Origin of the sequence: Pseudoalteromonas sp. NJ631, assembly GCF_000276645.1 — a bacterium.
In the GTDB taxonomy this organism is placed as follows: Bacteria; Pseudomonadota; Gammaproteobacteria; order Enterobacterales; family Alteromonadaceae; genus Pseudoalteromonas; species Pseudoalteromonas piscicida.
On the sequence record NZ_AKXJ01000001.1, the window covers coordinates 692,060 to 807,402 of the forward strand.

91 protein-coding genes, 5 tRNA genes and 1 other RNA gene (2 of these 97 running past the window's edge) are annotated in these 115,343 nt (G+C 43.2%); 49 read left to right on the plus strand and 48 right to left on the minus strand.

All coding sequences use genetic code 11. The features are described from left to right. From A587_RS0103300 to serA, 4 genes are all read left to right on the plus strand, one after another. Window positions 1-86, plus strand: the end of a protein-coding gene (locus A587_RS0103300; RefSeq protein WP_017216410.1) for a hypothetical protein. 448 nt of this gene lie to the left of the window's left edge; 86 of the gene's 534 nt are visible here — the last part of the coding sequence; its start codon lies off the left edge, out of view; its stop codon occupies window positions 84-86. Further along, the gene (locus A587_RS0103305; protein WP_017216411.1) at window positions 83-724 is read left to right on the plus strand and encodes a 5-formyltetrahydrofolate cyclo-ligase; all 642 of its coding nucleotides are present in this window, start codon (window positions 83-85) and stop codon (window positions 722-724) included. Before A587_RS0103300 ends, A587_RS0103305 begins: the two co-directional genes overlap by 4 nt. Window positions 725-816: 92 nt before the next feature. Continuing rightward, complete coding sequence (rpiA, locus tag A587_RS0103310; protein ID WP_017216412.1) at window positions 817-1,470, plus strand: ribose-5-phosphate isomerase RpiA; 654 nt, start codon at window positions 817-819, stop codon at window positions 1,468-1,470. An 11-nt stretch (window positions 1,471-1,481) separates the two neighbouring features. Continuing rightward, the gene (serA, locus tag A587_RS0103315) at window positions 1,482-2,711 is read left to right on the plus strand and encodes a phosphoglycerate dehydrogenase (RefSeq protein ID WP_017216413.1); all 1,230 of its coding nucleotides are present in this window, start codon (window positions 1,482-1,484) and stop codon (window positions 2,709-2,711) included. 225 nt (window positions 2,712-2,936) lie between these two features. On the opposite strand, the gene mdh is transcribed toward serA, so the two are convergent. Continuing rightward, window positions 2,937-3,869, minus strand: a complete 933-nt coding sequence (mdh, locus tag A587_RS0103320) for a malate dehydrogenase (protein WP_017216414.1) — start codon at window positions 3,867-3,869, stop codon at window positions 2,937-2,939. A 241-nt stretch (window positions 3,870-4,110) separates the two neighbouring features. Here mdh and argR point away from each other — a divergent pair, with 241 nt between their 5' ends. The 4 genes from argR (at window position 4,111) to A587_RS0103340 (ending at window position 13,425) form a co-directional block, all read left to right on the plus strand. Further along, window positions 4,111-4,578, plus strand: a complete 468-nt coding sequence (argR, locus tag A587_RS0103325; protein WP_010372285.1) for a transcriptional regulator ArgR — start codon at window positions 4,111-4,113, stop codon at window positions 4,576-4,578. 404 nt (window positions 4,579-4,982) lie between these two features. Further along, a complete protein-coding gene (locus tag A587_RS0103330) occupies window positions 4,983-5,594 on the plus strand; it encodes an OB-fold-containig protein (protein WP_017216415.1) in 612 nt (203 codons plus the stop codon). A gap of 83 nt (window positions 5,595-5,677) precedes the next feature. Then, entirely contained in the window at window positions 5,678-7,855 is a 2,178-nt protein-coding gene (locus tag A587_RS0103335) for an SPFH domain-containing protein (protein WP_017216416.1), read from the plus strand. Between the two features lie 71 nt (window positions 7,856-7,926). Beyond that, a complete protein-coding gene (locus tag A587_RS0103340; RefSeq protein WP_017216417.1) occupies window positions 7,927-13,425 on the plus strand; it encodes a DNA repair ATPase in 5,499 nt (1,832 codons plus the stop codon). A 71-nt stretch (window positions 13,426-13,496) separates the two neighbouring features. Here A587_RS0103340 and A587_RS0103345 read toward each other — a convergent pair whose 3' ends face one another. The 5 genes from A587_RS0103345 to A587_RS0103375 form a co-directional block, all read right to left on the minus strand. After that, entirely contained in the window at window positions 13,497-14,411 is a 915-nt protein-coding gene (locus tag A587_RS0103345) for a Dyp-type peroxidase (RefSeq protein ID WP_017216418.1), read from the minus strand. A gap of 30 nt (window positions 14,412-14,441) precedes the next feature. Next, window positions 14,442-15,473 (minus strand): ABC transporter ATP-binding protein, encoded by a 1,032-nt coding sequence (locus tag A587_RS0103350; protein WP_017216419.1) that lies wholly within the window; start codon window positions 15,471-15,473, stop codon window positions 14,442-14,444. Continuing rightward, entirely contained in the window at window positions 15,473-17,104 is a 1,632-nt protein-coding gene (locus tag A587_RS0103355) for an ABC transporter permease (RefSeq protein ID WP_017216420.1), read from the minus strand. Before A587_RS0103355 ends, A587_RS0103350 begins: the two co-directional genes overlap by 1 nt. Beyond that, entirely contained in the window at window positions 17,104-18,108 is a 1,005-nt protein-coding gene (locus tag A587_RS0103360; protein ID WP_010372304.1) for a Fe(3+) ABC transporter substrate-binding protein, read from the minus strand. The genes A587_RS0103355 and A587_RS0103360 overlap by 1 nt, the downstream gene beginning before the upstream one ends. A gap of 1,325 nt (window positions 18,109-19,433) precedes the next feature. After that, complete coding sequence (locus tag A587_RS0103375; protein WP_017216423.1) at window positions 19,434-20,099, minus strand: tRNA-uridine aminocarboxypropyltransferase; 666 nt, start codon at window positions 20,097-20,099, stop codon at window positions 19,434-19,436. Window positions 20,100-20,236: 137 nt separating this feature from the next. Here A587_RS0103375 and A587_RS0103380 point away from each other — a divergent pair, with 137 nt between their 5' ends. Beyond that, window positions 20,237-20,779, plus strand: a complete 543-nt coding sequence (locus A587_RS0103380) for a GNAT family N-acetyltransferase (RefSeq protein WP_017216424.1) — start codon at window positions 20,237-20,239, stop codon at window positions 20,777-20,779. 51 nt (window positions 20,780-20,830) lie between these two features. Here the strand turns inward: A587_RS0103380 and A587_RS0103385 are convergent, their stop codons facing one another. The 3 genes from A587_RS0103385 to zntR all read right to left on the minus strand — a co-directional run bounded on the left by A587_RS0103385 (window position 20,831) and on the right by zntR (window position 23,767). Beyond that, window positions 20,831-21,925 (minus strand): 1-acyl-sn-glycerol-3-phosphate acyltransferase, encoded by a 1,095-nt coding sequence (locus A587_RS0103385; protein ID WP_017216425.1) that lies wholly within the window; start codon window positions 21,923-21,925, stop codon window positions 20,831-20,833. A 167-nt stretch (window positions 21,926-22,092) separates the two neighbouring features. Then, window positions 22,093-23,367 (minus strand): SO_0444 family Cu/Zn efflux transporter, encoded by a 1,275-nt coding sequence (locus tag A587_RS0103390; protein ID WP_017216426.1) that lies wholly within the window; start codon window positions 23,365-23,367, stop codon window positions 22,093-22,095. After that, entirely contained in the window at window positions 23,360-23,767 is a 408-nt protein-coding gene (gene zntR, locus A587_RS0103395; RefSeq protein WP_010606066.1) for a Zn(2+)-responsive transcriptional regulator, read from the minus strand. The genes A587_RS0103390 and zntR overlap by 8 nt, the downstream gene beginning before the upstream one ends. Before the next feature lie 91 nt (window positions 23,768-23,858). On the opposite strand from zntR, the gene A587_RS0103400 reads away from it, so the two are divergent. Both A587_RS0103400 and A587_RS0103405 read left to right on the plus strand, forming a co-directional pair. Continuing rightward, complete coding sequence (locus tag A587_RS0103400; protein WP_017216427.1) at window positions 23,859-24,806, plus strand: D-2-hydroxyacid dehydrogenase; 948 nt, start codon at window positions 23,859-23,861, stop codon at window positions 24,804-24,806. A gap of 198 nt (window positions 24,807-25,004) precedes the next feature. Next, window positions 25,005-25,385 carry a DUF3192 domain-containing protein gene (locus tag A587_RS0103405; RefSeq protein WP_010606064.1) on the plus strand — a complete coding sequence of 127 codons (381 nt, stop codon included), beginning with the start codon at window positions 25,005-25,007 and terminating at the stop codon, window positions 25,383-25,385. 132 nt (window positions 25,386-25,517) lie between these two features. Here A587_RS0103405 and A587_RS0103410 read toward each other — a convergent pair whose 3' ends face one another. The 5 genes from A587_RS0103410 to A587_RS0103430 form a co-directional block, all read right to left on the minus strand. After that, complete coding sequence (locus A587_RS0103410) at window positions 25,518-25,856, minus strand: hypothetical protein (RefSeq protein ID WP_138556349.1); 339 nt, start codon at window positions 25,854-25,856, stop codon at window positions 25,518-25,520. A 191-nt stretch (window positions 25,857-26,047) separates the two neighbouring features. Then, window positions 26,048-26,950, minus strand: a complete 903-nt coding sequence (locus A587_RS0103415; RefSeq protein ID WP_017216429.1) for a GGDEF domain-containing response regulator — start codon at window positions 26,948-26,950, stop codon at window positions 26,048-26,050. Between the two features lie 9 nt (window positions 26,951-26,959). Further along, window positions 26,960-30,601: a hybrid sensor histidine kinase/response regulator gene (locus A587_RS0103420; protein WP_232288009.1), complete on the minus strand. Its 3,642-nt coding sequence runs from the start codon at window positions 30,599-30,601 to the stop codon at window positions 26,960-26,962. A gap of 122 nt (window positions 30,602-30,723) precedes the next feature. Continuing rightward, a complete protein-coding gene (locus tag A587_RS0103425) occupies window positions 30,724-32,124 on the minus strand; it encodes a PhoH family protein (protein WP_010606061.1) in 1,401 nt (466 codons plus the stop codon). Between the two features lie 96 nt (window positions 32,125-32,220). Beyond that, on the minus strand, window positions 32,221-32,427 hold the full coding sequence (locus A587_RS0103430; protein WP_017216431.1) for a hypothetical protein: 207 nt from the start codon (window positions 32,425-32,427) through the stop codon (window positions 32,221-32,223). On the opposite strand from A587_RS0103430, the gene rapA reads away from it, so the two are divergent. The 4 genes from rapA to A587_RS0103445 all read left to right on the plus strand — a co-directional run bounded on the left by rapA (window position 32,426) and on the right by A587_RS0103445 (window position 38,263). Further along, window positions 32,426-35,323 (plus strand): RNA polymerase-associated protein RapA, encoded by a 2,898-nt coding sequence (rapA, locus tag A587_RS0103435; protein WP_017216432.1) that lies wholly within the window; start codon window positions 32,426-32,428, stop codon window positions 35,321-35,323. The two genes, A587_RS0103430 and rapA, sit on opposite strands and share 2 nt — an antisense overlap. Window positions 35,324-35,427: 104 nt before the next feature. Next, a complete protein-coding gene (gene rluA / locus A587_RS0103440; protein WP_026000868.1) occupies window positions 35,428-36,081 on the plus strand; it encodes a bifunctional tRNA pseudouridine(32) synthase/23S rRNA pseudouridine(746) synthase RluA in 654 nt (217 codons plus the stop codon). 196 nt (window positions 36,082-36,277) lie between these two features. Beyond that, window positions 36,278-36,460: non-coding RNA, 6S RNA (gene ssrS, locus A587_RS24620), on the plus strand. 444 nt (window positions 36,461-36,904) lie between these two features. After that, window positions 36,905-38,263, plus strand: a complete 1,359-nt coding sequence (locus A587_RS0103445; RefSeq protein WP_017216434.1) for an L-cystine transporter — start codon at window positions 36,905-36,907, stop codon at window positions 38,261-38,263. 43 nt (window positions 38,264-38,306) lie between these two features. On the opposite strand, the gene A587_RS0103450 is transcribed toward A587_RS0103445, so the two are convergent. Both A587_RS0103450 and A587_RS0103455 read right to left on the minus strand, forming a co-directional pair. Beyond that, window positions 38,307-38,756, minus strand: coding sequence for a response regulator (locus tag A587_RS0103450; RefSeq protein WP_017216435.1), 450 nt, complete (start codon window positions 38,754-38,756; stop codon window positions 38,307-38,309). A gap of 79 nt (window positions 38,757-38,835) precedes the next feature. After that, window positions 38,836-41,166 (minus strand): ATP-binding protein, encoded by a 2,331-nt coding sequence (locus A587_RS0103455; protein ID WP_017216436.1) that lies wholly within the window; start codon window positions 41,164-41,166, stop codon window positions 38,836-38,838. 156 nt (window positions 41,167-41,322) lie between these two features. On the opposite strand from A587_RS0103455, the gene yacG reads away from it, so the two are divergent. Next, window positions 41,323-41,565 carry a DNA gyrase inhibitor YacG gene (gene yacG / locus A587_RS0103460; protein WP_026000869.1) on the plus strand — a complete coding sequence of 81 codons (243 nt, stop codon included), beginning with the start codon at window positions 41,323-41,325 and terminating at the stop codon, window positions 41,563-41,565. Between the two features lie 83 nt (window positions 41,566-41,648). Here the strand turns inward: yacG and A587_RS0103465 are convergent, their stop codons facing one another. Further along, complete coding sequence (locus A587_RS0103465) at window positions 41,649-41,957, minus strand: helix-turn-helix domain-containing protein (RefSeq protein WP_017216438.1); 309 nt, start codon at window positions 41,955-41,957, stop codon at window positions 41,649-41,651. Between the two features lie 371 nt (window positions 41,958-42,328). After that, window positions 42,329-42,790, minus strand: coding sequence for a Spy/CpxP family protein refolding chaperone (locus A587_RS0103470; RefSeq protein WP_017216439.1), 462 nt, complete (start codon window positions 42,788-42,790; stop codon window positions 42,329-42,331). 207 nt (window positions 42,791-42,997) lie between these two features. On the opposite strand from A587_RS0103470, the gene A587_RS0103475 reads away from it, so the two are divergent. Genes A587_RS0103475 through A587_RS0103485 form a run of 3 tightly spaced genes read left to right on the plus strand, consistent with a single transcriptional unit; the run spans window position 42,998 to window position 46,014 of the window. Then, window positions 42,998-43,684, plus strand: a complete 687-nt coding sequence (locus A587_RS0103475; RefSeq protein WP_010372367.1) for a response regulator — start codon at window positions 42,998-43,000, stop codon at window positions 43,682-43,684. A 3-nt stretch (window positions 43,685-43,687) separates the two neighbouring features. Beyond that, window positions 43,688-45,049, plus strand: a complete 1,362-nt coding sequence (locus A587_RS0103480) for an ATP-binding protein (protein ID WP_017216440.1) — start codon at window positions 43,688-43,690, stop codon at window positions 45,047-45,049. A gap of 2 nt (window positions 45,050-45,051) precedes the next feature. After that, a complete protein-coding gene (locus A587_RS0103485) occupies window positions 45,052-46,014 on the plus strand; it encodes an alpha/beta fold hydrolase (RefSeq protein WP_017216441.1) in 963 nt (320 codons plus the stop codon). On the opposite strand, the gene A587_RS0103490 is transcribed toward A587_RS0103485, so the two are convergent. Further along, window positions 45,966-46,811, minus strand: a complete 846-nt coding sequence (locus tag A587_RS0103490) for a cation diffusion facilitator family transporter (RefSeq protein ID WP_082086207.1) — start codon at window positions 46,809-46,811, stop codon at window positions 45,966-45,968. The genes A587_RS0103485 and A587_RS0103490 overlap by 49 nt on opposite strands. A 326-nt stretch (window positions 46,812-47,137) precedes the next feature. On the opposite strand from A587_RS0103490, the gene trmL reads away from it, so the two are divergent. After that, window positions 47,138-47,602, plus strand: coding sequence for a tRNA (uridine(34)/cytosine(34)/5-carboxymethylaminomethyluridine(34)-2'-O)-methyltransferase TrmL (trmL, locus tag A587_RS0103495; RefSeq protein WP_017216443.1), 465 nt, complete (start codon window positions 47,138-47,140; stop codon window positions 47,600-47,602). A 103-nt stretch (window positions 47,603-47,705) separates the two neighbouring features. On the opposite strand, the gene A587_RS0103500 is transcribed toward trmL, so the two are convergent. Both A587_RS0103500 and A587_RS0103505 read right to left on the minus strand, forming a co-directional pair. Beyond that, a complete protein-coding gene (locus A587_RS0103500) occupies window positions 47,706-48,299 on the minus strand; it encodes a CBS domain-containing protein (RefSeq protein WP_010606047.1) in 594 nt (197 codons plus the stop codon). A gap of 47 nt (window positions 48,300-48,346) precedes the next feature. Beyond that, entirely contained in the window at window positions 48,347-48,622 is a 276-nt protein-coding gene (locus A587_RS0103505) for a hypothetical protein (protein ID WP_017216444.1), read from the minus strand. Window positions 48,623-49,039: 417 nt separating this feature from the next. On the opposite strand from A587_RS0103505, the gene cysZ reads away from it, so the two are divergent. Both cysZ and A587_RS0103515 read left to right on the plus strand, forming a co-directional pair. Continuing rightward, window positions 49,040-49,765, plus strand: coding sequence for a sulfate transporter CysZ (gene cysZ / locus A587_RS0103510; protein ID WP_010372387.1), 726 nt, complete (start codon window positions 49,040-49,042; stop codon window positions 49,763-49,765). Window positions 49,766-49,843: 78 nt separating this feature from the next. Then, window positions 49,844-51,061: a glycerophosphodiester phosphodiesterase family protein gene (locus tag A587_RS0103515; protein ID WP_017216445.1), complete on the plus strand. Its 1,218-nt coding sequence runs from the start codon at window positions 49,844-49,846 to the stop codon at window positions 51,059-51,061. 106 nt (window positions 51,062-51,167) lie between these two features. On the opposite strand, the gene A587_RS0103520 is transcribed toward A587_RS0103515, so the two are convergent. The 6 genes from A587_RS0103520 to A587_RS0103545 form a co-directional block, all read right to left on the minus strand. Continuing rightward, window positions 51,168-51,243, minus strand: a tRNA-Phe gene (locus A587_RS0103520). A gap of 71 nt (window positions 51,244-51,314) precedes the next feature. Beyond that, window positions 51,315-51,390, minus strand: a tRNA-Thr gene (locus tag A587_RS0103525). Between the two features lie 12 nt (window positions 51,391-51,402). Next, window positions 51,403-51,478: transfer RNA gene (locus A587_RS0103530), tRNA-Phe, on the minus strand. Between the two features lie 71 nt (window positions 51,479-51,549). Beyond that, a tRNA-Thr gene (locus tag A587_RS0103535) sits at window positions 51,550-51,625 on the minus strand. A 63-nt stretch (window positions 51,626-51,688) separates the two neighbouring features. Beyond that, window positions 51,689-51,764 (minus strand) — tRNA-Phe (locus A587_RS0103540). 306 nt (window positions 51,765-52,070) lie between these two features. Further along, complete coding sequence (locus A587_RS0103545; RefSeq protein WP_017216446.1) at window positions 52,071-53,279, minus strand: serine hydrolase domain-containing protein; 1,209 nt, start codon at window positions 53,277-53,279, stop codon at window positions 52,071-52,073. Between the two features lie 266 nt (window positions 53,280-53,545). Here A587_RS0103545 and A587_RS0103550 point away from each other — a divergent pair, with 266 nt between their 5' ends. From A587_RS0103550 to A587_RS0103580, 6 genes are all read left to right on the plus strand, one after another. Beyond that, entirely contained in the window at window positions 53,546-56,428 is a 2,883-nt protein-coding gene (locus A587_RS0103550; protein ID WP_017216447.1) for a hybrid sensor histidine kinase/response regulator, read from the plus strand. A 565-nt stretch (window positions 56,429-56,993) separates the two neighbouring features. Continuing rightward, window positions 56,994-58,430, plus strand: a complete 1,437-nt coding sequence (locus A587_RS0103560) for a peptide MFS transporter (protein WP_017216449.1) — start codon at window positions 56,994-56,996, stop codon at window positions 58,428-58,430. Between the two features lie 419 nt (window positions 58,431-58,849). Beyond that, on the plus strand, window positions 58,850-59,896 hold the full coding sequence (hppD, locus tag A587_RS0103565; protein WP_017216450.1) for a 4-hydroxyphenylpyruvate dioxygenase: 1,047 nt from the start codon (window positions 58,850-58,852) through the stop codon (window positions 59,894-59,896). 132 nt (window positions 59,897-60,028) lie between these two features. Continuing rightward, window positions 60,029-61,342, plus strand: coding sequence for a fumarylacetoacetase (gene fahA, locus A587_RS0103570; protein ID WP_010372399.1), 1,314 nt, complete (start codon window positions 60,029-60,031; stop codon window positions 61,340-61,342). Between the two features lie 142 nt (window positions 61,343-61,484). Further along, complete coding sequence (locus A587_RS0103575; RefSeq protein WP_017216451.1) at window positions 61,485-62,567, plus strand: M23 family metallopeptidase; 1,083 nt, start codon at window positions 61,485-61,487, stop codon at window positions 62,565-62,567. 37 nt (window positions 62,568-62,604) lie between these two features. Then, window positions 62,605-63,000: a bactofilin family protein gene (locus A587_RS0103580; RefSeq protein ID WP_017216452.1), complete on the plus strand. Its 396-nt coding sequence runs from the start codon at window positions 62,605-62,607 to the stop codon at window positions 62,998-63,000. On the opposite strand, the gene A587_RS0103585 is transcribed toward A587_RS0103580, so the two are convergent. Further along, the gene (locus A587_RS0103585) at window positions 62,997-63,467 is read right to left on the minus strand and encodes a hotdog fold domain-containing protein (RefSeq protein ID WP_017216453.1); all 471 of its coding nucleotides are present in this window, start codon (window positions 63,465-63,467) and stop codon (window positions 62,997-62,999) included. The two genes, A587_RS0103580 and A587_RS0103585, sit on opposite strands and share 4 nt — an antisense overlap. Before the next feature lie 163 nt (window positions 63,468-63,630). On the opposite strand from A587_RS0103585, the gene A587_RS0103590 reads away from it, so the two are divergent. The 3 genes from A587_RS0103590 (at window position 63,631) to yghU (ending at window position 67,974) form a co-directional block, all read left to right on the plus strand. Beyond that, window positions 63,631-64,809: a multidrug effflux MFS transporter gene (locus A587_RS0103590; RefSeq protein WP_017216454.1), complete on the plus strand. Its 1,179-nt coding sequence runs from the start codon at window positions 63,631-63,633 to the stop codon at window positions 64,807-64,809. Window positions 64,810-65,050: 241 nt separating this feature from the next. Next, a complete protein-coding gene (locus A587_RS0103595) occupies window positions 65,051-66,889 on the plus strand; it encodes a S8 family serine peptidase (RefSeq protein ID WP_017216455.1) in 1,839 nt (612 codons plus the stop codon). Window positions 66,890-67,101: 212 nt separating this feature from the next. Further along, window positions 67,102-67,974 (plus strand): glutathione-dependent disulfide-bond oxidoreductase, encoded by an 873-nt coding sequence (gene yghU / locus A587_RS0103600; protein WP_017216456.1) that lies wholly within the window; start codon window positions 67,102-67,104, stop codon window positions 67,972-67,974. Window positions 67,975-68,201: 227 nt separating this feature from the next. Here yghU and A587_RS0103605 read toward each other — a convergent pair whose 3' ends face one another. The 3 genes from A587_RS0103605 to A587_RS0103615 all read right to left on the minus strand — a co-directional run bounded on the left by A587_RS0103605 (window position 68,202) and on the right by A587_RS0103615 (window position 70,522). Further along, on the minus strand, window positions 68,202-68,759 hold the full coding sequence (locus tag A587_RS0103605; RefSeq protein ID WP_017216457.1) for a GNAT family N-acetyltransferase: 558 nt from the start codon (window positions 68,757-68,759) through the stop codon (window positions 68,202-68,204). 90 nt (window positions 68,760-68,849) lie between these two features. Next, window positions 68,850-70,043, minus strand: coding sequence for a protein kinase family protein (locus tag A587_RS0103610; RefSeq protein ID WP_017216458.1), 1,194 nt, complete (start codon window positions 70,041-70,043; stop codon window positions 68,850-68,852). A 92-nt stretch (window positions 70,044-70,135) separates the two neighbouring features. Then, window positions 70,136-70,522: an energy transducer TonB family protein gene (locus A587_RS0103615; RefSeq protein ID WP_017216459.1), complete on the minus strand. Its 387-nt coding sequence runs from the start codon at window positions 70,520-70,522 to the stop codon at window positions 70,136-70,138. 1,742 nt (window positions 70,523-72,264) lie between these two features. Between A587_RS0103615 and A587_RS0103630 the strand changes: the two genes are divergently transcribed. Together A587_RS0103630 and efpL are read left to right on the plus strand one after the other, a co-directional pair. Next, window positions 72,265-73,596, plus strand: coding sequence for a tetratricopeptide repeat protein (locus A587_RS0103630; RefSeq protein ID WP_017216461.1), 1,332 nt, complete (start codon window positions 72,265-72,267; stop codon window positions 73,594-73,596). Window positions 73,597-73,679: 83 nt separating this feature from the next. Beyond that, window positions 73,680-74,249: an elongation factor P-like protein EfpL gene (gene efpL / locus A587_RS0103635; protein WP_010606026.1), complete on the plus strand. Its 570-nt coding sequence runs from the start codon at window positions 73,680-73,682 to the stop codon at window positions 74,247-74,249. Window positions 74,250-74,329: 80 nt separating this feature from the next. On the opposite strand, the gene A587_RS0103640 is transcribed toward efpL, so the two are convergent. From A587_RS0103640 to sixA, 5 genes are all read right to left on the minus strand, one after another. Then, entirely contained in the window at window positions 74,330-75,169 is an 840-nt protein-coding gene (locus A587_RS0103640) for a DNA ligase (protein ID WP_017216462.1), read from the minus strand. 165 nt (window positions 75,170-75,334) lie between these two features. After that, window positions 75,335-75,988: an HAD family hydrolase gene (locus tag A587_RS0103645; RefSeq protein WP_017216463.1), complete on the minus strand. Its 654-nt coding sequence runs from the start codon at window positions 75,986-75,988 to the stop codon at window positions 75,335-75,337. Between the two features lie 27 nt (window positions 75,989-76,015). Next, window positions 76,016-76,315: a hypothetical protein gene (locus A587_RS0103650; RefSeq protein WP_010374748.1), complete on the minus strand. Its 300-nt coding sequence runs from the start codon at window positions 76,313-76,315 to the stop codon at window positions 76,016-76,018. A gap of 83 nt (window positions 76,316-76,398) precedes the next feature. After that, a complete protein-coding gene (locus tag A587_RS0103655) occupies window positions 76,399-78,702 on the minus strand; it encodes a TonB-dependent receptor (RefSeq protein ID WP_017216464.1) in 2,304 nt (767 codons plus the stop codon). 557 nt (window positions 78,703-79,259) lie between these two features. Then, the gene (gene sixA, locus A587_RS0103660; protein ID WP_017216465.1) at window positions 79,260-79,721 is read right to left on the minus strand and encodes a phosphohistidine phosphatase SixA; all 462 of its coding nucleotides are present in this window, start codon (window positions 79,719-79,721) and stop codon (window positions 79,260-79,262) included. 286 nt (window positions 79,722-80,007) lie between these two features. Here sixA and A587_RS23790 point away from each other — a divergent pair, with 286 nt between their 5' ends. The 4 genes from A587_RS23790 to A587_RS0103680 all read left to right on the plus strand — a co-directional run bounded on the left by A587_RS23790 (window position 80,008) and on the right by A587_RS0103680 (window position 87,553). Further along, window positions 80,008-82,677, plus strand: coding sequence for an insulinase family protein (locus tag A587_RS23790; RefSeq protein ID WP_036964516.1), 2,670 nt, complete (start codon window positions 80,008-80,010; stop codon window positions 82,675-82,677). 264 nt (window positions 82,678-82,941) lie between these two features. Next, window positions 82,942-85,179 carry a putative bifunctional diguanylate cyclase/phosphodiesterase gene (locus A587_RS0103670; RefSeq protein WP_017216467.1) on the plus strand — a complete coding sequence of 746 codons (2,238 nt, stop codon included), beginning with the start codon at window positions 82,942-82,944 and terminating at the stop codon, window positions 85,177-85,179. A gap of 822 nt (window positions 85,180-86,001) precedes the next feature. After that, complete coding sequence (locus A587_RS0103675; RefSeq protein ID WP_010374742.1) at window positions 86,002-86,397, plus strand: MmcQ/YjbR family DNA-binding protein; 396 nt, start codon at window positions 86,002-86,004, stop codon at window positions 86,395-86,397. A 145-nt stretch (window positions 86,398-86,542) separates the two neighbouring features. Next, window positions 86,543-87,553, plus strand: coding sequence for an ATP-dependent 6-phosphofructokinase (locus tag A587_RS0103680; protein ID WP_017216468.1), 1,011 nt, complete (start codon window positions 86,543-86,545; stop codon window positions 87,551-87,553). Window positions 87,554-87,611: 58 nt separating this feature from the next. Here A587_RS0103680 and nhaD read toward each other — a convergent pair whose 3' ends face one another. Then, the gene (gene nhaD / locus A587_RS0103685) at window positions 87,612-89,060 is read right to left on the minus strand and encodes a sodium:proton antiporter NhaD (RefSeq protein WP_017216469.1); all 1,449 of its coding nucleotides are present in this window, start codon (window positions 89,058-89,060) and stop codon (window positions 87,612-87,614) included. A gap of 144 nt (window positions 89,061-89,204) precedes the next feature. Here nhaD and A587_RS0103690 point away from each other — a divergent pair, with 144 nt between their 5' ends. Next, window positions 89,205-89,894 carry a 2OG-Fe(II) oxygenase gene (locus A587_RS0103690; RefSeq protein ID WP_010374737.1) on the plus strand — a complete coding sequence of 230 codons (690 nt, stop codon included), beginning with the start codon at window positions 89,205-89,207 and terminating at the stop codon, window positions 89,892-89,894. Between the two features lie 37 nt (window positions 89,895-89,931). Here the strand turns inward: A587_RS0103690 and A587_RS0103695 are convergent, their stop codons facing one another. Continuing rightward, a complete protein-coding gene (locus tag A587_RS0103695) occupies window positions 89,932-90,867 on the minus strand; it encodes a DUF368 domain-containing protein (protein WP_017216470.1) in 936 nt (311 codons plus the stop codon). Between the two features lie 120 nt (window positions 90,868-90,987). On the opposite strand from A587_RS0103695, the gene A587_RS0103700 reads away from it, so the two are divergent. Beyond that, window positions 90,988-91,833: a DUF3530 family protein gene (locus A587_RS0103700; RefSeq protein ID WP_017216471.1), complete on the plus strand. Its 846-nt coding sequence runs from the start codon at window positions 90,988-90,990 to the stop codon at window positions 91,831-91,833. A gap of 9 nt (window positions 91,834-91,842) precedes the next feature. On the opposite strand, the gene djlA is transcribed toward A587_RS0103700, so the two are convergent. From djlA to A587_RS0103715, 3 genes are read right to left on the minus strand one after another with little or no spacing between them, the layout of a single operon-like run. Continuing rightward, a complete protein-coding gene (gene djlA / locus A587_RS0103705) occupies window positions 91,843-92,688 on the minus strand; it encodes a co-chaperone DjlA (protein WP_010374731.1) in 846 nt (281 codons plus the stop codon). Continuing rightward, window positions 92,678-93,370: an N-acetylmuramate alpha-1-phosphate uridylyltransferase MurU gene (gene murU / locus A587_RS0103710; protein WP_017216472.1), complete on the minus strand. Its 693-nt coding sequence runs from the start codon at window positions 93,368-93,370 to the stop codon at window positions 92,678-92,680. Before murU ends, djlA begins: the two co-directional genes overlap by 11 nt. Window positions 93,371-93,378: 8 nt before the next feature. After that, a complete protein-coding gene (locus tag A587_RS0103715) occupies window positions 93,379-94,374 on the minus strand; it encodes an aminoglycoside phosphotransferase family protein (protein WP_017216473.1) in 996 nt (331 codons plus the stop codon). Between the two features lie 112 nt (window positions 94,375-94,486). Between A587_RS0103715 and lptD the strand changes: the two genes are divergently transcribed. The 7 genes from lptD (at window position 94,487) to A587_RS0103750 (ending at window position 103,362) form a co-directional block, all read left to right on the plus strand. Then, the gene (lptD, locus tag A587_RS0103720) at window positions 94,487-96,733 is read left to right on the plus strand and encodes an LPS assembly protein LptD (RefSeq protein WP_017216474.1); all 2,247 of its coding nucleotides are present in this window, start codon (window positions 94,487-94,489) and stop codon (window positions 96,731-96,733) included. 15 nt (window positions 96,734-96,748) lie between these two features. Continuing rightward, complete coding sequence (surA, locus tag A587_RS0103725) at window positions 96,749-98,041, plus strand: peptidylprolyl isomerase SurA (RefSeq protein WP_017216475.1); 1,293 nt, start codon at window positions 96,749-96,751, stop codon at window positions 98,039-98,041. 5 nt (window positions 98,042-98,046) lie between these two features. Next, window positions 98,047-99,039, plus strand: coding sequence for a 4-hydroxythreonine-4-phosphate dehydrogenase PdxA (gene pdxA / locus A587_RS0103730; protein ID WP_010374725.1), 993 nt, complete (start codon window positions 98,047-98,049; stop codon window positions 99,037-99,039). After that, a complete protein-coding gene (rsmA, locus tag A587_RS0103735; RefSeq protein WP_010606006.1) occupies window positions 99,036-99,842 on the plus strand; it encodes a 16S rRNA (adenine(1518)-N(6)/adenine(1519)-N(6))-dimethyltransferase RsmA in 807 nt (268 codons plus the stop codon). The genes pdxA and rsmA overlap by 4 nt, the downstream gene beginning before the upstream one ends. Beyond that, window positions 99,826-100,215, plus strand: coding sequence for a Co2+/Mg2+ efflux protein ApaG (gene apaG, locus A587_RS0103740; RefSeq protein ID WP_010374721.1), 390 nt, complete (start codon window positions 99,826-99,828; stop codon window positions 100,213-100,215). The genes rsmA and apaG overlap by 17 nt, the downstream gene beginning before the upstream one ends. A 99-nt stretch (window positions 100,216-100,314) precedes the next feature. Beyond that, window positions 100,315-101,112, plus strand: a complete 798-nt coding sequence (locus tag A587_RS0103745; RefSeq protein ID WP_017216476.1) for a symmetrical bis(5'-nucleosyl)-tetraphosphatase — start codon at window positions 100,315-100,317, stop codon at window positions 101,110-101,112. A 234-nt stretch (window positions 101,113-101,346) separates the two neighbouring features. Continuing rightward, complete coding sequence (locus A587_RS0103750) at window positions 101,347-103,362, plus strand: methyl-accepting chemotaxis protein (RefSeq protein WP_017216477.1); 2,016 nt, start codon at window positions 101,347-101,349, stop codon at window positions 103,360-103,362. A gap of 115 nt (window positions 103,363-103,477) precedes the next feature. On the opposite strand, the gene tkt is transcribed toward A587_RS0103750, so the two are convergent. Further along, complete coding sequence (gene tkt, locus A587_RS0103755) at window positions 103,478-105,472, minus strand: transketolase (RefSeq protein ID WP_017216478.1); 1,995 nt, start codon at window positions 105,470-105,472, stop codon at window positions 103,478-103,480. Between the two features lie 260 nt (window positions 105,473-105,732). Here tkt and metK point away from each other — a divergent pair, with 260 nt between their 5' ends. Next, a complete protein-coding gene (metK, locus tag A587_RS0103760; protein WP_010374713.1) occupies window positions 105,733-106,884 on the plus strand; it encodes a methionine adenosyltransferase in 1,152 nt (383 codons plus the stop codon). Between the two features lie 64 nt (window positions 106,885-106,948). Here metK and A587_RS0103765 read toward each other — a convergent pair whose 3' ends face one another. After that, window positions 106,949-107,794, minus strand: a complete 846-nt coding sequence (locus tag A587_RS0103765; protein ID WP_010374711.1) for an HDOD domain-containing protein — start codon at window positions 107,792-107,794, stop codon at window positions 106,949-106,951. A 110-nt stretch (window positions 107,795-107,904) separates the two neighbouring features. Then, entirely contained in the window at window positions 107,905-109,425 is a 1,521-nt protein-coding gene (locus A587_RS0103770) for a CYTH and CHAD domain-containing protein (RefSeq protein WP_010374710.1), read from the minus strand. Window positions 109,426-109,597: 172 nt separating this feature from the next. On the opposite strand from A587_RS0103770, the gene A587_RS0103775 reads away from it, so the two are divergent. Continuing rightward, a complete protein-coding gene (locus tag A587_RS0103775; protein WP_017216479.1) occupies window positions 109,598-110,335 on the plus strand; it encodes a TIGR04211 family SH3 domain-containing protein in 738 nt (245 codons plus the stop codon). 149 nt (window positions 110,336-110,484) lie between these two features. On the opposite strand, the gene A587_RS0103780 is transcribed toward A587_RS0103775, so the two are convergent. From A587_RS0103780 to ctlX, 3 genes are all read right to left on the minus strand, one after another. Continuing rightward, window positions 110,485-111,147, minus strand: a complete 663-nt coding sequence (locus A587_RS0103780) for an outer membrane beta-barrel protein (protein ID WP_017216480.1) — start codon at window positions 111,145-111,147, stop codon at window positions 110,485-110,487. Window positions 111,148-111,352: 205 nt separating this feature from the next. Beyond that, on the minus strand, window positions 111,353-112,783 hold the full coding sequence (locus A587_RS0103785; protein WP_017216481.1) for an alanine/glycine:cation symporter family protein: 1,431 nt from the start codon (window positions 112,781-112,783) through the stop codon (window positions 111,353-111,355). Between the two features lie 82 nt (window positions 112,784-112,865). Continuing rightward, a complete protein-coding gene (gene ctlX, locus A587_RS0103790) occupies window positions 112,866-113,777 on the minus strand; it encodes a citrulline utilization hydrolase CtlX (RefSeq protein ID WP_017216482.1) in 912 nt (303 codons plus the stop codon). 153 nt (window positions 113,778-113,930) lie between these two features. On the opposite strand from ctlX, the gene A587_RS0103795 reads away from it, so the two are divergent. Then, window positions 113,931-114,362 (plus strand): Lrp/AsnC family transcriptional regulator, encoded by a 432-nt coding sequence (locus A587_RS0103795; protein ID WP_026000871.1) that lies wholly within the window; start codon window positions 113,931-113,933, stop codon window positions 114,360-114,362. A 78-nt stretch (window positions 114,363-114,440) separates the two neighbouring features. Here A587_RS0103795 and A587_RS0103800 read toward each other — a convergent pair whose 3' ends face one another. Then, window positions 114,441-115,343: the 3' portion of a mechanosensitive ion channel family protein gene (locus tag A587_RS0103800; RefSeq protein WP_017216484.1), read on the minus strand. The gene runs 207 nt beyond the window's last position; only the last 903 of its 1,110 coding nucleotides appear in the window; its start codon lies off the right edge, out of view; it ends in the stop codon at window positions 114,441-114,443.

Here is a 115,343-nt window from a genome sequence, read left to right on the forward strand (position 1 = left end):
TATATTATCTGCTCGCTGTATTAATTATTTTATTTATTCTGCTTGGTGTAAGTTTGTTTTTCCCTGAGTGGCTCGCGTTAGAATGAGTAAAACTAATAACAACATAAATAAATCTCAAGTTACTCGTGCTGATTTGAGAAAAATGATTAGAAACGCAAGAAACTCGCTATCAGCAGAGCAACAGAAGGCAGCCGCGGCACACCTTAACATTAATTTTTTTCAACAAATAAAACTTCCTAAAAATGCCAATGTTGGGGTCTATATTCAAAACGATGGAGAACTAGATACATCCCTTTTAATTCAATCGCTTTGGGATAAAAAACACCAAGTTTTTCTACCCATAATCCACCCCTTTAACCCTGCTAATTTGCTCTTCCAGAAGTATGAAAAAAACTCACCCATGAAGGCAAATCGCTATGCTATCTTGGAACCTAAGTTAGATTGTTCAGCAGTGGCACCGCTTGCATCATTGGATTTCCTTTTGATGCCTCTGGTTGCTTTTGATGAACAAGGTAATCGCCTCGGTATGGGCGGTGGGTACTACGATAGAACATTAGCGTTACACTACGCTGAGCAGCGAGCTAAACCAGCACTTGTTGGTCTTGCTCATGATTGCCAGCAAGTTCCAAGCTTACCAACAGCAGCTTGGGATGTACCGCTCCCAACTATCCTCACTCCAACCCAACTATACACTTGGCCAAAAAATAATTTAGCAGGCAAATAGTTAAGCGCATTTTGAGGCACTTTTGACCATGACGCTGACACTTTGATTGAGTTATACTCCATACAACTTCAATGACAACTAAGTGTAGCGTTATGACTCAAGATGAAATGAAAAAAGCCGCAGCATGGGCAGCTTTGAACTATGTAGAAGAAAACAGCATTGTTGGGGTTGGTACAGGCTCAACGGTAAACCACTTTATTGATGCGCTTGGCAGTATCAAGGATCAAATCAAAGGGGCAGTATCAAGCTCTGAAGCTTCAACAGAGAAGTTAAAAGCACTTGGTATTGAAGTTTTCGAGCTAAACGATGTGTCAGAGCTTGCGGTATATGTTGATGGCGCAGATGAAATCAACAGCACCAACGAAATGATAAAAGGTGGTGGCGCAGCACTGACGCGCGAGAAAATCGTTGCAGCTGTTGCCAAGAGATTTGTTTGTATCGTTGATAATACAAAGCATGTTGAGACGCTAGGCGCATTTCCACTACCTGTTGAAGTGATCCCAATGGCGCGTAGTTACGTGGCAAGAGAGTTACTAAAATTAGGTGGCGATCCAGTTTACCGTCAAGGCGTTATCACTGATAACGGCAATGTCATTCTTGATGTGCATGGCCTAGAAATTAGCGCAGCAAAAGCGCTTGAAGAAAAAATTAACCAGATTGTTGGCGTCGTGACTAATGGCTTATTTGCCGCGCGTGGCGCTGACGTTGTAATAACAGGCACTCCAGAAGGGCCTAAAATCAACTAGTGAGATTACAGATGAGCAAGGTTTCGTTATCAAAGGATAAAATTCGAATTTTGTTGTTAGAAGGCGTGCATCAAAGCGCTGTTGAGACGCTAAAGCGCAACGGTTATAGCAACATAGACTACGTTAAAACATCCTTACCGGAGCCTGAGCTGATCGAGCGGATCAAAGACGCTCACTTTGTCGGGATCCGCTCACGTACCCACCTTACAGAAGCAGTGTTAGACCAAGCTGAAAAGCTGGTCGCGATTGGCTGTTTCTGCATCGGCACCAACCAAGTGGATTTGGATGCTGCTAAAAAACGCGGTATCGCCGTATTCAACGCACCATTTTCTAACACTCGCTCTGTGGCTGAACTCGTCTTAGGTGAAATTCTCTTGTTATTGCGCCGTGTTCCTGAGCGCAACGCAAAGGCGCATCGCGGTGAGTGGGATAAATCTGCCGATGGTTCATACGAAGCCCGTGGTAAAACGCTGGGTATTATTGGTTATGGTCACATTGGCACCCAGCTTGGCATTATGGCTGAGAATATCGGGATGAACGTCGAGTTTTATGACATCGAAGATAAGCTCACGCTCGGCAACGCAACGCAGTTACACACGCTAACGCAACTGCTACAAAGAGCGGACGTGGTCAGTTTGCATGTACCAGAGACATCACAGACCAAAAACCTTATCGGTATGGCTGAAATTGAAGTGATGAAACAAGGCGCAATCCTAATTAACGCATCACGAGGAACGGTTGTTGATATCGACGCCTTAGCTGAAGCATTAGCCGCGAAGAAACTTTCTGGCGCTGCTATCGATGTATTCCCCGTTGAACCAAAATCTAATCATGAAGAATTTGTCTCACCACTACGCGAGTTTGACAATGTACTGCTAACCCCACACGTTGGTGGTTCTACCCAAGAAGCACAAGAAAACATCGGTGTGGAAGTCGCGGGTAAGTTGGCAAAATATTCAGATAATGGTTCAACAGTCACGGCAGTTAACTTCCCAGAAGTTTCTCTACCTGAATTATCAAACCGAAGTCGTTTATTACACGTACACGTAAACCGCCCAGGCGTACTAACGCAAATCAACCAAGCGTTCGCTCAGCACGGTATCAATATTGCGGCGCAATACCTACAAACGGATGAATCTATTGGTTACGTAGTTATTGACGTCGATAGCGACCACTCTGAAGTAGCACTGAAAGAGTTAAGTGCGGTTGAAGGAACTATCAGAGCACGTATTCTTCACTAATACCAATTGAATTAATTCTCTAATCAATTTGAAGGGTGAAATAGCATATTAGCTTCGTTAAAAATTTCTCATTTAGAACAACTAAATAGCAAAATTTTTGCCTTGCTACTAAAGCTATTTCCCCGCTTCAAGATAGATCATTTACTTAATACAACTGGTATAAGAAGAATCAAGCATAAAAAAACCAGTCACTGTGAAGCGACTGGTTTTTTGTATCAATCTGGCTTACGCCATGAAATCAACACCTTCTTTGATGTCTTTTTCAAGTGTCGCTAGCATGTCGTCTTTTGCTTTTTGCTCAAACGCGCTTAGCTCACCGTAAGGTAGTAACTTCTCTACACCGTTTTTACCAAGGATAACTGGCTGTGCAAAGAATGTTGCATCGCCTGTGTTACCTTCAACGTATGCGTACTCAAGTACTTCTTCACCTTGTAGGCCTTTCACTAGTGAGAAGCAGAAACGTGCTGCTGCTGCACCCATTGAAAGCGTAGCTGAACCGCCACCCGCTTTAGCTTCAACCACTTCAGTACCCGCGTTTTGGATACGAGTCGTTAGTGCAGCAACTTCTTCGTCAGTGAACTCAACACCTTCAACTTGAGAAAGTAGAGGTAGAATTGTAGTACCTGAGTGACCACCAATTACTGGGATCTTAACTTCAGCAACGTCTAGACCTTTAAGCTCTGCGATGAAGGTTTCAGCGCGGATAACGTCAAGCGTTGTTACACCGAATACGCGAGCTGGATCATAAGTACCTGCTTTTTTGAACACTTCAGCAACGATTGGTACCGTGCCATTTACTGGGTTTGTGATGATACCAACAAGTGCTTTAGGGCAGCTTCTAACGATACCTTCAGCAAGTGTCTTGATGATACCTGCGTTAACGTTGAATAGGTCAGCACGGTCCATACCAGGCTTACGAGGCATACCAGCAGGGATAAGCACTACGTCAGCACCAGCAAGAGCTGAGTCTAGGTCGTCTTTACCATAACCCGCTACTTTTACCGCAGTTGGGATGTGAGATAAGTCAACTGCAACACCAGGTACAACAGGTGCAACGTCATAAAGCGCTAACTCAGAGCCAGCTGGAAGACCATTTTTAAGCAATAAAGATAGAGCTTGACCGATACCGCCAGCGGCACCTAATACAGCAACTTTCATTTGAATTCTCCATAATTTGAAGGTGGAATTGAGTGTGCAGTAAAGATAATGAAAAGCGCTGTTAAACACAAATTAATCACGGTTATTTTCGAGATTTTTTGACTAATGTCTTAAATAAAAGTGTAAAGATCGCGACACTTTGTACTCTTATGCTTTACGACTGCTATTTTGGTCGCGCAAATTTGGGAATCTCGGTGGTTTTGTGTAGAATTTAAAGATTAGCCGTAAAAGAAGACAGACTATGCAGCCGCAAGAAAAACAAGAAGCACTGATCAAAGCATTTAAAGCCATTTTAAAAGAAGAAAACTTTGGCTCTCAAGGTGAAATTGTTGATGCTCTAAAACAACAAGGATTTGACAACGTCAGTCAGAGCAAAGTGTCGCGCATGCTGAGCAAGTTTGGTGCTGTGCGTACACGTAATGCCAAACAAGAAATGGTTTACTGCTTACCCGCCGAAATGAGCGTACCAACAGCAAAAAGTCCTTTACGTCAGTTAGTCGTTGATATTATGCACAACGAAATGATGATTATTATTCGAACCAGTCCTGGTGCTGCCCAGTTAATTGCGAGGCTACTTGACTCATTAGGCACCGCAGACGGCGTATTAGGTACGATTGCCGGCGATGACACGATTTTTATTGCCCCTGCCAAAGTATCTGAAATCGACGTTACTTTAGATAAAGTAAAAACCCTGTTCGATAACGTTTAGTCTATTATTTTTATCGGTGCTAACTCACAGGTTAGCACATATTCTGATACTCTAGCTTCTACAAACACGCTTTCCCACTATCACGATAAACAAAATAAATTGCTTATCTTTACAGCAAAAAAACGTTTGACATAATATGTCTAAATGTGGCAACTTTAGAAACACATGTGAGGCTTTCTCACAACGCATGGATGGTTTTTAAGCTGATTGACTAGCTTTTCGGATTTGTTTCCTACAGTGTCTCAGTCTTTCCGGACACGAACGCTATTCGCTTCACTCAATCATCTCACATTCTATGATGCGGAACTCACCGCTTGATACACACAAAGATACCTTATGGCGCTGAGTGGACAATTCACTTACTTAACCGCTTAAAAGGAAATACAAGGAACTAAGGAACAGCAATGGAATTTTTAAATACTGCATTTACGTTTCCCACTGTTATTTTTTCAACACTATTACTGATAGTGCTGTTGTTCTGGCTAATTGCTTTACTCGGTTTTGCTGATATCGATATCTTAGAAGGCGATGTTGATATTGAAGCCGAAGGCGCAAGCTCTGGTTCTTTTTGGGAGGTCGCTTTTGGCGGAGTCCCTGTGAGTATTTCATTGAGTTTAATCATCGCGCTGGGCTGGATTGTCAGTATTTATGTGCAACAGTTTTTTGCTTACCTACTAGGCGATGGCATTTTTTACTACCTGATGGGCACGGTATTTATGCTTGCCAGCCTCATTGCTGCATTACCACTAACCGCCGTCATTGTAAGGCCACTACGACGCTTTTTCGAAAGCCAAGAAACCACATCAAAGCAAGCGCTGGTTGGGCTCGAATGCGTTATTGCAACATCAAGAGTTAGCAACACGTTCGGTCAAGCCAGAGTATATATTCAAGGAACAGAGCAACTCATCGAAGTGCGCTCGGATGAAGATAACACTTTCACACTAGGAGACAGTGCCTTACTTATCGAACATGACACCCTTACACATAGCTACACGATTGTGGCTAAACCTTGGTAATAGTACGGAAAATAACGGAATTTAGGAACTAGTTGGTATAGCTAATACCAGCTCAAACAACATAGCGCAACGCAGGAAAAAACATGGAATTTCTAAACAACCTCGGACCGGTGCTCGCAATCGTGGGCATATCCATCGTCATTATTTTTGCCATTCTACTTCTGATTGGAAAGTTCTACCGCAAGGTTGAACAAGGTCAGGCATTGATCATCAACAAGATGAAAAACGAGCCGGATGTCACGACTACAGGCGGCATTGTGCTACCTGTGATCCATAAAATGGAAGTCATGGATATTTCAACTAACCGCATGGTATTGGAGCGTCGTGAAAACAGCGGCCTGATCTGTAAAGACAATATCCGTGCTGACATCGCCATCACTTTTTACATTCGCGTAAACGAAAACAAAGAAGATATCCTACGCGTTGCTAAACAAGTTGGCTGTGCCCGCGCATCGGCACCAGAAACCTTACAAGCATTATTTGAGGCAAAATTCTCCGAAGCCTTGAAAACCGTTGGTAAGCGCATGAATTTTGAGGAGCTATTTACCCATCGTAATGAGTTCCGAGATTCTATTAAAGAAGTGATTGGACAAGATTTATCTGGCTATACGTTAGAAGATGTGGCGATTGATTATCTTGAACAAACCTCTATCGACAAGTTAGATCCAAATAACATTCTTGACGCTGAAGGTATTCGCCGTATTACCGAAAAAACCTCACGCCAAAACGTGGAAACGAACCAACTTAAATGCGATGAAAAAGCGCAAATCGACAACCAAAACCAAGCAGCCTTTGAAAAAGCAGCAGAAGTCGAGCGCCAACGAGAAGATGCTAGCGCAAGACAGCGCCGTGAAATCGAATCGGTGCGCGCTCGCGAAGCCGCAGAAGCTGAACGTGTTAAGCATGAAGAGCGCTTAAAAGCCGAAGAAGCACGCCTCAAAGCGGACGAAGCAATTGCAATTGCAGAGCACAATAAACAGCGTGAAATCGATGTTGCAGAGCAAAATCGCCTTCGCTTACTCGGCATAGAAGAAGAAAAAGTCACGCGTTCTCGCCAGATTGAAATTATTGAGCGCGAACGCGAAACCGAAATTTTACGTATCCAAAAAGCCAAAGCACTGGAAGTCGAGCAAAAAGAAATCGCCGATGTCCAACGCGAACGGGTTGCCGTTGAGAAAACCGTTGCCGAGGAACAAGAGCGCATCAAAGACGTGCAATGTATTGCTGAAGCCGAGCGTGAAAAACAAGCAAAAATTATTCTTGCTCAAGCTGAGGCCGAAGAAGCGTTGGTTAAAGATATTGAAGCGGCTAAAGCTAAAGAGCAAGCTGCCGAATTTAAAGCCCGTGAAATGGAAAAAATGGCCGCAGCAGAACTACGTATTGCGAACCAAACCGCAGAGTCGAAGAAAATTCTTGCCGAGGCTGCCCAAGTTGAAGCGGCAGCACCTGGTCTTGCAGAAGCAGATATCATCAAGGCAAAAGCCGCTGCTAGTGCGATACAAGGCGAAACAGACGCTAAAGTGCTACAGCAAAAACTAGAAGCCGAAGCACAAGGTAAACGTGATATTGGCCGCGCCGAAGCCGAAGTACAAGCAGCAATGGCAGAGGCAACCAAGAAGCAAAGTGAAGCTGAGGCACAAGGCAAACGTGAAATTGGTTTGGCAGAAGCTGAGGTTCAATCAGCAATGGCTGAGGCAATTGAAAAACAAGGTGAAGCAGAAGCTATCAACCTTGAACGTAAGATGTCAGCAGAAGCCAAAGGTCTTACAGAGAAGCTGGAAGCACTGAATAAGATGGATAAAGACGCCCGTGAATACGAAGGCTTCACGCTACAGTTAAACCAACAGAAAGAGCTGACGCTTGCGAGTATCGAAGCGAACAAGCAGGTTTCTGCAAGTCAGGCTGAAGTATTAGGTAAAGCACTGAGCGGTGCTGATATCAACTTTATGGGCGGCGATGGCCAATTCTTTAACCAGTTTATGAATGCCATCACAGTGGGCAAGTCAATTGACGGCTTAGTCGGCGAGAGTAAGACGGTACAAACCGTATTCAAAGATCACCTAAACGGTGAGCGTAATTTGATGGACGACCTAAAAGGGGTATTGGCTGGTGCCAATGCGTCGTCGGAAACGCTGAAAAACATCAACATGAGTAAGTTCTTCCAACAGCTAAGCAATAGCTCAGATGCGGATAAACAGCAGCTACTCAAGTTACTTGGCGGCTCGTTAAATGGCAGTAAACAAAGCGAACCACTAGAGTAATTAACCCTGAGGAGTCAATTTTCTTGGCTCCTCTCCCCCATTTGCGACAGCGCACATAGGAAAGCAAAAGAATGACGGAAGCAACGCAACAAGCGCCAGAGCGAACGCTCGAACAAGACTCTTATCAACTGATTAAGCGCCGACTTGGTAACTTTGGTAATGATCTAAAAAGCCAAATAGATAAACTCAACCAACAGCGTGTTGACACTTTTGGAAGCACCGAGCTTAAAGTGAAAGGTCGAGCAAGAGTGCGTACTGAACATAACTGTGTACCGCGCGATATCGTGCTGATCGGCGACAAGCTTATCTTTGCTTACAATGTGTTTATGGGGCTTAAACAAAATACCCAAGTCAGCGATGTATTTACCGTACAAAAGCTGCACTTGCAAGAAGACCACTACGAAATAGAACCTTATCCGCAAGAAACCAAATTCCTCACTGACCAGCGTTTCTTACGGGACTTTGATGAACTATACACATATTACAAAGACACCCGGCTACAACACCTATTTGTTAAATCAAACAAGCTCTTTGCGCTATTTCAAATTGGCGAAAAACTCTCCGATGTTCGTGTGTTCCGCTGGCAAATCGCCAAAGATGAAACCTTAGATTATATTGATAATCGAGGAGAGCGTGACATAGGCGAAGTGGAAAACTTTGACTTTGAATGGCAAAAAACCGACCGCGCCGATCACGTCGAAGGCCGTCACCCACATATTAATGTAAACGACAAAGTGTTTATTGAAGTATCGGGTGGCAAACTCACCGTAAAAATAGAAAACAATACCCAAAGCGGTGAAGGTATTTATCAAGAAGCCGTTGATGACGCCAGTCAATCACTCGCAGATTGCGATTTACGTTTTGCCGAAGTTGGCGAAATGGTGTTGTTAAAGTTACTTCCCTACCGAGAAAAACAATGGCGTTATTTTATTTATAATTGCCGCACCCAACAGGTATTGCGCCAAGATGCGCTGGGTGGTGCCTGTGTTCAATTACCTGAGAACCAAGGAATTATTTTTCCTGGTGGCTATTATTTACAATCTGGGCAAACACGCTATTTTGACGACCAACTGGACGATTTAATTTTCCATCGCCAGATCAAATCACCCAATGGTGAAGATGTACTGTATATCTTCTACGAACCAAACGAGGGTCGCTACGCACTTTTCTCTTACAATATTATTGAGAAAAACCTGCAAAATCCTATTTATTGTCATGGCTATGGAATTTATGACGATGGCTTAGCGCTAACCTTTAAAGCAGAGCCTGAGCCTGAGCGCGTGCACCCTATTCAAATCTGGCAAAGCCCATTTTGTGGCAGCGAGTTTGCCGCACAAGCCCCTCGCGCAACAGGCATATTTGGCCGGATCGGCAACCCGGATTTAGTACGCGCAATTTCTGATTTATACAGTGTGTTCAAAGCCATTAACGAACAAAGCCCCACGGTCTTTCATTATGAAGATTTAATTGCCCTCACCCGCAGTATTTTAGACCGCTATCATTGGCTTGCTGAAGCGGACTTTGCAGACGTCACAGCAAAACTACATGAAATTTTTGAAACTTCGGAGCAGGTACTCGACGAATTTGAAAAGGTAAGCCAAATTGAGGCCGACGCTCGGCGCGCAGAAGCGGAAATAGAGCAAGCCATGCAAGATGTGCTTCGCGAGGTAAGACCTGATAGCTTTAAAACAGCCGAGCAATTTGTCCAGAGCTTAGAGTCTCTCAAACGCTTAAAAGGCAAAGTGATAAGCCTTGAAGAAGTGAAGTACATCAATCTTGACGCGCTATCTGCCATGCAGCAGCAGATTGATGAGCAAACCTTGAGTTTAAGCCATAAAACCGCGGAGTTTTTGCAGCAAGATAGTGCTCTGGCGCCCTACTACGAGCAGCTAGATTCCTTAGAGCAAGCCAGAGCGCAAACAGAGAGTGTTACCGAGCTTAACGGCTTTTTGGCGACCTTGGAAACCTTAAGCGCCGAACTTGATTTGCTCAACCATACCATGCTGGATCTCGACATTGACGATAGCCGCATTCGCACTAAAATTTTGGAAGATGTCAGCGCCATTTATGGTCAAGTAAACCGCGCCAAAGCAGCGTTAGAAATCCAGAAAAAGAGCGTGGGCAGTGTTGAAGCAAAAGCCGAATTCGCGGCTCGTTTTAAGCTTTTCAGCCAAAGTATTACCAGCGCTCTAAGCGCTGCCAAAACCCCAGAGCAATGTGACGATCAGCTCTCTCGCTTACTTATCCAATTAGAAGAGCTCGAGTCTCAATTTAGTCAGTATGATGAGTTTTTAACGGAGATCTTGGCTAAACGTGATGACGTTTATGAAAGCTTTGAGGCGCATAAACAGCAGCTCATCGACGAAAGACAGCGCCGAGCACTAAGCCTAGCAAACGCTGCTGAGCGTATTTTACAGGGGGTGAATCGACGCTCGCAAAGTTTTAAAACCTTAGACGACATCAATAGCTATTTTGCCTCCGATCCTATGATTGGCAAGCTGCGTGATTTAACGCAAGAGCTAAAGCGCCTAAGCGATGAAGTGAAGGCGGATGATATTCAAGCCAAACTCAAGGCCTGCAAAGATCAAGCAATCCGCGCTTTGCGAGACAAGCAAGATATTTACATTGATGGTGGCAATACCGTTAAAGTCGGCAAACATGCGTTTAGTTTCAATAAACAAATCCTTGATTTGACTTTGCTGCCTCGTGGTGAACAGCTGATGTTACACCTCACCGGCACTGAGTATTTTGATACCATTCCTGACGCCAAAGTCAATCAACAACTCAATGACGCAAGCACATACTGGCAGCAAAACCTGATCTCAGAAAATCGTCACTTATATCGAGGCGAGTACCTTGCAGCTCAAGTATTAGCAGCTGCGGAGCAAGACGGCAACGACTTTAGTCAAGCAGATCTAGAACTTGCCGTTGATGACGGAAGTTTACTGCCCATCGTACAAAAATTTGCAGAACCCAGATATCAAGAAGGCTATGAAAAAGGCATTCATGATCAAGATGCCAGCCTGATCTTAGCTAATTTACTAAAACAAAAACGACAGCTTGAGTTACTCGTCTACCCTGCTAGCTGTCGAATTGCGGCACAGCTATTTTATACTCAACAAAGCAAGGCTGAGCTAGCTGAATTGGCGTTTCAGGCCACACAAGCAGAGCTGATGGCAACGAAGTTAGATGACCATAGTTTTAGCCAACAGCTAAGCAAAGAATTGAGTGAAAAGATCACGGCATTTTGCCAACAAAATTTATCGAGCTATTTAACCGAGCTACACCGCTTTTCAGGCGAGTTAAGCGCAACTTACTTAATTAAAGCCCTTGCCAAGCAAGTTAAGCCGAGACAATTTGATTTGGCTTCACCTGCAAAACACACCAGCGAGCAGTTTATCTCGATGGCAAAGGCCAAAGGCGTTTGGCAACAGCTTGAAGACTCATTAACACATTTGACTAAACTTGCGGACAAATGCCGCCTGTTAAGCAGCTGGCTGCGCGCCTATGGCAGTAAGCAAAATGAAAGTGCTGAGACCTTGCTTGAGGCCGCTAACTGCATTTTGCTTTCCACCCAGTTAGATATCACCTACCAAGTCAAAGAAGCCGACATAAAAACCGAAATTTCAGGTTTAATGGGCCAACACCCACGTATCGAGAACCAAGTGTTACGCCTAGATTACGCAGACTTTTTTGCCCGTAGTAACGAGTATCTCACGGTTCATGTTCCGGCCTACAAACAGTATCAACAGTTAAAAGCACAAGTGCTTGAGGCGCAAAAGCAGCGCTTGCAATTGGATGAGTTTAAACCCAGACCACTAAGCTCATTTGTACGTAACCAGCTGATTGACAAAGTCTACTTCCCTATTATTGGCGATAACTTAGCAAAGCAAATAGGGGCTGCGGGAAACAATAAACGCACCGACTTAATGGGCATGTTGCTGCTTATCTCCCCTCCGGGCTATGGTAAAACCACGCTAATAGAGTATGTAGCCAACCGCTTAGGACTCACCTTTGTTAAGGTCAACTGTCCATCCATTGGTCACGACCAAGTCTCTTTGGATCCTGCTCAAGCCATCAACGCGACCGCCGCAAAAGAAATTGAGAAGATCAACCAAAGCTTTGAGATGGGCAATAATGTGATGCTGTACCTTGACGATATTCAGCACACCAACCCCGAATTTTTACAAAAGTTCATCTCTTTATGTGACGGCTCAAGACGCATAGATGGTGTGTGGAATGGCCGCAGTAAAACCTATGATCTGAGAGGCAAAAAATTTGCCGTTGTGATGGCAGGAAACCCCTACACCGAATCCGGTGAATCTTTTAAGATCCCAGATATGCTTGCCAACCGTGCGGATATTTACAACCTCGGTGACACCCTCAGTGGCTGCGAACAAGAATTTGCCATGAGCTTTATTGAAAATACGCTTACTTCCAATGCGGTGCTCGCGCCACTTGCCAATCGTGGTATGGAAGACTTGTACAAGCTAGTACGCATTGCCGACGGAGAAGACATCTCCATCAATGAATTGGAATTTAATTACTCTCAAGCGCAAGTGAATGAAATTGTCAGCGTACTGAAAAAGCTGCTCACCATTCGCAATACCGTGCTCAAAGTAAATGCCCAATATATTGCCTCAGCAGCGCAAGATGATAACTATCGAACCGAGCCGCCGTTTAAGCTACAAGGCAGTTACCGTAACATGAATAAGATGGCTGAAAAGGTGGTTGCTGCTATGAATGACAGTGAACTTGAAAACCTAATTCAAGATCACTATCGCGGTGAAGCACAAACGCTTAGCAAAGGCAGCGAAGAAAACTTACTGAAACTGGCTGAATTACGCGGTACCTTAACGGATGAAGAAGCAACGCGCTGGCATGAAATCAAGGCCGAATATGCCCGTCTGCACCGCAATAGCGATGAGGGAAGCCCAGCGCAGCTGGCTGTTGAACAGCTAAGCTTTGTCAATAAATCCCTTTCGCAAATCGCCACTAAACTCGATAAAGAGCAGCTTAGCTTTGATTACAGTGCGCTGTTGCAACAGTTGGCTCAAGTGTTTAACGAACAAGAGTTTGCCACGCAGTTAACTGAGCTACGTGAGGTCTTAACGCAGCAACCTTACGCTACACCACTAAAGCAATTGATAGCTTCACAGCAACAAGTCGCAGAGGAAATTGCTGGGCTGCAAAACACCATCAAACACACCGCGAACAACGAGCAGCTACTCGCTAACCTTGGTAAACTCAATGACTTGCTCAGCACCCAAGCGCAAATACAACAAGCATTGGGTCAACAAGGTCAGCAGCAAAATACACTATTTGAAAACCTGTCTGAGCGCTTAGAAGCGGTGGCACAACCACATATTCAAGTCGACAATCACGTTGATGATAGCAGTGCAAAAGCGCTTGAAGCCGTCACCACTTTGCTGACAAATACCTTAGCAAACTCAAGTGCTGAACAAGTCCAGCAGCAACAGCTAAAAGACATTTTACAAAAGCTTGAGGAAATTCAATCAAGACCTGTAGTTAGTAACGGATCACCTGCGAAAAACCCGTATATGTTGTAACGGCGGAAGAGCACTTGCGAAACAAGTCAAAGCCCATGGATGGGCTTTGGAGATGTAAAATAGCAGCGAACTTATTCCGGCATTTTTGCCATCACTGACAAGAACTCTAGTGAGGGTGCAAAAAACGCGGAACCCATATCGGCACTAGAATAATCCAATATGGGGTCGTATTCATCCCCTTCCCCCAATCGGCTTCTTAGCACCTGCTCGAAAGCATCGCCTTTGGCGCTGCAACTTAGCGACAAGCTTCCTTGTTCAAATACATCACCAAATGGCATGCTTTGGTTAAGCAGTAGCGCATTACCGTTTGCGTCTTTCAATTCGGTTAATGCCGCATGATTACAGGGGTCGCAATCTTCAATTAGGTCATTGTCTAGACGCGTACGCCCCATTAATTGCTCTTGCTCAGCGAGCGGCAACGCCTGCCAGCGCAATAAATCAAACTTCACCCGCTGTACGTGAATATAACTACCAAGGTGGTCGGCTGCATTTGGGTTGTGTACAAGTGCAACTTCCCGTTTATTGCGCCCTCTAGGGATGTCTGCACCATAAATAAAGCCATTAAAATCACGACCATCTAAGAAACGAAAGGCGCGCACATGTGCCACCATTTCAACTAGACCGTTTAGCATGTGCAGCACACTTTGAGCAAAGATATGATTAACGTCTTCTCGGTCGGAGCGGATCACGTAAAGCAAGTCAAAAGGCTGAGTATGCACGGTGTGCTCAGCCTCAACAATATGTGGAAAGCTTTTTAACTCTTTAGGAATAAACTCAGGATAAATGTGTGGCCAGTATTGCGCACCAACCGCGACAAAGCTCGACAGCATAGACTCGGAGAATCTGTCTTCCAACTCCTCTTGCAAGCGTCCACAATTTGCGAGCGCCGCTCTTAGCGCCTCGTCTTGCCCTTCAAGTACATTGAAGAACAAGTGTAAGCCGTGCAAATTGGCTTCAGCACACACACCTGATTGGGCAAGCGCCATGCTCTACTCCCTGCGTTTATTCATTTGCTATTAAGAAAAGAAATTTACAGCATGTGCCTTAATTTTTAAAGAGATTGGTTGATTTAAGTCGAGCGGTTCATGCGCTGGATGCGGTACTTCGAGCTCTTGACCCTCTAATGCAACACGGTAAATGTACTCTGTTCCCATAAAGCGCTGATTGAGTATTTTAACGCTGCCAAGCTCGGCATTTTCTAACGTAATGTGCTGCGGCCTCACATACATTTCACCCTTCGCGTCGATATTACCGAGCTCAACGAGTGATTTTACGGCACCAAATTGGGTTTCTACCGAAGCGCCATTCACTCGTTGTGCAGGAATATAAATTCCCTGACCCAAAAACTCGGCAACCATTTTGCTCTTTGGTCGTTGGAATAACGTTCTCGGCTCACCCACTTGTGCGATTTTCCCTTTATCCATTATTGCCAACCGATCGGCAAAAGCAAAAGCTTCTTCTTTCGAGTGACTAACAAAAATCGCGGAAACTTGCTGATCTTTGATTATACGGCGAATATCGTTAATTAACTGAAACCGCACTTGAGCATCTATATTTGAAAACGGCTCATCAAGCAGCAACAGATTTGGCTTGTACGCCAGTGCTCGCGCAATTGCGACACGTTGTTGTTGGCCACCTGAAAGCTCGTGTGGAAAACGGTCGCTATAGTCTTGCAGCTGCACCAAATGGAGCATTTCAGCTACTCGGTCTTGACGTTCACGCTTGCTTTTTGAGGTTAAACCAAACGCGACATTTTGCGCCACAGTGAGGTGTGGGAATAGCGCATAGTCTTGAAACATCATGCCAATATTGCGTTTTTGTGGAGGTACAAAAGTGCCATTACCATTCATGGCTTTGCCTAAAATACTCACAGAGCCTTGAAATGGTTCAATCAAGCCCGCTATCGCCTTCAGCGTGGTCGTTTTACCGCAACCACTGGCACCAAGCAAACAAACAATCTCGTTTTGTTCTACGGTCAGATTTAGGCTATCCACAACGGCTTCACCGTCATAACGATAAGAGAGATTTTCAAGCACTAAACTATGCATTAACTTCGCTGCTCCATAGAACGGTTTACAACATAAAGCGGAATTAAACCAACCAACACAATAAATAACGCAGAGACAGAAGCCAACTCCAGCTGCTCATCACTCACATATTGGAAAACGTGTGTTGCCAGTGTTTCATAATTAAAGGGTCGTAATAACAATGCCGCTGGAAGTTCTTTCATACACTCAATAAAAACCAACAGTGCTGCGGTTAAAATACCGCGACGCAGCAATGGCAAATGTATTGATAACATGGTTTTGAAACGATTGCGACCCAACGAAAAACTTGCCATATCTAGACTTGGACTGATCCGCTGATAACTCGACTCGACCGCGCCTTGCGCAATCGCATAAAATCGTACAACGTAAGCAAAAACCAGTGCAAAAATCGTCCCGCTGAACAGCAAACCAGGCTCAAATGAGGAGCCTTCAAGCCAAGTATTTAGCTTGTCGTCTAATAACGTGAGTGGAATAAGTACTGCAATTGCCAGCACAGTGCCCGGTAGCGCGTATCCGGTACTCGCAAGCTTACCCGGCAGCGTGACGCGTTTACCACTGCTAACTCGCTGGTTAAACACCACCAGCATGCTCATGATAATTAATACCACACTTACCCAAAACGCTATTTTTAAACTTTGCCACGCATACAAGAAAAAGTCGTCATTCCAAGCTTGTTCAAAATAGTCGACGGCGTAATCTGCAAGCACCCATGTAGGCACGATAAAAGCCGCAATAAGAATAAGCCAACAAAAAGCGCTAGCGAACCAAGCCTGCGCGCCTTTAAGATGATAAAGCGTGGTACTGTTAACACTCGATTGGCGCTCATGCACTACCTGAGTTGGGCGGCTCACTCGCTCCAGTGTTAGGGCTAAAAATAAAAACAGTAGCATGATGCCTGAAATTTTAGCCGCTGCGGTAAGTGAATAATAGCCCAACCAAGTATCGTAAACGGCGGTGGTTAGTGTACTCACGGCAAAGTAATGTACGGTTGCAAAATCTGCCATGCTTTCCATGGCGATCAGTGCCAGCCCTGCCACAATCGCGCCTCGCGACAAAGGTAAACTTATCTTAAAGAAGCTCTGTGAAGGTGACTTGCCCATCAATTGGCTGGCTTGTACCAGCTTAAACGACTGCTCTCTTAGCGCCGTTCTAAAAATCAAAAACAAATAAGGATAAAGCACCAGTGCAATCATCACGATAGCGCCTGACAAAGTGCGAATATCAAAGAACCAATAATCATCTGGAGATTGCCAGCCAAACCACTCTCGCAGCGCTATTTGTACAGGCCCAGCATAATCCAGCAAATCGGTATACACGTAAGCAATCAAATAGGTTGGCATCGCAAGGGGTAGCATCAACGACCATTCGAAAAAGCGCCGTCCAGGAAACTCACAGTACGCGGTTAGCCAGCCAAGTGGTAGCGCAATCAAAGCGCAAAGGATGCATACACCTACAATCAGCCAAATCGTATTGCGGACATAGTCCCACAAAACGGTGTTCCAAAGGTGAGCAAAGACTTCGGAGTCAGGTTGTAGCGACTCAAAGATTAAAAACATCAGCGGGACTGATAGGCTAAGCCCTATCAGCCACGCAAAACTCTGCCATTTAGACAGTGAAAATGATAATTGCATTAAAGGTCAAATTTTACCTCATCGATTAGCTTAAGCGCTAACGGACGGTATTTACTGATCTCTGACAATGGTAGGCTGTCTTCCTTAAACTCACCCCAAGATGCCACAAGTTTCGATAACTCGACGCCAGGTTTAACCGGGTATTCCATATTCATCGACGCATACATATTTTGCGCCTTATTGTCGGTCATAAACTCAATGAGTTTCAAGGCATTTTCTGTATTTTTAGCGTGCTTGGTCAAGACAACACCAGAAACGTTGATATGAGAACCACGATCTTGTTGATTTGGGAAGTTGATATATACCGCTTCAGCCCAGGCTTTTTGCTTTTCATCTTCCATCATCTTACCGAAGTAATAGCTGTTTCCGATGGCCAAATCACACAGTCCTTCTTTTACTGCTTTGACTTGTGCACGGTCGTTACCTTGAGGCTTACGAGCTAAATTTTTCTTCACACCTTCAAGCCATTCTTTGGTCTTTGCTTCGCCATGATGGGCAATCATAGACGCCACTAAACCAAGGTTATAGGGATGCTTACCTGAGCGTGTACAAATTTTACCGCGGTATTGTTCATCCGCTAGCGCTTCATACGTAAGCGCATCTAACTTGCCTACACGGTCTTTTGCAGAATATACATTGCGTACACGCTTAGTAAGCGCAACCCACTGACCTTCAGGATCTCTGAAGTTCGCTGGGATATTCTTGGTTACAGCTTCGCTGTTAATTGCTTGTGTTAGGTTTTCGTCTTCAAGTTGAATTAGCGCACTGAAGTTTGAAGTGAGTACGAGATCAGCACGGCTATGCTTGCCTTCACGCTTAACACGCTCGATTAAGCCTTTTTTTGCAAAAACCACATTGGTCTTGATACCGGTTTGCTTGGTGAAGTCATCCAAAATAGGTTGGATCAGAAAAGGTTGTCTAAACGAGTAGATATTAACTTCCTCTGCAGCCATTGCTGGTAGGCAAGTAAGCGTTGCCAGTATAGTAACAAGTGCTTTTTTCATAAAGATTCCATTAGGTAAACAATAATTATTATCAACTAATTCTACCTGTAATTGTGCCGTTTTACACCCTGAATATTTGAAACTACGCTCAAGATAAAATTAGCGTTGTAGAAAACGGGAGAATTACCTGTGAGATATATCTCACTTAGCTACCAGAAATTGAGTAAAGATGCGCTGAAATAACACTCAAAATAACAGTAAGCAATTAAAAAATAATAAGTTATTAATTATTACTAGAAGAAGGCGCAAAAAAGATTGAATTTCACTGCTCCCGATTTTTTTTAGTCTGCTTATACTTAACAACATCTCAGGAAGAGAGATAAAGGATACACGGGATACGCTCAGGGCAGGATTTGCTAATGGATAAGCACCCACTTAAAGGAATATAGGGAAAAGCGAGCGAGATTGTATGTCACATGGTGTGATTACATTAAAGGACAGGGATTAAAGGTTCATGACGAGCCTAAGGATTGCTTCAGGGGAGAGGCTAAACGTTGAGGGATAACGTTACTGCATTGGATATGCAGGTGGTTAAGGATGAGGAAGGAAGGTACATCGGATGTACTGGTAAAATGTGGCTTAGGAGATGCCAATTGTTGCAATTAACAGTGCAACACCTAGCTTGAAGCAACACGTTCAGGCTACCAAGTGTCAAGGTAAAAAAGTGATGATTGGCACTGCTATTTTGGAAAGTAGCAAATAGGGACAATTAGAACAAGGGCTTGTTCTTAGCAAGTGGATGGCAATGGATAAGACAGCGGACGTGTAAAAGGAAGATGGACACAGGGCAAGATGCCTTTATTCGCAAAACGAGAACACCAAGCGATGCCATGGAAGAGGAAAGATTCAGGACGTTGAACTACTCAACTTTGCAGGATGCATTTAGAAGATTCCGTAAGCGCGACTCAGCAATGGGTCGCGCGCTTCTTATTTTGTTCCTATTTATCGCGTGATATTACGTTTGTGTTGTCGAGATAAATCTCGACCTACCGCCGTCTTGCTCGCTGTACCGCGTAAACAATTCAGCTTTTTGTCGAAATAAATTTCGACCTACCGTCATCTTGCTCGCCGCATTTAGTAAACAATTCAGCTTTTTGTCGAAATAAATTTCGACCTACCGTCATCTTGCTCGCCGCATTTAGTAAACAATTCAGATTTTTGTCGAAATAAGTCTCGACCTACCGGCATCTTGCTTGCCGTATTTCGTAAACAATTCAGCTTTTTGTCGAGATAAATCTCGATCTACCATCGTCTTACTCGCCATGCAGCGTAAACAATGTGGTTTTTTTGTCGAGATAAACCTCGACCTACGGTTAGGGCTCAGCCTACAGTTTACTGCGCTTACCCTTTAAGTAGGCATCTCTGAAATCGATAAAATGCGCGGTTAATTTAGCTGCCGCATCCTGCTCGCCGCATTCGGCAAACAACACACACGCAACTTCTGCCGTACCGAGCTGATGTTCATGCGGCGCGACTCGTAGCTTGTAATCCGAGAGCTTTTCAGGGGCGATGGATAACACAGGTAAACTATCGAGGTAGGGGCTCTTTCTGAACATTTTCTTAGCTTCACGCCATGTCCCATCCAAAAAGATAAATAGTGGTGTTTTATTTTCGGTGCGAGTCACCTTAGTAATTACCCGTTCAGGCTCCACGCCTTGCTCTGGAAAAACGACTATTGGTGCATATTGCTCGTCCAAAAGAAGCGCTAATAACGCAGCGTCAGGCTCAGTTCTGTCCCAACGAAAGGCATGATTATCTGGGATCACATCGGCAATCAAGCGTCCGGTGTTGGAGGGCTTAAAGCTTTCATTATGATACATAAGTAAACACACCGCACAGTCTGCTTTGGCCACTTCGACTTTGTCGCAAATACATAGAGTCGTAGCTAATAAGCAGCATTCACAACGCGCAAGCTTTGATCCCCTTGCCTTATATTCGCGTTGAGCCGCAGCGATTTGACGCTGTCTAAGCGCTAGTACTGAATTATTCACTCTGTTCCCCATCTAAAAATGCCGGCGTATTTTAGTAAAGCGCTCGGCTGGCGTCTATGCAAACTTATGCAACATCTTTACTCATGACATAAGCTTTTGTACTCTAAAGTTTTATTGGGTTTCATTAGGAGTAAAAAATGCAAGTAAAGGACTCTGCAAGACTGAGTTATCGCCTACTCACCCCACAAGATGCACAGCTGCTCGCCGATCTTGATAGCGACCCTGAGGTAATGAAATACATCACAGGCGGTCAGACTAACTCACTTGAAGAAGTAAAAACTGTATATATTCCACGTTTAACAGAGTTTACCGATGAGATAAAAGGTTGGGGGCTTTGGGGTTGTTTCGAGCTGCCAAACAAGGCATTTATTGGTTGGATTTTGGTTCGCCCTGCTAATTTCTTTTCAGAACAAAGAAACGATCAGGATTTAGAGCTTGGTTGGCGTTTTAAACAAGCCTCTTGGGGCAAAGGGTTTGCAACAGAGGCCGCACAACATATTATTCCAGACCTAATAGCAGCCAATCCTACCTTGACGCACTTGAGCGCTATCGCTGAAGAAGAGAACCTTGGATCCATCAAAATTATGCAGAAACTTGGGATGAGTTATGTGAAAAAAGGGCTTCACAAAGATATTTTAGGAGATATGGAAGTCGTTTATTATCATAAAGTTATTAATTAACCGAACAAAAGCGCAACCACTTAACACCACGGTTGCGCATGCTCACTGCTATTAAATGCCTTTTCGACGCAGTGGTTCGGCATACATGCTCAACACCAATTGCTTCAGCTCTTCCGGTACAGACTCTAGTTTAGAGATAAAGTCCTCTTTATCTTCTGGGCTAACTTGCGCATCATCGCCTGCTGCTAGGTGATTGGTTGAATGCAGATAGTATAAATCTAAAATCTGTTTATCAATGACATTCGCCAGCTCATCTGGGTTTTCAACATCCGCAGTGATAGGATCGCCAAATGCGATATGCACATGGCCTTTATCTGAACTAAAGCCCTCGACAATGCTGGCAATATCTTCGCCTTGTGCTTTCACATATTGGCCAAACTGCTTTTTATGGTATAGCTCTTTAGCCTTAGCAACCGCGCATGGCTCATATTGATAGGAGATGGCAACGGGCACTATCCTGAGCTGCTTTACATATTCTGAAAAATCTAGCTTCTGTTTGCGACCATTGAGCTGTAGCATTTTTAACAGTGCTGGATCGGTTTGATCTACTCCATCCTTTGCACGCCCCTCTTTTTGCGCAATCCAAATGGAGTTACCTTCACTCAATGAGTCAAAAATATAGGCAGAAAGCTGGGTTAATGCTTTTAGCATTTCTTTCGGCGCCTTTGCCGAACGTTTTACTATAAAACTCTTATTAAGGCGCATAAGCTCAGTGATATAAGGTACTTGTAGTAAGTTATCACCAATAGCGATACGCACCGTACGCATATCTTGCTGATGCAAGCCCCAGTTAACAAGCGCAGGGTCTAATACGATATCACGGTGATTTGAAATAAATAAATACGAGGTATTCGAGTCCAATGTTTCAAGGCCAGAATAAGTCACTTTAGACGTCGTTTTATTGATTAAAATTTGTAGATAGTACGCCACTTCATCTTGTACTTGTTCAATCGTACAAAAATCTCCCCACTTCTTTTTTAGTTTCATTCTTACGAGTGGGCGTGCAATAGCAGGCCAGGCATTCAACCAAGCTGGCAGATTATATTTGGCGATCACATCAATGAATTGATCATCACCTAGTAGACGTGCCAATGCTGGCACTACTTCATCATCATTATACGGTCTAATGTCAGCGTATTTATCCACTCTACTTCTCAAACTGTCGGATTAACGAATACTGGAACGCATTCTATCGTGTCAAATAAACAGACGCTAAGCATTTCATGTCTGACCACCAAGGCGATATACCAAGTTGGAACATTAAATGCTTAAGCGTCATGCAATTGTAATACGGTAAAAAGTACCACAATTGTTTATCTTCTAACAACTTTACCTAATTTGAGTATAGCTAATCTTAGTAAGAGTGCTGCTAATAATGCGCCCATCGATACTGTTAACCAATGTGGTAGCACTTCGTGCTCCTCACCTATCATCGGCGTTACTACAAAACCGTAAGTATTAACTAAGTAATCAGTTAAATAGCCAAAGATAAGCGCAACCCCGATAACGCCGCCCAGATAGGCAAACACGGCACGACGCCCTAATTCTTTACCTACCACCCCAATTGTGGCGATGTTAGTTGCAGGACCTGCGAGCATAAATACCAATACTGCACCAGGTGAAACACCAGCCATTAATAAACCCGCAGCGATTGGAGTTGAAGCAGTGGCACAAATATACATTGGGATACTGATAAGAATAACCACTAGCATGGCAATAATACCGTCGCCCCATTGAGATAAGAAAGACTCAGGCACGAAGGTTTGCACTAACGCTGCAAAGAATAAACCGATAAGAAGCCAAACTGCGGTGTCGGACAGTAATTGATTACAGCTGAACTTAACAGCTTCTACAATTTTACCAAAAACCCCTTGGTTTTCAGGTACGGGGGCAGGCTCACAACAACTTGTCGTGGCTGATGAAGCATCGCAACAACTGGTTACGGTAGGCTCCGGAGTATCACAACAAGACATATTCGCCCCTGCCATTGCTAATTGAGGGCCTGTAGGCGCACAGCAGCTTGAGCTTACTTTTGCGGTTTCCACTTTAGTGCTGGCGCAACAGCTATCATGGCTGTGATGCTTTTCAGCAGGCTTTGGCTCTGAGTGATGATTAGCGTCACAACAACCGCTAGTCGCGCTTGATTCCTCTGAGGTATTAAGGTGCTTTAGCGGCACAGGCTTATCATCTTTCTCACTGCCAACGAGCAACCCAGCCGCAATTGCGCTAACCACAGCCGCAATTGGCCTAATTATTGCCATAAAAGGACCAAGTAGCACATAAGAAACCGAGATAGAATCCACGCCAGTTTCAGGCGTTGAGACTAAAAATGCGGTTGTCGCACTTTTTGAGCCGCCCGCTCTTCTCAGTCCCACTGCAGCTGGAATAACGCCGCAAGAGCAAAGCGGCATCGGCGCCCCAATCAGTGCTGCCTTTATCGTCGTCCAAAATCCTTCTTTCCCTAAATGCTTTTGCAACAAATCTTTTGGAATAAATACATTAAGTAACCCGGCCAATATTAGGCCAAGCAGTAACCACGGGGCAGATACTAAAAATAGCTGCCAAAAATTTACTATCAGTTCATTCATCGATAGCCTCCAAGGCCGTTAAAATCGAGCAGCTCACAGCCGCTTCCTTACCGCCGCAGCATTGCTCTGCTAGCGTCGATAACGATTGTTCAAATTTTTGTAACTCAGCGATCCGCGCTCTCACTAAATCTCGTTTAGTGATAGTCAGTGTTTTCACTTCTTCACAACTGTGCTGATGCTTTTCAAACTTTATCTTCAGCAAGTCTTGCACTTCTTTGAGGCTGAACCCCACTTCCTTCGCGCGAAGAATAAAGCGCATTTGCTTTTCACTTTGCTCATCAAACAACCGATACCCGCCCTCGCTCCTTGTGCAAGGGTGTAGGAGATCGTTTGCTTCATAATACCTTAACGTGTCAGTTGATACGTTAAGCCGCTTTGCCAGCTCACCAATCTTTACCACTTTACACTCCCAAGTCCTGAAGATTATCCTAGTCGACATCACAAGTATAAACCTTAGAGTTAACTCCAAAGTCAAGAAAAGGATAAAAATAATGCGAATCGTGGTATTAGACGCTAAAACCCTTGCAGGAACCGATCTTTACCCCATAGCCAAACTAGGCACATTAACGTCTTACGACACCACATCCAGTGAGGACATCATCACACGCTGTAAAGATGCAGCAGTCATCATCACCAATAAAGTACAATTAACTGAAGAAACGATCGCGGCGTTACCGCAATTACAACTGATTTGTGTTGCGGCCACAGGCGTCAACAATATCGACTTAGCAGCCGCAAAAGCCCATCAAATTGCGGTTGCCAATGTGGCTGGTTATTCGACCCCTTCTGTCGTGCAGCACACCTTTACTATGCTTGGTAACTTAATGACCAATATTCATCGTTATCAGCAAGACTGCCATGCAGGGCTTTGGCAGCAAAGTGACATGTTTTGTCGTTTGGACTACAGCATCAATGAAATTGCAGGCAAAAACTTTGTGATCATAGGCCATGGAACGTTAGGAGAAGCCGTTGCAAAAGTCGCACAAGCATTTGGAGCTCAAGTAATTGTTGCCGAACGTAGAGGCGTAACTGAGATTAGAGCAGGACGAATGGCTTTTGAAGAAGCGCTGCGAATTGCAGACATTGTATCGATTCACTGCCCGCATACCGCTGAAACAGAAAACCTGATTGCGAGTGATGAATTCGCTCTACTTCCAAATCATGCCTATATTATCAACACCGCGAGAGGTGGAATAGTCAATGAGCAAGCGCTGGTGGATGCACTAACTAATGAGCAAATAGCTGGTGCTGCTGTGGATGTCCTCACACAAGAGCCGGCACAAGCAAGCAATCCACTCGTTCAATACCAAGGGGAAAACTTGCTTTTAACACCGCATACGGCGTGGGCAAGTAAAGAGGCCATCGAACGTTTAGTCGGCGAAATTGCCATTAATATTGAAAATTTTTTGGCTGGGACAACGAGAAACCGAGTGGTCTAGATTATTGTTTTAGTGAGTGATATCGCCAAAAGTTAGTGAAAACCATCAACTACAAACTGATTAAAAACCAACAACAAACTGATATTTATAAACTTTATTAGTTGGCAAAGAGTTTGCAACTCTTGGGATAATTCAAGCAAAAAACAAATGGCTGTTTGCATTATTTGCTCAGCAACAAAATTAAAAAGGAAAACAACAATGAAAAAATTAATGTTAGTGGCTGCGCTTAGCTCTACTCTATTATCAGGCTGTATCGTTGCTGTATCCGACGGTGAAGTAGAGCACGGTTGGGCTTCTGAATACAACTCGTCTAACTGGGAACATAAACAGCGTAAAAATCGTGAAAAGATTGCCAACCTTGAAATGGGCGCGTCTTACTCATCAGTAAAAGACATGTTTGCAACCCCTGATTTTAGCGAGTTGGTGTCGAAAGACGGCGATAACTATCAAGTGCTGTACTATGCAACCAACAGTAAACACTCAGACGGCAAAGTAACAAAAGATGAGTGCACGCCATTGGTATTCAAAAACAACCAACTGGTTGGCTTTGGCGACAACGCACTAAAGCAAATTCAGTAATACTTTATCGCACCAAGGATGGTGAATAATCTGAGCAAACTGACGCACAGATGTGTGTGGCCAACTCCTTATTTTCTTGTCATCTTAATAAATTAAAAACAAAACCAAGCCAAACTTTAATAACCCAGCCAATTAAGCTGAACTGTCCTCTGATACCAGCTCATACCTATACTTCCATTCGAAATAGGCAAGCATGATGACAAACATAGCTTCACAAACAATAAAAGCAATACCAATTAGACTTGCAACGTTAAAATACTGAACAACCACTCCAGCGCAGACTAGCGCCCAAAAAAGATTGCCGAACACTAAAAGCTGCAAATGTTTTATGTTCTTCGCTTTTTGAATGGCAAGGCTAAAAGAGTACGCGCCATACAACAGATTTGATAATGCGATAAAGATAATGGTTTGTTCAGGTATATGATAGATCGCACCAATCATTGAGTGGAAAAGCAATACGATTAACCCCACGGATATAGCCGCGATACAGTCCACCCAAATTATTTTACGCCGTATATCCATAGAATAAGCCTAACACCACACCAAAAGGCACAAAATACTCGGTTAAAGATCTATAAAGCATGAGCATAGCCAAGCTTTATGCGGTGCACTTATTGTCTGAATGCAGATACACTCTTGTCACTGCATATGGCTTTAGATATTTATAGTGCTTTAATAAATACCGTGCTTTGCTGCTTTTGTGCAACAGCAAGGGCACTGTCCGCCATTTTGATCAACTCACCAAGCTCACTACTACAGTGATTTTCAATATGAACTGCACCAATGCTAACGCTCACATGAGCACATATCGGTGAGGCAATATGGGGGATTTTTAACGCATTAACCGAGTTATGCAACGCTTCTGCTATCTCATTAATTACATCGATATTATGCTGAGTTAGCACCAACGCAAAACGAGTACCATCAAAACGGCCAATAAATAAAGAACGTCGGGTTGCGCCTTCTTCTAGCGCTTTGGCGACCTTAAATAAACAATCATCACCATGCATGTAGCCATAATGCTCATTAAACGTTTTAAAATAGTCCACCTCAACCAGCATAACGGTAAACGCACTGCCATCAGCTTTTGCGATTTCTAATGCTGATTTCATCGCTTCATCTAGATATCTACGATTGGGCAACTCCGTTAAACCATCGATAGAGGCTAGCTTTTCTAGCAGATCATTTTTCTTTTTTATTGCTAAATGGTTTTTGATTCTGGCTTTTACAATCAAAGGGTTAAAGGGTTTAGTAATATAATCCACAGCCCCTAACTCCAAACCTCGTGCTTCATCTTTAAAGCTCACACTACCAGAGATCACGACAACGGGAATACCGTAAGTGCTCGCATCCTTTTTTAGGCACTCTAAAACAGAAAACCCAGCGCCGTCAGCCATTAACACATCTAAAATAATAAGGTCTGGTTTGCTTGCTTTTAGTTCATCAATACATAACTTAGTGTCTGTGCTATGGGATAACCGATGGCCATCACCTAATGTATTACTTAGGACCATCTTATTTATTGGGTCATCATCAATAATAAAAATGTGCTCAGCTTGCTGCATCTTATGACGCTACCTTTTTAGCTCGATAAAGCACACCACCTGTGAAAGTGCATTTGTTAACACATCCAAGTCAGTGCGATTTGTTATTGTTGTGATCGTTTTGCTTTGCGTTTCAAGGTCTTTCGCAACTTTCGCTAGTCGCTTAAAGCCCAGACCTGCTGCAGCGCCCTTAATTCCGTGTGCTAACTCGAATAATGCTGAACCTTGCTCTATTTCAGCAACCTGTTCTAGGTAATCATGGCAAAGTTTAGCAAATTTATCTAACATTGTTTGCAAAAACGTTTCATTTTGCATCATTTGTGATAAAGCAAACTCATAATCAAAAAAAGCTTCTTCTGTTTTATCTGACTGGAAAATATTACTTGCCAATGCCTTGCACGCCTGTGTGCTATTAATTGGTTTTAGCAAATAATCATTCATGCCAACGGCTGTGGCTTTCGCCCGCTCTTCTTTGCTTGCATTGGCGGTCAAGGCAATAACGGGTAGCTCAGTTTCAGACCACACGGCTCTGATCTGCTTGGTCGCTTGATAGCCATCAATGTTTGGCATATGGATATCCATCAGGATGATGTCGGGTTGCAGTGAGCGACAAACTTCCTCAATATGTTCGGCGCTTTGTAGCCCTATGGTAGAAATACCATTCTGCTTCAACATATTTTCAGTAATATCTAAATTTAAGTTGTTATCGTCGACCACCAAGCAAAGCGCACCGGCAACCTGCATACACACGTTGTCGACGGTTTGCGTCATATGGGCAAATTCAGCAAGCCATGTATAGGCTGATTGGTAAAACACATTTTGATTAAGCGCAATATGGTTACTTTGCTCAGGAAATTCCCCCTCACAATGTAGTAGTAATGCAGTATTTCCAGGTAGCGCATAAGCGGGGTCAAGCGCTGCTTCCGGTGGAATAACAACAATAGACTTGTCGAGCTGAGTATTCATCGCGTGCAATCGTTCAACAGATAAAGGTTCTGCAAGACCTGAAAAATAGCTTGGTAAGCTATGCGCTTCGGTGGTGAGACAGTAAACTTCTTTGTGACTATCCACAACTGGACAAGCGCCTTTATCTAGCACCAATTCGAAGAAAAAGCAGCTTCCCTCGCTCGGGGTTGAGTTAACCGCAATATCGCCACCCAAGAGTGCAACTTCTTGCTTCACAATCGCAAGCCCCAAACCAATGCCTTCGTGACGACGTGTGAAGCTTTCATCACCTTGGGTAAATGCGTCAAAAAGATGTTCAATCTCTTGCGATTTGATCCCAACTCCTGTGTCCCAAACAGCAAACTTTATGGTTTGTTTTGCAGCTCTATCATTAACTAACGTTACCTTCAAACCAACCTTACCATGATTGGTATACTTTACAGCGTTACCAAGTAGGTTTACTAAGATTTGCTTTACCTTATCTTCATCACTGTACAGGTAAGGCCAAACTTGAGGGTCGACCTGTAACTCAAATTCCAAACCTTTTTGTATACATAAAGGTTTAATCAGTGATTCTATCGTGGTAAATACATGGCAGGTCTGAAATGTCTCGTATTGAATTGTACCTTGATGACTTTCGACTTTAGCAAACTCTAAAATACTGTTGAGCATGGTAAGCAGCTCGTTTGCAGCTCCAGAAAGCTGCTGCAATTTTTTATTCTGAACTCGAGTCAGCGCCTCACTTTTGATCATATCCGCCAAACCTAATATGGCATTAATTGGCGTTCTAATTTCATGGCTGATATTCGCGATAAAGCGGCTTTTGGCAAGCGTTGCGCGCTCAGCATCTTGCTTTGCCAACAACAAACCGGTGATATTTTGAATATGGATTACGTAATACTTAGGGCGCTTATTTTTATCCCAAACTAAAGAAATACTCAATTGTAACCAGCGGTGCTTACCCGACTGTGAGATCATGTGTTCAACGACTTTCTTTTGCTCTTTTAATAGCCCAGCCAAGACAGGCTTTAGCTCTTGCCAGTTTTGTTCATCAAACAAGCGTTCCAGCTGCTTTTCTCCCGTATTCTTATCAAGTGACAAGTAACGTTTGGCAGCCTTGTTCATCTCCAAAATTTTACCGCTGATCGCAGCTAAAATCACGCCATTAGGTGCAAACTCAGTCGCTGCCCTAAAGTTTTCTTCAGAGTCTCTTAGGGCATTATATGCCTCTTGTGCGGCAGTAATATCTCTCGCAACCCCCAAACAACCGATGAGCTTTCCAGTTTCCGACTTCAATGGCGTGATAGTCAAAAAGTAGGTATTTGCTCCAAGGACAAAATTAGTTGCCACTTGTTCTTGCGAGCGCTCCATCGCCGCTTCTTGCTCAAGTAATATGGTTAATCCAGATGTCACTTCAGGTTGTGTTTTCGCAACCAAATCCGACTTATCAACACCCATAAACTCTTCAAATGCGCGATTACAGCCTATGAATGAACCGTCGATATTTTTGAAATAGATAATATCGGGCACAGAGTCAAGCACTGCATTAAGTAAAGCCGCTTGACGCTCTTTTGCCTCAAAGCTTTGCTTTAATGCCTGTTGTTTACGCTTAATTTCGTCGTCTAGTTCTTGATTATGTTGCTTAAGGGCATGCATTAAGCGAGATTTTTGCTCCACCACCTGTTTGATTTGTATAAACCAAGGTTGCCATTCAGAGGGGATAGGATAATTTAAAGTGGCTTGTGGTGTATGCTCTTGCAAAGATAGATAGTTCACAAAATGCTTTAAAGGTCGGACAAATATTTGTCCGCTTAACCACACAATAGTCACAAAGGTAAAAAGAATAAAAAACAGTAGTAGTGCAAGTTCGAGCAAGATCTCCCGCTGTAGTGGAGCGGCAAACTGCTCATAGCTTTCATGATAGTTTAAACTGATAGGCTCTTTGGCGGGTTTTGCGATAAAGTGCAGTCCGTACTGCCAAGGTGCTGATGAATTTACAAGCCCATCGTGGTCGTGATCATAGCGTTCTCCAGCGATAATCTCATCACTTTGGTTTTTAAATTCCATCGTACCTTCTAAGGAGCCGATGTTTAACAACCACCTATCAATAATATCGCTATCATAAATCATCAATACATGAGCGTTATCCACCGTTGATAGTTTCTTACCGAGCGCAAACATTTGTCTATCGAAAAACTTCACGGGTGGACCAACGACTATATTGCCCAAGCTAAAGTCGGGTTCGAACTTACCTTGAACTAGCCGCGTGATGAAATGGCTGCTTGAGGCTTCTCGACGCTTAACATACGCAAAGCCGTCATCTTCTACGTATGCGACCGCATACAATCCACCTTGCAACGCGAGCGCGGCATCAAAAGCGGTATTAAGCGACAATACGGTTTGCCATCGTTTCGTGGCAAAAAGCGCTTCACTGACTTGCCCACGACCAACAATCTCTCCACCATTGTTTGGTAACGCATGATAATAATGTTCAGGGTGTTGCTCTATATCTTCTAACCACTCTGGTGGCTTTTGAAAAGAAATGGGCTGCGCTAGGTTAACGGCGATACTATCAAGAACGACATGTGCAGCATAAAACTCTTGTTTCAGCTGCTGAGAAACATATTCATACTGACCAAAACGTACTTTGTACTGGCGTTCGAGTTTAATTTGATAGAGATGGTAAGCTAAGACGAGGACAAGTAGGATGGGTATTATTACCGCCACTAAAATTCCCTTTCGGTAACTTTTTAGTGGTAAAAATTCTTTTGTCGCATCCATTTACTGGCTCGTTCCCGTTTGCACACAGTGTTAGCAAAAGAGTAACGAGCCAGTCGGCTCAAGGCAAGTTATAAATTTTCTTCAGCAAAACTTGCCAAGCGGCTTCGTACTACACCGTTTAAGTTAATGGTAGCGCTACCTTCAAAGTCTTTAAAGCGCTCAACAATATAAGTTAACCCTGATGTCACCGGGGTGAGGTAATTACTATCAATCTGGGCGAGGTTTCCCGTACAGATCAATTTGGTTCCCTCACCGCAGCGAGTGATGATAGTTTTTAACTGTGATGCCGTTAAGTTTTGGCTCTCATCTAAAATAACGACCGCATTTTGAATACTTCGGCCACGCATAAAATTCACCGATTTGAACTGAATGTTCGCCTTTTCCATAATGTAGTTACGGCTAGTCACGGGGCTTTCATCGTGTTTGTGGAGCACTTCTAAGGTATCTGTGATTGCCGCAAGCCAAGGGGCCATTTTCTCTTCTTCGGTACCCGGTAAAAAGCCGATGCTCTCTGCAATTTCAGGCGTATTTCGCGTCACAATTACCTTATCGTAAATTCCTTTTTCGATGATCATTTCAAGCGCACTGGCAAGCGCCAATAAGGTTTTTCCGCACCCTGCAGGCCCGGTTAGTATCACCAGTTCAATGTCAGTATCAAGTAATGCATCCAGCGCCATACCTTGGTTGATATTTTTCGGTTTCACTCCCCATGCTTGACGGTGCATCAAACGTTCAACGCCTAAGTCTTTTAATCGAATGTGCTCAGAGTCATAACCCACAACCCGAGCTGCGAAGTGATTAGTATCGTCTATCAGATACTCATTACAGAACACATCAGGTACGAGTGATTTTGGCACATCATGAACCGTGTATCGTCCTTCCTGCTGCGTTTGACACTCACCAACATTCTGCCAAAAATCGCCTTCAACCTTTTTAAAGCCACTGGTTAACAGTGCAATGTCGTCAATTAGCTGATCGGTACGATAATCTTCAACATACTTGAGTCCAGCGCCTTTCGCTTTTAGTCGCATGTTGATGTCTTTGGTAACCAGCACCACTTTTTTGTCGCTGTACTGAGTTTGCAAATGTACCGCACAATTAATAATGCGGTGGTCATTTTCGTTGCCGGGTAACCCGGAGATGGAATCAGGAAACAGGTGATCGTTTACAATAATCAATTTACCTGAACAGGGCGTCCGGTGACTTTCAATCCTCAATGTTGGTAGCGCTACCCCCTCTAGCATTTGCTCTGGTGTTGCATCGCGAAGCACATCATCTAACCCACGAATGGCAACTCTTGCGTCTCGGCTCACGTCACTCTTTCGATCTTTAATGTGATCGAGTTCTTCAAGGACAGTCATAGGAATAACAACATCGTGTTCTTGGAAGGAAAGATAAGCGAGTGGTTCATGGAGAAGTACGTTGGTGTCGAGCACGTACACTTTATGGTCTTTGTCTTGTTTTACCATAGCGCATTCCTGTTGTTTACAGATTATTATGCTATACCCAATACACAATACACAACGTAGTGACCGATTATGTTTTGGGTATAGTTCAAGTTTAGTCTATTTGTCACAAAAGTCGCTTTTATGACAGTAGAAAATCCAACTTGCATATTGATAAAAAACAACTAGTTGGCGATGGCCATGCCAACTAGATAGAAAAAGCGCCAGCACTTGATAAATAAAGGCCTGAGTCACTGTTGTGTATTGAACAAACCGACATGAATAGGTAACATAGCCGCCTTTTTTCTGCATAGACGAGATAACCATGAATTTTTCCTTAGGTCAGCGCTGGATCAGTGATACGGAATCAGATTTGGGATTGGGTACAATAGTGGCACTTGAGGGGCGTCAAGTGACTATTTTATTTCCCGCTAGCGGAGAAAACCGTGTTTACTCAGTACAGGAAGCACCTGTAACTCGAGTTGTATTCAACCCAGGCGATGTGATCCGCCATGTTGAAGAGTGGGAACTACGTGTTGACAGCGTGGAAGAGCAAAATGGACTATTTTGCTATCATGGTACTCGAGTTGATAATGAAGAAGAGACTTCATTCAAAGAGACCTTTCTTGATCACTTCCTCAAGTTCAATAAACCTCAAGATCGTCTATTTGCAGGCCAAATCGACCGTTTTGATCGCTACACACTGCGCTATCAAACTTGGCAACACCAGTTTGATAAAGAACAATCTCACCTTAAAGGGTTGATAGGTCAGCGTGCTAGCCTTATTCCGCACCAGCTTTATATTGCCGATGAGGTCGGTAAGCGCTTTGCACCTCGCGTACTTCTGTCTGATGAAGTAGGCCTAGGTAAAACCATTGAAGCGGGCATGATTTTACACCAGCAAATTCTCTCTGGTCGTGCCAACCGTGTGTTGATCGTGGTTCCAGAGAACTTACAACACCAATGGCTGGTAGAGATGCTACGCCGCTTTAACCTGCACTTTTCGATTTTTGACGAAGAGCGTTGTAGCGAAGCGTATGCAGATGCACCGAATGTATTCGAAACAGAGCAACTGGTACTGGTTAGCCTAGAGTTTATTACCAAAAAGCGCCGCTGGTTTGAACAAGCCACACTCGCTGATTGGGATCTACTGATTGTTGATGAAGCACACCACCTGACGGTCACAAAGGAAAAGCCAAGCACCGAATATCAACGTATTGCTGAGCTTTCTCAGGATATTCCTGGACTTATCTTGTTGACTGCAACACCTGACCAACTTGGTCACCGCAGTCACTTTGCGCGTTTACAGCTACTCGATCCAGACCGCTTCTACGACTACGACGTGTTCGTTGAAGAAGAAAGTCATTATAAAGAAGTCGCAGAAGCCGCGAACAACCTACTGCAAGACAAAAAGTTAGATGCAAAAGAAGAACAAACACTTTGTACACTGCTAAAAGAAACCGATATTTCAGAGCTACTTGCAAAGGCACAAAGTGGCGATAGCAACGCCAAAGCTGAAATCTTGTCTATGTTACTAGACCGTCATGGTACTGGCCGTATTCTATTTAGAAATAGCCGCAGTGGCATTGATGGCTACCCAAGTCGTTTATTACATCAATACCCAGTACCTTTACCGAAGCAATACAAAACAGCAATGTCGGTAATGGGTAACATTGGTGGTATTCAAAGTCCTGAATTTAACGCGATGCGTGCTTTGTTCCCAGAAAAAATCTTCCAAGAGTTCGAAGGTGAAGGAAGCAGCTGGGCGCAGTTTGACCCGCGCGTTGAGTGGTTGATTGCTAAATTAAAAGAGCTGAAACACGAAAAAGTACTGCTTATTTGTGCCAAAGCGGAAACCGCAATTAGCCTTGAACAAGTGTTACGTGAGCGCGAAGCGATTAAAGCGGCGGTGTTCCACGAAGGCATGTCGATCATTGAGCGCGACCGCGCGGCAGCGTTTTTTGCTGATGAATATGATAGCGCGCAAGTATTACTCTGCTCTGAAATTGGCTCTGAAGGTCGTAACTTCCAGTTCTCACATCACTTGGTGCTATTTGACTTACCGCTTAACCCTGACTTACTTGAGCAACGTATTGGTCGTCTTGACCGCATTGGTCAAAAGCACGACATCAATATCCACGTGCCTTACTTTGAAAGTACCGCACAAGAAGTATTACTACGTTGGTATCACGAGGGCTTAGATGCATTCGAAACCACTAGCACCACAGGGCAAATGCTGTATAAGTCTTTTTCTGATGATTTGTTAGCGCTAATCGCTGAACACAACTGTGACGAAGACGAATTAGATCCTCTATTGGAGCAAGCCGCAAAAGAAAATGCTCAGCTGCGCACAAAGATGGAGCAAGGTCGAGACCGTCTACTTGAGCTTCACTCAAGTGGCCAAGGTAAAACAGATAATATCGTTGCTGAACTTGAAGCACTTGATAACGACGTAATTTTACCTGCGTTTATGATTAATGTGTTTGATACTTTTGGTGTTAACCAAGAAGACAAAGGCGAGAATACGATTATTCTCAAACCTACCGAGCACATGCTAAATCCTTCTTTCCCTTGTTTGAAAGACGATGGCATCACAGTGACTTTTGACCGTAACACCTCACTGTCACAAGAAGACGCGCATTTCATCAGCTGGGATCACCCAATGGTCAGCGGCGTAATGGATATGATCTGTAACGATGACTTTGGTTGTGCATCAGTGGCACTGCTTAAAAACAACAAGTTACCTGTCGGTACTTTCTTCGTTGAAATGATCTTCGTTGCAGAAGCTTCTGCGCCTAAGTCTCTTCAAGTGGGCCGCTTTTTACCGCCTACACCAATTCGCGTCCTAATGGATAAAGGTGGCAATGACTTAGCCCAAAACGTTGCGTTTGACGCATTCAATCAACAGCTTTCTGCCGTTGGCAGACAAACAGGCAGTAAGCTGGTTAATGCCCTGCAAAGTGCTATTCACCCGCTTATTACTCAAGCTGGCGATATTGCACAGGCTCAACTTGAAAGCATTCAAGCCAATGCTATGGATAAAATGCTAAAGCAATTAGGTGATGAGCAAGGTCGTTTGCAAGCACTTAAAGCTATCAATCCGAACATCCGTGACGAAGAAGTTCAAGTATTTGATAAGCAAAGGGCTGAGCTGAGCACACACATTGAAAAAGCGCAGCTTAAGCTGGATGCGATTCGTTTAATTGTGGTTGCCAACCAGTAAACCTCGCACACCGAAAGAGAGCCTCAGCTCTCTTTCTTGCTACCGCTCACTTAGCAACTCATATATAATACGCGGCTTCGTTCTTGTTCATGCTGAGGCAGCTGGTGTTACTAAATTACGCGCCCCCCCTTTCTCCCTATCTTGATGTTTTGTACCAAGATGAAGATATGTTGGTGCTCAACAAGCCAAGCGGATTACTCACCGTACCTGGTAAAGATCCAAAGCATTGGGACAGCGCTATCGCAAGAGTGAATTTTGTCTACCCTACGGCAAGAATTGTGCATCGCCTCGATATGGCAACATCCGGCGTGCTGTGCCTTGCGATGAATAAAGCAGCGCATCGCCATCTAAGTATTCAATTTCAAGACCGGTTAACCCACAAACACTATATCGCCCGTGTTCATGGCAAACTACAGCTGCAAACGGGTTCTGTTGATTTACCACTAGTGTGTGATTGGCCTAATCGCCCAAAGCAAATGGTTTGTCATGAGACCGGAAAACCTTCATTAACGCATTTTGAAGTCATGGAGTATGAATCGCAGGCAACACGCGTTAAGCTAACCCCCATTACAGGACGTTCTCATCAACTCAGAGTACATATGCTTTCGCTTGGACACGTTATCCTAGGTGATAGACTATACGCTACGGGAGAGGCGTTAGCAGCGGCTTCACGTCTACAGTTGCATGCAGAGATGCTGCAAATTTCACATCCAACAACCACTGAGATGATGACCTTTACCGCACCGGTTCCTTTCTAAGTAACCTGTTTACTCTGTTAGTTAGAAACGGTTTAGACACTGTGGCCTTCGAAAATTAAGCAAATTTAGCGTTGCCAGCTAACGCTCAGATTAACGTTTGATTAGTCACTAAACAAAGCGAGTAAAAAGCACGCGGTTAACACATAAATTGCATTACTATGGTTTCGTGATCGGCAGATGTTTTATATACTGTAATTGTTCCCTAGCTCGTAGGACAGCTGATTAAGTCCCTGAGCCGATAAATTTCGTTTAGGATAGCAGTTTGTTTACTATTGAGCATGCTCGGCATGTACCGAGAAGCCTACGGTAGGCTGTTGCTCTCCGCCTTGAACCTCAGGGTTCAAGGGCTGACATCGGCATCCGCGAAGCCGGGGAACAACCTTTCCCACTCTACGCATGTCATTGCCGTAGAATTAACTCGCTTTTACACATACTCAATAAACCACACCTCCAACTCGATACTATAAATTCGGCTACACGGTTAACGTCGCAAAGCAAAAGAAATCGCGAAATAGACGCTCGAAAAGAGTCGCGAGATAAACTCTAGAAAAGAGTCGCGAGATAAACTCTAGAAAAGAGTCGCGAGATAAACTCGCTGCTACGAAAGATTATTGTAAGCTATGCTCATATCTCAGTGTTTTAAATTACTATGAGTTAGTACCAACTCACTACAAGACATCTTTATATGAAAGGAAAAACCATCAAAAACTTTCATTTTTATTGATAACCTTTTGTTCTATTCCATAGTCAAAGAATATTTTAGCCCAATCAACAAAACCTCTATAGTAGCGCGTTATTTTCATATATTTCGAAAGGTATTTTGATGTCTTTTGCTGTTATCGCCGCGTTGGTGGTTTTTATTGCCATACTTTTCGGTCTTTACCGCTTTCAACAGCGCTCCGAAACCCTGTCTCGAACAGTATTATTAGGCTTAGTTGCGGGTAGCCTATTTGGACTCGCCCTACAATTTGTTTTCTCCAGTGACTTAACCACTAAACAGACTGTACTAGATTGGGTTGCGATTGTTGGTAGCGGCTATGTCAACCTTCTAAAAATGGTCATTATGCCATTGGTCTTAGTTTCTATGATTGCCGCGGTCGTAAAATTAGATAATCAAGGCTCACTTGGAAAGATCTCATTTATCACCATCGCAATTTTAGTTTTTACCACGGCCATTGCGGCGCTTATTGGTATTTTTATCACTCAAGCATTTGGGTTAAGCGCTCAAGGCTTAGTTGAAGGTGCACGCGAAACTGCCAGAATAGCGATACTTGAAGAGCGTGCAACAACCGTTGCCGATTTAACCATTCCACAAATGCTGCTTAGCTTTGTACCAACCAATCCGTTTGCTGACTTAACTGGCGAGCGCTCGACCTCGATTATCGCCGTAGTGATTTTTGGTGTGTTAACTGGTATTGCTGCTCGTAGAGCCATCATGGAAGAGTCAGATTTAAGTAGCCCAATAAAAAATGCAGTTGAAGGCGCACAGGCCGTTGTACTGCGATTAGTACGTATGATCATCGCCCTCACACCTTACGGTGTAGCTGGCTTGATGGCCAAAGTGATCGCCACATCAAGCATGGCTGACATTATTAGCTTACTCGGTTTTATTATTGCCTCTTACGTTGCCATTTTACTGATGTTTTTGGTGCATGGTTTGCTCGTTACTTTGGTTGGTGAAAACCCAAAGCATTTCTTCCAAAAAATTTGGCCAGTTTTAACTTTTGCTTTCACCTCACGAAGCTCTGCGGCAACCATTCCACTGAACGTTGAAGCGCAGATCCACAAGCTTAATGTTCCCCCTGCGATTGCAAACCTTTCCGCATCGTTTGGTGCGACGATCGGACAAAATGGCTGCGCAGGCATTTATCCTGCAATGCTTGCTGTAATGGTTGCGCCAACGGTAGGAATTGACCCGTTCGCACTCGATTTTATTGTCTCTTTAGTCGCTATGGTTGCAATTAGCTCGTTTGGTATTGCGGGTGTTGGAGGTGGTGCCACTTTCGCGGCGCTAGTGGTACTGCCTGCGATGGGACTACCAGTGACGATTGCAGCGCTGCTTATTTCTATTGAGCCATTAATTGATATGGCAAGAACGGCACTCAATGTATCAGGCTCAATGACCGCAGGTACAGTGACAAGTCGCTTGTTAAAGCAAAAGCATACTAACGAAACAATTTAGTGCGACGACAGCTTAAGGGCCAGTAAGTTCTGGCCCTTCACTTTTAATCAATCACGAGCTTTGCAGTGCCAAGCCAAAAAGACAGCAAGGACTTCATTGAATCCACCAGCTCATGATATTGGGATGGTTTGGTCATATAAGAATTTGCCCCAAGCAAGTAACACTGTTTTATATCTATCTCTGAGTCCGATGTACTGAACATAATAACCGGAATATGCTTAAGGTTTGCAGCCCCTCGCATCTCAGCCAATACATCTTTACCGCTTTTTCGTGGCATATTTAAATCAAGAATAATAAGGCTAGGCAATAGTTCGGTGCTATTGAGTTTTTCAATCAACTCGACGCCATCACTTACAAATTGTAACTTAGCCTCCATCACACCGTTGTCTTCAAATGCATCACGGATTAATTCTTGGTCGTCGAAATCATCATCTGCAACCAAGATATAGTTTACAGAGTGAAGCTGTTTAATTAATTCATGATGATGACCCATACACACTCTCCTTAAACTCGCATTAAACCTCGAGTTTGTATGCTGATATCAGAACCGCATCAATGGCTCTACAGCTAAGTTAAATCGCTTGCGCTGAAATCGGCAAGCTAAAATAGAAAGTAGAACCTTGCCCCACTTCCGTTTCGACCCATATGCGACCATGATGTCTTTCGACGATTTTTTTACAAATAGCAAGCCCAAGCCCAGTACCGGCATATGCGCTACGACCATGTAATCTTTCAAAAAGATTGAAGATCTGCTCACTAAATTCGGGATCAAAACCAATCCCGTTATCCTTAACGGCAACAATCAGTTCATTTGCTTTACGTTCGCTGCTAATCAAGACCCTCGGCGCTCTTTCTGGCGCACTAAACTTAATCCCATTATTAATTAAGTTTAGCAGCACACGCTGCAACTGCCTGCGATCTCCAAATACGTCGCCAAGCCCCGTGGTATCCACTTGTGCGTTTGATTCTTTAATAACTAACTCAAGATCCAGTAAGGTTTCAGCTAACGCATTATCGCCATCAAATGATTTAAATGACTCGCCTTTACGATCAATCCGTGAAAAGCTTAGTAATCCTTTGATCAACTTTTGCATTCGCTCAGCAGAATCCATCATGCGCTTAAGATAAGAGGCATGTCTATCATTTAGTCCCTCAGCTGAACACTGGATCCGATCGCCGAACATTTGGATTTTTCTAAGCGGCTCTTGTAGATCATGGGACGCTAAAAAGGCAAAACGCTCCAGCTCTTGATTCGACTCATGTGCTTTCTCAAGTGCTATCGTCAGTAATTGCTCAGCAGTGCGACGCGAAGTGATCTCATTTTCCAACGCTTCGGTACGCTTGGTAACTTTTTGCTCTAGAATTGCATTAAGCTTTTTATATCGCTCAGATTTAGCCAGCACATAATTAACCAAGGTATTACGAAACTTCAATGCACAACTTACTTCAGCTTCCGTCCAAGGGTGAGATTTGCACTTCACATTCTCGACCCACAACTTAAACGAACTACGCGGCATTAAACGGTGGCTACCATCATCCAAAAACTCAATGGATTTTTCAGGCTTCCCTCCCCAATTTTTGGTTTGAATAACTTCCTTTCTAAACCACATGATGAAATGATTAGCATCCGCTGAAAGTGGCATCAATAGCACCCCACTCGCAGTTTTCGCAAAGGCTTTAAATGTTTCGTTAAGCTCACCTAAATTATGGCAATAAAAAATGGAGTCATCGCCAAGTTGATGCTCTGCAAGCCAACGGTAAATACTCTCAATATCCGCTTTTGCGGGAGTTTGCCCGTAGCACTCCAAATCATTCTCAACGCGCCACGCGACACCCGTAGCTTTCATCATCTCTTGTAATGCAGCGGACTCGTAGCGTAGCCCATCAACAAAAAAGATTTCTTTTGCCATGCGCTCTGTGACGGAAGAGCTCAATGTCAGTGCATTGGCTTCTGCCATAGCTTCTAAGGATGAGGTCTTGAGAGAGATCAGATAAGACAACATCAACCCCATATACTGGGCGACTTCACGAGTGTTAAATGGGACTATGTGTTTTTCGTAGTGGTGACAGGCTATCAGTCCCCATAATTTACCAGCAACGATAATACTGATAGACATGGTTGCCTGAACGCCCATATTGCGTAAATACTGGCAATGAATAGGTGAAACACTACGTAAAATACAGGCGCTTAAATCGATCGCCCGGTCTTGCGGATAAAGTGGTGAATTTTCGCCATCAACATCAGCAAGCAAGCGGATCGGATTCCTTAAATACAGCGCTCTTGCTTGTTTTGGAATATCAGACTCGGGAAAATGCTGATGTAAAAAGGAGTTAAGTCCACTGCGCTTAGCCTCTGCAACTACTTCACCATTATATTCATGGTCAAATTTATACAGCATCACCCTGTCAAACCGCGTTAATTCTCTAATTTCTTCGACAGCCATCTCGTACGAAGCCTGTAACGATTGAGAATCCACCATACTAGACAACGAATGTTTCATAAGGTGCTGCATTGAATGATTGATTTCAACGCCATACGCCGTGTTTTGCTCAAGTTCTAAAATAAGCCCTGCTTCGTTTTGACTAGCGACTACGGAGAATTCAACGCATGTTGAGTCCTTGGTTTTTATGCTGGCTGTCATCGGATTCAAACGATGGATATCAGAGGAGTTACAGTTGCTGGCAAGCAACTCAGAAAATGGAGACGCAAAAATCGTCTCAGCATGAGTATTGACCAAAGCACTAGGCTCAAGTCCTACAAGTGCGGCAAAGTTTTCGCTAAAATAGCGTAGTGTTAATGTGTTGATATCGAATAGCAATAAATAGCCATGCGGCTGAATTGAACCTGGAATATGAATTGGCTCTTTATGACAGTTGTCTAATGTTGCTTCGAACTTCTCCACCTTTTGTACACCTTTTTCCTTAGTTTACCTCGCAGTCTCATCCTATCATGGATCCCTACCTAGTATGCAAGCAACAGAGTAAGTAAGCACTCGGTTCACAAAGCAATTAAATGCGATTAGACTTAAGCAATTAGGAAGTAAAAAAGTAAGTGTATGATGACAACCACAGTAAAGTGTCCAACCTGCCAACAGGCTGTTGAATGGTCTGATAAAAGCCCATTTCGCCCGTTTTGCTCAAAACGCTGTCAATTAATTGATTTAGGTGATTGGTCTGACGAATCAAATACGATTTCAACACCGATGAAAAGCGGTGAGCTCACACCTCAAGATGCTGAAAGTTTGATTGAAGATATAGAAGCGATGCTGGCAAAAAACGACGACAGCTTTTTTAAAGAATAAACCTGTGGGCCGATTTCCTCGGCCTTTTCCTCTCATTAGCAACTTGTTTGGCAAGACAAACAATTCAAACTCAGCAGCTTGTACTAGCGCTCTATTTCCGTTTGATCTTGTTCCGTCTTTTGCTCTGTGTTTCTCACCTCATTTTGATAAGTTTTAGCTATATGCCCCGCCCCTTCCAAAATATCACTTAATTGGATCCGGCAAATTTCCGACAATTTAATTAAGGTACCTAAGCGAAATGAGCTTGTTCCGTTCAGGTAATCGTCCAGTGTGGTGAGACCTATTCCGAGCTTCTGGCTAATGGTTTTTTTAGTATAGCCTTTACGCTTTTTGAGTTCTTTTAGCAGTTCTCGGATCCTAAGTGTCACCTCGTATTCTTCAGGTGTCTGCATGTCTCCCTCAGTGATACCTAGTAACAAACAGCCAACAACAAAGAATACCCTTAGTTACTCTGAAGAAAACAAAAGTTATTGGAAAGTTTGTGCGCGTAAATTAAGAATTTTTCAATTCAACACTATTTCAAAGAGTTGTCCGCAGACTCGCAAGATGCACTCTTAATCGAAAAGTACCACAACGAAAACATGTTATCAACATGTAACTTAAATCAGTACAAACAGTTGTAATATTTTGTACACTAATCCCAATTGGCCACTACTCTTGGTCAATTTGGAGTACCAGCTCTCACTATCCAAAAGTGATTGGCAAGAAATGATAAAGCCCTTACCGGAAAGGTTAGGGCTAAGTTGGAGAGAAACATCGAGACTTAATCTGCTTTTTTATGGCTTTTGTGACTACGACGTGATTTAAGTGCTTGGAGCTTATCGCGCTGCTCTTCATTCAATACATGGAATACTTTGTGGCGAGTTTCCATTGAAAGTAGTGCCCACGCTTGCTTTTTATCTTGGCCTTTTTCCAGTAAAAGTTGCGCTTGCACCTTATCAAAGGTTGGCGCTGCCATAAGTGCTTTCATTTCCTCACGATAAGCTGAATGTGCTTCTTTCCCGCTTTCTTTTAGCGCTTTTTTTGCAGTTTTGTAATCTGCGTAAATTGTCTTTAGTTGGCCTTGCTGCGCTTCTGTTAACTCTAATAACTTCTGACCTTTATCTGATAGTAGCAACCTTGCTGAGTGCTCAAGCTGCCCGCCCATTGGGCCCGCGTTTGCAGTGAAGCTGAAAGTCGATACGCCAAGTGCTGTAACTAATGCTAAAGTAGATAGTAATTTCATGGTATTGGCTCCTTGTTCGCCATTGCTTTGTCACTTCCAAATTTAGCAAGCACAAAGAAAAGGAACGTCAGACAGAGGTAAAGTTTTGTCAGTGCTTTGCAAAAAAAAGCAAAGGCAATTTACATAAGGCGTTGAAGTAAGTTGTAATATGCTAGAGCCGAACTATTCAGGCCAACGCCAATCAACAATGCTGGACTAAGTATGACAATGAAACATTCCATTTTACTTATTGATGACGACCAAGAACTTTGCGGCCTGTTAAAAGAATACTTTACTGCAGAAGGCTTTGAAGTGGCGATGGCCCACACAGGAACTGAAGGTCTACAGCTGGCATTAAAGCAAAATTTCGACCTGATATTATTAGACGTAATGCTTCCCGAAATGGATGGTTTTGAAGTACTAAAAGCGTTACGTGTCCAGAAGATGACACCCGTTATTATGTTAACGGCAAAAGGCGATGACTTTGACCGCATCTTTGGCTTGGAGCTAGGTGCTGACGATTATATTCCAAAACCGTTTAACCACCGCGAGCTACTCGCGCGAGTTAAAGCCATTACCCGTCGCGTCGATCATTATAAGCAACACAGTCCGGATGATACCTTTACTATCCACCAGCTACGTTTAGATGTAGCTTCAAGAAGTGCTACTGTTAATGGCGAGGTGCTGTCACTGACGGGCACCGAATACGAGGTGTTACTCTTGCTGGTCAGAACCGCAGGAGAAGTGGTCGACAAGCAGACTATTTCGCGACAAGTACTAGGCCGGCCACTTGTGCCTTATGATCGCTCTATCGATATGCATGTCTCTAACGTTCGCAAGAAAATTGCCGCATTAAGTGAGCACACTTATATCAAAACGATCCGCGGCGCTGGCTATATATTTCTAAAGGCATAATGAATGAAGCGGTACTTACTTGTTAAGGTTTTTGCCTGGTTTTGGCTCACTATCATTGCCACTATCTTGTTGTTGCTTGGGATCAGCATGCTACAACCTGATGTTGTAGAAACTCACCGTATCTCAAAACCCATGCTGCAAAATCTAAAACAATTAGAGCAAGCGCTTATACGCGCAAGCGAGCGTCCTAATTTTGAGTTGGGTAAGGTCGCCAAACTGCGTAAAAGAAAGGCGCGAAATATCTACTTGAGCCACCGCGATGCCGAAAAAAGCGTTGCCGCCGATCCCAATATAAAAACGCTGAATTTAGATTTACTCAGTTTTACCGAAGATGCCAAACCGGCCGCAATTTTTACCCCAGAGTACAAGGCTTTTGGCCCCCTAGAGCTTACACTTCAAGGTGAAAGCTATCGTCTTTATTTAATTTTTGAAAACCATACCCCAAGTGCGCTCATCAAATTAAGAACTCTACCGCTTTGGGTAAAAATCGCGGTCGTGCTAGGCGCAAGCTTATTACTGTGTTTTTGGTTTACTCGAGATCTATTGTCGCCAATTAAAGAGCTACAAAAAGCTGCTGCAAAACTTTCTCGTGGAGAATTGTCGAGCAGAGCCAATATAAATACCAAGCGCCAAGATGAACTCGGTCAACTGGGTCATGATTTTAACTTAATGGCAGATAAGTTAGAGTCTTTAGTTAATAATCAAAAGCGCTTGCTTGCTGATATATCCCATGAACTACGCTCACCGCTCACCCGCTTACAAATGGCCACAGGCCTCGCTGCCGGTCATGCTACAGCGCAAAGCCAAAGTTATATCGAGCGCATTGAGCGTGAAGCTCAGTTAGTTGAAAATATGCTCAGTGATATTTTGCATTTATCTAAGCTCGAAGCGGATCAAGTGCCAATCGATATGCAGATAATTAAGCTCAATGAACTGCTCGACCCGATATTGGAAGATGCACTGTTTGAAGCACAACAATTAGGGAAAAACCTTATCGTCACAGCACTACCCGAGGCAACACTTTATGGCGATCCAATGCTACTTAACCGCGCATTCGAAAACATTATTCGTAACGCGATCAAGTATGCGACTAGCCTTATTAATGTCGATATTGAGAGTGATGGTAATCAGTTGCTATGCACTATCAGTGATGATGGTAAAGGCGTAAGTGAAGATATGCTCGACAAGCTTTGTATTCCATTTTTCAGAGTATCGAGCGCACGTACGCCAAGCAAAAATCAAATGGGCGGGTTTGGGCTGGGTCTTGCCATTGCGCAGCACGCGTTAAAAGTACATGACGCTCATATCGAATTTAGTAATAATGTTGGTTTGCAAGTCAGCATTCGAATTCCATTACATAGGTAGCCATGTTTTATAGCCAAAGTCAGCAACTTGAATCACATCTTCCGGAAATTGATAAGCACTGGCAAGGCTGCCAAAAAGGCTTTTTTGATACCCCTCATGGTAGGCTATTTTACGCCTACCACATTCCAAAAAAGGCAACCTTCAGCCTGGTATTGGTTAATGGTCGTATTGAATCTGCTTATAAATACAGAGAATTGCTGTGGGAGTTTGCGCAAAACAACATAGCGGTATTTACCTATGACCATCCAGGACAAGGCTACTCGCCGCGATTACTTAAAGATAAGCAAATCGGCTATGTTAGGCGCTTTGAAGATTATGCAGCAACACTGCACTGCTTTATGGATCAAATCGTTGCCAAGCAAAATACCTTGCCACTTTTTATATTGGCGCATTCAATGGGTGGCGCCATTACCTGCGACTATTTATCGTTATTTTCGCCTCGCAACATAGAGGGAGTCTATTTATCAGCCCCGATGCTTGGGATTAATACGACTCCCTACCCGGCTTGGTTTGCCGAGGGACTGGCAGGCGCAGCTTGTTTATTTGGGCTTGGTAAGCATTATGCACTGGGACAGGTGCACTACCACAATAAACCTTTTCAAGATAATGACCTTACTGATTGTCCAATTAGATATGCGCTTTTTAGAGGTTTGTACGATCAATTTCCCGAGCTACAACTCGGTGGTGTCAGCTTTGCTTGGTTATACACGGCGCTACATAAATGCCGCTCGTTTCAAGATATTAAGCTAGATCTGCCAATCCGTATCGCGACAGCCAGTGAAGACAGCATTGTTGATAATCAGGCACAAGTACACTTTGCCGCGCACAGAGATAATGTGACAGTTACAGAGTTTATCGGGAAACATGAACTACTTTGCGAGCAAGATAATACCCGCAAAGCCGTGTTAGATGATTTTTATGCGTTTACAGCCGAGCTACTTAGCGCTAAAGAAACTGGGTCTTGATGGATGAGTACGTCCATCTCACAATCAAACTCTTCTTTAATGCTAGCAACCACCTCATCCGCAACTTGATGCGCTCGCATCAGCGGCATATCGTCATCAAGCTCTAGATGCAGTTGAATAAATTTGATTTTGCCACCTTGCCTGGTACGCAAATCATGTACTCCGTAAACGTCCTCATGACTCGACGCAATAAGTATGATCTGTGCTTTTTCTTCGTCTGGCAGCTCTTTATCCATTAAGTGCGCAGCGCTTTCCTTGGCAATATCCCAACTGTTATAAAGTAAATACATCGCCACCAAAATACCAAAAATCGGATCGGCATAACCTACGCCGTAAAAGTTAAGCAATACAGCTAGTAGCACCGCAAGGTTTAATAAAATATCGCCCTTATAATGTAACGAGTCGGCCTTAATGGCGATGGACTGTGTGCGTTTAACGACTTGATACTGCACCGCAACCACCAACAAAGTACAAACTATCGCAAATAAACTCACCCACACACCAAACAACGAATGCGGAATGTGAGTTGGATTGATAATGCGCTCGACACCATGAAAAGCCAATAAACTCGCAGAGCCCGCGATAAAGGCCGCTTGCCCAAGACCAGCTAATGCTTCAGCCTTTCCATGACCAAATCGATGATCATCGTCCGCAGGACGCAGTGCGTAGCTCAGTACAAAGAAATTCATTAAAGAGGCGCTAATATCAAGCAGTGAATCAGTTAAAGAGCCGAGCATAGCGGCACTCCCTGAAGACAGCCAAGCCCAACACTTAGCTGCGATCATCAATCCCACCATTATGATGGTAAAGACACTTGAAAACCTAACCCAAAACTCATAACTGCGATCCACTGGCACCTCATTTTTTCATGTTATTTAATCTGACGCTTGGATAACTGAAATTCTAATTAGTCGTCAAACCACTCGCAAAATGCTACGGCATCGCGATGCTGTTATATTACAGGGTAATGCTTTGAAATGAAAAACAGATTACGGTTGTATAGTTTTTCACAACAGTCGTACTTTAAAAACTGGGTAATACCTTTCACTCTATCAAGCGCAGCACATATAAATGTCGACAAGTATCAGCTATACTGCCGGGCAAAATTTAATTGAGGCCTATCATGTTAGATATCGTTTTATACCAACCCGAGATCCCGCCTAATACAGGCAATATTATTCGTTTGTGTGCCAATACAGGATATTCATTACATCTGATAGAGCCGCTAGGATTTGAATGGGATGATAAACGGGTAAGACGTGCCGGCCTTGATTATCATGAATTTAGCGAAGTAGAGCGCCACCCAAACTTTGAAGCATACTTAGCAAAACGAAACCCAAAGCGAGTATTTGCTTGCACGACAAAAGGTACCAAGTACCATCATGAAGTTGCCTATGAAGCTGGTGACTGTTTACTGTTTGGCCCTGAAACTCGTGGTTTGCCAGAAGACATTATTTTTTCATTGCCTGAGCCGCAACGAGTCCGTATTCCAATGCGCCCCGATAGCCGCAGTATGAACCTATCTAATGCTGTTTCCGTTTTTGTCTATGAGTCTTGGCGACAACTTGGATTTGCTGGCGCAAAGTAAAAATAGCTCCTAGCCTCTGCTGCATAGGAGCAAATTTGAGACACAAAAAAGGCGCCTTACGACGCCTTGCTAACTTTAATTTACATTAACTATAGGGATTCTTTTAAATTTCTGCGTGGTGCAAAATCGTACCAACAATATCACTGAATTTATTTGCCGGTTTCATTGAATTTACTGCACGTCCACAGGCCTTCATCATATCGATTAGGTCAAAATAACCAACTGGATGCTGAGTCACTTCATCAATAACAAGTAAAAACTCAAAGCCACCTTCTTCCATTGTTTTTAGCACATTGCCAACCACTGTTTGGCTAGTTTGTTTTAAGGTGATTTGACGAAGATCTGATAGTGGGATCATGACATCATTGACGTTTAAATCACGTCTTGTACAGCCACGTCTTTCTGCAATGCTCAACACGTAGCGACTACCAATTCTTGCATTAGAGATCATACCAACAAGCTTTTCTTTGCTATCAACGACAAAGCTTGCTCTGCGGTGTGTTTTGTCTAGTACTAACGTAGCTTCATCTATGCTACTGTTTTCATCAATATGTTGCATTGGTGCCAAATGTAAATTGTGCATTAGGCAATGTGCTGGCGCTTGCTCTAGGTTGTCAGTGTTACAAGCTGGGAAGTTATTTTCAGCAAGTTCATAATTTGCAACAGGTTGAGTTTTCAATACTGTGTAAGTGTTCATAGATCACCTCTATCTTTAAAATTAATTAAGCACGGAAAAGGACTAAATTAATTTGCGACAGGTGGTGCTCTAATAGACTCGCATACTGAGTTTGAATAAGAATAGGTGGGTTGTGATTGCGCTATGATAAAGCTACTAGCAACCACGAAACGATGAGTTGTTGATACAATGCAATCATCTAAGTCAGGGCTGGAGTTAGAATTGTCTAGGTCGACAACGATAGGCGCGATTGAAAGCGTGGTATCACATTTAGCAGCATCGGCCGTTGACACTGTCAACAGACTCAACATACAAAATGTAATCATCCAACGAACTAACCGCATAGTATTCTCACTTCTACTGCCTTACTTTGAGTGTATGGGCAGTTTCTTGCGTTTACAAGTATTATTTCTAATCTATTTACTAAGCTTCTAAATATACTAAGGTTAATTTTCATACACACTCAGGCACTGTGTGAGCTGAGATGAATTGTTACTAATCTCCTATTTGTAGCCCGCCGTTTAGCGTTATACTAACGCCAACATTTTTGATATGTGCCTTAAATCAAAAGAATTAAACCATACCAATTTGCTTAATTAAGGTGATCTACTTTGAAGCGAGAAAATCTTGTCGATAACCAGGTGAAAATTTTGCTATTTAGTTGTTCTAAATGAGAAATTTTTAACGCAGTTAGCGTCAGATTTGCTCCTTCAAATTGAGCAAGTATTAAGACTAATTGGTATTACAACACGAGGTGTACAGTGCAACTATCACGCGGTATCGAGTACTTTATTGCCGGCTTTTCTTTGATCACCCAAAAAGGGTTAAAACGTTTTGTATTTATTCCTTTAACAATCAATGTACTGCTATTTGGTGCATCACTCTTTTTTCTTTACGACTGGCTGACTCAAGGATTTACTTATCTCAACGGATTATTACCAGATTGGCTCAGTTGGCTGGAATGGCTAATGTGGCCAATTGCTATCTTAGTGATACTTTTCAGTTATAGTATGATCTTCACGGTGATAACCAACTTTATTGCTGCGCCTTTCAATGGTTTACTCTCCGAAAAAGTGGAACTTTACCTGACCAACCAACACATCAATGATGATAAGCTAATTGATACCATAAAAGATGTGCCGCGAATGTTGGGTAGAGAATGGACCAAACTCTGCTACTACCTTCCACGTGCACTTGGCTTTTTCATCTTACTTTGGATACTGCCTATCGTTGGGCAAATTTTATGGATTATGTTTACGTGTTGGATGTACAGCGTGCAATACAATGATTATCCGTTTGATAACCATAAAATTCATTTCAAGCAAATGAAAGACGATTTGAAGAGTAAACAAGGGCTGTCTTATGGCTTTGGCTTTGCGGTGTTTGTACTGACCTCAATCCCATTTGTTAACCTCATCGTGATGCCCGTTGCCGTTTGTGGCGCCACTAAGTTGTGGGTAGAGAACTATCGTCAGCAATATCGGTAAGATGCTCGTATGACTGACATCTAGCTGTCAAAAACTCATGCTTTACTTACTTTTTTGCAAGTATTCAGCGGAGTCGCTATGCGCCTAACATTAGGCCTTATCTGGTTAACGGTATTTTTAACGGGGTGCCAGGCAACAAAACAGTTTGATGTCGGTACACGGCCTCAATTTTTAGTCTCGCAGCTTCCAGATGGTGAGCTTAAAGAAAAGCTTGCAAGCTGTTTAGATAAACCAATCAAGCGCACACGTTTTTCCATAGGACATCGCGGTGCGCCACTTTTCTATCCTGAGCATACCAAAGAATCATATATAGCCGCCGCAAAAATGGGAGCTGGCACGCTCGAATGTGATGTTACTTTTACGAAAGATAAGACCTTAGTTTGCCGCCATGCACAATGTGACCTTCATGCAACAACCAATATCTTGTTACAGCCTAAGCTTGCTAGCAAGTGTAGACAACCCTTCACACCAGCAGATCCTGACTCCGGTAAACTTGCGTCTGCTCAATGCTGCACCTCAGACATTACCTTAGCAGAATTCAAGCAACTAAAAGGAAAAATGGATGGTGTGAATACTCAAGCAACCACAGTAGCAGAGTTTGTCAAAGGCACTCCGAATTGGCGTACAGATCTTTATGCCAGTTCTGGAACCTTAATGACCCACAGCGAAAGCATTACTTTATTTAAGCAACTTGGTGTAAATATGACACCTGAGTTAAAAGCGCCAGAAGTGCCAATGCCCTTTAATGGGTTAAGCCAAAGTCAGCTCGCGCAAAAAATGTTGGACGAATATACTGAGCACAATGTCCCCCCATCTCAAGTTTTTCCACAATCCTTTTCTTACCAAGATATTCAGTACTGGATAAAACAGGCGCCAGAGCTTGCAAACCATGCCGTATTTCTTGATGGTAGAGAAGCTGGCGAACATTTTGATATTAACAAACCAAGTACTTGGCAACCGTCAATGGAAGACTTAGTCAAAAATAAGGTAAAAATTATCGCCCCACCAATTTGGATGTTAATTAGCGAAGATAAAAATGGCGATATCATTCCATCGCAGTACGCCCTAGCCGCTAAACGTGCAGGATTAAAGATAGTTGCTTGGTCTTTAGAGCGCTCAGGCCCTTTAGCGAACGGCGGCGGTTGGTATTATCAATCTGTAAAAAACGCTGTTAAGCATGATGGCGATATACTTAGGGTGTTGGACATATTGGCAAAACAAGTTGGCGTAGTTGCAGTATTTAGTGACTGGCCTGCGACTACCAGCTTTTACGCCAGCTGCATGGGAATTGAATGATAGGCTAATAAGATTTATGGCTTAGTGTGGGTAAAACCCGCACGAAGCTAAGATTTACAAATGCCAGAAAGCAAAAAGCCTCGCGATTGCGAGGCTTTTTAAAGGATGGTGCCCAGAGGCGGAATCGAACCACCGACACGAGGATTTTCAATCCTCTGCTCTACCGACTGAGCTATCTGGGCAAATTTTTTTAGTATCTAAATAACTTACTAACTAAGCTATCCAGAAAACACAGGCTAACGCCTAAATAAAGTGGTGCCGACTATCCGAGTCGAACGGATGACCTACTGATTACAAGTCAGTTGCTCTACCAACTGAGCTAAGTCGGCACACTAAATTATTGGTGCCCAGAGGCGGAATCGAACCACCGACACGAGGATTTTCAATCCTCTGCTCTACCGACTGAGCTATCTGGGCAAATCTTTTTTATTCTCTAAATAACTTAATACTAAGCTACCTAGAAAACACAGGCTTTCGCCTAAATTAAATGGTGCCGACTATCCGAGTCGAACGGATGACCTACTGATTACAAGTCAGTTGCTCTACCAACTGAGCTAAGTCGGCACACTAATTCGTGTACCATGCAGTTTCTGCATGCACCACATTGCTAATGCAATGATTTTAATCTGGTGCCCAGAGGCGGAATCGAACCACCGACACGAGGATTTTCAATCCTCTGCTCTACCGACTGAGCTATCTGGGCGTGCGGCGTATTAAACGGGTTTTGCGGTTCTAAGTCAACCCTTTTTTTAAATACATTTATCGTTTGCACAGTTTTCAGACAAAGCGGTTAAAATACCGCTTTTTCGATGAAAAAACACCCGACTAGCCATGTTTTACTGTATTTATCGACTTATATCTATAAATAACGCAAACCGCTCTAGGCCTATAACAAAGAAAAAGGCGTCACTTAAGAGGAATATGTGCTTAAAGGAATAAAATAGAATGGCGATACATATTCTATCTCATTCCTATAGCGAAGCTCAGCAACAAGGTTTATCAATCCTATTTAGAGATTGTCTTTATGTTGCGCTTCAAATCTTTGTTGCATGACCAGTATCGCTTTTTCTACCGCTTGCTTTGCATTACTCGTATCGCCGTTTGTTACCGCTAATATCGCTATGTTCTTTTCTGGCAACACTAAGTTGTCTAGATAGAAGGTCCCAGTAAAGCCATTGTGATGAAAGCTACTGTTGTTTGGAGTAAGGATCCAGCCTAAGCCATACTCTGGGCTAACCGGTGTGAGCAGTCGCGTATATGAATTAGCACCAATCAAATTATCACCACCTCTGGCGCCCGCGAGATAAGCACGTAAATAGTATGACAGATCGGTCAAGGTCGTACTGACTAACCCTGCAGGTCCAACAACGTTTGGTAGATCGACCCTATCGGCCGGTGTTATTGGATGCCATTGCCCTTCTCGCATCTGATGACCACTCGGCTGTCCTTCTGGATCTCCATAACTAGCAGGCCCAAATCCAATATTTTCCATTCCAAGAGGAATGAATACTTCTTGCTTCACTAACGCTTCCCATGATTGCCCTGTCACACGCTCCAACATATGCCCTGCAACAACATAACCTGCATTGCTATATAGATAGGTTCCTTGAGTCACTTCTGGTTGCGTCGTTAACGCCTCTTGAGTCCAGACATATCTTTGCTCGACCATGCCACGTTGATCTAAATGCCACTTACCAGAATACATGGAGTCAAGATCACGCTTTAAGCCTGAAGTCATCGAAAGCAGTGCCGTTAATGTAACAGACTCAAATTCAGGGTTAATTTTTCCGATTAACTCAGGAAAAACATCACTCACCCGACTGTCAAATCGAATTAACCCCTGCTCAACCAAGCGAGCAGCTACGGTTGCTGTCATGGATTTACTGAACGAACCAATCGACCACTTATCAAGTTTGGTGACCAGAGCTTGCCCTGTGCTCACTCGCACACCAGCTACATCAAGCTCAATCAACTCATCCCCATAAACGATAAATCCGCCAAGTGCGGGCATAGCAAACTCAGCTCGGATTGCTTCCAGTTGTTCGTTGAGTAGCCCGTCTCCCACCTTGCCATAGCGCGGCGGAGTGACGGCTATGTCTTCGTTAGCACTCTTTTCAATAACAATAGAATTGTCACTGTTATTACAGCCAGTTAGTAAGGCGCAGCCCAGCAGTGTGATAAGCCAACCAAACGCCAGCCGATTTTGACGTAGAAACATGAGATATCCTTATAAGTATTAGGTTGAACGAATACTACTTTATAAAAACGTTACGTAAAATTTAATTTTTATTAAAGTTTAATGCTTTACACATCGCAGGCGTGGTTAAAATTATCGAGATAACAACCTGATTATTTTAAGATTTAAAACAATCAAGTGTTCTCAGTGTATTGCCACTATTGATTGAAAAACGAGAGGTAAAAACTTGCCGAAGGTGATAGGATTGCTACAACTAATAAGTATAAATAATTCTTTCAGGATTAAGCATGCCAAATAGCGCGAATACCAATGCAAATGGACGGATACTTTTTTTATTTATCGCAATACTGATTGTTGGACTATGTAGCGCCGCAGGTGCTTATCTACTACCAAAGCAAGCTGACGTCCCTACCGCACCAACCGTGAACCTACAACAACAAGCAACAACAGTTGCAACTCCCCTTGCCAAGGTGGTCACACAACACGGTTTTGACAGTGCCAAACAGATCGTATCCGCATTATTAGCATCTAACGAGCATTTGGGCGCCTATTTGTACGTCAATACGGGGATGGGGCAACCAAATCTGGTATTTCAACAAAGTGCAGGAGAGCAAATCATTGCACTGAATCGCGAAGAGTCCTATAACAAAGACACAATGCAGGTTTACCACATGCCACTGCGACTAGATGAGCAAAACGTTGGTGAACTCATTTTGACTTATACCCCCCCCGTTGCTACTACATCATCAGGCGATCCATTCATTGCCTATATACTGCTCGCTGCCGCTATTATTTGCGCCTTGATGATTGTTGTAATTGCGGCTCGTCGGCTTTCTGGCGCATCAAGTAATGATACTGAAGAGCTTATCTCAGAAATCAATCATCTAACGATGGATAAAAACTACAAGTCGACAGTTGGTACTTATTATAGTGGCGGTCTGGCTGAGATTGCTGAGGCGATAAATGCGCTGTTAAAGCAAGTACAATCATCCATAGAGTCCGATCAAGCAACGCAAAATGAGTTAAAACAGCTTCAAGAAAGTCTCGAAACTGAAGTTCAAGCCCGCACGCTGGCGCTAGAAAAAGCGATTTTAAATGCGGAGCGTGCCAGTGATGCTAAAACCACTTTCTTAGCCACCATGAGCCATGAGATCCGCACGCCAATGAACGGCGTCATTGGGACCATTGATTTACTGCGTCAAACCGATCTTGACGGTGCTCAACATCGCCTCACCACGATTATTCGCGACTCGGCTTTCTCTTTACTTGGTATTCTCGATGATATTCTCGACTTTTCTAAAATTGAGGCGGGTAAATTACGCATAGACAATAGTGCTTTCTCGGTGGCTGAAACCACAGAGGAAGTCGCACGTGTGCTTTCATCAGTAGCGAAAAAACGTAAGTTAGACTTACAGCTGTTTATTGCTCCCGACATTCCCACGAATTTAGTTGGTGATACCGTTCGCGTTAGGCAAGTACTTTATAACCTGTGCAGTAATGCCATTAAATTCACGACTACAGATGATTCAATCCAAGGCTATGTAAAAATCTCCGTTGAAGTTGCGCAAAACACCTCGGAGCATTACACCTTACGCTTTACCGTCACTGACAATGGTAAAGGCATGACAAAAGCTCAGTTGAGAGAAATTTTTAATCCGTTTATTCAAGCTGAGGGCTCTATCACCCGAGAATTTGGCGGTACTGGACTTGGCCTTTCTATTTGTAAAAGCTTAATCGAACTCATGCTAGGTAGTATCCATGTTAATTCGGATATTGGCATGGGAAGCGAGTTTGTTGTGGAATTACCATTTAGTGTAGATGGCAAAGTCAGTTACGCAAATAAGCAAATGTTAAACGGCCGCACTGTTGCCCTACTCACCCCAAATAATGAGAGACGCACTATTTTAAATCGCTATCTTTCATTCATGGGTGCGAGCGTGGTTGCTATCGATGAAAGCGAAATAACCGAGAACCAACATGAAGACAAGTTGATCTGGGTGCTAGACGGTTTAGACGGTATGGACAAGGTCAATGAAGAGCTAAGAACCGTAGTTTATTCGCTTGAGAAAAACGAACAACAGGTTGTTGTCCTAAGTAAAATGGACGAAGCCGCCCTTAATCACAAAAATATTTTCTACCTCAACGCATCACCGTTATGTAAGTCTAGCTTTATGACGGCTATCTTGGTTGCTGCTGGTTTGCATAAACCAAAGGAAATTAAACCGTCACGCACTATCAACGACTTTTTAAGCGTTGATGAAGCAAGAGCAACCAACAAACTGGTGTTGTTAGTTGAAGATAACGTATTAAATCAGCAAGTACTGACCGACCAATTACACCTGTTAGGCTATGGTGTCGAGGTTGCAGAAAACGGTGAGGAAGGCCTAGAGCTTTGGAAAAAAGAGCACTTTCCAATCGTACTGACCGATTTACATATGCCGAAGATGTCGGGCTACGACATGGTCAAACATATTAGAGACTATGTAGAAACCGCAACAGATACCATCGAGCAACCATACATCATTGCCGTGACAGCCAATGCGCTCAAAGGTGAAAGAGAACGTTGTGAGGCTGGTGGCATGAATGACTATATCACCAAACCAGTAGAGTTAAATGTATTAGAGGCAACACTTAATAAGTGTATAGAAAGCTTGCCAAAAGCACAGCAACCGAGACCAAGTGCTGAGCCACCAGCTGCTGTACCAGCAGCCGCTAGCCAAGTGCAGTTGGGATCAGAACAAGAAACAGAGCTAGAGCCTGAAGTTGGTGAAGTTATGGTTGCAGAGTCTGAAGCTATTGAAGCTGAGGCCAGCGAACCTGCTCCAGCTATCAATATGGACATGCTCAACAAGTATGTAAATCATGATGAAGCGAAACGAAATCGCTTTTTTAGAATGTACTTAGAACAAAGTAGCCAATTAACACGAGACGTAAACGGCGCAGTGATCACGATGAGCCAAGAAGAGATCATTGAAGCTTGTCATCAGCTTAAATCCATCTCTAAAACAATAGGTGCCGAAAAAGTTGCAGAAACAGCCGTCGAATTTGAAACTTTATGTAAGGAAGGCACGCTTAGCACCGATCAGCTGATCCAAATGCGTGATAAATTGGAACAGGACTTTTTAGCCGCAACCGAGTTTATTCAACAATATTTGAGTCAAGAAGCCTAATGATGTGGGGGCACAGCCCCTCGCAACTCTTAGCACCACAAGGGGCAGGCGTTTTCTCAGCAAACGGATTGCAGGGTCGACCTGCTCCTACACCTGTAATGAATGGGAAATATCGCGATATTAATGCTCACGCCATTCATTTAGATATCACCGCCATCTAAATGAATGATCCTTCCCTGAATCACTGACCGCATTTTATTCGCTTTCTGACTCCAAACACTTCCCCTATTAATTCTCACTGAGTATACTGACGCACTTTTTTAAATTAGTTAGTCGTTACATACAACAAACGCTAGTTGAAATAGGTACTGGTCACCCGTTCAAAAAAAGTACAGGCATGCCTGAGTTCATACAAGCAAATATCTGATTAAGATTTTTACTTGGTGACTCGATGGGCAATGCCAATCTGCATTGAAAAGTGTTCTATTTACCGCACGTCGTTTCAAACGTTGCATGCTAAGTACATGGCTCATTATTCAGTGTTGATTGAAAAACATTAGATGCAATAACGCATCCTTTATAAAAATGGCCAGATACAACACATTGATTAGATTAGGAAGTACATATGAATTCAGTTCCGAAGGCCGGAGAATTTCTGGGTCACCCTAAAGGCCTCTTCTTATTATTTGGTACCGAAATGTGGGAGCGCTTTGGCTACTACGGTATGCGTGCCATCTTAGTTCTTTATCTTGTAGCACAAGTACAAAATGGTGGCTTCGGTTGGAGTAATGCCGACGCACTAAGTCTTTACGGCACGTTTACGATGGCCGTTTATCTCACCCCACTATTTGGTGGTTGGCTTGCTGATAACGTATTAGGTCAGCGCAAAGCCATCATTATTGGTGGTATTTTAATGGCTGCTGGCCATTTTATTATGGGTATTCCTCACAGCGTTGTGGCAGGACAAGAAGTAAACGTCTTCTACCTGGGCTTGGCTTTACTTTGTTTAGGTAATGGCTTATTCAAGCCTAATATCTCAACGATGGTTGGCGATTTATACCAAGAAGGTGACAAGCGCCGTGACGGTGCATTCACTATCTTCTATATGGGTATCAACTTAGGTGGTGCATTAGGTCCACTTGTTGCGGGTTATGTAGCTGCGGTCGTGAACTGGCAGGCAGGCTTTATCGCAGCAGGTATTGGTATGATCATTTCTGTGGTTATGCAGCTTATCTTAAGCCAGAAATACCTTGGCGATATCGGTAAAGTACCTTCTGCTAAACTTTCTCAACAGATGTCTGACTCACAGACTAAAGAACCGCTTACGAAGAAAGAAAAAGATCGTATCCGTGTTATTTTCACCATGAGTGTTTTCTCAATTATCTTCTGGATGGGTTTCGAGCAGGCTGGTGGTCTGATGAACCTATTCGCAAACGACTATACCAACCGTATGTTTATGGGCTTTGAGATCCCGGCTTCTTGGTTCCAGTCGCTTAACTCTATCTTCATCATTGTATTTGCGCCATTGGTAGCGATGATCTGGTTAAAGCTAGATAACAAAGAGCCGAATTCTCCAGTGAAGTTTGCAATTGGTCTAGTGTTCTTAGCACTTGGTTTCTTAACTATGATGCTTGCGCTTGCAACAGAAGGTGGTGAAGCGGGTGGCACACTTCAGATCAGCATGATTTGGTTGGTATTGTTCTACATGTTCCACACCCTTGGTGAACTATGTTTATCACCGATCGGTCTTTCTATGGTAAGTAAACTGGCGCCGCTACGCTTAGCATCACTGCTAATGGGTATTTGGTTCCTATGTACGGCTGTTGCAAACAAGCTTGCTGGTCTTGTTGGCTCTTTCATCGGTGAAGGCCAAGAAGCAATGGAAAACGCGATGAGCATCTTCATTGGTTTAGGCGGCGTTGCCTTGCTATCTGCTGTGTTAATGTATCTATTAAGCAACAAGCTTGTAGATTGGATGCACGGCGCTGAGGGCAAGCACGAACCTCATACGCAAGAACATTACCTTGCGGAAGAGCTAGAAGTATCCGCTGAGAAGCAATAATATTTGCTGTAAACCACGCTAATTTAGCGTGGTTTACCTCTCCCACAATAGCTACACGTAAAGATTTAAATACACTTAGCGCCATTTTCCCTCTCAATGTAGTCGTGTGATAAAAATCCCCCCTCTCATATAGTCCATCAACTAAAAAAATAAAAAACAAATAAAATCATAGTAATACACAAATGAACTTACAAAATACCCCACAAAGCGCCTTGCTATTTTTAGTCAAAATTTAAGCAAAAATAATTATCGTCACGCCTGTGTCAATTTTGTGTCTTTTACATGGCAATTGTGCAACTAAATTTACAAAGTCTCCTACTGCTATTTACGGCCTCTAACTTCCCCTTTGCAGTAATTTGATTAATCATCCAGTCATAAATACTAACAAGTCACCCAGTGCTTAATACGGGAGTAAAACAATGAGTGAAGTAAATAATCCACTAGGCCTAGTCGGCATCGAGTTTACAGAATATGCAACACCAGACGCTGATTACATGGATAAGGTATTCACTGACTTTGGATTCTCAAAACTAAAGAAATTTAAAGACAAAGATATCGTTTACTACAACCAGCACGATATTCACTTTTTGTTGAATAACGAGCGTGAAGGCTTCTCAGCACAGTTTGCGAAAAGCCACGGCCCGGCAATTTGTTCTATGGGCTGGCGTGTAGAAAATGCGCAAAAGGCGTTTGATACTGCGGTTGAGCGTGGTGCAAAACCTGCGACTGACTCAACACACAAAGACTTACCATACCCAGCGATTTACGGTATTGGCGATAGCCTTATCTATTTCATCGAAAACTTTGGCGATAAAGGGTCAATCTTCGAGCAAGATTTCGTTGACCTAGAAGAGCAAAAAATTGTTGAAGACAAAGGCTTTAAGCGCATCGACCACCTAACGAACAATGTTTACAAAGGGACGATGGAAACTTGGGCTAACTTCTATAAAGACGTATTTGGTTTTACTGAAGTTCGTTACTTTGACATCAAAGGTCAAAAAACGGCGCTGCTTTCTTATGCACTTAAGTCACCATGTGGCACCTTCTCTATTCCAATCAATGAAGGTAAAGACGACAACAACAACCAGATCGATGAGTACTTAGATGAGTACAATGGTCCAGGTGTACAACATTTAGCATTTTTGACTGACGACTTGGTTAGTTCACTAGATAAACTAGACAAGAGCACCATTGCCACCTTAGATATCGTAGATCACTACTACGACACTATCTTTGACCGTGTGCCTTGGGTTAAAGAAGATAAAGAAAAGATCAAACAGCACCAAATCCTAGTAGATAGCCAAAGCGAAGACTGCTACCTACTACAGATCTTCACTAAAAACCTGTTTGGCCCAATCTTCATCGAAATGATCCAACGTGTTGACGATGGCGGCTTTGGTGAAGGTAACTTCCAAGCGCTATTCGAGTCAATTGAACGCGACCAAGAGCGCCGTGGTGTAATCTAAACACACACATCAAATTAATAAAGAAGCAGCTAGCGATAGCTGCTTTTTGTGGTTTATCAAATTGCTATTACGACTTGAGTTTTTCACTTTTGACCATAACTCAAGTTGAAAGCCAAAATTAAAGGAAAGGCAATGTCTCAAATTAATGAAACACACGACATCCAATTAACAAGTTGGGTAGCTAGTGCGAATGCGACTGGAACTGATTTCCCTATTCAAAACTTACCTTTTGCAGTATTTCGTCGTAAGAACAGTAATGAAGAGTTTCGTGGCGGAGTTGCGATTGGTGATCAAGTACTAGACCTTGGCGCAGTTGTTGACGCTAACCTATTTTCAGGCGACGCCGCAGAAGCAGCCGAAGCTGCAAATGCCCCAGCATTAAATGAATTTATGGGTATGGGCCAACAGTACTGGTCGGCTCTTAGACTTGCCCTGTCTCGTGCATTACGTGAAGGTTCTGAACTGCAATCAAGCCTTGAAGGCGCATTGGTTGCACAGGATGACGTAGAATACGCTTTACCTTGTCACATTGGCGATTACACTGACTTTTATACCTCAATCTACCACGCAACAGCGGTAGGTAGCCTGTTCCGTCCTGATAACCCGCTGCTACCAAACTACAAATGGGTACCAATCGGTTATCATGGTCGTGCATCGTCTATTGGTGTTTCAGGTCAAACTTTCCCTCGCCCTAAAGGCCAAACCAAAGCACCTGATGCAGATACGCCGTCATTCGGTCCTTGTAAGCGACTAGACTACGAATTAGAGCTAGGTATTTACTTAGGTAAAGGTAATGAACTTGGCGACTCTATCGCAATTAAAGACGCTGAAGATCACGTTTTTGGTTTCTGTTTATTCAATGACTGGTCTGCACGTGACTTGCAAGCTTGGGAATATCAACCATTAGGTCCATTCCTTGCGAAAAACTTTGCTTCAACGGTGTCTCCTTGGGTTGTAACCACCGAAGCACTTGCACCATACCGTACTCAATGGCACCGTGATGAAAACGATCCACAACCGCTGGAATACTTAGAATCAACGCAAAACCGCGAGTCTGGTGCTATTGATATTCGCATGGATGTCTTACTAGAGACTGAAAAAATGCGTAGCGAAGGCGCTAAACCAAGCAAACTGTCTGAATCCAGCTTCAAGCACAGCTATTGGACAGTTGCGCAAATGGTTACGCACCACACAGTGAACGGCTGTAACTTCCTACCGGGTGATATGCTAGGCTCAGGCACGCAGTCAGGTCCTGAGCATGTAGAAGCGGGTTCATTACTCGAACTATCACGCGGCGGTAAAGAAACCATCACGCTTGCAAACGGCGAAGAGCGTAAGTTCCTAGAAGATGGCGATAAAGTAATTATGCGCGGTTGGTGTGAAGCCCAAGGCTACAACCGTATCGGCTTTGGCTGTGTTGAAGGCACTGTACTTCCAGCAAAATAATCGCAATTATTCGTGAGTTAATCGCAATTTTATTTACTTTTAAATCAAAGGCATGATGATTTCATGCCTTTTTTTAGTTCTAAAAACTGGAAATTTGACTAAAAATTGTTAGAGTGTAGCGCTGATTTAAATTTGAGGTTGAATGTTGCAAGTACTCAAGCGCCTATATCTAAAGCTGTTTAAGCCGACTCAATTAATTGTTCGTCAAGACGCAACTGTCAAGATGCTGAAACTGCCATCTTGGGTTCAAGCTTGCTCGATTTTGATTCTGCTTGCTGTCGCCATTTGGATAGCCAATGCCTCACTCAAATTACAAGAAAACGGTGACCAGCTCACTAAAGAGCAACAAAACTTAGCGCAGCTACAAGCTAAGTGGCAAAAAGAAAAATCACAGCTTCAAGCACAATTAGCGCAGCAAAAAGGCATGCTTGACCAACTGTCACAGCAGCACAGTGTGCTTGAGTCATTGATTGACTCGACTCAAACAACTGACGACAACGTAGTGGAAGGCGAGCTAGAAGAAACACCGACAGACCTTAACAGATCACAACCAAGTACCACAACCGAATTTGCTCCCCAAGCCAGTTACCTACTCATCCAACAACGACAGCTCAGCGAACAACTTGGGCAATCGTTCAGCGCTGAAATTTCAGCGATGCAAGAATCCATCAACAGTGCGGGATTACAACTATCATCTGACTTCTCAGAAGCACAAGGTGGTCCCTACTTCCAAGCCGACTTAGAATTAGTAGAAGCCAGCTTTATTAATGCCATTGACCAATACGCTGTTTATGCGCAGTTAGCGACGATGATTGGCCAACTGCCAGATACACTGCCTGTCGCTCAGGAGAAATATTATGTCTCCAGTGCTTTTGGTTTTCGTAAAGACCCAATCACTGGCCGTCGTGCCTATCATAAAGGTATCGATCTCGCAGGTTGGCACAAGACACAGATCGTAGCCCCCGCTTCTGGCACCGTTAAACGAGCGGGGAAAAATGGCGGCTATGGCAACTTTATCGAAATTGAGCACGCCAATGATATCACCACACGTTATGGTCATCTTCACACCATCAAAGTGAAAGCGGGTCAACAAATCAATAAAGGTGATGTAATTGCATTAATGGGTAGCACAGGAAGAAGTACGGCGACACACTTGCACTATGAAGTGATTCAAGGTAAAAAACACCTAAACCCAATTAAAATCGCTCGCGCATTCAATAAGTAACATATAATTGCAATTGCGCTGCGGTAGCGAGGAATTCGTGTTTAACTCTTTTAAAAACCAACGAAACGACGTCCCGGCCATTATTGCTCAAAGCACTAAAGTCACGGGCGATATTGTCTGCGAAGGTGAACTTCAATTAGATGGTACCGTCAACGGTAACCTCGACATCGAAAAACTAATCATCGGCAATAAAGGTTTAGTGCAAGGTAATATCCAAGCCAATGAACTGACGATATTAGGTAAGGTAGAAGGTGATATTCAGGCCAAACAAGTTACACTGCTTCCTAGTGCTCAAGTATTTGGCAATATCGAACACGAAACCTTAACGATTGAAGCTGGTGCGCATGTCGATGGTAAACTGACGCACCGTAACGAGCGAGCCAATAACGTCACGGCAATTGACTCTGCTGACGATCAAATCATAAACAATTAAGATCTTTTTGCGCTGATATACATGTTAATGTCGGCGTGAAACACTTTCTCTCCCGCAGTGTTAAAGACCTCCACTGGTACAACTAACTCTTCTTTATCTTGCCATGCTCGCGGGTATTCTATTTGCGCCACGGCATGCAGATCGGTCTCGGCTTTAGCTAAGTATTGCACTGACATCCCCTTTGGGATCCAGCGATGGGTCTTATGGTCGATGGTCGCGTCTGTCATGACTCCAGCACACAACTCCGCAAGATTACACTGAGCAATAGCGTGAACCGTACCTATGTGGTTATGAATGGCTTTACGGTTACGAATTGCGGCCCTACAAACGCCGGGCTTCAATTGTGTGATTTTAGGCTTAATGGTGCCAAAGTAAGGTGCCTTACGACATACTGCCTTACTGAACATCCATTTACCAAATGGCAACCAACTCATCCTTTTATAAATTTTTAAAAGTGGTGCAGACATAAGATTTTTCTAAAATGATTTTGCTTAAAATTAACACATCTGACCAGTTAATCAACCGTCTACAAGTATCAGCGAATAAAATATCTTAAAAATTTGCTAAATCGGCGCTTTGTCCTGTCTTTTCTCATTCTCCACAATACAATAACGGCCAAAAGGAGACGCCATGACCCAATCAAATTCAAAAGCACTGATTTTTATTCTCGCTTTACTTGTTATCTTTTGCCCTTTAGGTATCGATCTCTATCTACCTGCGTTTGTGGACATGCAGTCCAGCCTTCAAGTATCAGAAAGCCAAATTCAGCAAACGGTGAGTATTTATATGTTAGCTGTGGGTCTTGGACAATTGATAGCAGGTCCACTTGCGGATAAATATGGCCGTAAACCAGTTGCACTGGTTGGAATCGTTTTGTTTGCACTTGGCGCCGTAATGGCAAGCACAGTCTCCACTTGGCCGCTCATGATGGTAGCTCGAGTGCTACAAGGTCTGGGCGCTTGCGCCACTTTCGTCAGCGCTTTTGCTATTGTTCGTGATAGCTTTGGACACAAAGGCAGTGGCCAAATGATCACTTACCTCAATGGTATTGTATGTTTTATCCCAGCATTAGCGCCTATTTTAGGTGCGTGGTTAACCGTCGAGTTTGGCTGGCAGAGTAATTTTAGCTTTTTGTTTGGCTTTGCCGTTGTTGGCCTCATCTTAGTTTCTCTTATCTATAAAGAGACTCGCCCCGAAGATACGCATTACAGTGGTCATATCCTAGATTTGAGACGTTTTAAGCCGATGCTCAGTAGCTCGACTTTCATATACAATGCCGCCTTAGCTATGCTTGGTATGGCTGCAATGCTGGTATTTGTGATTTCGGCTCCGGGGTGGATCATGGCAAAAATGAGCGGCAGTGTTTCCGACTTCACATTTTGGTTTACTGGCAATGCGGTGCTGAGTATTGTCGCAAGTTTTATTGCCCCCCACTTCATCAAGCGCAATAGCCAGAAGTCACTCACCTTTGGCCTCGCCGTTTTTAGCTTTAGCGGCCTGTTGTTACTAGCTTTGCCACAAACTGAAATAGCGCACTTTGTACTGCCTATGTATATGGCATCAGTCGGCTTTGCATTTACGATTGGAGCCGCGGCTGGTAAAGCGTTATCTGGGTTTGCTAAACAAGCTGGGACGGCTTCAGCGCTGATTGGGGTACTACAGATGAGTGGCGCAGGGATACTTGCAACCATGACACAACCATTAGCATTGGATGCCCCGATGCAACTCGCGTTGCACTTATTACTCGCACTACCTTTCTTGCTATTGCTGGCTACGAAGCACCGTCACCAGCTTCACAGTGCAGCTTAATTAGAATTTATATAATAGCAATTATCAGTACAGTTCCTTTATTAATAACTATGATGTATGGTTAGACGTCCTGTCATAACCATACATTATATCAAAGTAATTAAATATTCTTATTAATTCCACAAAACTGTATAATTTACTCTTTACGAGTTCTTGTTATTGGTTATATGCTAACCACCGTTAAGAAGTTGTTAGTTTTTATTAACAACAATATTCACGCAATGTAACTGAGAAAATAACAATGAAATTAAACAAGTTAACTGGGGCACTACTCATCGCTGGCGCTTGCGCTATGTCACAAGCACAGGCATCTGACGATCGATACATCATTCAGGTCGACAATTCGAAAAAAGGCGTCGTAAAAGCACTTGCTAAAAAGCTTGGCGCTGAGCTGCACGTTGATGGCGATGGCTTCTTCGCTGCAACTTTTACAGGCAAAGATCTTAGTCAAGTAAAGGGCTTATTAAACAACCCACACATCAAACTCGTTGAAGCAGACCAAAAGCGTTACCCACTGGGGATTTATAACGACGACGCAGGTAACCCAATGCAGCAACAGGTTACGCCTTATGCAGTTTACCAATCACAAGCTGATCAACTTACTTTCGATGCCAATGCAGGCATGAAAGTATGTGTGATTGACTCAGGTCTTGACCAATCAAACCCTGATTTCATTTGGGGTAATATCACTGGTGATAATGACAGCGGCACAGGTAATTGGTATGAAAATGGTGGCCCACACGGCACACACGTAGCCGGTACTATCGGTGCTGCTGACAATAATATTGGTGTTATCGGCATGGCACCTGGCGTGCCAATGCACATTATTAAAGTATTTAACGCAGAAGGCTGGGGCTACTCTTCTGACCTTGCTCACGCGGCAAACCTATGCTCACAAGCAGGTGCAAACATCATCAATATGAGTTTGGGTGGTGGTGGCTCAAACAATACAGAATCAAACGCATTTGAAAACTTCCGTAATGCTGGTGGCTTAGTTGTTGCGGCAGCTGGTAACGATGGCAACAATGTTCGTTCATATCCTGCAGGCTACCCATCAGTAATGATGATCGGTGCAAACGATGCAGATAATCAAATTGCAGACTTTTCTCAGTACCCAAGCTGTACTTCTGGTCGTGGAAAGCGCGCGACTAACGACGAACATATTTGTGTAGAGGTAACTGCAGGCGGTGTTGATACGCTTTCAACTTACCCAGCAGACATGGCGACCTCTTCAAGCATGACCGCTGATGGTACGGCGTTTGCAAGTTCAGCAATGGAAAATAGTGGTAACGCTTCAGGCTCGCTTTACTTTATGGGCACAGCTGAAGCAACCGATGGCGCTGCAAACGGTAAAGTGTGCCTAATTGACCGTGGTAATATTTCATTCCACGATAAAGTAGCAAACTGTGAAGCATCTGGTGGTATCGGCGCGATTATCGTAAACAATGAAGCAGGCATGCTATACGGCACTTTAGGTGATACTAACAGCACATCAATCCCAGCGGTTGGCGCTGCATTTGAAGATCGCACAGCGTTGATGGCCGCTACAAACGCGAACATCAGCATTGGTACGAGTGATTATGGCTTAATGAGCGGCACGTCAATGGCAACTCCTGCTGTTGCAGGTCTTGCAGCACTGGTATGGTCTAACCACCCAGAGTGTACTGGTGAAGAAATCCGTAGTGCATTAAAAGCAACCGCAGCAGATGCTGGCGCTGCAGGTAAAGACGTGTACTTTGGTTACGGTATCGTTAAAGCAGCAGATGCGAGCGCTTACTTAACCGCTAATGGTTGTGCTGGCGGTGGTACAGGTTCAGGTGACGGTGATAACACAACAAGCGTTGAGCTTTCAGCTTCGGGTTATAAGCAAAAAGGTAACAGTTATGTTGACTTAAGCTGGAATGGTGCAAGCACGTCACAAGTCGATATTTATCGCAACGGTAGTAAAATTGTCACAACTAGCAATGATAATAGTCATACAGACAGCATCAGTGTTAAAGGCGGCGGTACATACGGCTACCAAGTGTGCGAACAAGGTAGCACTGCGGCCTGTTCAGCAACACAAACTGTTGTGTTTTAACTCCCAACCAACCAATTCAAGAATGCCGGTCTTTTGATCGGCATTTTTTTATTCTACTACTCCCCCCCTCATCTTTTGTTGATAGCTTGTTCGGCTCCCTCTCTTAAGATCTGGATAAAGCGGGTAAGCCTATGACCATAGAGATTTGTTCATTTCCATTTCACTTCTACACTCTATAATGGAGTTGGACAGTCACAGAAGGAGTTCATGAAATGAGTACATCGGGTTATACCCCACCTAAAGTTTGGCAGTGGCCATGGCAAAGTGGCGATGGTAGTAAATTCGCGAATATCAACCGCCCTACTGCAGGCGCAAGATTCGAAAAGTCCCTACCGCAAGGCAAACACCCGTTACAACTCTACTCCCTCGCGACCCCAAATGGCGTGAAAGTGACTATCTTGCTAGAAGAGCTTTTAGCTGCCGGGGTAAAAGAAGCAGAATACGATGCCTTTTTAATTAATATCATGGAAGGTGAGCAATTTAGCTCAGGGTTTGTTGCACTTAATCCAAACTCTAAGATCCCCGCGTTATTAGATACCAGCACCAAGGAACCAACCAAAATCTTTGAATCTGGCTCAATTTTGCTTTATTTAGCTGAAAAGTTCCAAAAGTTCATTCCTCAAGATCCCACAAAACGCACCGAGTGCCTCAACTGGTTATTTTGGCAAATGGGGGCTGCGCCACTACTTGGTGGTGGATTTGGTCACTTCTATGCCTACGCACCAGAGCACTACGAATATCCAATCAACCGCTACACGATGGAAGTGAAGCGCCAACTGGATTTACTGAATCAACACCTAGCCACAAGAGAATATATTTGTGGCGATGAATACACTATCGCGGATATGGCAATCTGGCCGTGGTATGGCGTACTAGCCCAAGGACACCTGTATGATGCGGCAGAGTTTTTAGACGTTAATGGCTATGAACACGTGATCCGCTGGGCTGGACTCATCGCCTCAAGAGAAGCAGTCAAACGCGGAAAAATGGTAAATAAAACATGGGGAGAACCTCATGAGCAGCTTCATGAAAGACACGACGCCAGCGACTTTGATACCAACACCCAAGACAAACTAGAGCCATAACCTTACCTTGGTTTAATTCTTGGTTTTATAAGAGTTAGCTTTATCTATCGGGTTTGATTAATCAGATTTAATCAAACCCGATTGTCTGTATGTCAGAAAAGAATGGTGTTGGCACCTTGCTAGAAGTGCTAAACGCTTTCGCTGGTATTAGAAGTCTTAGCTCGTTTTAGAAGTTATTAGGGGACGTCTTAAGAGTGAACATGCAAAATCATCTGATAACGTACTTGTTATATTTCTATGAATTCGGGCTTGATTAAACCAAAGCACTTCAGATCATGAAACTCACCTTTCCAGTAACCACTGGCGCGCCGAATTCCCTCTTCTTTAAAGCCTAGCTTTTTCAAAGTTGATTCAGAAGCAATATTCCCAATCATGGTATCACCCTGAATTCTATATAGTTCGTGAAAAGGTGTGTCTACTGAAAAGGCCAGCTCAATGATTTTACTTATCGCTTCAGAAGCATATCCAAGCCCCCAATGAAAAGAAGATAGCTCGTACCCTAACCCTGCATTTTTCATTTTTGGATTCCACGAATTGAAACCACAAGTACCTATAAGCTTCCCTGAATCTTTAAGTCGGATGGCCCAGCGAATACCCATATTTTCGGCGAAACGGCTATTGAAAAAATCTATCAGCGCCAACGATTGCGCTTCAGTTTTATATGCTTCAATATCGTAAAACTTAACCACGTTTTCGTCGGAAAAAATAGCCAACAAAGCAAGACTGTCATCTCCTGATAGTTTATTAAGAATTAACCGAGATGTTTCTAGTTCTGGAAATTTCATCTAAATTCTCTTTGAAATAACGCCCCCCAGAAGCGAGTCCGGTAGTCGAAGGATACGAACTACTGGGCTTTGTTATGGTTCACGGCAAAATTATATTGGTGCGATACTTTGAAAAGCTAAGCGTAACTCATCAACATCTTTAAACCTAATAGACTTATCACTACTAAGGCCTTTATCAATGAAAGCACGCACATTCTCTGGTGACTTTTCAGTCTTACTCTTTCCGGTTAAGACGTAATATAAAATACGAGTCAACGCGTATGTTTCATGTAAGATGCTATAACTATCAAATCCTTCTGTAACTAGGCTTGGATCATTATAGTAGCCCTTAAAATTCGTATTTTCAGAAGTTAGTTCGCTATTAACTATTTTCACCAGACCAAAATCCGCAATTTTCACTACAGCCACATCATCATATTCTTTGAGTAGAATATTTTTAGGGCTAATGTCCCTATGCAAAATATTTTTAGAATGTATGTACGAGAAAGCTCTGAGTATTTGCAGCCCTAATTTAACGCGTTCTTGAAACGATAAATTGGAATTGTTTTTTAAAATATACTTATCCAATGAGTTGTCCATAAATTCCATAATGTACTCATTGTTTTTCTCATTGTATTTATAAACTTCTAGAACATATGGTGAGCTTAGCATACTCATTTGTTCGTACTCTCGCCTAAACCTTTCAATCTCCTTTGCATTTAGATCTTTCTTTGCCCGCTTTAAAGCAAAGTTTTTATTATAGAAACTGTCAAAATACTTATAGACATTTGCATAAGATCCACTACCTAGAGCCTTTAGATCAGTGGTATTATTTTTATTCTCAATTTTCACTGAGCTTTGTGGTAAAAATATTGGGATAGCGTAATAAATCTCTAGCTTTTCAGTATAAGGGGGAATTGCACTCCCACCACTCTTACTTAGAAAGCTCTTACAAAAAGTAAGTCTATCTCGATGGTACTCCTCAATATAGAATGCATATTCAGAGTTCTTCAAAGATCTCTCTAAAGCTTCAATCGTCTCTATAGATCTAATGAGTTCCCTACTCGGATCTGCCCAGAAGTGAGCCGTGTCTTCATCTGTTGGAAGCCTATTATTCATCGAGTCAAAAAGACTAGTGATGCTAGAGTGAAGAGTAGAGAACAAAATTCTTAACTTGTCATTATTTATTGATTCGTAAAGATCTTCGAATTCATTATTCAAAATATCAAGGAGTTTTCTGTAGTGACTCTCTATGGCATTTTCTGCATTCATTAATATTATAAAACCTGTCTCTAATTGAACCATAACGCCTTAATAAACGGCGGAAAACAGCAGACTAAACCAAGCAAATAATGAGCGCAAGCCTGCTATTTTTCGTCCATTGTTTAATTAATTTATTATATTATCTTTTTAAACTGTATGTATTTAACGTGCACTTTATTACCGACAGTACCAAATGCATTAGGTAAGACTTTTGCTTTTTTAAGTCCTCTTAATATTGCACGTGAGTGTATTCTAATTGGGTTGAGACTCAATATTTTAAGGTTTATTACTTTACCTTCATTTGATACATCAAATTCTACGGTACCTTCTGTATTTGTTAAGGCACAGGCTGAAGGCAAAGAAGAATTAAACCGTATTGTACTGGGCTCAAAAATACTAGATTTACCTTCAATTGATGTAGCAATGCTAATAGGTTCATCTAGAAACTCAATGTCAGGATCATTGCATGCTTTAGTAACACCAAACTGGACACCAGCTACAAGTAATAATGTGCTAATCACGATGCCTCCTGAGAACATAACATTTTAGTATTTATGCGACACGCAGTTTGTGTTGCATAATCGCTTGTTGGACTGAGCTGCTACCTGCTCGGTGTGACAGAGTTGGTGTTGTTTATGCTATAGCTTACTTAGAAAAAATAGGCTTTTTGGAGGCTATCACTTTCCTAGCTAGTGTAATCAGTTTAGCTAGTGTTTGTAAGCTTTCCCTGCATCGCTCAGCGCTTATTATGTCTTCATTACACCTAAATTTGCCTTAATAAGCAATTATACTTTTTACGCGCACAGAGGCCGCTAGCCTGAGCAATTAAGCAGGTTAACTACTTGATTTCACACATCAGTCCTAATCAAGCATACCCTCCTTGGCTAATATCAAAGCGCATCCATGCGCTTCTCGTTCATTCTTTTTAAACGACGCGATCGAGCGAACCAAGAAAACGTCGCCCCAGCATCACACTCAATCCTCAAACCCTAAGCCGATAGAATGCAACCGCCTTGTAAGGCACCTCCCTGTGCCAGACAAGACTTGGCCGACATCCTGTCGGCACATTGCATATCGGCTTATGCTTTTCGGGTGTGATGGAGGGGGAATAAGTCGCCTGTGGAATTTCCACTTTCTTATTAGCGATAGAGTAGTTTACAAGCTCAAAAAATTGCGGCTCCGATCTCACAGTACAAATAGTTTTGTGGGAGATGTATGGACTCCTCCCCCTTAACGGGAGAGTACGGTATAAAGATATTGCAAAACACTTTTACCAAATAAGGAGTCCATACATGACACAGTCTAATTTAATTGCTATCGACCTGGCAAAAAACATTTTCCAATTAGCGCAGCTGAAAGTAAAGTGCCAATGAGTCATTTCAACGCATGGATGCGTGAAAAGCGGTGACAGGGACAGGGATGTCCCTTACACCGCGATGACGTTCATATTGGCAATTTGCTTGAGGAGTCAGTGTGATGTTGGGAGTGCCCTTTCTTTTGCATACTTGTTCTTTGGGCATCAAAGAAAAGTAAGTCGTAGCCCATGGATGGGCGTCGAAACCTGTCAGGAGGACATATAAGCCTTACCCTCCTTGGCTTATATCAAAGCGCATCCATGCGCTCCTCGTTCATTCTTTTGAAACGACGCAAAAGAACGAACCAAGAAAACGAACAGTGTGAACTCCTAATTAACAGTCTAAATCGTTTTGTGGGAGGTGGTTTACCCGCCGAGAAGTTACGCTTTTCGGGCGTGGTATTGACCGTTTTTCTGGTTTTATCTACTAAAGCAACTGATTAACTTACAAGCACCAAAACTAAACTATCAGCACAGTTCTCCTCCCTCATCACACCCGAAAGTAAAGTGCCAATGAGTCATTTCAACGCAAGGATGCGTGAAAAGCGGTGACAGGGCCAAGGATGGCCCTTACACAGCGGTGACGTTCATATTGGCAATTCGCTTGAGGAGTCAGTGTGATGTCGGGAGTGCCCTTTCTTTTGCTACCTTTTCTTTGGGCATCAAAGAAAAGTATGTCGTAGCCCATGGATGGGCGTCGAAATCAGTCAGGAGGACAACAAACCAACACAGCGAGATTCAATACCTCCCAAAACAAAATCTTAACAATTCAGTGATGTAGATTTCGCCAGAACCCTGTATTATAAGCCTGTTAAAAGCTTAGGAACGGGTGTGCCTGTACGTTAAGCGAATGGATACTAAAATCAATAACTGTGCTTATGGAACTTTTTGCGCGAATGGAATGATATTATGATCAAGAAAACCGCCATCATCATTGCAATATTGGCTGCTATTAGCGGCTGTAAATCGCTGGTTTATAAAGGTAATAGACTTTACGAAGCGGGAATGTACCGCCAAGCTGCTGAATATTATTCACAAGCACTCGCGGAAGACCCTGAGGATCTTGAAGCGAAACAAGGTTTAACACTGGCGCGAGATAAGCTTATAGATAAAGGACTTATCGATGTGCGTATGCTGCGCTTAGCAAATAACTACACCGCTGCTGCAACTAGGCTAGAAGAAATCGTAGAGAACCAAGCACAATGGCAAATGAAGCCGACTGGCGCGATGGCAAATACCCAAAGAGAAGAACTAGATTACGCGAGGCAATGGCTACTCGACGAAGCCCGCTCGCTATCAAATACGCCCTACCCTGACAAGTTTAAGCTGTTTGAACATAACTATCGCCATCTGATCAGCAATGCGCAATTAGCAAGCGCCATGAGCACCCACTATGACACGCTAAGAACGCAAGCGCAGAAAAAGTGTGATGAACTTGCAGGACAGGTCAGTGGGCAGCGTTTCTATTTAAAAAGTTTCACGGAAAAATACTGTTTAGCGTGGCAAACTCCAAAACGTTTACGTGTAGATAACCAAGATAAAAGTCGTTATTTTGCGATGAACATACGAGATCGTGTCGATATTGGTTTGCGCTTTGGCAACTCAATCAGAGGACAATATGGCGCATTTATCTCAAGCCTAAATACGGCATTTAATAATAGCCTCTGGTTTGATAGTGATGGCAGTCAACAGCTTTCATTAGAGCTATATGCAGATGCAGACTATTACCGCACTAGCAATCAATATATTCAGCGTAAGCATTATCAACAGGAAGTTGAACGACCAGACCCTAATAACTCAGATAAGACGCACACCGTAGAAGTCACAAGAGAGTTCACTTACCCGGTGACCATCTACGATGAGAAATTTGATATCAACGTTAATTATGAGGCGAGTTTAGCCCATCGTTATATCAAAGGCAGTGCAAGCGATAGTAAGCATAATAAAACCCGTGCGCATCAGGCTGATTTTGAACAACTTGATATCACCCCACTGTCTCCAGACTTTCTTAATCTTTCACAGATAACTGAAAAGACCTTTGACGAACTACTCAAAAAATTCTCTCAAGATCTTACGCTAACTTGGAAGCAAAATTACTGTGGACAGGCACTTGGCAGCAATAAAGGCGAAAATATTCTACGCTGTGCCAAGCTTGAGCCCGAGCATGACTATATCAATCGTTGGTTTGACCAGCACTTTGGGATCAAGTACTCAGAAATGACGACTTTATACGGTATTTGAGGCTCAGAATGAGTTTTGAAACTCGCCAAAAAGCCGAAAAATGATTATATTGTGCCAACTTTATTTGTATTAGGAATTAAGCTATGCCAAAGGCAAGTGAAATAAAAAAACATGCCGCGATCGAGTATAACGGCCGCGTAATGATTGTTCGTGACATTGAGCGTTCAGTACCACAAGGTCGCGCTGGTGGTAGCCTATACCGTATGCGTATGTACGATGTAGTAGATAACTCTAAAGTAGATGAGACTTTTAAAGCGGAAGAAATGCTGACACTTGCAGATCTTAACCGCCGCCCTGCAATGCTTTCATATGTAGATGGTGATGAATATGTGTTTATGGATGATGAAGACTACACGCCATACCATCTAAATAAAGAGTCTATTGCTGAGCAATTATTGTTTATCGATGAATCAACTAAAGGTTTATCTATCGTCGTGGTTCAGGGCATGCCTGTTTCTATCGACTTACCTTCAAGCGTAGAGCTTGTGATTGAAGATACCTCTCCTTCAATCAAGGGCGCATCTGCTAGTGCTAGAACAAAGCCTGCGACATTAACGACTGGCCTTGTTGTTCAAGTTCCTGAGCATATTTCAAGCGGTGACAAAATTAAGATCAACACTGCTGAATCTAAGTTCATGGGCCGTGCAGAATAAGTCCATTGCACTTTTGATAGCGAGCCGTTGTGCTCGCTAGCGTCTAAAGATCGCCAAACTTTCTTTGCAATAGTGCCATTCTATAATTTTGGCCTTACTCTTAAAAATCGCGCAAAACGCGGTTTACCAAACTTAGTATACCCTTGATATCGATAGGTAATTTGACTACCAATCGGTGGTGGTGATGCGCGCTCTTCGTCGCTAAACCCCGACCCAACTTTAAACTCCATACCTTGTTCATCTCTCACCAATAGCGATCCCATCATCCCTTGGTACTTTCCCTTACCGGGTAAATGCTTAATCACGATAGCTTCGTCATCAAGGTACGGCTTGTATTTTAATACGTTGGTTGTTCTTCCATCTTCGTGTTTGGCATTTTTAGCATGCAAAATAACACCTTCACCGCCTCGCTTTAAGACACCATGATAATAGTCGTTTAACTCATCAACTGAGCCAAATGATAGCTGCTTGACGGGTCTAATGTGTGATAACTCAATATGGCTTAGTAGGCTTAAGTAACGCTCATGGCGCTGAGAGAATATTTCTGTAGAATTTGGCGCATCAAATACATAATAAGTCACTTGACGCCAGTGCTCATTATTAGGCGAATGGCGTCTTGCAATCGCGCTCACAAAAGCAAAGTTATTGTACCCAGCCCACAACTCGCCGTCTAACCATGTATCAGGTAGCCCGTGCGTAAACCAGTCTGGTGCCTTAATTAAATGACCACCACGCGTACGCAGTTGCGAGCCATCCCAAATGGCCCTAACACCATCGAATTTTTCACTCACAAGATAATTAGAAATATCTTCGTCGCCTTGATATACCGAAGCAAGCTGGATTTTTGTGTGGGTTTCATTTCCATAAAGAAGATTGGAAAAACCTAAAAAAAGGCAGAACAAGAATGGTACATATCGCATAGCATAATCCTTTGCAGTGGATAGTTAATACCAGCGACTTGGTGCATTGTTTGCGTTCGCCGATATTAAAAATTAACAAATTTCACACTTAAAGATTACACAAGAATCGACGTTTGTAAAATCGAACAGCTTTGACTAACAGTCCCCTGTTTATACCAATTGCTATTACCTTTCAGGGCAAAGCCAGTCAAAAACCGCTTCGAGATCGGTAAATGAATGATCGGCAAGACTTAAATCTTGTTTATTAGAGTGCGCATTTGGCACGACAACCGCGGTTAACCCAGCTTCCTTGGCTGAAGTTAATCCTGTGCAGGTGTCTTCTATAGCCACGGCTTCGTGTGGTGCAATGTTTAGCGCAGCAAGCGCCTTGCGATAAGGTTCTGGATGAGGCTTCGGCTGTTCGACATCGTCTTTACACACAATGACAGAGAATAACTCTAATAGCCGATAGTGTCGTAAAACAGGGAGCGCTTCTGCTTTGCTACTTCCTGTCACGAGTGCTATTGGACAACGCATTGAGGTTAATTCAACGACTTGCTTTGCAAAATGCATCAATCTAGGGAGTACTTCCGCAGCCGTTGCAACAAAGACGACATTTTTTTCATCACATAAATCGCCGGCAGAAGGCGCAAGTTGGTGTCTTTCTTTAAGTATATGCGCCGCTTTAAGCGTTGGTACACCCGAAAACTCATCACAAAAATCATGCTCCGTATAAGTAACCTGATACGGGGCTAACACCTTCATCCAACTTTGGTAATGGAGTGCTTCTGAATCAACTAATGTACCGTCAAAATCAAATAAAACTGCCTGAAAACGCATTTACACTCCTTAATTTGGTTGTATTAATTAACCGTTGATCCCTGCTGGTGGCTCAGCAGTGGCTTCTTCACCGCTATCAACTTCAACTAATGTATAGCCTCGTGGCTGTCTTATTACTTTTAGAATCGGTTTATCGAAAGCTGACTTTAGTCTGTCAGCATCCGCTTGCAACTCTTCCATCGAACGACCAAAAGGTGCAGCCCCCGTTTCAGACCAATTCGTTACCTTACCATTTAAGTTATATTCCACTTCATGGATTTGATATAAAGCCGCTTCGTCTTTTGTTGCTTCACAATATATCACTCGATAATTCCAAAAACCTGACATATCCACTCCTAACATAAAAATTTCATTAAAAAGCCCGCTTAATGCGGGCTTTAGTTACTCTATTATAATCACTGTAGCGTGAATTAGAAGAATTTCACTTTGAATTCAGCACCAATGAAGCGCGCTTCATTTAGCATACCGGTGTTGTTATTGAAATCTACACCACCGATAACCACTTGCTCGTCAAATAGGTTACGAACAAAGGCTGACACTTCATATTCGTTATCGCCTTCAGACCACATATAACCAGCACGAAGACCTGTTTCAAACAACGCTTCACCTTCAAATTCTACTGATTTGTATAAGAAGAAGTCTACTTCACTACGGTAAGACATATCACCATAGACGAAGAACTCGCCGCCTTCTAACTCTTTGGTGTAGCGAAGTGTTGCGTTTGCGATCCACTCAGGAGCGTGAGGTAAGCTGTTACCGTCCAAAATTGCTCGAGCTTCTGGACCGTTAGCCCCCTCAACCATATAGGTCGGATCTGTCACTGTACACTGCGCACAAACCGCTACTGCTAAGTTTTTATCTTCCAACTCAGTTTTGTTATAGCTTAGGTTAAACGTTGCATTTAGCTCATCCGTTAACACCCATTCGGTATCAAGTTCGAAACCATAACCGGTTGTTTTATCAGCATTCACTAAGCGGTTGAAGTTTGAGCCGCCACCTACAGCCGTTAGCTGTTGGTCGTCCATCTGATAGTAGAATACCGTCGCGTTTACACGGCCTTGTCCATCAAGTACGTCTGACTTAATACCAGCTTCAATCGAGTTAGTAGTTTCTGACTTAGCAACAGTCACTTCATCACCGAACAAAATACGGCCTTGTACACTTGGAGCACGGAAGCCGTTAGCTACGCGACCAAACAAGTTTACGTCATCAGTTAGCTTGTAAGTGGCACTTAAATCCCAACTTACGTGGCTATCGCTTGGGTTAGCAGTACCATCAAGTACGTCTGGAGAGCCATTCCAAGGTGTTGGATTTTTAGTACGCTTGGCGTAAAACTCTTTCTCATCGTCAGAATAACGCAGACCAGCAGTTACTTTTAAATCATCAGATACGGTGTAATCAAAAGAACCGAATACAGCCCATGCTGATGTATCTTGATCTTGGTAAGCATAACCATTTTGTGCACCGTACTGACCAAGGCCAGCATCAAATGCAAATGTATCAAAGCTGTAGCTTTCAATCATTAGATCTTCTTCAAATAAGAAGATACCTACCTGATAGTTGTAATCGCCTGAGAAGTTGCTAGATAAACGAAGCTCTTGCGTGTACTGATTATGTTCAGGAATAACATCTGCTGTTTCAGAAGCAAATGGAATGATACCTGGGCCTTGGAAACCAAGGAAGTCAGCACCGTAACCACCGTCAACGTCTGCACGAGAATAGATTTCAGCACTTTCCCAAGCAGTAATTGACGTTACAGTATGCTCAGGTAAGTCCCATTCAAGTTTTAAACTCAAACCTTGAGTTTCAACCTGTTGCGTCGAACGAGAGGCCGCATCGTGGTATACCACATCGTTATCATACAATGGGTTGATGTTATTTGTGCCAGCTTCAATTAAATTTGCGCGAAATGCAATTGGGCGACCATCCAAATCACGATAGTGGTAGTTAAGTAGGCCGTTAAAATCATCGCCTTCATATAGGAATTGAACACGAACGGCTTGCTCGCTGTAACCACCTAGAGAATTTTCTTTCTCGAAGCCTGGCGCTTTTACATCGATATAGTCTTCTTGTTCCTGCCACAATGCAGAAATACGCGTTGATACACGGTCAGTTACTGAGCCGCCTACAGCGCCTTCAAAGTCTACCGCACCGCGGCTACCATAAGAAACAGCAGCATAGCCATCAAACTCTTGGCTTGGTCTAACCGTGTCAAATTTAACAAGACCTGCTGGCGTGTTACGACCGAATAGCGTGCCCTGAGGACCACGTAATACTTCAATACGTGCAATATCGAATACAGGGAAGCCTTTTAGAATAGGGTTTTCTTGAACCACTTCATCAACAACCAAAGATACAGGTTGAGAAGCATTGAGATCGAAATCTGTATTACCTAATCCACGTACGTAAAAACGTGGGAAGGTACGACCAAACGAAGATTCTACCGATAAACTTGGGATCTTCGCATTCATAAAGCGAATGTCCATACCCGCTGAGCTGTAAGCATTCAAGTTATCACCTTGAAGCGCTGAAACAGACACAGGTACTTCCTGCGCGTTTTCAACACGTTTACGTGCGGTAATTTGAATAACTTCTAGTTGATTTTTTTTGGCTTGCTCTTCTTCAGCAAGTGCAGAAAATGAAGTACCTGCCACAGCAGAGAACAACGTAGCATTAATAAGGGTAGCTAACGTAGATCTTTTCATTGCTTTCATGTTGGTTTTCGACCTTTTAGTGCACTCTTTGTTCAACGGTTTAAAATTTGGGCGCCGTTTCACTTAGGCGTGAACGTTCAATTTTTCGCGATTTGAATATAATAACGCGGACCTTACAGTCGAGAGTGCGATACAACTTTGTAAGGCTGAACGAGACGGCGGTAATTATAGCAGGTAATTTCTACTTTGCTTTATAAACCGAACTAAAAAATCAATTTTTTTGCAACTTTCAGCGACGTTAGCTGACAGTTTACAACATTTAGCAACAAAAAACACAAAAAAGCGGACAATTGTCCTTTAAACTTAATAGTATATTAGTTCCAAAAAACCATCTTTACCGATAACAGAACCATAACACAGTGGTCGAAACTGTGCCGGTTACCTAAACAATACAAATTTGCGCCCAAACAAACGTATTGGCCATATCGGAAACCATGATTGCAATGCCAATGATATGACACCGGTGTAATGATAAAGTTCAAACAAAATTAAAAAGAGGACATTAGACCGATTAAAGGGAAGTTTTAGCCTTTCTATGCCACTTATAAATAAAAGGCTTAAGGTAACTGCATCGATGTGAATTCAGCACGGCCAGTCTGTTCATTGTATTCAATTATAGCTACCGCGGCAGTTGAAAAGATAGGCATTGTATCCGGACACAAACGGTCTACCAAGTAACTAACTATTGGCATATGTGCGACTAAAATCCAGGTTTGGTGTGCTGGATACATAGAGATAAGTGTTTCTAAATAATCGATAGCTGTGTGTGCTGATCCACTCGGTACTATGTCTGAACAGGTTTCAACAAATTCAGGCGTTTGAAGTGCGAGCACTTGCTCCGCGGTTTGTTGTGCTCTGACGAAGGGACTCACAAGCGCAGCATCTATCTCAAAATATTGTTTCAACCATTCACCTACATCCTTGGCTTGTTGTAACCCTTGTTCGGTTAAATTTCTGCTTGCATCGTCGGCTTGCATGGGTTCAGCTTCACCATGACGCATTATCAAGATAGTCTTCATACTGTTCAGCACCTTCTGTTTATATCACCCTACATATATGCGGACTTATGCATGATGAGATCCACGTTTAACCTATTGTCGTTAATGGCCTTTCCCTTCTGCGCCACTCACACCCGGGATCTTATGCTTGCTGACTACTCATATATGCAGCTTGGCATTATTTTCTTCTAAACCGGTAGCTATCTCACTGGTTTGTTCGCTATATTAAAACAAATGAAGGATTAACATGAAATGAAATTCTAATTACCTTCAGTTATCTTTTAACTAATTTATCGGCAGCAGCATATTGAAACTGAGTAATAATGATAGTCGGCAGTACCAATTACTAACACTGGACAATGGTCTTAGAGTCTTGTTGATCAATGACGATTCAACTGCTAAGTGCGCCGTATCATTAACAGTTAATGTCGGCCACTTTGACGACCCCGAAGCGCGTCAAGGGATGGCGCACTTTTTGGAGCATATGCTATTCCTTGGTACTGCAGAGCACCCTGACTCAGGTGGCTTTTCGCAATTTATTAGTCAGTATGGTGGCCAGAGCAATGCGTGGACTGGTACCGAGCACTCGAGCTATTACTTTGACTGCGACGCCGAACAACTAGACGAAGCGTTAGAACGCTTTAGCCAATTTTTTGTGTCTCCACTGCTGAGCGAGAGCGATACTGAAAAAGAGCGTGAAGCCATCGATGCCGAGTTTAAGATGAAAATCAAAGATGATGGCCGTCGCATCTATCAAGTTCATAAAGAAACCATCAATCCTCAGCACCCTTTTGCCAAGTTTTCTGTTGGTACCCGAGACACTCTCGCAGACCGTAATGGTAATATTGCCAGTGAATTACGGGCATTTTTCAATCAATACTATCAGGCCCAATGGATGACTTTGGTGATAGCTGCACCACAACCGCTGGCTACACTTGCGACCTTTTGCTCACCTTTTACAAAAATTGTTGGCAGCAAAGCGCAAAAACCAGCGATCCAAGCGCCTATGTACCGAGAGCAAGACCTGCAGCTAGAACTGCAAATAAAGCCTAGAAAACATATGCAAAAACTTATTGTCAGTTTTGCTATGCCCAACCCTACAGATTTATACCGCAATAAAAGTGTGAGCTTTTTAGCGCATTTGTTAGGGTATGAAGGTAAAGGCTCACTGTATTCTATCCTCAAGTCACAAGGTTGGATCAATGCCCTATCGGCAGGTGGTGGGATCACGGGTAGTAATTTCAGAGATTTTAATATCAGCTTTGCACTTACCGATGAAGGGATTGAATACTATGAAGACATAGTGGAAATGCTGTTCGAGTACATAGCATTAATTAAGCAAAATACCGCTGCACTACCACGCCTTTATCAAGACAAAAGCACTTTATTAGATATCGCGTTCGATAACCAAGAAGTCGGCCGTATGTTAGACTGGGTAAATTCAATCAGCGTTAATATGCACCACTATGAAGAAGAAGATTTTCTCTATGGTGATTATCGCATGGATGGCTTTTCTCAAGAGCAGCACGAAAAACTACTGATGCATTTGTGCCCTACTAATATGCGCCTTGTGCTTATCCACCCCCATGTGGAGGTAAATAAAAAAGCTAAATGGTACAACACGCCATACAGTGTCTCGCCAATAGCCAAAGATTGGATTGAGTCGCTCTATAATGTGCATATGCCTTTGCCACAAATGTCGCTACCACTAATTAATCCATACCTCAGCGCGAAAAACCCACTTCATGATGTAGAGAGTGAACAGGATACGCCTATTCGTCTAGCTGATCAGCCTGGATTTGAATTTTGGTTTAAGCAGGATTTGACTTTTAGAGTCACCAAAGGGCATTTTTATCTCGAAATAGATTCCGCCCCGTCCGTCACTTGTCACAAGCATATGGCACTCTCTCGCCTGTTTGCCGATCTCTTTATGGATGCGGTCGCTGAGCGTTTTTATAGCGCAGAATTAGCCGGCCTTAGTTATCATATTAATTCCCATCAAGGTGGCTTAACACTTCACACCGCAGGGCTTACTGGTAATCAAATCACCTTGGTTTTAGAGCTAGTCGAGGCGCTACTGAATCAACCAATCCATGCAGCTCGCTTTGCGGAATATAAAAAGCAACTTATCCGCCATTGGAAGAATCACAATAAGAATAAGCCTGTTAGCGAACTGTTTAGCCGACTTGGTGCCCATTTGATGCCCTGGAACCCAAGTCCTGAAGACTTAGCCTGCGCACTTAAAAGTGCCAGTTTTAACGAATTTCAACTATTTCGAAAGCAGTTTTTTTCAGCCATTCATGTCAAAGCTTTCATGCATGGCAACTGGCAACTAAAACATGCTGAAAAATTAAAAACATCTGTGCACGGGCTATTTTCAAGTAGCGAAATTTTAGAAGATTTGAAACGTCCCTTAAACGAGTTGACGAAATTAACGGAACAACATATCGAACGCGAAGGCAGTGATTATGCCTTCATTGAATATTTTCAATCACGTACCGATTCCGTTAAAGAAAAAGTCACTATGATGGCGATTAATAATCTCGTTAATCAAGATTATTTTGAGCAATTAAGAACGAAGGAACAACTTGGTTATTTAGTTGGCGCTGGGTATGCACCATTCAATACACGTGCAGGTATCGCTTTTTATATTCAATCTCCCAACTTTGATAGTGGACACCTACTTGCACGACACAACCAATTTCTTAAGCACTTTGCCAAACAATTGCATCAGCTCGATGAAGTGAGTTGGCAACGTTCGAAAGAAAGCTTGTTGCTACATATATCGGAGCAAGACAAAAATCTAAGGCTAAGGGCGCAGCGTTTGTGGATTTCAATTACCAATGACTTCCACCAGTTTGATATGCAGCAAAGATTAATCCAAGCTTTGGCCGACTTGGAATTAGAAGACATCCTTACTTATATAGATAAAATGTTAGAGCCAAATGCTCCACGACTGATTTTAAAGTGTAATTAGCGTTTTAGTGTAAGCAAGGAGTGCTTATCAAACTTTTGAATGACTATTAAGACTTTTCTCACCTAGTCCATTCATTTGAAACCTAATCAAAGTTCAAAAAATACGCAACCACACTCCTTAGCATAATGAATTTCATCTGAAACTTTGTTTCGCTGTTGTGAAAAACCGCAATTAACCTGAATTTCCCCTTAATCAACGTTTTCCTTTTGACTACTACAATGGCTTGATTTAGATTAGAGATTGCAGTTATGAATTACGCATTATATGAGCCTAAAAATAAAAACAATAACAATCAATGCACTACTTTTATCACTGACTCCGCATGTAATTTACGCCAGTGACGCAAGTGTATTAACAGGTGCCCAGTTAGCTTGGCTCGTACCATGCGTGATTGCTCTGCTCAGCATTCCTTACTTAGTTTGGTCAAATCACCAACTCAAAAAATCCACTCTTCAACTTAAGCACTCAGAACAACGATTTAAAAGTACCATTGAAGGCAGTGGCGATACGCTGTGGGACTGGAATATTCAGTCAGGTGAAATTGTTCGGATCAACGATAAATACGGCATGAACTCTGCGAAGCCTGGCAGCGTCATCCCCAACCAGCATAGGATCCATCCACAAGACCTATTAATCGTTGAAAAGCTGATGAAACAGCACTTCGCAGAAAAGACACCATTCTTCGAAGCAAGCTATCGTATTAAAGATGAACTAGGCCAGTATCACTGGGTGTTAGACCGAGGCAAAATTATCGAGAAAGATGCCAACCTTAACCCCCTAAGAATGACAGGCACGGTTCGCGACATTAGCCACTTCAAGAGTACCGAGGAAAGGCTAAACCTGTTTGCAAAATGCGTAGAGTCACTGACTGACGCAATCGCAATTTACGACAAGCACTATAATCTAGTCGACCTAAATCCAAGCTACCTTAAATTATTTGGTGGTCAACGGGAACACTATCTGAATAAACATTTTAGCTTACCAGGCTATGACAATAAGTTTGTTGCTCAAGTAAAGGCTCAGCTTAAACAAACAGAGCATTGGCAAGAAGAGCTCAAACTGCGTAATGCGGCAGATGTACTCTTACCTATCGAAATTACGATTGATGAAATTAAAAATAACCACGGTCAGATCAGTAACTATGTGGTTGTGTACTCTGATTTAACCGAGCGTAAAAAAGCAGAGTCTCAACTCCACAATTTATCTAATCGCGATCGTACGACAGGTCTTCCCAATCGCAACTTGTTCTTTACCAATTTACAAAAATTGTCATTACAAGGGACGCACCATGCCTTACTTGTCTTTGACTTAGATAACTTTAAAAAGATCAACGATTCGCTAGGTCACCAGTTAGGTGATACGCTACTTGCGAAACTGGCAATGCGGCTAAATAAACTTGCTCGCCAACAAGATACCTTCTACCGACTAGGTGGTGACGAATTTGCACTGGTGATTTCAGGCACCAATGATATTCACACGATTACACGTACAGCAAAACAATTTCTAGCAGCAATTGCGACACCTTTTAAAATAGCTAATCACGAGTTAGTGATCACCTCTTCTGTTGGGATTGTACTGTGCCCTGAAGATGGTAAGTCTCCTGAAAGCCTGCTGAAAAATGCAGATACCGCTATGTATCATGCCAAACAAAAGGGTAACCATTATTTATTCTTTAATGATTCCATGAACGAGCAAGCGGTTAAGCGTCTGCAAATTGAAAACCTGATGCGCTATGGCCTCAAAGAGGATCACTTCGTTGTCTACTATCAGCCAAAAATGAATATTAAAACTGGCGAGCTGGTTGGCATGGAAGCGCTTGTCCGTTTCATTACCCCAAAAAAGGGGGTGATAAGTCCTGGTGTATTCATCCCTATCGCAGAAGAAACCGGACAGATCATCGAAATTGGTGAAGTCGTTTTAGACAAAGCATGCCGTGATGTAAAGCGCTGGATTGATAAAGGACTGTTCAATGGCAGAGTTGCGGTTAATTTATCAGCAAAACAGTTTAGCTTGCCGGATCTCACCACTCGTATCGACATTATCTTGCAAAAAAATCAACTTCCTTCTTATTTTCTTGAGTTAGAAATCACAGAAGGAACGGTGATGGACGATCCAAAAGAAGCAATTTCGATAATGCGCTCACTTAGTGCTAGAGGGATACACTTAGCCATGGATGACTTTGGTACTGGCTATTCGTCACTGGCTTATCTCAAGCAATTTCCGCTAAATACACTCAAGGTCGATAAGGCATTTATCGATGATATGGGTAACGAGCGCGGTAGAAACATGGTTGACTCTATTGTCACTATCGCGCATAACTTGGATCTTCACGTTGTTGCGGAAGGGGTTGAAAATGAAGAACAACTCAATATTTTAGAACAGCTAAATTGCCAAACAGTTCAGGGCTATTACTATTCAAAGCCGCTTTCAAGCAGTGAATTTGAACAATTTTTAAAGCAACATATCCCAAGTGAAAAGCCAAACCTACAACTCGTGCAATAGCCTAGCTTAATTTGACCTAACCACTTTACGCTTTCCAACTAACTAAATTTGCGCAGCGACGCATCCACGCTCTGCGATAGTGCACTCGAAACAGAATTAACGCCGCGGGACCTGTTACTACGGCCAAACTTAACCAGCGTTTTCTTGGCATTCCAGTCCATAGAGTTTGAAGATACATTACCATCGCACATAAAGCTGAAATTATTCCAAAAGCCACTGATACTCCTCGGTTTTTTAATTCAATAAGAAAACTAAAACATTCTTTATTAGGAAAGAAACATCACATTTCGATACTATTTACTAATGCGGCCGATGAGTCTACACAACGTTTAATATTTAATCAATGAAGAAATTATTGTTGCATATTTTTGTATTATTTAATTTAATAGCGGACTGTTTAGAGGTATAGCATTGCACAAGGGATGTTATGCCGTAACTTTTCCTAATTTGGGAAACAGAGACAAGTGGGAAATTTTTTACGGTCAACTGGCATTGATTTCCTAGCTTAGTCCACTTAGGTTATGAGTGTATTTTTAGCATAATTTGTGAAGCCAACTTAGTCCTTAACTGGAAATTAAAAGTTAGCTTTTCTAATATTGTAGACGACTGAAATTTTAGTGCTTTTACACACTGTACTTATTTTAATCGTCAACTGTGAGTTAAACCGATATAAAACGGTCAGTTATTCAATAATTGTCTGCGTTATAACGCCATAGTATAGACTTTCTGATAGTTTTTACTGATAGACGATTACAGTATTATCACAAGAGCTGCTAAACTTACTCTCATGTAGTATTAACTGTTACTTCAAGGACACGGGCTATGGATCAGAAAAGCGTACATGAATATTTGCAGGCCAAGCCTGCAACCTTTATCACTAAGCCTTTTGCGCAAGACGTAGATGTGTACAAAGTTCAGCATAAAATGTTTGCAACTCTAACTGAGGGGAAAGAGGGGCAAGTAGATGAAAATGGTGAACCTGTTTGGTGGTTAAATGTAAAATGCGACCCTGACGAAGCATTATTGCTTAGAGACAAGTATTCGTCTGTTGTGCCTGGTTATCACATGAATAAGCGTCTTTGGAACACAGTCATCTTAGATGGCACTATTCCAGAAGACGAAATAAAGAAAATGATCGATGATTCTTATCAAATCGTCGTAGATAACCTACCGACCGCACAACGTGAAGAACTTGCTAGCAAAGTCACGCAACGTTGATTAAAACGGCATTTAGGTAGACCTAAATGCCGTTTTACCTTTCTATATCCTCTTATTAATCTCTATCTTTAATGTCGATCAACTTGTCTTAAAATCACTCTGGTAGTATACAAAGACAATAACCTAGCAATAATAGAGTGGCGACATGACGAAAAGGATAGCAGTACTGACAAGTGGCGGCGATGCGCCGGGTATGAACTCAGCGATTAGGGCTATCACGTTAAGTGCCTTGAGATCTGGATTTCAGTGCTTTGGCTTTTTTCATGGTTATAATGGTCTAATTAACCAAGAGTACACCGAGCTAAGTGCGGTTTCCGTCACCGATATCACCCAACTTGGTGGCACAATTCTAAAAAGCGCCCGCTGCCCTGCGATGCTAGAACCTTCAGGCGTACTTCAAGCCGCAAACGCCCTGAGAAAGCTTCATATCGACGTACTTATTGTGATTGGTGGTGATGGTTCGTTTAGAGGAATGCAGGCGCTGGCAGCTCACTGGCAAGGTCAGCTAATTGGTATTCCCGGTACTATAGATAACGACCTTTCAGGGTGTGACAACACCATTGGTTTCTCCACAGCCATCAATACTGCCACCTCCGCAATAGATAAAATCCGCGATACCGCAAATGCCTTTGAGCGAGTTTTTATCACCGAGGTGATGGGTCGTCATAACGGGCATATTGCTTACCATGTGGGCATTGCGACAGGTGCTGAGGCTATCATTTCATTTGAAAACTGCACGGTAGAGAATACCTCTCAGGTCTTAGCTCATCTCAAAAATGCCATAGAGCAGCAAAATCAACACGGTAGCTTTTTGATTATACTGGCCGAAAATTTATGGCCAGGCGGCGCTCAAGCGCTTAAAACAGAGTTAAATAGCAATGCCGATATCAATTGTGCACTTTGCGTGTTAGGCCATATTCAACGAGGTGGGGCACCATCTGTTGAAGATAGAATGCTCGCCACGGAATTAGGAGTAGCGGCAGTGGAAGTGATTAATGGTAGCATCAAACCAAACACTGATATTACGACGCCCATTATGGTAGGAAAAATACATGGTGTAATTGTAATTACTGAAGTCGAGAAGGTGCTGAATATGGATAAACCAGTATCACAGGAGTGGGTACAACGATATCAGCACTACCTCGCCGAGCAATAAACGTAGTGAGAGTGAAGCGCATATTAATTATTCACTCTCACTACGTCTTGCGTAAGCGCTAGCCAAACACGCTAAAAGCAGATTCGTTAAGCCACAGGTGACATAAAATACTCGCGATATAACCAAGCAAAATTACGGGTGCCCATTTTAAGTGCCCCATGAAAGTATAATAGCCTCTAGCTTGTCCCATAAGCGCAACACCTGCCGCCGAGCCAATAGAAAGTAAACTCCCTCCTACCCCAGCCGTGAGCGTGATCAACAACCAATGACCGTGTGACATTTCAGGTTGCATTGACAGCACAGCAAACATCACAGGAATGTTATCGATGACCGCGGAAATAATCCCTAAGAATACGTTGGCATAGGTTGCAGACCACTCACCATATAATATCTCTGACATTAAACTTAAATAACCGAGAAACCCAAGACCTCCAACACACATAACGATACCGTAGAAGAATAATAAGGTATCCCACTCAGCGCGTGAAACTTTGCTAAAGACATCGAATGGCACAACACTTCCTAACTTCTCGAGACGCTCTTGATCCCCTTCTCTTTCCGCCATCGCTCGCTTTCTTGCTAATGACCCCGGTAATGTCATTCTTAGGAAGTAACCAAAAAACTGTAGGTAACCGAGGCCCATCATCATGCCAAGGACCGGTGGTAAATGCAGCAAACTATGTGAGAGCACAGCGGTTGCGACAGTCAGAAGGAATAAAGTTAAAATTCTTAAAGCGCCGCGTTTAAGCTCTACTCTTTCGTAAACTGCACTCGGCTTTCTATCCGCCACAAAATAACTCATTACGAGTGCTGGTACGATGTAATTGACCAGTGAAGGAACAAATAGCGCTAAGAACTCACTGAAATGTACCATACCGGCTTGCCATACCATCAAAGTGGTAATGTCACCGAAGGGACTGAATGCACCGCCAGCATTGGCTGCTATCACGATATTGATACAGCTCAGATTGATAAACTCTTTGTCACCATCAGCCACCTTCATCACCACGGCACACATGAGTAAGGCTGTTGTTAGATTGTCTGCAATTGGAGAGATAAAAAAGGATAAGAATCCAGTGATCCAAAATAGATTCTTATAGCTAAAGCCTTTTTGGATCATCCACGCTCGTAGTGAATCAAAAAGGCGGCGCTCCTCTAGCGCGTTGATATAAGTCATCGCAACGAGCAAGAACAACATCAACTCCGCAAATTCTAACAAATTATGCCGAAATGCGTGCTCGGTAACATCGGGTTGTCCCTGATTAACGTAATACGCCCCAATCATGAGCCAAATGATGCCTGCCGCCACAAGCACTGGCTTTGATTTTCGCATATGGAGTTTTTCTTCGAGCATTACAAGTGCGTATGCTAAAACGAAGACAACAATACAAACCAAGCCGAGTGTCGAGCTGGTAAGATCTAAGGTGCCTTGAGCCGCCAAGGCTGGTGATGGGATCACGGATATGACCCATGCGCAACAGAATAGCAGTAGTCCATTGATTTTCATTTTTTTGCCTATCGATGAGTGCAGAGGGATGGCATTTCAGCCAAACTCACTTTAGCATAGATAAAAAGTAATCAGCATTGGACTGAAGTCTAAGGCATCCTGTTTACACTAGTACAAACAGGCCATAATCAGCAGTAGGTATTTATGCTTCAACTTTCGCAGCAACAACAAACAGAATTACAGCAAAAATTGAGCAACGATGGGTTTGCACGGATTGAAAATATTCTAGACGATACAAACGCTCAACAACTACATGAGTGCCTCTGTAACCTCGACTACCAGCTCGCACTGTTTCATAACGGAGCAGCCAAGTCAGTCAAAGACAGTGATATTCTTGCCTTAACACCGCAAGAGCAGCAAGCCTTGCTTGAAGATATACATAGCTATGCATCGCGTGGTGTTGGTTTTATGTATGGCCGCCACTCCATAGACTCCACAAGCCCTGACGCTCTGCAAAGGCTCTACAATAACCTCAATAGTAGCGATGTACAGTCCTGTTTTTCCGCGATATCTGGACAGAACATTATCCGTACCTCTGCCCAAGCAACACGATTTATTGGTGGTCAGTATTTAACTCGACATAATGACATTGTTGAAGCTGAGGGCCGAGTTTATGCTTATGTACTCAGCCTAAGCAAAAGTTGGCACCCTGACTGGGGCGGGCTACTGCAATTTTTTGAACGCGATGGCACACCCACTAAAAGTTATGCACCTAAGTTCAATTCACTGGTGGTTTTTGATGTAAGTAAAATTCATTCTGTGACTTACGTCGCGCCATTTGCAAAAGCGCCGCGACTTTCTGTAACGGGGTGGTTTAGAACAATAGACATATAAGCTCAACCCGTGCCTATTGTTCTAGGTGTCTATTTTATTAATATTTTTCGCTTATCTTTTCAATGGTTAAGATCAGCGCAAGGCCAGCAATGGCAAGTGCAATACATGCCAGCGTATTTGGGTCTTGACCATACAGCGTACTGTATTGCGCTGGCAAAATATTGGCCTGACTCAATGGCTTTTCTATACCACTGGAATTCACGTAAGTCGTAAGCACTTGTTTCCAAGGCCACAATAAATTAAGCGAGCCAAGTAAAAAACCAGCGAGTAGCGAGAACGTTACTTGCTGATAGTGCGCCAATAACCAGCTGAGTAGACGCGAAAACGACATTAACCCCACAATACAACCTAGTAAGAATAGACTCACTAAGCCAAATTCAAGCTGGTTCACCGCACTAAGTACATGGCCATACATACCCAATAACAGTAGGATAAAGCTCCCTGAGATCCCAGGTAAGATCATCGCGCAAATGGCGATAGCACCTGAGATAAAAAACATCCAATGAGATGCTTGCGCTTCAGCTGGTGAAAGGGAAGTAATAGCAAAGGCTACGATAGCGCCAACTGCGCAGGCAATAATATTTTGGCCACTCCAATGAGAGACCTGTTTTGCAACATAAATAAAAGAAGCGACGATAAGACCAAAGAAAAATGACCATACCAGTGTTTGGTGTGCTTCCAATAAATAAGTGATCACCTTCGCCAAAGACGCTGCACTGATGAGCAAACCAGAAAATACCGCCAGTAAAAAGCTACCATCAATGTACTGCCAAGTTGCTTTTAGGCCATCACGGCGCAATGTACTCAAAGCCTGTAAGTTCACACTTTTGATGGCATTTAAAAAACGTGCATAGATGCCAGTAATAAAAGCAATGGTGCCGCCAGAAACACCCGGGACAACATCCGCAGCCCCCATTCCGGCCCCTTTTAAAAACATAAAGAGATAGTCTCGTTTGCTATCTTTATACTGCACAAATTTCTCCTTTCATTTCCACTGCCGAGCAGTTTAACTTAAAACGCTAAAAAATAGCGACAGCTAAAGCTTTCGCTTAACTGGTCGATAACCAATTATGATATTTTACGCGCTTGTACCATGATCATCAGAACGCTTTTATTACTTATTGCCGCTTTACCCGCGACGACTTTTGCAGCTGAACATATTGATGCAGCACCGCTTGGTTCTCTTTATCAGCAAGACGCTAATCGTTTCTACGAGCCATCGCAATTGATAAAACTGGAAAGCGAAAACGAAAGCTTTTATGTATTTCATCAAGAGTATATGGCAGCCGCTCGTGAAGGCATCGTGATCTTATTACCAGACATGCAAACTCCGCCGCTCAATAACAGCGGCATAAGCTTTCTTGCAAAACGCTTAAGCGATGATGGCTACGACACGTATACCCTTACTCCGCCGGACCTTTCTTATGCACCGAGTCTGCTAGAGCAAGACATCGCGCTCCCCGATACTGAAAAACCGGCTCAGCAAGCGCTTGCACCCATTTCAGAATCTAATCTCGACGAATATAAAATGGCGTTGATCAGCCGCTTTGAGGTGCTTTATAACACGCTGTCAATGACTCAAACCGAAAAGTTAGTGGTTGTCGCATTTGGTAATAGCGCAGGCTTGTTTGGAGAGCACTTAGCAACCCTGCCCAATCTACGTATCGATGCCTTTGCCGTTGTTAGCCCACAACTGCCTAATGCAACGCGGCAAAAGCACTTGGCATCCAACCTTTCTCTGATAAGCCCTGCTCTACTGGATGTTTACTACAGTTTTGACAATCCGATTGTGGTCGACAATACGCCAGACAGAGCGCGCTGGGCGAGAAAAAACAGTAAATTTGATTATCGCCAACGAGAGCTTTTTGGAGAAAAAACCGATCCGCTCCAACATCAAAGACTCAGAAAAGAGTTACTCGGTTTTTTGCGCGTTTTATAGTTTTTCAGGTTAGCTCTTTTTTAAATATTCATAGGCAGACTGAATGTCTTGGCTTTTGCGCTTTGCCACTTCCATCATATGCTTAGGTAATCCCTGAGACACCAATTTGTCAGGGTGATGCTGCGACATCAGTTTGCGGTATGCTTTTTTGATTTCACGTTCATTCGCCCCTTCACTCAATCCCAGTACAGCCAACGCTTTAGCACGGTTTAAGCCGTTATCTTGTGATGTTGGTTGACGGCCGCCCTGTTGCTGGTGTTGATGTTGCGATCTCCCCGACGCCTGAGAGCGACGAAACTCAAATTCTGCTTGATAGCGCTTAAGCAAGAACAAAAAGTGGGTTTCTGCGAAGCCTAAATACTTACTCACCTGTTTAAGTAAGGCCTTCTCCGCATCAGACACATGCCCATCACAAAATGCCATTTGAATTTGAATCTCTAAAAACAGCTGCCTCAAGTCATAGCGTCTAGCAAAGGCTTCTTTAAAATCGGTAACTGCTTCTTTTATCGAAAAATCGCTGCTTTTGCCCGCTGTAAACGCATGTTGTGCTTCTTTTCGCTCTTCACCCTGCAAGCCCATTTCGCTCATAAACGCAGACGCGGCTTGAATGTGGATTTCGCTGACTCGACCATTAGACTTGGCAATATGTCCCATCACAGAAAAACAGCTGGAAAAGAACAAGGCTTGGCGCTCATGCAGATCTTCACCTTTCATGAAACCTTGAAAGCCACCGACTTTATCAAAATCCTGACGCAAACTTTTATCAAATAAGTGGCCGAGATAAAAACCTAAAATAGCGCCTAACCAACGACCAAATAAAAAGCCGAAAATTGTGCCTAATAATTTACCCCACATCGCTATACCCTAACTTGTCATTGATCATTTTTAGTCGCTCTGGCGTACCGATGTCGTCCCATGCACCCAAATACAGTTCAGTAGAAACTTTATGCTGCTCAAGCCCACTACGCAGCAACGGCCCTAGTTTTATAAAGCCAGCCCCAAGCTCGGCAAAAAAACTGTGGTGATATTTACCAATACCGGACAAGGTATACTTTTGCTGATTGAGCGGCTGATGGGCAAGGCAAAAATCGCCTTCAGGATTATGTTCGGGATTTTCTACCAACACAATGTGCGCTTCGCAATGACCCTCAGCTATGCAGCCGAGCTGTAACTGCATTAAGCTGCTGACATCATAGTCCGTAAAAATATCGCCATTGAGTACAATAAAGCTGTCATCCTGTTCACATAACATCGGCAGTGCTTGAATGATGCCACCTGCGGTTTCTAATCCACCTTCAGGTTCATCACTGTACTCAATATTGACACCGAAGTGACTACCATTGCCGAAATAGTCTTTTATCACCTGACCTTGCCATGCAAGATTTATCACGATATCGCAGATCCCAGCCGCTTTTAAGCGCTCGATATGATGCTCAAGTAGTGGTTTTCCTGCGACGTTAAGCATAGGTTTTGGTTGGTTCGCGGTCAGTGGCATCATGCGTTTACCACGACCAGCAGATAAAATTATCGCTTTCATTGTTACTTCTATTTTTTGCCTAATTTGGCCTGCGCTTGAGGCATTATGTCATTCTCCAGCCAGCTTGCAAGCCACTGAAATTCTTTATACTTATTCGCTACTTCAACGAGGTAGCGTAACGTTGGCAAAATATTTTCTAAGTACCCGCCTTTGCCGTCTCGCTGCAATAGGCGAGTAAAAATCCCGGCAGCTTTAAGGTGCCTTTGCATCCCTGTTAAGTCAAAGTAATGTTGATAGGTGCTAAAATCCATACCGTCTAATAAGTTAGCTGCTTTTAAACAGTCAAAGCTATATTGCTGAAGCTCAGTAAACTCACGAGCATCAAGGCGAGTATAACAATCCCGCAATAGAGAAACCGCATCATAAGTGACAGGTCCTTGTACCGCATCCTGATAATCAATGAGATACCACTGAGACTGATGACATATCAGGTTGCGGCTATGAAAATCTCGATGCATCGTAACCTGCGGCTGGCGAGTCATCGCATCGACGAGTTTCAACTTCACATTATGCCACTGCACTTGTTGATATTCGGTGGGTGTTAAACCAAGCCATTTTGTTACAAGCCACTCGTAAAAAATATGAAGTTCCATACCAACGAACTCAGCATCATAGGGCTTCATCCATTCACTCTTTGGTGCTTTGGCGATTTCTGGAATAAGCGCGATCAGCGCACGATAATCCTCTAGCCGAGAAGGCAATGCCAACCTATCGGCCAAATGCTCAGAGCCTAAATCTTGTAACAGTAACAGCCCTTGCTCTTCATTATTAGCAAGGATTTGTGGCACATTGAGGCCTTGCTCTGCAAACACCGTATTTAAACCAATAAAAGGGGCATTATCGAGTTTATCGACTGGTGTTTCCATTAAGATCCACGACATCGTTTGTCGTTTAACGCGATAATAACGCCGGAAGCTGGCATCCGAGGTGATAGCCTCACACGTAAAATCGTCGCTATGTATTGCCTGCTGTATAAACTCGACGCGCTGGTTTTGACTATTCATGGATTTACTATTACACCTTCTACTTGTAAATATTTAAATGCTACTGTATTTCCGACAGTTTTCATTTATCATGATGAGCTTATTATTAAATGCTCAGCTAATAGGTTATTAAATGCGCAAAATTTGGGGCTTGGCTGTATTATCCGCGATTCATTCTACAGCTTTTGCTAATACGAACATTGTCGCCGCACAATGTAAAGACTATATGCAGCCAGAAAACTGGAAGCCGTTAGCCTCGCTGCCCAAACATGCCATTGATATCGTTGCCGATGACTTAGAACTACAAGGTACTGATAGTGCTGAGTTTTCGGGTAATGTGGTGATTAACACTGAAACCATGAGCTTAGAAGCTAGACGTGCGCTAATCGATAAAAAAGAAGGCCTGCTCAGCGCTTCTGGACCACTACTCTATCGTGACCAATTTACCAAAGTTCACAGTAATGGGCTATTCGCGGATTTAAATGCTAACACCGTGAGCTTGCTTGGTGCTGAATATGAATTAACGGACCAGCAGGGCCGCGGTGGTGCTGAGAAGTTGCATGCCTCTGGCAGCAAAATTTCACTCGACAACTCCAGCTTTACCACGTGTCCTGCTGATGACCCATTTTGGAGTATCGAGGCAAGCAGCATTGTACTTTCTCGAGAAGACGGTTGGGGTGAGACCTATAATACGGTGTTCAAAATTATGGACACGCCAATTATCTATTTACCCTATTTTACGTTTCCAATCGATGATAGACGAAAATCAGGCCTGCTGACGCCGACAATTTCCAGCTCAAATAAGTTTGGTTTGGAGCTGATCACCCCTTATTATCTCAACCTAGCCCCCAACTTCGACGCGACCTTAACGCCAAGATACATGGCTAATAAAGGATTTCAGCTTATTACCGAGTTCAGATATTTAACTGAACAACATCAAGGTAAAATTGGCGTAGAATATCTCAGTAAGGATGATTCAGAGCCACAGCTAGACGATCGCTATTTAGTACATTGGCAACAAAAAAGTTATTTAAGTGATAAATGGCGCGCATTTGTTGATGTCACAAATGTCAGTGACGATAACTACCTCACTGACTTAACATCCGAATACGCCAACGAAACCGACACTCAATTGTACCGTACTGGCAGCTTGAGTTATCTAGGCGACGACTGGCTGGTTGACTTAAAATTGCAAGATTTTGAAGTGTTGGGTGATCACAGAGAATCCTATACGGCACTACCGCAAATTAGCTTCCGTACACGTGACAGTTATGAACTTGTTGGCCTTGATTGGGACTTTGAGGGTGAGTTTGCCTATTTTCAAAATGATGCTTTACCAATCTCAGAGGCGTCGCGATTACACCTAGAACCTCGCGTGTCTTTTTCACGCAGCGACTACGCTTGGTCATTTACCTCCGAGGCACGCCTACTTCACACACGCTATGAACAAAATATAGATGTGCCTGATACAGAGTATGAAGAGTCTGTCACACGTACATTGCCTAGTTTACGGGTACATGGACAACTGAATTTTGAACGCAGTACCGAGTTCTTTTTTGAACAAGGTACACAAACGCTTGAGCCACAAATTCAGTACCTTTACACACCACACAGAGAGCAAAGCCAAATTGGCTGGTACGATACGGCTAAGTTACAAGATGACTTTATTGGTCTGTTTAGAGCACGCCGTTACTCAGGTTATGACCGTATTGCTGAAGCCAACCAATTCACCGTGGGTGCAACCACGCGTGTATTCGATAGCAGTAATGTCGAACGCTTTAACTTCAGTGCAGGTCAGATCATTTATCTTGAGTCATCTGTAAAGCCTTCTGAACAGCTATTTACTGATGATACCAACTATAATGCACTATTTGCCGCTGAATCCATGTTACATTGGCATAAGCGCTGGTACCTCTCAGGTGGGGTGCAATATGATGTGGATAGCAAAGAGTTAGTGCAGTCTCACTTTACTTTGGACTATAAAGGAGACGACAAGCAGTTAGTGCAATTGAACCATCGTTATGTTAATGATGTCTCAGACTATGAAATTGACCAAGTCGGTCTCTTTACAAGTTTACCAATTGACGATAACTGGCAATTTGTAGCAAGCTATCACCGAGATATGACGGCAAATAGAAGTGTTGAATCCTTTGTAGGTGTTCAATATCAGTCTTGTTGTTGGGCTATTCAGGTGACTGCGAATCGTCAAATTGAAACAAACTTAAACCAAACACTTACAAATGATGAAGCAGTGTTTGATTCTGGCTTCAGCCTGAAATTTGTCCTTACAGGGCTTGGAAGCCAAAGCAGTGGTGATGCGAGTAAACTCCTTCAACAGGGTATTTTTGGTTACCGTAGACCGTATTTTTTGAATAAATAGAATTTAGAAAGCCGTATGAATTTAAAAAAGTTGTTATTAGTGGCCTCATTAAGTGCAGGCCTGTTTACTCAAGCACATGCTGAGCGTGTAAAGCTAGATACTGTTGTTGCCACGGTTAATGATGGTGTAATTTTACAAAGCGAAGTCGATCAAATAATAAATCGTGTTAAAGAACAGGCTGAGCAGCAAGGCACAGAACTTCCTAGTGATAAAACACTACGCTTACAAGCCATCGATAAACTCATTGAGCAATCTTTAATGTTGCAGCTGGGTGATCGCATGGGTATGCAAATTTCTGATGCTCAATTAGACCAGACCATTGCAAATATTGCCCAAGATCAAGGCGGTACTATCGCTGACTTACGTCGTTCAGTTGAAGCGAGTGGCGAAAGCTTTCAGGCATATCGAGAAGAGATCCGAAAAGAAATAACCACAAGCCAAGTGCGCCGTGCCAGTGTTGACCGCCGTATTTATATTAGCCCTCAAGAGGTGACTAACCTGCAAAAGATCTTGAGTGAGCAAACGGGTAACTCGGAAGAGTATGATATTGGCCATATCTTGATTAAGATCCCAAATAAAGCAACTCCAGAAGAAATTGAAGATGCTCGTGAGCGCGCTGATAACGTGATTAAGTTTTTGAACGAAGGTAAAGAGTTCAAGCGCATCGCAATTGCCTCTTCAAGCGGCTCAAAAGCGCTAGATGGTGGTCAATTAGGCTGGATGGGCATTAACGAAATGCCAACCTTGTTCGCTGAGGCCATTAAAGGTGCGAAAAAAGACGACATCGTTGGTCCACTGCGCTCAGGCGCGGGTTTCCACATTCTAAAAGTACAAGATATTCGTGGTCGTGAAGTTGTTGAAACTGTTGAGGTGCGTTCACGTCATATCTTAATCAAACCGTCTATTATCCTAAGTGAAGAAAAAGCACGCTCAATGCTAACAGGTTTTGTAAAAGACTTACGCGCAGGTACCGCTGACTTTGCTGCGCTAGCTAAAGAATATTCTGAAGATCCGGGCTCTGCACTTAAAGGCGGTGAGTACGATTGGACAGATCCAACTACATACGTACCAGCGTTTAGAGACACTCTGTTGTCGCTAGAAAAAGATCAGATCAGTGAACCATTTAGAAGTACATTTGGCTGGCACATTGTACAACTGCTAGATAAACGCGTGGCCGATAAAACAGAACAAGCCAAGTTAAATCGCGCACACCGTCTGCTGTTTAACCGTAAATTTAAAGAAGAAAGCTTTAAATGGATTAAAGAAATGCGTGACCAAGCGCATATTGAAATTATCGAAGCGGAATAACGGCTATGACACTCAGAATCGCAATTACACCGGGTGAGCCTGCAGGTATTGGCCCAGATCTTGTTATCAAACTGGCTCAGCATGCATGGCCTGCTCAGTTAGTTGCGGTGGCTGATAAAAGTATTCTAGAAAAACGCGCCAAAGAACTTGGTGAACAAATCAAGTTACTGCCTTTTGACAGTGATGCTGCGCCTGAAGCGGCACCTGCTGGTGCCATTTACTACCTTCAAGTAGACAAAGGTGCTGAAGTGGTCGCTGGTCAATTAGATGAAGCTAATGGCCATTATGTGCTCGAAACCTTGCGCATTGCCTCTGAAAAGAATATGGATGGGACATTCGCAGCGGTAGTCACGGGTCCTGTTCATAAAGGCATTATTAACCAAGCTGGGATCTCGTTTAGCGGCCATACTGAGTACTTTGCACAGCAGTCTGATACCGCCGATGTCGTTATGCTACTCGCTACCGAAGGGCTGCGTGTAGCGCTAGTTACTACGCATATCCCACTGGCGTATGTATCAAAGGCGATTACGCCTGAGCGTCTCAGCAAAGTCATTCATATTTTACATCACGACCTACAAACCAAGTTCGGTATTGAACAACCCAGAGTATTAGTTTGTGGATTAAATCCGCATGCTGGAGAAAGTGGTCACCTTGGTCGTGAAGAAATAGAAACCATTGAACCAACACTGGAAATGCTGAATAAACAAGGCATGAACTTGGTTGGACCGCTGCCAGCTGACACCCTTTTCCAAGCTAAATATTTAGATAATGCTGATGCTGTGCTCGCAATGTATCACGATCAGGGCTTACCTGTGTTAAAATATAAAGGTTTTGGAAACTCAGTAAACATCACCCTAGGATTACCCTTTGTTCGCACATCGGTTGATCACGGTACAGCGCTTGATTTAGCCGGCTCTGGTGATGTTGAAGTGGGTAGTTTTGAATTAGCGATCCGCGAAGCAATTAAGCTCGCAACCAAAAAAGCACAGAATGCATGACAGATAAAGTACATCTCGGACACAGAGCGCGTAAACGCTTTGGTCAAAACTTCTTAAATGACAACAATATTATCGACAAGATAGTAACCGCTATCGATCCTAAACCAGAAGATAATCTGGTTGAAATTGGTCCTGGTTTAGGTGCTATCACTGAGCCTGTTTGTGATTTAAGTGGTCACCTAACCGTTGTAGAACTCGATAAAGATCTTGCCGAGCGCTTGATCCATCATCCATTCTTGGGACCTAAATTAACGGTTCACCAAGGTGACGCGATGAAGTTTGACTTCTCTTCTTTAATCAAAGAAGGGGAAAAGCTGAAGATCTTTGGTAACTTACCTTACAACGTATCAACCCCTTTGCTATTTCACTTATTTGAATTTGCCGACCAGGTCGAGCACATGCACTTTATGCTGCAAAAAGAAGTGGTTAACCGTATGGTTGCAGGCCCTGGCAGTAAAGCCTTTGGTCGCTTAAGCGTAATGACGCAGTACTATTGTCACGCTATTCCCGTGATTGAAGTACCACCACATTGCTTTAAACCGGCACCAAAAGTTGACTCGGCAGTGGTTCGATTGATCCCAAAAGATCCGTCACAACGTACAGCCAAAAGCACTAAACTTTTGAATACTGTTTGCTTAGAAGCGTTCAACCAACGTCGTAAGACACTAAGAAATAGCTTATCGAACCTGTTAACCGAAGAGCAGTTGCGAAACTTGGGTATCGACCCTACGCTTCGCGCTGAAAACCTGTCGCTTAACCAGTTTATTGAAATTGCAAATTGGATATATGACAACTCAAACTAATATTGGCTCACCGATCAAAGTATCGGTAGAGACCTTTTACGTTGAAGCGCAATCACAGCCTGAAAAGGACAAATATGTGTTTGCCTACACCATTACCATCAAAAACCATAGCTTATGTAACGCTAAGCTACATAGTCGTTATTGGCTCATTACCGATGCTAATGGCAAAGAGACCGAAGTAGAAGGTGATGGTGTTGTCGGTGAGCAGCCCACTATTCGTCCTGGCGAGAGCTATCAGTACACCAGCGGCGCGGTGCTCGATACCCCAGTTGGTACAATGGAAGGGTATTATTTAATGCGTAATGAGTTTGGCACCGAGTTTAAAGCGCCAATCAATGTATTTAGACTCTCCTGTCCAAATATTTTGCATTGATACCGTTTTTATTTTGCGGAAGCGGGTTTACCCCGCGTTCCTCATACGTGCTAGACATCAGAATAAAAACATTGAGTTATAAAAAACCACAGGTAATAAATGGCAAAATACGCAATTGGAGACCTGCAAGGCTGCTTCACTCCACTCATCGGGCTACTCGATCAAGTCAACTTTAACCCAAGCCAAGACCATTTATACTTTGTCGGTGACATCATCGCCAGAGGCCCAGATTCGCTTGCTTGCTTAGAGTTCCTCTATCAACACGCAGGCTCTATTAGCATTACACTCGGCAATCACGATCTCCACTTTTTAGCCTGTCTTGCTTTGGGAGTCGCTCCAAACCCAAAAGATAAATTAGACGCGGTTTTTGCCAGCCCTAAACGCCAGAAATATGCAGATTTATTACGTGCACAGCCACTGGCTATTTGGCTTGAAACACAGCAGACTTTTATTTCTCATGCTGGTATTCATCCAAGCTGGAATATTACGCAAGCGCTAGAATATGCACGCTTTGCCGAAACCATCTATCAATCGACAAAAGCTCCTGAGTTTTACGCCAATATGTACGGTGCTCACCCAGGACTTGAGCTCAACACGCTCAGTGATCAAGATAAGTTTAAAGCCATTGTTAACGTCTTCACTCGAATGCGCTTTCTAAAACAAAGTGGCGAACTGGATCTTAAGAACAAGTCTGGCCTAAAAGATGCGGCAGGTCTCACTCCGTGGTTTGAGCTCAGCCAAACACCAACCGACACAACCCTACTTTTTGGCCACTGGGCTGCTTTGGAAGGCGAAACCAACAAGAAAAATATTATTGCCTTAGACACTGGCTGCGTGTGGGGAGGTCCTATGACGATGATAAATATCGACAGTGGCGAAAAGTACCAGCACAATTAGGCTATTTAACTTTCCTAAGTCGAATCTAGGGTAATCACCCACTTTAACTTTTATTAAACTAGGCTACACTCGAAGAAAACGTGAAGCTTATACTTTTTATCCGTTGAGCTGCTATTTTTTGTAATCCGACCTTTTTTACTGAAATTTTTTGTCACATCTGCTATAAAATACTTAACTTATCCGCAATAAATCCGATAAGTATCCGTATTGCTTTGTAAATTTTGTAGGACAGCTATGAATTTGACTGTTAGCCAACGTATTTGGGGTGGTTTTATTACCATCACCTTGTTGCTTCTTCTTATCGGGGGCAATTCTTTATTTAGAATTGCGAACATTGACAACTCAACTCAACAGGTTAATAACCTCTCTTTACCAGCACTCTCTAAAAGCTCTGCTCTACAAGTAGAGTTCACTTTAATGAGCAAAATGGCTCAGGGAAGTTTTTATGCACGTTCGGAGACTGAACTAGCGACGCTAAAACAGCAATTTGCAGAGCGCCAGAAGATCTTTGACAAAACCTATTCAGAGCTGCAGCAGGTCGTTGCCGCTAATAATAAATTGTCCTCAAGCAGTCGTGATGTTGGCAAAAGTTATGATGCGTTCGTAAAAGCCATGAACAGCTTGGTAAACGAGAAAACAACTGAGCTTTCGTTACGGGACAAATTAAAAGAGCAGTTATCAACTATTGATGTTGCCGCAGAAGATGCGACGATGGTGACGGTTGATATCATTGATTTGGATGGCTTAGAAGATGCTGACAAACGCGCTTTTCAAGCTGCAAATAACTTAGAAAATAACTTTTCTTCTGTTGTGACTAGCGCCAACGATATTGTTACTGTTGAAGACATCAATACATTGGAAATTGTAAGTAGAGATCAAAGCTATCTCGTTGAAGAGCTAGGTCGTAATATTGATTTAATGCGTGGCCCCGTTAGCGCGCTTGATAGCAGTTTGTTTGCTGATCTCGAAGGCTATTACACTAATTTAAAAGGTGCAGTTACCGGCAGCAACAGCATCGCGGAAAATCAAAAACGCTTGATCAACGCATTAGCTGAAACGCGTAAGGAATTATCCGACGCCGAGAAAACCACAAAAGCCGCTCTGTCTCAGCTAGATGACTTACTCTCCGAAGCAAGCCAAGTCGCCTTTAACTTACAACAAGGTGTACGTGCCGATGTAGGCACAGCAAACCTATGGACTTGGATTGGAATGATAGTAGCAACGCTAATGGCAGTCGGCGTAGCTTACATTACCGTTAGCCGAATCACAAAACCACTATCGGAAGTAAACCGAGTTTTAAACATTGTCGCCAGTGGTGATATGACACAGCGCTTAGATGACACGGCAAAAGATGAATTTGGTGAATTATCTAGAAGCTGTAACACCCTAATCTCTAGCTTACGTGAACTTATCACTGGCATTATTTCTCGTTCGACACAGCTTGCTGCAGCGTCCGAAGAAACATCGACTATCACTACAGAATCCAGCCAAGCAATTAAGAATCAGCAGGCACAAGTAGAGCAAGCAGCTACCGCTACAACTGAGATGAGTAGCACCTCTCACGGTGTTAGTAACAGCGCGCATCAAGCATTACAAGAAATTAAAAATGCTGATAAAGAAGCGGAGCGTGTTAAAGGTATTTCACATGAGAACAAACACACTATTGAGCAACTCGCAAGGGAAGTGGATGAAGCCTCTCGCGTGATTAACAAACTGCACCAAGACAGCGCGTCGATAGGCAGTATTTTGGATGTTATCCGTGGCATTGCTGAGCAAACTAACCTCCTTGCACTAAACGCTGCAATCGAAGCCGCGCGTGCTGGTGAACAGGGTCGTGGCTTCGCGGTAGTGGCAGACGAAGTGCGCTCGCTTGCAAGTAAGACTCAAGAGTCAACTCAAGAAATTCAAGCAATGATTGAATCCTTACAAGCCGGTGCCGAAGAAGCGGTAGGCGCGATGTCGAAAGGCAAACAGCAGGCGGAGTCGTGCGTAACTCAGAGCGACCTTGCTAACGAAGCGCTAAACTCTATCACTGCAGCTGTTTCTCAGGCTCATGATGTGAGTGAAGAGATTGCAAACGCGGCGAATGAGCAACAGCAGGTGGCACAGGAAATTAGTGAACGTTTAGAATCGATTGTAACAATCGCAGAGCAGACGGCTGAAGGCGCAAGCCAAACTTCAATCTCTAGTTCTGAGGTTGCTAAACTCGCCGAAGAGTTACGCTTATCGGTAGAACAGTTTAAGGTTTAGCTATCTAACCTGAGCTTTGAGCAGGAAACAGTCTCAAAGCTCTAGGTGGTTTAGCAAAACCGCTAAGCATAAAAAAACCCATGCATGGCATGGGTTTTTTGTTTCTTTTCTTTGATTATGCAAACAATGCGTTTGCCTTCTCAACGATGTTTTCTACCGTAAAGCCAAATAGCTTGAATAGCTCATCAGCAGGCGCTGACTCACCAAACGTTGTCATACCAACGATAGCACCATTTAGGCCTACATATTTGTACCAGAAGTCCTCAATACCCGCTTCGATAGCGACGCGACGCGTTACTGAGCTTGGTAGTACGCTTTCTTTGTATGCTGGAGATTGCGCATCAAAAATGTCCGTTGAAGGCATAGACACAACACGTACCTTTTTACCTTCTGCACGAAGCTTATCCGCAGACTCCACCGCAAGTTGCACTTCAGAACCGGTTGCAATAAGGATGATTTCAGGCTCACCATCACAAGATAGTACATAACCACCTTGCTTAATCGCTGCAACTTGCTCAGCGGTACGTGGCTGCTGCGCAAGACCTTGACGGGTAAATACCAGTGCAGATGGGCCATCAGCGCGTTCAACCGCTTGCTGCCAAGCAACTGCTGACTCAACTTGGTCACATGGACGCCAGCTCGCTAGGTTTGGCGTAGTCCGTAAGTTCGCCATTTGTTCTACTGGCTGGTGTGTTGGACCATCTTCACCAAGACCGATTGAATCATGGGTATACACAAAGATGCTTCTTTGCTTCATCAATGCAGCCATACGTACGGCATTACGCGCATATTCCATAAACATCAGGAATGTCGCACCGTAAGGGATAAAGCCTCTGTGCAGTGCAATACCGTTCATGATGGCAGACATACCAAATTCACGCACACCGTAGAAAATATAGTTACCCGCAGCATCTTCTGCCGTTAAGCCTTTAGATTGATCCCAAAGTGTTAAGTTAGAACCCGCAAGGTCAGCAGAGCCACCCATAAACTCAGGTAGAATTGGACCAAAAGCATTCAATGCATTTTGTGATGCTTTACGAGTTGCAGGGTTTGCAGGATTCGCTTGAAGCTCTGCGATATACGCTTCTGTTTTCTCTGACCAGTCTGCTGGAAGCTCGCCTTTCATGCGACGCTCAAATTCAGCAGCAAGCTCAGGGTAATGCATTTGGTATTCAGTGAACTTAATCAACCAGTCACTCTGTTGATTTTGACCACGCGCTGTTGCGTCCCATTTTGCGTACACATCTTCTGGTACTTCAAATGCGCCGTGTTCCCAACCAAGGAATTCACGTGCTGCTTTGATTTCATCATCACCTAGCGGTGCACCGTGACAATCATGGCTACCTGATTTGTTTGGTGAACCATAACCGATAACCGTTTTACAACAAATAAGAGTTGGCTTACCAGACTCTGCTTGCGCCGCTTCGATAGCGGCTTTAATCGCATCGCTATCGTGGCCATCAACACCGGCGATAACATGCCAACCATAAGACTCAAAGCGTTTAGGTGTATCGTCGCTAAACCAACCTTCAACTTCACCGTCGATTGAAATACCGTTGTCATCCCAAAACGCAATCAGTTTGCCAAGACCAAGAGTACCCGCTAGTGAACAAGCTTCGTGTGAGATACCTTCCATCAAACAACCATCACCTAAGAATGCATAGGTATAGTGATTAACGATGTCGTAATCTTCACGGTTAAACTGTGCAGCCAATGCTTTTTCAGCAATCGCCATACCTACCGCATTAGTAATACCCTGACCTAATGGGCCAGTGGTAGTTTCAATACCTGGTGCGTAACCATATTCTGGGTGGCCTGGTGTTTTTGAGTGTAGCTGACGGAAGTTTTTGATGTCATCAATTGATAAGTCATAACCCGACAAATGTAACAATGAATAAATTAACATCGAGCCGTGACCGTTTGATAATACGAAGCGATCTCTGTCGAACCACTCAGGATTACTTGGGTTGTGCTTTAAAAAATCGCGCCAAAGTACTTCTGCGATGTCCGCCATGCCCATAGGGGCTCCTGGGTGGCCAGACTTGGCCTTTTGTACAGCGTCCATGGAAAGAACGCGAATTGCATTAGCAAGTTCTTTGCGAGATGGCATGAATTCTCCTACCTTTAAATGTGTTTCGCGGGGGTTTGAGCCCATTCTTACTTATTTATATGGCTAACTGCAACGGCAAAGGCCATAAAAAAACGGGTACAGACGGACTTTTTCCGACCATTAAAAAAGTTTGCACAATTTTGGACGTCTAGGCGTAAAATAACTAGTCAATGCCTAGGTTTTTTGGTTAGAATACGCCCCTTAATTTTTCGCGCTGTCCCTGATGTTTGTGAAGCGCAATATTTGTGAGCATAAATACAATGGCTAAACATTTATTTACTTCTGAATCTGTTTCTGAGGGCCATCCAGATAAAATTGCCGATCAGATCTCTGATGCGGTTCTAGATGCCATCCTTGAGCAAGATCCAAAAGCACGTGTTGCGTGTGAAACTTACGTTAAAACCGGTATGGTTATGGTTGGTGGTGAAATCACAACTAGCGCTTGGGTTGATATCGAGGAATTAACTCGTAAGACCGTGCGTGAAATTGGTTACACACACTCTGACATGGGCTTTGACGCTGATTCATGTGCAATCCTTAACACCATTGGTAAGCAATCACCTGATATCAACCAAGGTGTTGATCGTTCTCGTCCAGAAGAACAAGGTGCTGGTGACCAAGGTCTAATGTTTGGTTACGCGTGTAACGAAACTGACGTACTTATGCCTGCGCCTATCACTTACTCACACCGTCTAGTTCAGCGACAAGCGCAAGTTCGTAAAGACGGTACGCTACCTTGGTTACGTCCAGACGCTAAGTCTCAGGTAACATTCGCGTACGAAAACGGTAAAGCAGTAGGTATCGACGCAGTCGTATTATCTACGCAGCACTGTGATTCTGTATCACAAGCTGACCTTGTAGAAGCTGTGATGGAAACTATCATTAAGCCTACATTACCTGCAGAGCTTATCACTGAAGCAACTAAGTTCTTCATCAACCCAACTGGCCGTTTCGTTATCGGTGGTCCTATGGGTGACTGTGGTCTAACTGGTCGTAAAATCATCGTAGATACATACGGCGGTATGGCTCGTCACGGTGGTGGTGCGTTCTCTGGTAAAGATCCATCAAAAGTTGACCGTTCTGCGGCTTACGCAGCACGTTACGTTGCAAAGAACATTGTTGCAGCTGGCCTTGCTGACAAGTGTGAGATCCAAGTGTCTTACGCAATCGGTGTTGCTGAGCCAACTTCTATCAGCGTAGAAACTTTCGGTACAGCTAAGCTTGATGAGTCGCGTTTAATCGAACTTATCCGCGCGCACTTCGACTTACGTCCTTACGGTCTAATCACTATGCTAGACCTTGAGCGTCCAATTTATCAGCCTACTGCTGCTTACGGCCACTTTGGTCGTGAAGAGTTCCCTTGGGAAGCAACTGATAAAGCTGACGCACTACGTGCAGCTGCAGGCCTATAATCCCCTGCGGCAAAAAGTAAAAAAGGCGCCAAATGCGCCTTTTTTAATGCCCGTAAATAATCCCCTACCCAATAAATACTTCGTCGACATCATCTTTTAAGTTTTGATACTCATCTTCATGTAGATTTAGCTCAATCATCACCTTATCTTTAAATAGGTACCAATCCGCTGCGCTTCTAAAGTGTTTTGCTTCGAAACAGAGGTTTTCAGCCAGTTTAAGTGCCGCAAAGGTTTGCACATGTTGTGCATTTTTTTGCTCTTCAAGATAGCTAACGTCATGGTGGCGTAAAATCATCTGGCATATTTCTTTGGGTAAGTGCCAAGACGTCGCAAGGAAGTAGCCTATCACAGTGTGAGGCACTGGATACTTTTGCTGCTCATAGTAAATCAGTGTTTGCTCAGGCCGCTCTATAGACTGTTTTATTACCTCAGCGTAGTCAGGATATTTTACGGCCATTGCAGGGATCCCGGCATCGTGAAACAGACCCAGCAGCTGCAAATTCTCCATCGGTAATGATGCCTTTAAATGATGTCCAACCACCATTGCTGCTTTTGAAATATCCGCAGCGTTATCCCAAAACTGCTGCAGTGAAATACAGCACTTTGACTGCTCAAACGCATTTTTAAGCAAATACCCTGTCACTAGCTGCGTAATACAGGTAACGCCCAAAAACATCACTGCTTGTTTTATATCTGTGATCGTACGGGCAAGACCATAAGCCGGTGAATTAATTACCTTTAATACCGCAGCTGATGCACCAACATCTGCCGCAATAATATCCGCCACGGTAAATAACTCAGGCTCCGGTTGTGATAATTCATTTTGTAAGGCTTGTAATATTTCAGGCTTAGCAGGTAAGTTAAATCCGCCGCGCAAATCATTCAGCACTTTATCGTCTATATCGATCATTGGGCTACCTCAGAATTGATACACCCAAGTTTAGTTCATCGCCTGATATTTGCAGTATTGATTGTTATGAAGTGGTACAAAAAAGCGGGATAAAACCCCGCTTAATTTGGTTAAAACCAATATGGCTCGCTATGCATGGAAGATTGTCGACTTTGCTCCATAGCACTTATCAAAAAGTCAGATTTTTGCTTGAGCCATGCCTGCACTTCTTGCAGTTCATCTGCGTTTTGGCTTTGGCAAAGCTGATATAGATACGCCAGTGTTTCTAGCTCATAAATACCATAAACGATATCAATCCAAGGCGTTCTAAACGCTTTGCGTGCTTCTTTATCGTAAAGCTTGCCCAGACAGTTACCGCTTAGTAGTGTGTTTTCTAGCTTTATTCTCACATGTAGATAATCTCTTTCAGAAAGCGATTTATCCTGTGGAAGCAAGTTTTTCAGCTCTTGCCAGTCTTTATCAAATAATTGGCTTGCGATTTCTGTGACCGGTAGCTCTGCTGCACTCAACGCTTTTTGATCCCAGTTTTTACGCCACGCTCTATCAACAAGCCAGCGAGTAAGTGAAAGGATCAAACGGTTATAACGGGTACAATGAAATAAATCTTCAATGTCCGTTGGTGTCGGCTGAACATCTTGCAAATCGGTAATGACCTGCGCCAATTCAGGAAACTGATTAAGTTTCTTATAATAAGCATGGCGCTTTGAGGTATAGGTTTTTAAATGAATTGCATTTTCGACCCAAGCAAGTTCTGACAACAACCATTTTAACTCATTGCGAATACTCTCAGTCGAGCTTTTATCAACGATGTCATCGAACAACCAAAACGCGTGGCGGATAAGCGAAACTCCATCAATAACTCGTTTTAATGTCTTGAGACTTGGTTTATTAAAATAGCACTGCTCATGTTTTTGGACGAACTGAATACCATAACTGACTGTCGCAATTAGCGCTTGTTCTTGCGTTACCTGAGACTTGAGCGGTACAAACCCTATAAACTTATTTGGTTTTAGAGGTTTATCATCGGCAATTCGATATCCTCTGGCGGCCTTTGAGTATAGTCCCAAGCGCATACCAGCTTGTTTAATTAGGTGATCGGCTAATAAGAAAAGATCTTCTTTGTTTCCCTCAATCAACTCTATTTCAAGCTCATTGATTGGCTCCATCTTCCCTTGTGCCGATATTTCCCCTTTATCCAACACGACTTCGATTTTGGTTCCTGAATCCGTTTCGATTAACCAAGTACGACGAATAAAATTCGTACTGAAGATCGGGAATATGTTTTCTGCAATAGACTCAAGTTGCATACCGTGAGGCCAAATATTCGCGTCAAACGCTAACAAGTCAGGACGTCCTGACTGAATAGGTAAATTGTACTCAGGTCGTTGATGTAACCCTCCTACAACTTCTCCCGCAAGCTTAATCGTTTGCTCGCATTCATCATTGCAACAACGCGTTCTTAGACCGATATCTAGCGCACGCAATTCACGATTTGGCGTGTCAAAGTAGGCGTTAGTTAAGTTTTTAGCAGGCTTGTTAGTGACCGTTTTTGCAAACTGTGTGATGAGTGCAGGGATCAGCGGAACTTCATTATCTGAAACCAAAAATTTCAGTTCTATTTCAGTGTCCATTAGGGCAGTGTTTTACCTATTTGTCTAAGGGAGGATCAAAATATACAAAGGAGGCTAAGTTTGCAATCTTTTTATCCGATGAGAAGTGCACCAAATATGCGCTAAATCAATAGATAGTCAGGCTAATTTCGCTGAACATCAACGGATCAATAACACTGAATCATTGCGTTAAATGCTGCAATTTTCATTATGTAATCAATTATTTCGCGCCATTCAAAATAAACAAAGCCTTGCTATTAGGCCGCGAAATCCCTACTATTTTGTAAACTTTACGACCCAAAGAATAAAAGGCCCACGCATGTTCAACTTTAAGCAATTTATCATTGCGAGCCTGCTCTTCACCAGCTTTGTAAGCTTTGCCGAAGAGCCAGACGAAAATAGCACAGTAAACGCCGCAACACCAAACGGCTATATTAGTGACAATCTTTTTATTTTCATGCACACAGGTCCAAGTAAAAATTATCGAATTTTAGGTTCTGTTGATGCTGGTACGCCAATCACTATTTTGAGTGGCGCTAATGACGAGTTTGTCCAAATTAAAGACGACAAGGCAAGAGAAGGTTGGGTAGAAAGTAAATTTGTCACCACGGAGCCAGGTTTAAAGCAACAATTAGAGGCGGTTAACCAAACTTTAGTGGAGACCCAAGAGGCGCTGAACGATGCCCAGCAGCAGCTTCCAATGCTGCAGCAAAACAATACCAATTTACTAGCGGAGAATGCTTCACTTCAAGACACTATTTCAGGGCTTGAAAAGCAGCTACAAGATGAGCGTTTAGCACAGCAGCAAAAAGTCCAAAAAGAACAACACCAGTTGCTCACTTACGGTGGCATCATCGGGATCAGTGGCATTATTATCGGTGTGATCCTGACGCTATTTTTATCTCGTAGAAAGCGTTACGACGGCTGGTAACTGGTTATATACCTATTGAGATTAGATAACTTCGTCACTGACGGTGCATCTAAACTTTCTTGTCAAAATTAATGGGGTGAATTTTTCAATTCGCCCCATTCTAAATACAGTTCTGAAAATAACCTTTCTCAACTACGAATATCAGCGTATTAAAAAGCCCAACCAAGTAACATGGATATATCGTGCAAATTATGCTCATATTGAACTACGCCTGTGTAGTCATATTCTTTTGATTCTTTAATATTCACAAGAGAGTATTCCAAACCAACATAGAGATTATCTGTTAGTCGATACTCAACACCTATCGAGGTATAAATATCATTACCGCTATCACCTGAACTAGTGCTGCCTGTAGGAACCAACTGTGCAGGGATCACATCTTTGTATTGCCAATGTGCCATTCCAACTCTTATATTTGCATTAATATTAGTAGACACCTCAATCTCTCCTTTAATCCCCAATCTCAGAGATTCAGTATCAATAGGAAACCTGGCTTTATATGAGTAGTCATACGGGTTTTGATAGCTTTCTGGGAATGTATTAGAAACGTGAACGGAATATTCAGCTAGTGACTCTCCATGAAAATGCTGTGCGATTTCAAGTGCTAAATGATCTGTAAGCCCAACACCGAGCCTCAGCCCCCATGAATCTGAATTAGCGGATGACGCACGCTTATATCCTAAATCAGATTCTTGCTCGGCGTAAAATTCATTATTGGCTTTACCAAAAAGTACTTCTGAAAATATGGCAATATCAGCCTTCGCGTACATAGGCAACGATAGTACTGCCAGTCCAAATAATTGTTTTTTCATTATCACATCGGTGTTTAAAGATTAAAAAGGAAGCAATATTTAGCTTGAAATATTGAAGTGAAGAGCGGGCGGAAGTATACACTGAATATAAAAAATTTAAACAAGGTGTATGATTGAAAGCTTGGCGATACTTTTTAATTTAAAAAGTTAAAGAATAAATAAAGGCCGGAAAAATTCGGCCTTTATTTATTCCATCTAAAACGTATTAGGCTGAATTCTTCGCATTAATATTACCCCAAATGCCAGACTCAGTAACTCCTTGCACTTTGACCTTATCGACTTCGAATACAGGTTCTTTCCCTTTTGCTCTTTGCTGATGATAGTCGGCCGTAACCGCCAAGATAGTGGGTGTAAGACGCACTATGGCAATAACATTCACCACCGTCATTAAACCTAATGCTATGTCGGCAAGATCCCATACCTGTTTTAGCGTTGCCGAAGCGCCCCACAACATCATAGATAAGTAGCATGCGGTATAAATTGAACGGCCAACTTTATTATCCAGATGGAATAAGTGTAAGTTACTTTCAGCATAGGCGTAATTAGCCACTACAGAGGTGAAAGCAAACAAAGTAATCGCCGCCGCGACAAAGTAAACGCCCCCAGTTGCTAAATGCGCGGTCATCGCAGATTGTGTTAGCCGTATGCCTTCCATCTCTCTGCCAATATCTATATCTGCCAATAGAATTATGACAGCAGTACAACTACACAAAACGATGGTATCAAAGAATACGCCCAACATTTGGATATAACCTTGGGTCACGGGGTGATTGGGAATTGGCGACGCACTTGCCGATGCGTGCGGCACACTACCCGCTCCCGCCTCGTTAGAATAGAGCCCGCGCTGAATACCATTTTTGATAGCTGCGCCAAGTGCGCCAGCGCCCGCTTCTTGCAAGCCAAAAGCCGAAAGCAAAATATCTTTGATCATGGCAGGGACTTGCGAGTAATTCATCACGGTAATAATAATGGCCGCAAGGACAAAGACTAATCCCATTACTGGCACTACCTTTTCAGCAAATCGCGCAATCGCTTTGAAGCCACCAAGAATAATAGAGCCGGCAAGGACAGTGATCACAATACCTGAATATAAGGTTGGAATATCAAACGCATTATTGAGCGCATCGGTTATGGTATTGGTTTGCATCGCGCTAAAGGTAAATCCATATCCCAAAAACAAGCAAAAGGCGAAGCATACTGCAAACGCCCGACTTCCCAATCCCATGTGAATATAATAAGCAGGACCACCTCTAAACTCACCTTGGCTATCTCGCACTTTATAGACTTGCCCAAGTACACTTTCGGCAAAGCCTGTTGCCATCCCCAAAATGGCTATCATCCACATCCAAAATATCGCACCACTGCCACCAAGAGAGATAGCAACCGCAACACCTGCAAGATTACCTGTTCCAACTCGAGCTGATAGCCCGGTACATAACGCTTGAAAAGAGCTAATCGTATTGTCATCACCCTGACCGCTGCCCCGTAACAGGCTAAACATGTGACGAAACTTTACAACTTGTATCCCTCGCAAAAGAATAGTGAACCAAAACCCTGCAAATAGCAGGATATAAATAAGTATCTGACCTTCTCCCCATAAGAGCCCATTGATACTCTTAACTGCACTTTCAAACATAGGCGGTTCCTGTTTTATTATTATTTGCCGTTTATCTAGGGCCTGTTGAACTTCTTGAAGGGTAAACAGGCCCTAGTATTATTTAACGGTTATTTAAATGGACTCCAGCAATCATACAACGCACCGAGCCACCTGCGGCTTCAATTGTTGGTATATCAATAGCAACTAGCTTAGCTGACTTTTCAATGACAGCAATTTGCTCAGGCAACAGCGCCTGATAAGCCGTTGTGGAAAGCGCGAGTATGCGTCCCATACTGCCTTGCAGCTCAATCGCGTTGCCGCAAAAATGTTGGATCTGCTGATAAGATAGCGCAATCAGGGTGTGGCCGCTTTGCGTAAAACGATTAATAAGCTGTGCACGCTGATATTCTGGCACCATATCTAGGCATATCATGGCGAAATCGGTGGCGACACACATTAAGACATTGGTGTGATAAACAGACACTTTATTTTTATCATAGGCATTAAATATCTCTGCCTCTAGTCCTAACTGCTCGCAAACTTGATTAACTAACACGGCGTTGGTGCGCTTGGATTCTACCGCATAGGCCACTTTTGCTTGATGATCGATAACCATAGAGCCGGTACCTTCAAGGAATATTTCTTCAGCGGTTAGATGACTATAATCATTGATGTTTGTCACCTGATAGTGAGCACTCAGAAAATCGATAATATCGCGACGGATCTCTAATCGTCGATTCAAGGCGTACATAGGATAAATAATTAATTGACCATCGCTATGCGTCGAAAACCAGTTATTTGGAAAGACCGAATCTGGCGTATCTGTGGAAGTATCTTCAAATAAGTGCACTTTCACGCCAGCCAATTCTAACGCTTGCACGGCGTTACTGACCTCAACATAGGCTCTGTTGTTAGGATTGTTTTCACTGCAAGCTTGCTGAAACGCGTTATCTTGCATGGTTTGCGGATTCGAAGTGAAATGGTGTGGACGGATCATCACCACCGCTCGAGGTGCTTGGAATATCGTTGTCATACTGCACTCATCATTTGGGCGTTGTCATACTCAATATCAGTGTAACCACACCATAAGACAATTTAAATGCCAAAATCTCATACAATTCGTGCAATTTTCTATCACTTTGCTAAGTTAAATTATACAAATAGACAAAGACCACAAAGCTGTACTATGACTCCTTACCTATATGATGCGCTTGATAAAGCCTTGATTGCTGAATTGCGCAAAGATGGCCGAGCAGCCATTTCAACCTTAGCCACGACGCTAGATGTGTCTCGCGGCACCGTACAAAACCGTTTAGATAGACTCGTTTCCAGTGGTGCAATTCAAGGCTTTACTGTGCGGGTTCATGAACATATCGAGTCCGAGCTAGTGCGCGCTATTATGATGATAGAAGTAATTGGTAAATCCACCACGCAAGTGATTAATGCACTGCGAGGGCTCCCCGAACTAAGTAAAATTCATACCACGAACGGGGCATGGGATTTAATCGCTGAAGTACAAGCCGCTAACCTCGGTGAATTCGATGGTGTACTGAGACAAGTTAGAGAGATTGATGGCATTTTAAATAGTGAAACCAGTATTTTGCTATCAAGTACGTAAGGCTCGATAGCGCTTAGATTAGGGGAAGTGAATCGATTGTCCAAAATAAACTAAAGCTCAACAGGCCCTAATTTACTGCTAAATTATATTGTCCCCTTCTTCTGGGCTTCGAGCGCGCTCTGCTTGTTCTCTGATCTCATCCGCATCGCTACTCACATCGTCAATATCCGCATCTACTGCACTTGTCGTGATTTTATTCCTTTGTTTCACAGGCGTTCTGCTACTCGAATTACTAGTCACTTCTTTAGTTACTCCTTGTGTTTCACTATTTGCAGCTATGATTATCCGCTCTCTGGCATCATCAGGCATGCTAATTCCGTGTTCAGTAAAGCAGTTAACGGTTTCTCGCATGAGTTGAGACGCCACTTTTATCGGGCTATGTTGTTCGCTATTGACCCAAAAATAAATGGTAAGATTGATAGTCGCAGAGCCTAATGCCTCAAGTAGAACCTGAGGTGGCGGGTCGTTTAAAACCGCGCTTTGTTCTTTAAGTAAGTCAATTGCAATTTGCTGCGTCAGACGAATATCGTTGTCATAACCAATACCAATCTTAAAGTGTCCACGTGTTTTTGGATTGGCAGTAAAGTTTTTAATTACATTCTTGTAGACGGTAGCATTGGGTATTTGAATGTGATTGCCATCATAATCAACTAAGGTCGTTGCGCGGGCTGTGACCTTTTTAACGATCCCCAAACGGTTATCCACTTCAATAACGTCATCAATTCTAAACGGGCGTTGGACACTAAGTAACATACTCGAAATAAAGTTCTCGGCGATATCACGAAACGCAAACCCGAGAATAAGACCAACAAGTCCGGTACCACTCATGACTGCAACGGCAAACTCACTTAACCCTGCCAAACGCAAAAAGATATAAATACCAAAAAATATGACTAACACACTGATAAAACGGCGAGTGACGAGATGCAATAATCGACTTTTACTGACATAACCTATGGGTTTAATCAAAAGATAAGAGAT

Excerpts from the sequence above, each read along its gene's own strand:
- A587_RS0103305 (WP_017216411.1), top strand. The coding sequence starts at position 83 with ATGAGTAAAACTAATAACAACATAAATAAATCTCAAGTTACTCGTGCT.
- rpiA (WP_017216412.1), top strand. The coding sequence starts at position 817 with ATGACTCAAGATGAAATGAAAAAAGCCGCAGCATGGGCAGCTTTGAAC.
- serA (WP_017216413.1), top strand. The coding sequence starts at position 1,482 with ATGAGCAAGGTTTCGTTATCAAAGGATAAAATTCGAATTTTGTTGTTA.
- mdh (WP_017216414.1), bottom strand. The coding sequence starts at position 3,869 with ATGAAAGTTGCTGTATTAGGTGCCGCTGGCGGTATCGGTCAAGCTCTA.
- argR (WP_010372285.1), top strand. The coding sequence starts at position 4,111 with ATGCAGCCGCAAGAAAAACAAGAAGCACTGATCAAAGCATTTAAAGCC.
- A587_RS0103330 (WP_017216415.1), top strand. The coding sequence starts at position 4,983 with ATGGAATTTTTAAATACTGCATTTACGTTTCCCACTGTTATTTTTTCA.
- A587_RS0103335 (WP_017216416.1), top strand. The coding sequence starts at position 5,678 with ATGGAATTTCTAAACAACCTCGGACCGGTGCTCGCAATCGTGGGCATA.
- A587_RS0103340 (WP_017216417.1), top strand. The coding sequence starts at position 7,927 with ATGACGGAAGCAACGCAACAAGCGCCAGAGCGAACGCTCGAACAAGAC.
- A587_RS0103345 (WP_017216418.1), bottom strand. The coding sequence starts at position 14,411 with ATGGCGCTTGCCCAATCAGGTGTGTGTGCTGAAGCCAATTTGCACGGC.
- A587_RS0103350 (WP_017216419.1), bottom strand. The coding sequence starts at position 15,473 with ATGCATAGTTTAGTGCTTGAAAATCTCTCTTATCGTTATGACGGTGAA.
- A587_RS0103355 (WP_017216420.1), bottom strand. The coding sequence starts at position 17,104 with ATGCAATTATCATTTTCACTGTCTAAATGGCAGAGTTTTGCGTGGCTG.
- A587_RS0103360 (WP_010372304.1), bottom strand. The coding sequence starts at position 18,108 with ATGAAAAAAGCACTTGTTACTATACTGGCAACGCTTACTTGCCTACCA.
- A587_RS0103380 (WP_017216424.1), top strand. The coding sequence starts at position 20,237 with ATGCAAGTAAAGGACTCTGCAAGACTGAGTTATCGCCTACTCACCCCA.
- A587_RS0103390 (WP_017216426.1), bottom strand. The coding sequence starts at position 23,367 with ATGAATGAACTGATAGTAAATTTTTGGCAGCTATTTTTAGTATCTGCC.
- A587_RS0103400 (WP_017216427.1), top strand. The coding sequence starts at position 23,859 with ATGCGAATCGTGGTATTAGACGCTAAAACCCTTGCAGGAACCGATCTT.
- A587_RS0103405 (WP_010606064.1), top strand. The coding sequence starts at position 25,005 with ATGAAAAAATTAATGTTAGTGGCTGCGCTTAGCTCTACTCTATTATCA.
- A587_RS0103415 (WP_017216429.1), bottom strand. The coding sequence starts at position 26,950 with ATGCAGCAAGCTGAGCACATTTTTATTATTGATGATGACCCAATAAAT.
- A587_RS0103425 (WP_010606061.1), bottom strand. The coding sequence starts at position 32,124 with ATGGTAAAACAAGACAAAGACCATAAAGTGTACGTGCTCGACACCAAC.
- rapA (WP_017216432.1), top strand. The coding sequence starts at position 32,426 with ATGAATTTTTCCTTAGGTCAGCGCTGGATCAGTGATACGGAATCAGAT.
- A587_RS0103430 (WP_017216431.1), bottom strand. The coding sequence starts at position 32,427 with ATGGTTATCTCGTCTATGCAGAAAAAAGGCGGCTATGTTACCTATTCA.
- A587_RS0103445 (WP_017216434.1), top strand. The coding sequence starts at position 36,905 with ATGTCTTTTGCTGTTATCGCCGCGTTGGTGGTTTTTATTGCCATACTT.
- A587_RS0103450 (WP_017216435.1), bottom strand. The coding sequence starts at position 38,756 with ATGGGTCATCATCATGAATTAATTAAACAGCTTCACTCTGTAAACTAT.
- yacG (WP_026000869.1), top strand. The coding sequence starts at position 41,323 with ATGACAACCACAGTAAAGTGTCCAACCTGCCAACAGGCTGTTGAATGG.
- A587_RS0103465 (WP_017216438.1), bottom strand. The coding sequence starts at position 41,957 with ATGCAGACACCTGAAGAATACGAGGTGACACTTAGGATCCGAGAACTG.
- A587_RS0103470 (WP_017216439.1), bottom strand. The coding sequence starts at position 42,790 with ATGAAATTACTATCTACTTTAGCATTAGTTACAGCACTTGGCGTATCG.
- A587_RS0103475 (WP_010372367.1), top strand. The coding sequence starts at position 42,998 with ATGAAACATTCCATTTTACTTATTGATGACGACCAAGAACTTTGCGGC.
- A587_RS0103480 (WP_017216440.1), top strand. The coding sequence starts at position 43,688 with ATGAAGCGGTACTTACTTGTTAAGGTTTTTGCCTGGTTTTGGCTCACT.
- A587_RS0103485 (WP_017216441.1), top strand. The coding sequence starts at position 45,052 with ATGTTTTATAGCCAAAGTCAGCAACTTGAATCACATCTTCCGGAAATT.
- A587_RS0103490 (WP_082086207.1), bottom strand. The coding sequence starts at position 46,811 with ATGGTGGGATTGATGATCGCAGCTAAGTGTTGGGCTTGGCTGTCTTCA.
- trmL (WP_017216443.1), top strand. The coding sequence starts at position 47,138 with ATGTTAGATATCGTTTTATACCAACCCGAGATCCCGCCTAATACAGGC.
- A587_RS0103500 (WP_010606047.1), bottom strand. The coding sequence starts at position 48,299 with ATGAACACTTACACAGTATTGAAAACTCAACCTGTTGCAAATTATGAA.
- A587_RS0103505 (WP_017216444.1), bottom strand. The coding sequence starts at position 48,622 with ATGCGGTTAGTTCGTTGGATGATTACATTTTGTATGTTGAGTCTGTTG.
- A587_RS0103515 (WP_017216445.1), top strand. The coding sequence starts at position 49,844 with ATGCGCCTAACATTAGGCCTTATCTGGTTAACGGTATTTTTAACGGGG.
- A587_RS0103545 (WP_017216446.1), bottom strand. The coding sequence starts at position 53,279 with ATGTTTCTACGTCAAAATCGGCTGGCGTTTGGTTGGCTTATCACACTG.
- A587_RS0103550 (WP_017216447.1), top strand. The coding sequence starts at position 53,546 with ATGCCAAATAGCGCGAATACCAATGCAAATGGACGGATACTTTTTTTA.
- A587_RS0103560 (WP_017216449.1), top strand. The coding sequence starts at position 56,994 with ATGAATTCAGTTCCGAAGGCCGGAGAATTTCTGGGTCACCCTAAAGGC.
- hppD (WP_017216450.1), top strand. The coding sequence starts at position 58,850 with ATGAGTGAAGTAAATAATCCACTAGGCCTAGTCGGCATCGAGTTTACA.
- fahA (WP_010372399.1), top strand. The coding sequence starts at position 60,029 with ATGTCTCAAATTAATGAAACACACGACATCCAATTAACAAGTTGGGTA.
- A587_RS0103575 (WP_017216451.1), top strand. The coding sequence starts at position 61,485 with ATGTTGCAAGTACTCAAGCGCCTATATCTAAAGCTGTTTAAGCCGACT.
- A587_RS0103585 (WP_017216453.1), bottom strand. The coding sequence starts at position 63,467 with ATGTCTGCACCACTTTTAAAAATTTATAAAAGGATGAGTTGGTTGCCA.
- A587_RS0103590 (WP_017216454.1), top strand. The coding sequence starts at position 63,631 with ATGACCCAATCAAATTCAAAAGCACTGATTTTTATTCTCGCTTTACTT.
- A587_RS0103595 (WP_017216455.1), top strand. The coding sequence starts at position 65,051 with ATGAAATTAAACAAGTTAACTGGGGCACTACTCATCGCTGGCGCTTGC.
- yghU (WP_017216456.1), top strand. The coding sequence starts at position 67,102 with ATGAGTACATCGGGTTATACCCCACCTAAAGTTTGGCAGTGGCCATGG.
- A587_RS0103605 (WP_017216457.1), bottom strand. The coding sequence starts at position 68,759 with ATGAAATTTCCAGAACTAGAAACATCTCGGTTAATTCTTAATAAACTA.
- A587_RS0103610 (WP_017216458.1), bottom strand. The coding sequence starts at position 70,043 with ATGGTTCAATTAGAGACAGGTTTTATAATATTAATGAATGCAGAAAAT.
- A587_RS0103630 (WP_017216461.1), top strand. The coding sequence starts at position 72,265 with ATGATCAAGAAAACCGCCATCATCATTGCAATATTGGCTGCTATTAGC.
- efpL (WP_010606026.1), top strand. The coding sequence starts at position 73,680 with ATGCCAAAGGCAAGTGAAATAAAAAAACATGCCGCGATCGAGTATAAC.
- A587_RS0103640 (WP_017216462.1), bottom strand. The coding sequence starts at position 75,169 with ATGCGATATGTACCATTCTTGTTCTGCCTTTTTTTAGGTTTTTCCAAT.
- A587_RS0103645 (WP_017216463.1), bottom strand. The coding sequence starts at position 75,988 with ATGCGTTTTCAGGCAGTTTTATTTGATTTTGACGGTACATTAGTTGAT.
- A587_RS0103650 (WP_010374748.1), bottom strand. The coding sequence starts at position 76,315 with ATGTCAGGTTTTTGGAATTATCGAGTGATATATTGTGAAGCAACAAAA.
- A587_RS0103655 (WP_017216464.1), bottom strand. The coding sequence starts at position 78,702 with ATGAAAGCAATGAAAAGATCTACGTTAGCTACCCTTATTAATGCTACG.
- sixA (WP_017216465.1), bottom strand. The coding sequence starts at position 79,721 with ATGAAGACTATCTTGATAATGCGTCATGGTGAAGCTGAACCCATGCAA.
- A587_RS0103670 (WP_017216467.1), top strand. The coding sequence starts at position 82,942 with ATGAGCCTAAAAATAAAAACAATAACAATCAATGCACTACTTTTATCA.
- A587_RS0103675 (WP_010374742.1), top strand. The coding sequence starts at position 86,002 with ATGGATCAGAAAAGCGTACATGAATATTTGCAGGCCAAGCCTGCAACC.
- A587_RS0103680 (WP_017216468.1), top strand. The coding sequence starts at position 86,543 with ATGACGAAAAGGATAGCAGTACTGACAAGTGGCGGCGATGCGCCGGGT.
- nhaD (WP_017216469.1), bottom strand. The coding sequence starts at position 89,060 with ATGAAAATCAATGGACTACTGCTATTCTGTTGCGCATGGGTCATATCC.
- A587_RS0103690 (WP_010374737.1), top strand. The coding sequence starts at position 89,205 with ATGCTTCAACTTTCGCAGCAACAACAAACAGAATTACAGCAAAAATTG.
- A587_RS0103700 (WP_017216471.1), top strand. The coding sequence starts at position 90,988 with ATGATCATCAGAACGCTTTTATTACTTATTGCCGCTTTACCCGCGACG.
- djlA (WP_010374731.1), bottom strand. The coding sequence starts at position 92,688 with ATGTGGGGTAAATTATTAGGCACAATTTTCGGCTTTTTATTTGGTCGT.
- murU (WP_017216472.1), bottom strand. The coding sequence starts at position 93,370 with ATGAAAGCGATAATTTTATCTGCTGGTCGTGGTAAACGCATGATGCCA.
- A587_RS0103715 (WP_017216473.1), bottom strand. The coding sequence starts at position 94,374 with ATGAATAGTCAAAACCAGCGCGTCGAGTTTATACAGCAGGCAATACAT.
- lptD (WP_017216474.1), top strand. The coding sequence starts at position 94,487 with ATGCGCAAAATTTGGGGCTTGGCTGTATTATCCGCGATTCATTCTACA.
- surA (WP_017216475.1), top strand. The coding sequence starts at position 96,749 with ATGAATTTAAAAAAGTTGTTATTAGTGGCCTCATTAAGTGCAGGCCTG.
- pdxA (WP_010374725.1), top strand. The coding sequence starts at position 98,047 with ATGACACTCAGAATCGCAATTACACCGGGTGAGCCTGCAGGTATTGGC.
- rsmA (WP_010606006.1), top strand. The coding sequence starts at position 99,036 with ATGACAGATAAAGTACATCTCGGACACAGAGCGCGTAAACGCTTTGGT.
- apaG (WP_010374721.1), top strand. The coding sequence starts at position 99,826 with ATGACAACTCAAACTAATATTGGCTCACCGATCAAAGTATCGGTAGAG.
- A587_RS0103745 (WP_017216476.1), top strand. The coding sequence starts at position 100,315 with ATGGCAAAATACGCAATTGGAGACCTGCAAGGCTGCTTCACTCCACTC.
- A587_RS0103750 (WP_017216477.1), top strand. The coding sequence starts at position 101,347 with ATGAATTTGACTGTTAGCCAACGTATTTGGGGTGGTTTTATTACCATC.
- tkt (WP_017216478.1), bottom strand. The coding sequence starts at position 105,472 with ATGCCATCTCGCAAAGAACTTGCTAATGCAATTCGCGTTCTTTCCATG.
- metK (WP_010374713.1), top strand. The coding sequence starts at position 105,733 with ATGGCTAAACATTTATTTACTTCTGAATCTGTTTCTGAGGGCCATCCA.
- A587_RS0103765 (WP_010374711.1), bottom strand. The coding sequence starts at position 107,794 with ATGATCGATATAGACGATAAAGTGCTGAATGATTTGCGCGGCGGATTT.
- A587_RS0103770 (WP_010374710.1), bottom strand. The coding sequence starts at position 109,425 with ATGGACACTGAAATAGAACTGAAATTTTTGGTTTCAGATAATGAAGTT.
- A587_RS0103775 (WP_017216479.1), top strand. The coding sequence starts at position 109,598 with ATGCTGCAATTTTCATTATGTAATCAATTATTTCGCGCCATTCAAAAT.
- A587_RS0103780 (WP_017216480.1), bottom strand. The coding sequence starts at position 111,147 with ATGAAAAAACAATTATTTGGACTGGCAGTACTATCGTTGCCTATGTAC.
- A587_RS0103785 (WP_017216481.1), bottom strand. The coding sequence starts at position 112,783 with ATGTTTGAAAGTGCAGTTAAGAGTATCAATGGGCTCTTATGGGGAGAA.
- ctlX (WP_017216482.1), bottom strand. The coding sequence starts at position 113,777 with ATGACAACGATATTCCAAGCACCTCGAGCGGTGGTGATGATCCGTCCA.
- A587_RS0103795 (WP_026000871.1), top strand. The coding sequence starts at position 113,931 with ATGACTCCTTACCTATATGATGCGCTTGATAAAGCCTTGATTGCTGAA.